The organism is Caulobacter sp. AVps16, assembly GCF_058681455.1.
In genome coordinates this window covers 1,976,641-2,090,815 of record NZ_CM178739.1, presented here as the reverse complement: position 1 = coordinate 2,090,815, position 114,175 = coordinate 1,976,641, and the positions used below count along the sequence as shown (strand labels likewise).

Sequence of the window (114,175 nt, the reverse complement as noted above, 5' to 3'; positions counted from 1 at the left end):
CGGGTTGATGTACTGAACGCCAACCGCGATGAACGTCAGCAGAACGATGATCTTGATGACGACGATCGCGTTGTTGACGTTTGCCGACTCGCTGACCCCAACCACCAGCAGCAGTGAAACCAGAGCAATACCGACCGCGGCGACGACGTTCAGCGTTCCGGTCAAAGCGAAAACCGTGCCGCCCGCTTCGGTGGGGACGGCTTGGATCAGCGGTGTGGCCCACATCGGCGCCTCAGAACCGGCGACCATGATTGCGGGGAAATGAACCCCGAAGTCTTTGAGGAAGCTGACAATGTAGCCGGAGAAACCGACCGCGACCGTTGAGGCGGCGACGCCGTATTCCAGAACCAGCAGCCAGCCCATGATCCAGGCGAATACCTCGCCCAGGGTGCCATAGGCATAGGTGTAGGCCGAGCCCGAGACAGGCATGGTCGATGCCAGTTCAGCGTAGCACAGGCCGGCAAGCGCGCAGGCGATGCCGGCGACGATGAATGACAGCATGATCGCCGGGCCGGCATTGGCCGAAGCCACCTGGCCGGTGAGCACGAAAATGCCGGCACCGATAATGGCCCCGATACCCAGGCTCATCAGATTGAGAGGACCCAGCGTTCGCTTCAGCTGGCTGTGTGCGGCTTCCTTTTGGATGCTCGCGATCGATTTTTTCAAAAACAGCCTGTTTCCGGCCATGTGTTTCGTTCCCCAACGACCAGCGAACCCCCGCCGGTCAGGCATTGGGCCGGGACGTTAGTCAGAGAGGCGACTTCGCGCAACGCCTTGCGGTGACGGATGCGTTCTCAGGGTCTATGCCTCCCCCTGATGCTGCCGATCGAGAATGTCCTGCCCGCGCTGAAGGCGTCGCTGCTCGCTTCCCATGCGACGGTGCTCGTGGCCCCGCCGGGCGCGGGCAAGACGACCGCCGTTCCCTTGGCCCTGCTGGACGAGTCCTGGGCCCTGGGACGGAAAATCATCGTTCTTGAGCCGCGCCGGCTGGCCGCTCGTGCCGCCGCCGCCCGCATGGCCGACACTCTGGGCGAAGCGGTGGGGCAAACCGTGGGCTTTCGCGTCCGGCTGCAGTCAAAAGTTTCGGGCCAGACGCGGATCGAGGTCGTCACCGAGGGGGTCTTCACCCGGATGATTCTCGACGATCCGGGTCTGGAAGGCGTAGCCGCCGTCATTTTTGACGAGTTCCATGAGCGCAGCCTCGACGCAGACCTGGGCCTGGCCTTCACCCGGGATGTCCAGAGCGTTCTGCGCGATGACCTTCGCCTACTGGTCATGTCGGCAACCCTCGACGGGGCCCGGGTCTCGGCCTTGCTGGGTGATGCGCCGGTGATCGAGAGCCAGGGGCGGATGTTCCCCGTCGATACCCGCTATCTCGGCCGAGATGAGCGCCTGCGGCTGGAAGAGCGGGTTGGGCGTGCCGTCGAGCGCGCCTTGGCCGAAGAGACCGGAAGCTTGCTGGTCTTCCTGCCGGGGCAGGGGGAAATCCGTCGGGTGGAGTCCTGGCTGGCCGAACGCCTGCGCCGGCCCGACGTCGATCTTGCCCCGCTCTATGGCGCTCTGGATCCGGCCATACAGGACCGCGCCATTGCTGCTGCACCGCCGGGACGGCGCAAGGTGGTGCTGGCCACGTCGATCGCCGAGACCAGCCTGACCATCGAAGGCGTGCGGGTGGTGATTGATGCCGGTCTCGCCCGGGTGCCGCGCTATGACCCCGCCAGCGGCATTACCCGGCTCGACACAGTCCGGGTCAGCCGCGCCGCCGCCGACCAACGCCGGGGGCGGGCAGGTCGGACCGAGCCCGGTGTCTGCTACCGGCTGTGGGACGAGCCGGAGACCCGTTCGCTGCTGGCCTTCGCGCGGCCGGAAATTCTCGAGGCTGACCTGTCGCGCCTGGCCCTGGACCTGGCCCGCTGGGGCGTGCGCGACGCCGGAGGCCTCTGCTTCATGGATCCGCCGCCGGCAGCTGCCTTTGCCGAAGCGCGGGCCCTGCTGCAGCGGATCCAGGCCCTCGACGGGCAGGGCGATCTGACGGGCCATGGCAAGGCCCTGGCCGACATGCCTCTGCCGCCGCGCATCGCCCACATGGTCGTCCGCGCCGCCGCCTCGGGCCAGGCCCTGCGCGGGGCGCAGGTTGCTGCCCTGCTGACCGAGCAAGGGCTGGGTGGTCGTGACATCGATCTGCGCCGTCGGCTCGAAAACCTCGGCCGGGACCGCTCGCCCCGGGCTCGGGACGCCCAGGCCCTGGCCGACCGCTGGGCCCGGGCGGCCGGCAAGCCGTCAGGTGCCACGATGCTGGAGGAGGGCCTGATGCTGGCCGAGGCCTATCCCGAGCGCGTGGCTAGGGCGCGCGGCAGGCCGGGCGAGTTCCAGTTGGCTGGGGGGCGCGGTGTTTACATGGAGCCTACCGATCCTCTGGCCCGCGAGACCTGGCTGGCCGTGGGCGAACTGGGCGGCGGCGAAAGTCGCGACCGCATCTTGCTGGCCGCTGCCGTCGACGAGGCGGCCCTGCGCGAGGCCTTTGCCGATCGCCTGACCGCCGAAGACCGGCTGGAGACCAGCCCCGGCGGCAAGGTCCGCGCCAAGCGGTTGTTGCGTCTGGGGCGTCTCGTCCTTGAGGAACGGCTGATTGACCGGCCTGACCCGGCCCTGATTGCCAGTGCCCTGCTGGATCAGGTCCGTTCGGAGGGGCTTTCCGCGCTGCGGCTGGGCGATGGCGTTCAGGGGCTGCGCGACCGCGTGGCCTTCCTGCGTGCCCTCGATGGCGAAGTCTGGCCGGACCTTTCGGACGCCGTACTGCTGGGGCGGATCGAGGAATGGCTGGAGCCGCTGCTACATGGCCGCTCGTCCCTTTCGGCGCTTGATGAAAGTACGCTGGACGGCGCGATCCGCGCCCTGATCCCATGGGACCAGCAGCAGAGGATCGACGCCGCCCTTCCGGCCCGCTTCAAGGCCCCGACCGGCACGACCGTCGCCATTGACTACGCCGCCGAGGCCGGGCCGCGCATCGACATCCGGGTACAGGAGCTGTTTGGCCTGACCGAGCATCCCAGCATCGCCGGCGGCAAGATCCCGCTGGTGCTTTCGTTGCTGTCGCCGGGCCACAAGCCAATCCAGATCACCCGCGACCTGCCGGGCTTCTGGAAGGGTTCCTGGCGCGAGGTGAAGGTCGAGATGAAGGGCCGCTATCCCCGGCATGTCTGGCCGGATGACCCGGCGGCTGCTGCGCCAACGACGAAGGCGAAGCCGAGGGGGACCTAGGGCGGCGGGGTGTGGTCGTCTGACTTGGGTTCAGGCTTCAGGAGCCATTGGAAAGGCCACCAGTCTGACTTGCTGCGGCCACATCCTACGCACTCGGTGGGCATAGGTATCCAGGGAGCAACGTACCCGCGTCCGTTGTCCCAAATGTGTTTGCCGCAGCGGGGGCATCGGACGCTATTGCCAAGCACTAGCCAAAGGCAGGGAAAGGCGAACCAGAGAACATAGCCGATCACACGCGTCTGTTCGTAGCCCGCCAGGGTCATGCCCACGAGAGCCACGAACATTACGCTCGCGAGCATTCCGTAAAGCCAACGCATATGGTTGTCCTCCTAGCGCCTACCCCGTCACAGTATAGATCATGATCCCCGTCGCCACCGAGAGGTTCAGGCTGTCAGCCCGACCCCGCATCGGGATCTTGACGTTGACGTCGCACGCGGCCGCCAGTTCTGGCGGCAGGCCCTGCTGCTCATTGCCCATCAGGATCAGCGACGGCTTCACATAGTCTGCGCTCTTGTGGTCGACCGTGGCCGTCAGCAGGGTGCCGACCACCGAGCCGGGCCAAGTCTCGCGCCAGGCCAGGAACTCCTGGATCGAGGCCTTGGCGATCTTGACCGCGAAGATCGAGCCCATGGTCGCGCGGACGCCCTCGACTGAATAGGGATCGACGCAGTCGCCGACCAGAATCACGCCACCGCAGCCGGCCGCGTCGGCTGTGCGGATGACAGTCCCAAGGTTGCCGGGGTCGCGGACCGCCTGCATGGCCACCCAGCAGGGCGCGCTTTGCGGAACGATGGCGTCCAGCGGCGTGAACACCTGCTTGAACACCCCGACCACGGCCTGGGGGTTGTCGCGACGCGACACTTTTTCGAGGATTTCCCGATTGACCTCAATGACTTCGCCGCCGGCCTTCAGGCAGGCCTGCGAGGCCTTCTGCAGCATCGGATGATCGGCGGCGTCGCGGCCGTACATGATGATCCTGGGGGCGTGACCACAGTCGATCGCCTCTATGACGATCTTCAGTCCCTCGGCCAGGAACAGGCCGCTCTCCTCGCGCTCCTTGCGCATGTGCAGGGCGCGGACGGCCTTGACGGTGTTGTTGGAGAGGGAGGTGACGGTCTTGGCGTTCATCGCGCTCACCCTTGCGAAGACCAGCGAGCGAAGAACGAGAGACCGATCTGTCGGTCGCCCCTTTCCTCGACCAGCGATAGCTCGCCCCAGTCGATGACGCCATCGCGGCCGTTCAGGACCTGAGCAAGCAGGCCCGACATCGCCGCGCCCGAGACGCGGGCGGCATAGGCATTCATCAGCAGGAACGCGGCATCGTCACTGAGCAGCTGGGCGCAGTTGGCGGTAAGTTCCGTCAGGTCCTCGAACAGGCGCCAGACCTCTCCGTCGGCGCCGCGTCCGAACTTGGGCGGGTCAAGGATGATGCCGTCATAGACATTGCCGCGCCGCACCTCGCGGGCCACGAACTTGCGCGCGTCCTCGACGATCCAGCGGATCGGTTTGTCTGCGAGGTCCGCGAAGGCAGCGTTCTCACGGGCAAAGCCGACCGACTTCTTCGAGGCATCGACATGGGTCACAGCCGCGCCGGCGGCGGCGCAGACCAGCGAAGCTACGCCCGTATAACCGAACAGATTCAGGATCTTGGGCGGGCGTCCTGAAGCCTTGGCGAAAGCGCGAACGCGCTCGTCCTGCCAGGCCCAGTTGGCGGCCTGCTCAGGGAAAAAGGCCAGGTGGCGGAAGGGCGTGAACTGGCCGTGGAATCTGGCCTCACCCCAGCCCAGGGGAAACTTCTCGATCGGTTGGCCCTTGAAGCGCCAGCGGCCGGCCTCGTCCTCGTCGGAAGGGTCAAACACGGCATCGGCGTCTTCCCAGGCTTTGGCGGGCAGGCGCGGCGACCAGAAGCATTGCGGCTCGGGGCGCACGACCGTGTAACGGCCATAGCGCTCCAGCTTCTTGCCATGGCCGCTGTCCAGCAGGGCGTAGTCGCTCCATCCGGTGGTGCGCATCACAATGGGGGCGGAGGCGATCGTCGGGCTCATCATCTGGCCCATACGCTTTCAGGGTGATGGCCGTCCAGTGCGCGGCGTGTGCGAGGTCTTATCCCAGTGATGGGGCGCAACGAAGAATTGCCACACCGCTCGGGGCGAAGCCACGGCCCACATCATCCAGTAACCGACCATCCCAAACAGGGGCAGGTAGCGAGGCTTTTCGCCCATACGCCTCAAACCGACCGCTGCACAGACCGCCGAGACCGTCCATCCGAACATGTAAAGCGTCAGGTCTGCGAGGGTCACGGACGGTTCGCCATCGGCCATCCAGTCAGTGATCAGGCCAAGGCCCGCGATCAGCATGGCGGGTGCATGCAGGTTCGAAGCGGTGATCGGCAAGGCAAGCGTCAGGAACAGGGCGAGCAGGGCGCGTGGCTGCTGTCGGGTCTTGCCGCGGACATGGACGGCAAGGGTCTGCAGATGTCCCTTGATCCAGCGCGCTCTTTGCGGGCCCCACTGCTCCAGTGAGGTCGGCGCGGTCTCGAAGGTTGGGTGTTCGATCGTGTCCAGTCGAAATCCGGCCGCCGCGAGCCGAAAGCCGATATCGGCGTCTTCGGTCACATTGTAGGGATCCCAGCCTCCCACGGCCCGCAGTGCCGACATCCTGAAGTGATTGCTTGTGCCACCCAGGGGGAAGGGCAGGCCCCAGCGCGCATAGGCGGGAAGCAGGACCTCGAAAAGCGCAGCATATTCAAGCTGGAACTGCTCGGGGATAAAGGCGAGATAGCCAAGTTTTTCAATCCGGAGCGGGGCCTGGAGACAGGCCAGGTCCGGCGCTTCAGCCGCGAATCGCGCTGCGGCTTCCCGTAGCTGTTGCGGATCCGGTGCGTCCTCAGCGTCATAGATCACCACCAGGGAGCCCCTGGCTTGCGAGAGCGCGAAGTTGCAGGCCCGAGGCTTGGTGCGGGGGTGGCCAGGCGGCGCTATCACCACCTGGACGAAGGACGGCAGGTCCAAGGCGAGAAAGGCACTGCGTGTGGCCTGATCATCCGCTTCCAGAACGATCAGGACCTGCAGACGGTCACGGGGATAGTTGAGGCGGGAGAGATTGCCGACCAATTCCTGGGCCACCTCAGCTTCGCGATAGAGCGGCACAATCAAGGTGTAGTCCGGCAGATCCGCGTCGCAGAGCGCGGGGCAGTGGTGTTTGCGGCGTGGAGTCAGAATGGCAGCCAGCCTGACGCAGTTGCCCGCGACAAAGACCGCATAGAAAAGGCCATACAGGCCAAGGACCAGAAGTGAGGGCGAGTACAGGCTGATCAGCAGGGCCCCGGCCATGATCACGCCCAGAGCAAACCACTGCAGTTTGCCGAATGTGACGTGAGCGCCGTCATCCCAGTCCTGATCGGACGGGCCAGTGCACTCCGTCATAGCCGTCGTCGACGGCCGAACGTCGGCAGAAGCCACACCCCAGGTCTCACGCGCCATCTCGCCCGCCCTAGTTGGAAAGCTCGATCTCCGGGCGACCAGTAGACGCTCCGCAACTAAAAAGTGTCAAACATAAAAACACGCGTTTTAGGTTTGATGCGGTGTTGCCTTGCGACGTCTGGGTGATTCACGTTTAGTGTTGTCCCAAGGGGAAATGCAGGGGACATGCAGGCCGTGACGCTGGTTTTGAAGAATCCGCACAAGTCCGCTCGAAAGCCGAAAGGTGACGGGCACTTGCGTCGCGGCGAGATTCTGGCGGCCGCGGAAAAAATCTTTATCGCCGAAGGCTATGCCGGTGCGACCATTCGCAAGATCGCCGATGCCGTAGGGGTGTCCTCAACCGCCCTCTACATGCACTTCCGCGACAAGGACCAGATCCTGCTCGAGATCAGCGATGGTGCGATCGAACGGCTTTTGAACCTCAATACGGATATCGGTGGGCGTCAGATCGATCCCGTCTCGCGGGTGAGGCTGATGCTTGAAGCCTATATGCGCTTTGCGCTTGAGAACCCGAATACCTACGAACTGGTCTTCTGCGGTTCCGGGGCCAGTATCTCGGTCGAAAAACAGGCTGGGACCCTTGAACTTGGCGATCGGTGCTTCGAGAAGTTCAGCGAGCCCTTCCGGGAGATCGCGGCGGCCGGGCGGCTGCGTTCAGGCACGGCCCAGAGCGCGGCTGAGGTGCTTTGGGCGGGGTGCCATGGGCTGGTGTCACTCCTCATAACCAAGCCGAACCGGACCTGGTCGTCGTCAGAGGACTTGATGGGCGTCATGCTGGATGGTCTGTTGAACGGCCTCGTCACGGACTGATTGGTGAAGATCGTCCGGTTGTTCGGTGCCTTCGCTGCGGCGATTATGGTCGCCCATTCGACTGCGGCAGCTGCTCCGCGCGTCATGTCGCTGGACTCCTGTGCCGATCAATATGTTCTCGCGATCGCGCCGCGCGACTCTATTGTTGGCCTGTCGTATCGAGCGACGGCCCAGGATTCTTACATGCGCGGCCATGCTGCGGGCCTGCCGCTTCGGAGGGCGACGGTAGAAAACCTCGTCGCGGCACGCCCTCAGATTGTCGTGCGCCACTGGGGTGGCGACGCGCGCTTAATCGCAGCCCTGGAACGACGTGGCGTTCGGACGGTCCGGATTGATGATGCCGCTGATTTTCCGGCCGTACGCGTCAACATCCGGCGAGTGGCGAACGCTCTGAACCGCGAGGCGGCCGGCGAGGCGCTGATTGGCCGGATGGATGAACAACTCGATGCCGCTACAGCCGCATGGAAGGGCAAGCGAGCGCTCTACCTGACCCCGGGCGGCTATACGGCCGGTCCCGGGACCCTGATTGACGCGATACTCAAGGCTTCAGGCCTGTCCAATGCAGTCAGCCGGCCCTTTTTCAGCCCTGCGCCGCTTGAAAACCTGGTGCTCGCACCGCCCCGGGCGGTGGTGCTCGGCTTTTTTGATCTGACCCGCGCCGGATCTGACCGCTGGGGCGCTGGACGGCACGCGGCGCTCAAGCGTGTCACCACTGATCGCACGATCGCTTCCCTGCCGGCTGCTGAGGTGGGGTGTCCGGCCTGGTTCGCGGCAGATGCCGTGACGCAACTGGCCAAGGCGCGGACCGAGCCATGAGTGTGATGCGTCTTTGTCTGGCTATGCTGGGCCTGCTGGCCCTGGCCGTTGTCGGTGGGGTTCTGTTTGGTGAAACATCACTGGCTTGGGACCAATACCGCCAAGCTATGCTTCACCCCCTGTCACCGCCAGGTGAGGTTTTGTGGACGATCCGCGCGCCGCGCGTGGCGATGGCGGCCCTGGTCGGCGCGGCCCTCGGCCTGGCAGGAGCCACAATGCAGGGCTTGCTTCGCAACCCCCTGGCGGATCCGGGCGTCCTGGGCGTATCGGCTCTGTCGGGTTTGGGGGCAGCCCTGGCGATCGCTGCGGGTCTGGCTGTCATTCCTGGTGCGATTGAGCTGGCGGCCCTGCTGGGTGCCCTTGCGGCCGGTGGTGCCGTCGTTGGCCTCGCGACCCGCCTCCGCGAACCGGATGCCCTGATCCTGCTGGGTGTCGCCATTTCGGCCTTCGGCGGAGCCCTGACCGCTCTCGTCTTCAATCTGTCTCCGTCGCCAGTGGCGATCGCCGAGGTGCTGGCCTGGCTGATGGGGTCGGTCGAAAATCGCGACTGGTCAGACAATGCAAGGACCCTGGTCCCGATGGTTGTCGGTGCCGCGCTCTGTCTGAAGGCAGGGCAGGGCCTTCGCATGCTCACCCTGGGTGAGGAAGTCGCCGCCATGTCCGGTCTGCCGATGGTCCGCCTTCGGGTCTATGCCCTGGCCGGAGCATCCCTCTTGACCGGAGCTGCCGTAGCGGGTGCGGGCGTCATCGGCTTTGTCGGTCTTGCAGCGCCCCACATGGTTCGGGCGCTGGTCAAGGACGATCCACGTCTGCTTCTGTGGCCATCGGCCCTGGCTGGCGCTCTGTTGTTGGTTCTCGCCGATCTCGTTGCGCGTATCGTGCCGACGGAGCAGGAGCTGAAGCTCGGCGTCGTCACAGCCCTGTTTGGCGCGCCTGCCTTTGCCTTACTGGCCTGGCGGGCGTCCCGGAGCTGGCGGGCATGACCGCCGCCTGGACCTTGGCGAGCCTGAAGGCCGCGCAAGGCGGCCAGTCCGTGCTCGACGGCGCCAGCCTCATTGTCCAGCCAGGCGAAGTGGTCGGCATTGTGGGACCCAATGGTGCGGGCAAGACCAGCCTGCTTCGTGCAGGGCTGGGCCTTCTGAAACGGTCCGCGGGCGAAGTCTGGATGGGGCAGCACCGCCTCGAGAACCTGAGCGCCGCAAGGCTTGCGGCAAGCGTCGGCTATTTGCCCCAGGATCGGCGGGTCACCTGGAACCTCATTGCCGAACAGGTCGCCAGTCTGGGCGCAGTCGATCTGCCAGACGAGAAGGCCCTCATCACAGCGCGCGATTGCCTCGCCCGCGTCGGTGTCGCCGGCCTTGCGAAACGCGGCGTTCTGGACATGTCGGGTGGAGAGCGGGCCCGGGTATTGCTGGCTCGCTTGCTGGCGACACGGGCACCGCTGCTGGTGGCCGATGAGCCCATTGCCGGCCTGGATCCGGATGCCCAGCTTCTGACCCTGGAACTGTTGCGGTCCGAAGCTGCCGCCGGTGCTGGCGTGGCGGTGACGCTGCACGATCTCAGCCTGGCGGCGCGTTTCTGTGACCGCCTGACCGTCATTGACGCTGGTCGCGTCGTCGCTGAAGGCAAACCCTCCGAGGCTCTTTCGCCTGAAATCCTTGCAAGGGTGTTCAGGCTGGAGGGGGAGGTGATCGCGACGGCGGCCGGCCCGGTTTTGGCGGCGCGACGCCTCTAGGATCAGGGTTGGGTGGAGGCTGTATCAGCCTGGGCTACGGCCGGCGCATAGACATAGGCACCGCGCTTGAGCTCTCGGGACAGGGTCAAGGGCGTGGCCCCGCCGTTCAGCCGGGCGCGATAGACCATGGTCGTTTCAAGCGTCCGCATCACGTAGTTGCGGGTCTCCGAAAAGGGAATGCACTCGATGAAGTCGAGCGGATCGGTGGCTGCGCCTCGCGGGTCGCCACAAAGGGTAGCCCATTGGGCAGGGCGACCGGGCCCGGCGTTATAGGCTGCGGCGGCCATGATGTAAGACCCACTGAAGGTCTCAACCATGCTGCCAAGGTAGGTAGAGCCCAGACGCATATTGTAGGACGGGTCGGACAACCGATCGATCGAATGACGTTCCCCCAACTGCCGCGCCACCAGGGCGGCTGTAGCGGGCATCAGCTGCATCATGCCGCGTGCGCCGGGTGCAGAGCGGGCGACAGGATCGAAATTGCTCTCTTGGCGTGAGATCGAATAGACGAACGCCGTTTCGGCGGCACCGGGCCCGGGCGTGAAGTGGTGATCCAGCAGGGGGTAGCCCCGTTCGGGCAGGATGAATCCTCTTTGGGCCGCCGTGCGGACGGCGCGCATTGCCAGGTCCTGATCGCCATAGCCCCTGGCGAGATCCACCAGCAGAGCTGTCTCTTCAGCATTCGGCAGGTTGTCGTCGATGAACAACACCAGCGACCTAAACTGATTGGTCGCGCCGATATCTGCCAGGATCCTTGCGGCACGCACGAGTTCACGGCCATAGAAGCGGGCTCGGTCGGCGTCGGTAATGACCGGGTCGCGTTCAAGGCGAATTTCAGTGAGGCCGGCCTTCTCGGCGGAAAGCTGGCCATAGAAGGTCGTAATGTGACGGGCACCTTCAGCGTAGAATGACTGCGCAGCGATCGGGTCATTCTGGGCCTCGGCGGCGCGACCCTGCCAAAAGAGGGCCCGGCCCTTGGTGATCGGTGATGCGCCGATCGCAGCGATGGCGGCGAAATGGCGCGCAGCAGCATCAGGCTGCCTGAGCTTGGCCAGAGCGATCCAGCCAGCATAGAACTCGGCTTCGGCCGCGTCAGCACCAGCCGCGAGGCCCGTATTTGCAGCGGCAGCATAGGCTCCGCTGTTGTCCCCCGCCTTGAGTGCTGAAACGACGAGTGCGCGACGTTCCTTCCAGATCGCCGTTGCCGCTTCTTCAGTGGGTGGCGGAGACGGGAAGTTCTGCACCAGTTGCAGCGCCAGGGTTTCCAAGCCGCGGCGGCGAAGATAGGCCGCGCGTTCAAACACCACCCCAGGCGACGCTTGGTCGCCGGGACCCAAGGCCTCGAACAAAGCTACGGCGCTGGCGGCATTCTGGCGAAAAGCCATGCGGACCCGTGCGGCGGCCTTCTGATCCGATGGCAGCAGATCGACGAGGTCCCGCGCAGCAGGGCCCTGTTGACCGTAAAGCAGGATGTCTGCGCGACGGGCATAGTCGTCCGCCGTGAGCATTGCGCCGAACCGGCCGGCCATGCTGCGCTGGGCGTCAACTTCAAAGACCTTGTCGCGCCACGTGCGGCGGATCAGGTCAACGGCCTCCTGGTTTCGGCCGCTAGCCTGGTAGGCGGTGGCCAGGGCCATCGCCCCTTCGGCTGTGGCGGGCATTCCGCCGCCGAACCAGGCTATGATCTGGGACGGGCTGAGGCCCGAGACCGAGAGCTGGCGTTCAGCGGCGGTTTCGCGGCGGCTGCTCCGCGGCCAGCCTGCCAGGTCGCGACGCGCCGAATCCAGCTCAAAAAAGCTCATCGCTTCTGCAGAACTATCGATCAGGGCCCAAAGGGCGATCTTGCGAGCGATAGGATCCTGCAGGCCGTCCATGGCCAGTCGGGCGCGACTGACATCGCCGCTCTTGGCGGCGGCAAGCGCCATCCGCAAGTTCTCGGCCTCGACATCCGACAGAGAGCTGGAAATCGCCGTCGGTGGCGTGGTGACGAGGGGAGGGGGCGACAAAGATTGATACGGAACCGGGCCGGACGTCTGGGCGCCTGCAACGCTTCCCACCAGCATCAAGCCGGCGCTTCCGACCAAGATTCGACGCATCACTGAAGCCAAAACCCGTTCTCCTTCGCAGATGGCCGAATCGAACCGGCCACCGCTTAAGCGTTCCATCACAGCATAGGACATCTAAGGAACGGTTTTTGTGAGGCCTCAAGGGCTTGACCCCCGGGGCTTGGACCATCAAACCGCTGCCTGCTCCGACGCACCTGTTGCGGGACGGCGGGGCGGCGACATATTGTCCGCTCCCATCGTCTGGCCGCAACCTTCGCGGCGCCCTTCTCACGGCAAATTGCAAGTCATGGTCCATTCTCCGTTCAAGGGCGTCATTCCCGCTCTGATTACGCCCTTCCGCGACGGCGCTGTGGACGAAGCCGCATTTGTGGCCCTCGTTGAGCGGCAGATTGCGGGGGGCGTTCATGGGGTCGTTCCTGTCGGTACGACCGGCGAAACCTCGACCCTGAGTCACGACGAGCACAAGCGTGTCGTAGAGCTCTGCGTCCAAACCGTGAAGGGCCGGGTGCCTGTGATCGCCGGCGCGGGCAGCAATTCGACGGCTGAAGCCATCGAGTTGGTTCAGCATGCCAAGGCGGTCGGTGCAGATGCGGCGCTGGTCGTGACCCCTTACTATAATCGTCCGAGCCAGGAAGGCCTGTATCGCCACTACGAGGCCATTAATGACGCCGTTCAATTACCGGTGCTCGTTTACAATGTGCCCAGCCGGGCCAGCGTGGATATCTCCAACGAGACCCTGGCGCGGCTTGCCAAGCTGCCCAACATCATCGGGATCAAGGACGCCACGGGCGATCTGGCCCGAGCCAGCCTGCAGCGTCTGCTGTGTGGCCCCGACTGGGTGATGCTGTCCGGGGATGATCCGACCGCCCTGGGCTATATGGCTCATGGTGGTCACGGGGTGATCTCGGTGACCTGCAATGTTGCGCCCGAAGCGTGCTCCGCCTTCATCAATGCCTGCCTGCAGGGGTCCTGGGAGGCCGCGCTCTACGGCCAGGATCGGCTTGTAAAGCTGCACAAGGCGCTCTTCCTCGATGCATCGCCTTCGCCGACAAAGTTCGCCATGGCTCATCTGGGGCTGTGCCAGCCTGACGTTCGCCTTCCGATCCCGCCCTGCAGCGAGGCCGTAAAGCCGGCGATCCTGGAGGCCATGCGCGAGGCGGGTCTGGTCTGATGACCAAGCCGATCGCGGAGAACCGGCGCGCCCGGTACGATTACTTTATCGAGGAAACCTTCGAGGCCGGCATCATGCTGACCGGCACCGAGGTCAAGTCTCTGCGCGTCGGTCGGGCCAATATCGCCGAATCCTACGCCTCGGTCGAAGGTCGCGTGATCAAGCTGATCAATGCGGACATCCCGCCCTATGGACACGCCAACCGCTTCAATCATGAGCCGCGCCGTCATCGCACGCTCCTGTTGCACAAGAAGCAGATCGAAAAGCTCATCGGTGCGGTGCAGCGTGACGGCCGTACCCTCATTCCCCTGAAGCTCTACTGGAACGAAAAGGGCCTGGCCAAGCTTGAGATCGGGCTGGCCAAGGGCAAGAAGAACCACGACAAGCGCGAAACAGAAGCTGCGCGCGACTGGCAGCGCGACAAGGCGCGGCTGATGAAGGGTGACAGGGGCGACTGACCCTGCGGCTGAGGCTTTCGTCAGGCCATAATGTCCACGCACGCTCAACCCACAGCCCGGCCTTGCTGAAAATGTCCTAGCGGGCCATCACACCGGGGGATTGAGTGTGTTGAGTGCGCTGTAAAAGGACTTGGCGCTCAGGGGCTTGGTGATGAACAGATCCGCCCCCGCATCAAGGCTGGCGGCTTCATGTTCAGGCAAGGCGTTGGCGGTGATCATGATAACCGGCGTCGGCGACTGGCCCAAGTGAGCTTCATGCAACCGGATCCGGCGAATGGCGGACAGGCCATCCATTATGGGCATCTGCATGTCCATAAGGACCAGATCGAACTCTTGAGACTCGAAGGCTTCGCAGGCTTCCAGTCCGTTTTCCGTCGACTGCACGGTCATGCCCAGTTCGTGCAGCAGGGTCTCGATAACCAGCCGGTTGATGGGATGGTCTTCACTGACGAGCACGCGCCTTGGCGTTGGATCTTGGGTGAGGAAGCTGTTTTCGGGCGCTTGCGGCGCGGCAGGCTGCGGGGCGTGCGCAACCGTCTCGGTGAGGGGCAAGTTCAGCGTGAAAACGGCCCCGACACCCGGTCGCCCTTCACCGGACAGTGAGCCGCCCATCATGTTGGCGAGTTCGCGGGAAATGGCCAGGCCAAGTCCTGTGCCGCCGAAACGGCGCGTGACGCTGCCATCACCCTGTTGGAAGCGCTGGAAAATCACCTCCTGCTGCGAAGGCTCGAACCCGACGCCGGTGTCCTCAACAACGAAGCGCCAAGTGTCAGGATTACCGTCTGAGGCAGTCTGCACCGAGAGTCGCACGTGGCCTTGGTCGGTGAACTTGATCGCGTTGGACAGGAGATTGCCCAGGATCTGAGCCATGCGGACGGCATCGCCCATGACCCAGTTATTGGCAGCAGCGGGCAGGTCGAGTTGCAGGTCCAGACCCTTTTCACGTGCTCTTGGAGCCATGATATCGACGATCGATTTCACGGCACCGCTGAGCAGGAAGGGAGCCGGTTCAAGCGCCAGACCTTTGGCGTCGATCCTGGCCAGGTCCAGGATATCGGACAGAAGTCGGCTGAGCATCTGTCCCGACTTGTGAATGGTCTCCGCCATTTCACGCTGGCTCTCGGACAACTGGGTCCTGGACAGGGCTTCGGAGAGCGCATTCACACCGTTCAGGGGGGTGCGCAGTTCGTGACTCATGTTGGCCAGAAACTCGGCCTGGGCGCGGTGGTTCGCGAGAAGACTGTGCGCGGCCTGCCTGGTGCTGTGCGTCATCACGGCGGCAAGCGCGGCAAGAAGGACCACTACCCCGCAGATCACCCAGAGCGACTGGCGAAGCAGATCTGCTCCGGGACGTTCGGGGCGCCATATCAGAGTGACCGGCGTAGCACCCGGATAGGCGGTGAAGGTCGTGCTGGCTTCATGGGCACCGACATGGCCGGCCCCCGGTTCAAAGCGAAACTGCTGGAGTTTGTAGCGCTGCTCTAACGAGTCCATACGGGCGCGCGAGATGAAATCGCCACCGATGACAATGGCCGCCTTGCTCTTGGCCGGCCTAGCCTTGCGAAAATCAGGCTGCACCAGGCTTGCAATCCAGAGGAAGGGACGTCCGTCCCGCATTTCAAACTGCGAGGCGACGATTGCCATCTTCGGCGTCGCGATTGCTGCGGCGGCCTCAGGGCTGGCCTTTCGGGCTGCTTCCTGTTTTCGGATCTCGGCCACAATCGGGCCGGCACTGCGACGGAAGGCTTCTAGGTCGGTCGCAGACATGGGGTCCGCGTCGCGGCTGCCCCAAACCGCCTGGTCATCTCCATTGACCACCAGGTAGTTCCAGGTGCCGATGCTTTGGCGCAGGTAGATCGGGATGTGATCCCGAGCCCAGGACTCACTGAACTGGTTGTCGAGGTTTACAACCGCTTCGTCCCAGACGGTTTGCGGAATCAAGGCATTGAGGAGCTGCTGAGTTTCAGCCCGAATGCCCTGACGCACCAGGAACTCCTCGTGGCTGCGGACCCGCAGATCGACCTGGCGCGCGCCGAGCACCAAGCTCAATGCCAGCAGGGCGATCGCTGTCATCGCCAGAAGGCTCAGCGGCCAAACCTGAAGGTGCCTGGAAGAGTTTCGCCTCATCACCATCCTGTCGACGGCCAATCGCTTAACGCATTGGATCCTTTGACGGGACGGTAGGATGCTTCGCCGAAACTAGGCGAGAAAAATTACCCAAAATGAGTGGGTGTCTCGAAGCCGGGTTGCGGATCTGAAGGCCTGTTGCCTTGAGTCGCCTTGCCTGAGGGGCAGGCTTCAGCCGTTTGTCAGGGCCAGCATCGCAAAGGTCGCAAGCCAGTGCTCGCCCATATAGTCGCCGGCGATATGGGGTACAGCTGCGGTAAGATGGGCCATGGCGGCATTGATGATCAGCGGCTTGGCGGGATCCAGCTCAGGCATTGCGCCGGCCAGGGTACGCCAACACCAGGCCCGGGACAGATTCAGGCCATCGAGATGGGCGATCTTGCCGTCCGTGCGATCGCTGACACGGGCCGGGGCGAACAGCGTCGCGGGCTGTTTATGGGCCAGATCAGGCAGAAACCGTACGAACCAGATCTCGAAGGTCTCACGGGGCAGGAGCCGGCGCATGGCCTCGGCTTCGATCAGGGCCGGCGACAGGAAGTCGTCTCCGGACGGCTCCCAGGCCTGGCAGGCGGCATCCTGGCCGTACCAGAGGGTGGCCTTGGTGGTCAGGAGTTGCCGGAATGCTGCGTCGCGGGTCATGTCCGCATACTCTGACGCCAGCACAAGCGCGAAGGCCGTGTTGGTGTGAACTCCAGCCCGAACGGGATAGTCAGCGAGCGGCAGAAATGCCTCGAACCGCGCCTTGAAGACCTTGGCCAGGGGCGCATGACGCTCAGCCCAGCTTCTATCGTTATGCCGCAGCAGTTCAGCCTGCAGCATGAGGCTCCAGGCCCAACCATAGGGACGTTCGAAGCCCCGGCTTTCCGCACGGGACAGGTAGGCGATCTCGGCACCGACCTTGTCGTCCGTAAAGGCGTCATCAAACAGGGCGATGATCGCGTCCGCCTCAGGCATTTCCGGGCGAGCGCGCAAGAGCGTGGCCAGGAGCCAGTAGCCGTGGACGCAGGAGTGCCAGTCGAAACTGCCAAAAAAGATCGGATGCAGGTCGCGGGGCGTGCGCGCATCCGCATCGCACGCCAGGACATGATCGAGCTTGTTGGGATATTCGCGGGCGATATGTCCAAGGGCGATCTTCGCAAACCGCGAAGCGGTTGACGGTGCAAGGCTGGGGCGAGCCACGGAAGGGGCGCTAGGTCCTGAAAGCGAGGGCATTCATCAGGACCATGTTGATGACCAGCATAAGGATGGCGGTCGGCGCCTGGGCGCGGATTACGCCATAGCGATCCCGCAATTGTAGCAGGGCCGCAGGCACCAGGTTGAAGTTTGCAGCCAACGGGGTCAGCAGCGTGCCGCAAAAGCCTGACAGCATTCCGATGGCGCAGACCACCGCCGGATCGCCACCATAACGTCCGATCACGAGCGGCAAGGCTATGCCGGCGGTCATGACAGGAAAGGCCGCAAAGGCATTGCCCATCAGGATGGTGAAGCCCGCCATTCCAAGGCAATAGGCGGCGACGACGGCAAAGCGGCTGTCGACCGGCGTCCAGGCTACCGCCAGATCTCCGATGGTCTTGCCGACCCCGGCGAGGGCGAAGACTGCGCCAAGCGCCGCCAGCATCTGTGGCAGCAAAGCCGCCCAGCCCACGAGATCCATCAGGCGCCGTCCCTCCTGAAGCGGAGATGAAATCGGCTGGCCGAAGAGCCATTGGGCGAGGACCGCGGCGACAATGGCGGCCAGGGCCAGGGCGATCAGGGTCGCGTTCTTGGCTTCAACGACAGGTAAGCCACCGATGGTGATGGCTTTGAACGCGAAGGTGCCGACCAGGGTGATCAGCGGGATGACAAGGGCCGGCAGGAACAGCAGAGGCCCGAGGCGTTCCGCCATGACCCGGCGATCGCTAGCTGAGGTGGTTGACGGTGCGCCGACCCCGAGTTGCCCGGTTCCGGCCAGCAAGGCCAGGCCCAGGACCAGGAATCCGTTGCCCAGATCCCCAAGATGATCGCCGAGCAAAAAGCTGATGGCCACGAGGCCCCAGAAAGCCGCGTTGCCCCAGCGCTTGCGGTTGGTCCGATCGCCAAAACTCAGAACTGCGAAGGCCGCAAACATCATGCCTGCGATCAGATAGACGAGGGGAAGGCCAATCATGGTTCGACCCCCGATTGGGCATTGCTAAGGCTTCGATCAAACAGGAGCAGCCGGGCTCCGTGCACCAGAAAGGCGGCGATGGCCGTCGGAATAGCCCAGACAGAGAGGTGCAGGGGCTCAACGACAATGCCGCTCTGATCCAGAAAGCCGACGATCAGCAGGATCGATCCGATGGCCATGAAGATGTCTTCGCCGAAGAAGAGTCCGACATTGTCGGTTGCGGCACTCATAGCCTTGATCCTGTCACGGGTGCGGTCGTCGACTGGCCCGACGCCTTCAGCCGCCGCCTCGGCCATAGGGGCCACCAACGGGCGGACGGTTTGGGCATGACCGGCCACCGATGTGAGGCCGAGGGCAGAAGTTACCTGTCGCAGCGCCAGATAGGCCAGCAGGAGTCGCCCTGCGCTGGCACCCTTTAGCGCCTGGATCGTCATGCGGGCGCGTTCCTGCAAACCGGACCTCTCGAGTACGCCGACGGCCGGCAATACGAGCCAGGCGATGGTCACATAGCGGTTGGTATTGAAGGCCTTGCCGAAGGCGGCCAGCACTTCAAGCGGCGGCAGGCCGGCTGCCAGGCCCGCGGTGAGCGCCGCGACAACCACCACAAGCAGGGGATTGAACCGCATTGCGAAGCCCAGAACGATTACCGCCACGCCCAAAAGGGTCAGCATGTTCATGATCTCCGGCCTGACGATTCCCGGCGAGCCTCGGGCGTACGGCGGCCGCTTGCAAGCCTTGGTGCTTGAAAGACGCGACTTGACGGTTGGCGCACCCGGCGCGACCTTCAACTCAACAATGATAACCTAGGGAGGCCTACCATGGCCGACGGAGCCACGACGATCACCACGTCTCTGAAAGGCAAGGTCAGCGACGCCGAATGGCAGGCGCGGGTCGATCTCGCCGCACTCTATCGACTTGTCGCCCTGCATGGCTGGGACGACATGATCTTTACCCATATCTCCGCCCGTATTCCGGGGCCGGAGCATCATTTCCTGATCAACCCCTATGGTCTGTTCTTCGGCGAAATGACCGCCTCGGCGCTGGTCAAGGTCGATCTGGACGGCAATGTCATCGACAAGACGCCCTATTTCATCAATCCGGCGGGCTTTACGATCCATTCTGCGGTTCATGCCGCGCGTGAGGACGCGCACTACGTGATGCATCTGCATACCGACCAGGGCGTCGCCGTCTCAACTCACAAGGAAGGGTTGATGCCTCTGGCGCAGCAAGCACTAATTGTCTTGCCTCAACTCGCCTATCACGACTATGAAGGTATTGCGCTCAATCTTGACGAGCGTGAGCGGCTGGTCGCCGATCTTGGTGACAAGAAGCTGATGATGCTTCGAAACCACGGCACCCTGTCCGTTGGGACGACCGCGGCTGAGTGCTGGATGGGGATGTTCTTCCTGGAGCGCGCATGCAAGCAGCAGGTGATGGCCCTCTCTGCAGGGCGGGACAATGTCCTGATGGCTCCCGACCATGCTCAGAACGAGGTGCGCAGCCAAACCGGCGGCGGACTTGGCATGATCGCCGGTCTGGCCTGGGGTGGATGTTTGCGGAAACTGGATCGGGAGTCACCCGGCTACGCCGACTAACAGCCAGAAGCCGACCTGAATCAGCCGTCGTGATCCTGGGGATCACGGCGGCTTTGTTTTGGGCGACGGGTGGTCAGGCTCTGGCGGGGGCCTGGCCCATGGAAAGCGGGCGAACCCAGATCATCACCAAGGTCGAGCTTCAGTCTGCGAGCAAGGGCTTCAGTCCCGAGGGGAGGCTCGTCGGGATTGGAGGCCGCAAGGACGAGACGGCTTCGATTCATGTGGAATATGGACTGAGTGAGAGACTTACACTTCAGGCGAGAGGCGGGCTGACCAGAGGCCGTGATCCCTTCGTCGACTATGAGGGGCGTGGCCCGGTTGAGGTGGGCCTTCGCTACGCCTTCGTGCAACGTCCCCAAACGATTGCCGCCGTCTATCTGGGTGCGGGCGAGGCAGGCGCTGGCCGCAATGCAGGCTATGCGGTGCCCGGTGAAGGCGGACTCGATCTTGAGGCGCGGCTGCTACTGGGGCGATCAAAAGCCACCCGTTTCGGAAGTTTTTTTTCGGATGTTCAGATCGCCTATCTGCGCCGTGCAGGACTCGCCAACGAAACGCGGGTCGATGCGACACTCGGATTTCGTCCTACCCGAAACTGGCTCCTTCTGGCGCAAACCTATGCGGGAGAAGCTCAGTCAAGCCCCGTAAAATCGCGCTGGCTCAAGGCCGAGGTCTCGGTCGTTCGCCATTTTGGGCCCTGGAGCCTGCAGGCCGGATGGCGGGAGACACTCGACGGTCGCGAGACCGCCGCAGATCGAGGCGCAGTCGTTGGAATTTGGCGGCACTTCTAAGTGTTTCAGGCCTGAAATGCTCCGTCATCCTGCTGTCACTGGACGCGGGTCTAGGGTGGCGGCATATGTCCCCGCACCTTGTCCCTACCGCCGACTCCGTCGGCGATCGGAGTCCGTTCGTTGATCCGCAGGCATTTCTTCCTTTTGGCGGCGCTGGCCGCTGTTGTGCTCATGCTCGTCGTCGGCGGCATGAAGCTGGCGTTTGGGCAGAAGGCCTCAGGGCCAGGTGGACCGGGCGGTGGCGGCCGCGCGACCAACGTCTCGCAGACGGTGGTCGCGATGAAGCCTTTTGTCGATCGTATTGAAGTCCTTGGTGTCGCCAAGGGCCTGCAGTCGGTGACGATCACTTCGAACACAGCGGAGATGGTCACAGCTGTACATTTCAAGGATGGTCAGGCTGTGGCGCGGGGGCAGGTCCTGGTCGATCTCAAGTCTGCCAGTGAAGACGCCGGTATCGCCGAAGCCAAGGTACGCCTCGCCCAGGCGGAGCGGGACTATGACCGCTGGAAGACCCTTGCGGATCGCGGTGTCGCGCCGCGGGCGGCCGCAGAGCAGTATCTTGCTTCTGTCGAGACCGCGCGGGCCGCTGTCGCGTCAGCACAGGCGCAGAAACTGGACCGCGTTATCCGGGCGCCATTCTCCGGGCGCGTCGGGATTTCGGATGTCGCGCCGGGCGCGCTGATCAGTCCCGGCACGGCAATCGTCAGCCTTGACGACGTGTCGGTGATCCGGGTCGATTTTTCGGTTCCGGATCGATATCTCACGACCCTGCGTGAAGGATTGCCGATTTCGGCAAGCCCCGACGCCCTGGCAGGAGAAGTCTTTCAGGGGCGTATTGCTCAGATCGACACCCGGATTGATCCTGCTACGCGCGCCGTCAAGGCGCGTGCCGAGTTCCCGAACCCGGGCGGTCGCCTCAAGCCGGGCATGCTGGTCAAGGTTGCCATTGACCAGGGCATGAGGATGGCTCCTGCGGTGCCGGAAGCTGCGGTGCAGTTCCAGGGTACGCAAGCCTCGGTTTTCCTCATTGCCAAGGGGCCCAAGGGCAAGGTGGCGCGACGAACGGATGTTGAAACGGGTCTTTCCACAGGTGGGTTTGTCGAGATCAGCGCCGGCGTGAAGCCGGGCGATACGATTGTCGCCGATGGTCTCAACCGCGTGCAGGATGGCGCTGCGATTGGCGGCGGTCAGGGTGGTAAGGGACCAGGCAAGGGCGCGGGCGAAGCCAGGCAAAAGGCGCACTGATGATCTCGGATCTTTCCGTCCGCCGCCCGGTTTTTGCCGCCGTTGCGGCGATTCTCCTCTGTGTGATCGGCCTGGCGGCCTTCACGGGTCTGCCGATCCGCGAACTGCCCAATGTCGACCCGCCGGTGGTATCGGTTTCCACGGCCTATCGTGGCGCGTCAGCGGAGGTCATTGAGGAACGGATCACCCAGGTCATCGAACGCCAGGTTTCGGGCATTCAGGGCATCGATCGCGTCAACTCCTCCTCGCGCGACGGCCGCTCGCAGATCAGCATCACGTTCACCCTGGACCGCGACCTGGACGACGCCGCGAACGATGTGCGTGACGCGGTCAGCCGGGTGTCGGCCAATCTGCCGGACCAGGCCGACCCGCCCCAGATCGCCAAGGCCACGGCCGATAGTTCGCCGATCATCATCCTGAACCTGACGTCGAGCTCGCTCTCCCCGCTGGAGCTGGCAGACTATGCAGACCGCTATCTCGTCGAGCGAATGTCGACAGTTCCGGGTGTCGCCCAGGCCGGGCTGAATGGCCAACTCTACGCCATGCGGATCTGGCTGAATCCCGACGCCATGGCCGCGCGTGGCGTCACCGTGGATGACATCGAGAACGCCCTAAACAGTCAGAATGTCGAGCTTCCTGCCGGCTCGCTCGAGAGCGACAGCAAGGACTTCACGATCCGCGTGACGCGGAGCTATTCCAAGCCCGAAGACTTTGCGAAGCTGCCGCTCCGGCCTGCCAATGCCAGCGGTTTCGTCATCAGGCTCGGCGATGTGGCCCGGGTCGAAGAGGGCTCGAACGAGCGCCGCAAGCTCTTCCGGGGCAATACCGTCAATCAGGTCGGCATCTTCCTGACGCGTCAGTCGCAGGCCAATGATGTGGCCATCTCCGAAGTTGTCGACCGCGAAATCGAGGATATCAACAAGACCCTGCCGCCGGGCACGCAACTGATCAAGGCCGTCGACAACTCAGTCTTCACGGCCGAGGCGATCCATGAAGTCTGGGTCACCATGGGAATTGCCATCGGACTGGTGGCGATGGTGAACCTGCTTTTCCTGGGCAGTTGGCGGGCAGCGCTGATCCCATCAATCGTCGCGCCGATCTGCATCCTGTCGACCTTTATCGTGCTGGCGCCGCTCGGCTTTTCGCTCAATCTGCTGACCCTTCTGGCGCTGGTTCTGGCCGTCGGCCTGGTCGTCGATGACGCGATCGTGGTGGTCGAAAACATCCAGAGGCGGGTCGATGAGGGCGAGCCGGCACCCGTCGCCGCCCTGCGCGGCACGCGTCAGGTGTTCTTCGCCGTTGTCGCCACGACTGTCGTGCTGATCTCTGTCTTTGCGCCCCTGATGTTCCTGCCGGGCTATACCGGACGTCTGTTTGTCGAACTGGCAGTGGCCATCGCCGCAGCGGTCGGGTTTTCTGCCCTGCTGGCTTTCACCCTGTCGCCGATGCTGGCCTCAAAGCTTCTGCGACCAGCCGGCAGCAGCGGGTGGTTGGCCCGCAAGGTCGACTGGGCGATGGACAGGCTGAAGGACAGCTATCGTCATTCGCTGGAAAGCTTGCTGGCCGCGCGCGCAGCGAACTGGGCGACAGGCGCGGTGGTCATTGTTCTGGCCCTGGCGGCCGGCGGCCTCTTTGTCCTGTTGCCGAAGGAAATGGTGCCGGCTGAAGACCGCGGCCGTGTGGATATCTCGATCAATGGCCCTGAAGGGGCCGGCTTCGACTACACCGTCAAGGCAGCCAATGAGGTTGAGCGCCTTCTCGAAAAGTACCGTGCTGACGGCATTGCAGATCGAACGATCATTTCGGTGCCGCGCTTTGGGCAGAGCCAGTTCAATACCGGCAACGGCGTTCTGGTTTTGAAAGGCTGGGGCGAGCGGGACAAGACGGCCGATGAAGTCGCCGCCGAGCTCAACAAGAGCCTCAACAAGATCACCGGCGTGCGGGCCGTGGCCAGTGTGCGCGGTGCCTTCCAGCGCGGCGGCGGCGGCGGTGGTGGCGGCGGTACCAATGTCGATCTGATCGCCGTCGGCAATGACTATGTGGAACTGGCCAATTGGCTCAAGCCCATGCTGGAGGCCGCGCAGGACAATCCCGGCCTCTCGCGGCCGCGCATCGACTATGAGCCGACATCGCCACGCCTTTCGGTGCAGATCGACCGCGACAAGGCCGCGAGCCTCGGGATCTCGGCCCAGTCCATAGGCCGGGCCCTGGAGACCATGTTCGGATCGCGCCGGGCGACCACCTACATCAAGAACGGCCAAGAGTACGATGTGATCCTCCAGTCCTCACTGGAGCAACGCCGTAGCGTGGCTGACCTTGACCAGCTTCAGGTCCGGACCCAGTCGGGCACACTGGTGCCCCTCTCGACCGTGGTCACGACCCAGCTGCGAGGCGACACGCCTGACCGTCCTCGCGTTGACCGTCTGCGGTCGGTGACCCTCACCGCACAACTCGCACCCGGCTATACTGTCGAAGATGCCGTCAAGTTCCTGCAGGAACAGGCGGCTGCCCGACCCACGCCAGGCGTCAGCATCAAATGGGGCGGACAGGCCAAGGACTATCTGGAAGCGTCCGGCGCAGTGGGCGTCGCTTTTGGCTTGGCCCTGCTGCTGGTTTTCCTCGTTCTGGCCGCACAGTTCGAAAGCTGGATCCATCCGGCCGTGATCATGACGACCGTTCCGCTGGCGGTGCTCGGCGGGCTGTTTGGTCTGCTGATGACAGGATCGACGATCAACACCTACAGCCAGATCGGTCTGATCATCCTGGTCGGCATTGCCGCCAAGAACGGCATTCTGATTGTCGAGTTCGCCAACCAGCTTCGTGACGAGGGTCTCAAGGTGAAGGAGGCGGTGATCGAAGCCGCCGCCCTGCGGTTGCGCCCGATCATCATGACCTCGATTGCTACCGCCATGGGGGCCCTGCCTCTGGTCCTGTGGACGGGGGCCGGGGCCGGCAGCCGGCAGACGATCGGAGCCGTGATCTTCATGGGCGCGATCTTCGCCACCCTTCTGACCCTGTTCGTTGTGCCGGTGTTCTACAACCTTCTGGCGCGCTTTACGAAGTCTCCGGAGTGGACGGCGCGGCAGATCGAGGACTATGAAGCCCGGGAACAAAGCGGTGAGGGGCAATCCTCACCGGCATAAACCGGTGAGGAAGCATGCCTGACGGCTCAATGACCGCCAAGCGGCAGGAGATTGCGCTCCTGCGCCGTATAGAGGAACGCATTCTCTGGTTGGCGTCCTGGACGATCCACAACGCCAATCACCTGCGGGAGAGTCGTGACGGACTGAAAGTCGGGGGGCACCAGGCGTCCTGCGCATCGATGACCACCCTGATGACCGCGCTCTACATGAAGGCGCTGCGGCCGCAGGATCGGGTGGCAGTCAAGCCGCACGCCAGTCCGGTTTTCCACGCCATCCAGCATCTGTTCGGCCGTCAGAGCCTGGACAATCTCAAGCGTTTCCGGTCGCTAGGCGGGGCGCAGTCCTATCCGTCCCGTACCAAAGATGTCGATGACGTCGACTTCTCGACCGGGTCGGTGGGCCTTGGCGTGGCCATGACGGCCTTTGCCTCCTTGGCCCAGGACTATCTGGCGGCACGCGGGGCCGTAAAACCGGAATCCATGGGGCGGATGATATCGCTACTTGGCGATGCCGAGCTGGATGAAGGCAACATCTATGAGGCCCTGATCGAGGCCTGCAAACATGACGTTCGCAACACCTGGTGGATCGTCGATTACAATCGCCAGAGCCTGGACGCGACGACCCAGGACCGCATGTTCACGCGGTATGGTGAGATCTTCGAGGCCGCTGGCTGGACTGTGGAAACCCTCAAGTGGTCCCGTCGTCAGCGCGATGCCTTCGCCAAGCCGGGCGGAGAAGCCTTGCGGTCCTGGATCGAAACCGCCCCCAATGATCTCTATTCGGCCCTGACATACCAAGGGGGATCGGCCTGGCGCGAGCGTCTTAATGCCGATCTGGCTGAAGACCTCGCGGCACTGGCCCTGATCGCGTCCTACAAGGACGCAGACCTCGGTGAGCTGATGACCGAACTGGGCGGGCATTGTCTTGAGACCCTGCTCGAGGCTTTCGAACGCGCCAGTCACGACGATGCTCCAAGGTTCTTCATCGCCTATACGGTCAAGGGCTTGCGGCTACCGTTCCAGGGGCACAAGGACAACCACGCAGGCCTGATGACCCCGACACAGATCGCCGAGCTGCGGCAGCGCCTTGGCGTTGTCGAGGGCGAGGAGTGGGATCCTCTGTCTGGCCTGTCCAGCGCCGAACGCACCGCAATCAAGGGTCTGCTGGCCCGTGCGCCCTTTGCCGCAGATGTTGTGCGCCAGCATCAGGCCCCGTCTATCGCAACGCCCAGCGCCGACGAGCTACTGGCGGCCGTGGCCGGAGGTGGGGAGCAGTCCACCCAGTCGGCGTTCGGCAAGGTGATGTTCGAGATTTCGCGCCGCAGCGACGAGTTCTCGGGCCGGGTGGTGACTACCTCGCCCGACGTCACCGTCTCGACCAATCTGGGCGGGTTCGTCAATCGACGCGGCGTCTTCCATCGGCGGGCGCATGACGATGTCTTCAAGCGCCGCCGTATCCCATCGGCCCAGGTGTGGTCGATGGCCGAGACCGGTCAACATGTCGAACTCGGCATTGCCGAGAACAACCTGTTCATTGCTCTGGCGGCCCTGGGGCTGACAGCGCCGCTGTTTGGCGAACGTCTGTTTCCCGTGGGGACGTTGTACGATCCCTTTATCGCCCGCGGTCTCGATGCCCTGAACTATGCCTGCTATCAGGATGCGCGTTTCCTGCTGGTCGCTACGCCCAGTGGCCTGACGCTCGCACCGGAGGGGGGCGCGCACCAGTCGATCAACAGCCCTGTGATCGGCATGGCCCAGCCGGGGCTCGACACCTATGAGCCGGCCTTCGCTGACGAGACGGCGGTGCTTATGGCCCGTGCCTTCGAGCGCATTCAGGATCCGACGGGGTCCTCGACCTATTTGCGGCTTTCGACCCGGGCTCTTGTCCAGCCAGAGCGTACAGATGATTCCTGGCGAAGAGGCACCATCGACGGGGCCTATTGGCTCAGGCCGCCCCTGCCGGGTGCCCGCCTCGCACTGGTCTTTAGCGGCGCTCTGGCCCCGGAGGCCCTGGCCGCCTTTGAAGCCCTGAAGGAGGACATGCCCGAGGCCGGTCTTCTGGCCGTGACGTCCGCGGATGTTTTGCATCGGGACTGGACCCGCAGTGGACGCGCGCGCTGGTCAGGCGAGGGTGCGCAGGGTTCGACCATCGAGACCCTGCTGTCGGACCTGGACCGCAATGCAGGCCTGGTCACCTTGACCGACGGCTCGCCCCTGGCGCTCTCGTGGCTTGGATCGGTTCGTGGCCAACGCTTGCGGGCGTTGGGCCTGGAAACCTTTGGGCAGTCCGGGGACCTGCCTGACCTCTATGGCAAGTATCGACTGGATGCCGACGCCGTGCTGGACGCCTGCGCAGACCTGTTGGCCTAGAGGCCTTCCAGCACGGTCATTCGCCGGATCAAGCCGTCAGCAAAGTCATAGGCCAGAACGGCTCGGGTGTCGGACCACAGCTGCCCTTCGCGGCTTCTGACGGCGTACTGGATTTCAAGTACGATCCGGGCCGGCGGTTCTTCACGAACCGTCACAAGCCGGGCGTCCAATTGCATGAGGTCGAACTGCCGGGCGAAATAGTCGATTACGGCCTGACGCCCCTGAACCTGGCCCCCTTCAAGACTGTCGGGCCATTGCGCTTCGTCATGCAGGACCGCGCCGAGGGCAGCGGCATCCCGAGCATTGAAAGCGTCATAGGCCTTGGCCAGAAGGGCGCGTTCTTGTCGCAAATCAGCTTCCTGAGAGCAGTGCAAAGGTCATTTCGGCGATGAGGCCCTGGTCAAGCCGATAGCTTGCCGAAACCTGTCCCTCCCACTGTAAGTCACCCCGGGGGTCGTGGACGGTCACATGGACGATCGCGTCTGCACGGTCGTCAGGAAGGGGGTACACCCACAGCAGTCTCGTACTGACCTGGATCTCCACAAACTGCCGGAGAAAATAGGCTCGGATCTGCTCGTGGCCCTCCAGAAGGCCTTGAGCCAGACTCTCCGGGATACGGGCCTCTGGATGGAACAGGGCGACCACAGCCTCAATATCGTGGTCCTCAATGGCTCTATGCAACGCACTAAGGACAAGGGTGACGGCCTTGTCCTGGCTGGCTTCGTCGCGCTGGGAATCCATACGTGTGACCAGACCATCTTCGAGCGTGAAGATGTGCCGCACTCGTGTTTCAGACCACACAGAGCCGTCGGATGCGCTGCGAATGGTCTGGTGGGCCAGGACCGCAACTCGACTATTCCCGAGAACCTGGACGTGGATCGGCGCGAATTCCGCGCGTAAGGCCGTGGTCTCATCAAGCGTGTAGTGGCGGAGAGCCGCCTTGCCGATCAGTCGGCTGTCGTCGATGTCGTTGGTCCAGTCGACATCGGCTGTCACCCTGGCGAAGAAATCATCGAACGCCCGTTTGTTGAACGCTTCGTAGAGTTCGAGAATCTGGGCTTCGCGGGATGTCATGTTGCCTGATCACCCGGTTCAGGCTGCCACCGGCTCAGCCGTCGCTCATGTGAGCCCTTACAGGCCAGGATCAGCCCCACCTCAAGGAGGGTCTGATCCTGGCCTGCTGAGGGTTGAGCTCTGCCTGCGATCATGGTGCAGGCTTGTAGCCCGTCTCGACCTTAAGATAGGCGATCAGATCGATACGATCCTTCGGGTCCTTCAGACCGGCGAACGACATCTTGGTGCCGGGCATGAAACCGCGCGGATCTGCAAGCCACTTGTCCAGGTGTTCACCGTCCCAGACAAAGCCGGCCGCCTTGACGGCGGGGGAGTAGGCGAAGTCCGCAAGCGCACCGGCCTGTCTTCCGAACACGCCGTAGAGGTTCGGACCCGTCAGGGCAGGGCCGCCCTCTGCGATAGTGTGACACGAGCGGCAAAGGGCGAACTTCCGCTGACCATTGGCCAGGTCGCCGCCATTGTAAGGGGCGGGAAGGGTGGCGAGCAGTGCGGCCTTTTCAGCGTCGCTGGGACCCGCTGCGGCGGTCGGAGCGGGCGCGGTTTTAGCCTCGGACCCGTTTTCGGTCTTTGAGCAGGCAACCAGGGACACGCTGAGTGCCGCGATAGCGGCGATTGGAAAAAGGCGCATGAAACTCTCCGAGCGACACTTGGACGCAAACTATGCGACGCCGCGCCACATTCAAATAAAGCCCCGGTTCTGGACCACATTTTCTCGTATACCGGCGTTATGCCGTCAAGCTTCCGTAACGGTTCCAGCAGCACCCCTGCGACAATGATCGGTAGGTTTATGATTCCACACACGAAAGGTGAAATCGCGAACCGTGGTTATGCACATATATATTTGACGGCCGTTAACCATGATCCTACCCAAAAGCGGCGGGGGGGCTGCCCCGCCTCGGGTTGGGAAAAAGTAAGATGGATTGGAACGAGGAACGTACTGCGGTTCTGAAGAAGCTCTGGCTTGAAGGCATGAGCGCAAGCCAGGTAGCCCGACAGCTGGGCGGCGTTAGCCGGAGCGCTGTCATCGGCAAGGTTCATCGCCTTGGCATCACCGCTCGAGAGATGCCGGTACGCCCCCGGGCATCGTCCGCGCGCGTGTCGAACCGGGTCCAGGTCCGTGCGCGTTCCACCACGCCGATCGTGCCGGTCCGAAACCCGGTCATCCGGGTGGCTCCGACCATCGTCGACCTCGAGCCCACCTCGGGCATTCTTGGCCTCGAGACACACTCCTGTCGCTGGCCGATTGGCAATCCGGACCAGACGGATTTCGGGTTCTGCGGACGCGAGAAGCCGAAGCGCGGATCCTATTGCGATCTGCATGCCCAGGGGGCTTTCCGGCGCTTTCAGTCCGCCGGCGAGATCGAGGCCTGGACGCGTCGGGGTGTCCCGGAAAAACGGGTCCAACACCGCCTCGGTTGAGGTCGACCCGTCCGCTCCAGAATTTTCACAGCCTGCTTTGAGTAGATCCCCATGAACATGGTCCTCATCGAGAACACCGCCGGCAGCAGCCAGGTGATCACCATCATCGAGGAATTCGCCGGCCATTCTGTATCGCGCGATCTCAATCCCGGGGACGCGGCGCGAATTCCGGTCAGCCAATTCAAGTCGATCACGGTCCGAGAGACCTATCCAGACGACTGGCTTAGCCGCGGACGGGCCCGTAATCGGGCCGCCGCCAACGCCTGAAGCCGTTTCATCCCCGGCCCTGACCTGGCCCCGCGAGCCTGCCTCGCGGGGCCTTTTTCGAATCCAGGTGGCTTCTGATCCGAACCAGTGCGATCGCGCTCAATTTTCCGTCGCGAGGGCCCGACCTTGGTTGCGTGGAGCCGGGTCACATGACATGAAGTCGCCCACGCGATCCGGGGGGACGACATGGTGGTGCAGGACGTTGGTGAAGATCATGCCCTGCCGCTGCCGAGCTATCTCGGATACCTGCTTTATCAGACCGAACAGCACCGGCGCGCCCTGGCATCCGACTGCATTGCCCGGCATGGCCTGACCTTCTCCAAATGGATCGCCATGATTGCCCTGAGGCGGTTTGGCGAATGCTCCATGACCCGCCTGGCAAAACTCTCGGCCAGCGATCGTACCACCCTGACCCGATCGATTGATGGCTTGATCCGCGATGGTCTGGTTGAGCGCAAGACGTCACCTTCTGACCGTCGCATCGTCGTGATCAGTCTGACGCAGTCAGGCGAGGCCCTGCTCACCCGAATTCGCGCCGATATTCGCCCCCTCAACGCCGAAGTCTGCCGAGATCTGACCGCCGAAGAGCAGGCCGTGATGACTGGCTATTTGCGGAAGATGCTGGGCGGTTTGATCGAAGAGCCCGAGTGGAAGCAGGACGTTCTGGCATTCAATACGCCTCTTGAAGCCCTGGCCGCCCAGGAGTTGTCGGCCTAGTCGTCGCCCCTCGGCTTGCCGCGAAGGCTTTTGATGCCGGCCCGTTTTCCTTTGGTCTCCAGTCGCTTGAGCTTGCTGGAATAGGTGGGTTTGGTCGGTCTTCGGGGCTTGGGTTTCTCCGTGGCCCGTCGGATCAGCTCGATAAGGCGCTCCCGCGCCTCCTGCCGGTTCATTTCCTGCGAGCGGCTGCCCTGTGCAAACAGGACGAGAACGCCGTCCTGGGTCATTCGACTACCGCCCAGACTTTCGAGCCTCTCCTTGACGTCTTCGGGCAGGGCAGGGGAGTTGCGGACGTCGAAGCGCAACTCGATGGCGGATGAGGTCTTGTTGACGTGCTGCCCGCCCGGGCCGGATGCGCGCGCGGCCCGCTCGACAATCTCATCGTCGTCGATCCGAAGCCAGCTGGTGATCTCGATCATCGGCGGCCTCGTATGGCCTTGACGACCACTGTGTCGAGGGCCTGAAGGAACTTGCTGCGGTCCTGGGGACCGAAGGCCTTTGGGCCACTGGTAACCTCGCCCATTGAGCGCAGGTGTTCGCCGATCGACCGCGAGGCCAAGGCAGAGCCGATCATGTCCAGAGTGAAGATCCGGCCATTGGGAGCCAAGGCCGCGGCGCCAGCCTTAAGAACTCGATCGGCCAGCGGAATGTCATTCGTGACCGCGACGTCCCCCGGCTGAGCGCGTTCAGCAATCCAGTCGTCGGCAATGTCAGGGCCGGCATCAACCACGACCTGTTCGACTGCCGGGGTCACCGGAACCCGGATCCAGCTGTTGGAGACGACATAGGTCTTCAGGCCGTAACGTGCGGCGACCTTGTAGACCTCATCCTTCACCGGGCAGGCGTCGGCGTCGATGAAGATCACGGGCGGTCGAGGGGCGTTCACGGCGAGACTCTATGGCATGGACGACCGCGCATAGCACGGACGGCCCCTGAAGATCAGGGGACGCATTGTGCGCAGATTAAGAATCCCGAGCCGGAGCCACCGCTCCTTTGGGGGCAGCCCCGAGTCGGTACGACGGACAAACCTTCTTGGAAGGCCAAAGGGACAGGCTGACTAAACGCATCGGTGATGGTCGGTCGGCCTCGGCTAAGGCGCTGGCAGCATCAGCCGCCTGTCGCATTATCCGCAGCAGGGGTGAAACGGACGGCGGCTTTGAGGCGTGGCGTGTCTTTCCTCTGTCGTCTCTTGATCATGGCACCTTGCAGCAGGAGCTGAACGCGGTTCTGAACAAGTATCAAAGGCGGAGTAACGCCGATGGCGAGATCTACCTTGTCCATGCCGCCGCCGCGCCGCGGCTGACCAGTCTGCAAGCCGTCGACAATTCGACTTGACCCCGAGGCGGCCGCCTGTCTGGCTGGTGCGCCAGCCTTTCTCGACCCATGTAGACCCCAGCAGGTGAAGGGCAGTTCGTCCTGCGCTGGGCAAGGCCGCCCAATGCGACTTTCCACTATCGTTGGCGGTAAAGGGCCAGGTCGATCCCGTGACGATCGACCTTGTCATAGAAGGTCTTGCGCGGGATGCGCAGCACTTCGAGGGTCGCGCGAATATCGCCTGCCGTTGCGGTCAGGGTGTCCTCGATCACACGCGCCTCATAGGAGGCGACGCGCTCAGGCAGGGGCGGGTGCTCCGCCATAGTGCTGGAATCAGCCTCGTCAGCCAGTCCCAGTGCCACGCGCTGGGCATAATGCGCCAGTTCCCGGATATTTCCGGGCCAGCTGTGATTGTGCAGCCGCCAGCGCATCTGGTCGGTGACAACCGGCTGAGGACCGTCCAGTCGCTCACAGGCTCGGGCCAGAAAATGGGCAAACAGCAAGGGAATATCGTCGCGCCGCTCGCGCAGGGGTGGGATTCGCAGGCGCACGACGTCGAGGCGATGGAAAAGGTCCGCCCGAAACAGCCCGCCTGATACGGCCTCGGAGAGGTCTGACTTGACGGATGCCACGACGCGCAGGTCCAGGGTCTGGACCTGGTTGGAGCCCAGCGGCGTGATCTCGCGTTCTTCCAGAACCCGCAGGAACTTGCCCTGAGCTTCGAGGGGCAGGGTCTCGATTTCGTCGAGAAAGAGCGTACCCCGGTCGGCCTGCTGGATGCGGCCGACCCGTTGCCGAACCGCCCCGTCAAAAGCGCCCAGTTCGTGACCGAAAAGCTCGCTATTGAGCGCGGCGGAGGGGAGGGCTGCGCAGTCGACAGCGACAAAAGCGCGATGGCACCGGCGTCCCCAGTTGTGCAGGGCGCGGGCGGCCAGTTCCTTGCCAACGCCGGTCTCGCCCTCGAGCAAGACGTCGACATCGGCATTGGCTAGCTGACGGAGGGTGGCGCGAAGGCGGTCCATGATCGGCGTCTGGCCGATCAGTGGCCAGTCGGTCTTGGCACTCTCGGCAGTGCTGCGAAGAAGACGATTGTCCAGAACCAGCCGACGCTTCTCCAGAGCGCGGCGGATGCTGGCTACCAGTCGTTCTGGACCATAGGGCTTGGCTACGAAGTCATAGACCCCTGCCTGCAGGGCCTCGACCGCTTCGGCGATGTCGCCATGGCCGGTCACAAGGATCACGGGAAGGTCGGGGTCTTCATCCTTGAGCTTCTGAAAAAGCTGCCGGCCATCCATGCGCGGCATCCGGATATCGCTGACGACCGCGCCCGGGAAGTCGCGCCCCAGAACTCGCAGCGCGGCCTCGGCCGAGCTGAAGGCCAGGACCTCGAAGCCGGCCAGTTGCAGCGCCTGGACATTGGCGGCGCGCAAGTCGTTGTCGTCGTCAATGAAGGCTACCTTGTTGACGGGGACATCAGGGATCATTTGGCTTTCCGAAGCGTGATGGCGAAGACCGCGCCGGGTGAATTCGCGGGCTCCAGGGTCAGCTCGCCGCCAAACTCGGCCACGATGTCGCGCGAGATCACAAGGCCAAGGCCCAGGCCTCGAAGCTTTGTGGTGGCGAACGGAATAAACAGGGTCGCCGCAGTGCCCTGACTGACCCCGGGGCCGTTATCGGACACCAGCAAACGGACCAGACCGCGCCGCAAGACGACCCTGAGCGTAATGCGCGGGGTTGCGGTACCTTCCAGGGCCTCAACGGCATTCTGCAGCAGATTGACCAGTACCTGTTCGAGTCGAAAGCGCTCGGCCAAAACGCGCTGGTCTTCCAGGTCGCCGAGACGATCAATCGTGACCCCGTGTTGGCGCAGGCGTGCCCCCATCAACAACAAGGCCCCATCAATGGCGTCGCCCAGGCGCATGGACTGAGGCGGTGCGTTGGTTTTGCGGGCAAAGGAGCGCAGCTCGTTGGTGATCACGCCGATGCGTTCGGTCAGGGACGAGATCTGACCAAGGTTTTCGCGCGCGGGACCCGGCTGCTGGCGATCCAGGAAGACGGCGGCATTGTCGGCATAGGCGCGGATGGCGGCGACGGGCTGGTTGATTTCGTGGGCCACGCCTGCAGCGATCTGGCCCAGCGTCGCCAGCTTGTTGGACTGCACCAGCTCATCCTGCATCAGCTGGATGTGGGCTTGCGCACGGTGTCGCTCATCCATCTCGATGAGCAGCTGGTCATTGGCCCGGCGAAGCTCGGCGGTTCGGTCCTCCACCCGGCCTTCCAGTTCGATGCGGGCTGCCTCCTGCCGCGCAGTCCGGGCAGCCGAGAGACCCCTCCACCGCAGCAGGGCCGCGCAGATCCCGGTCAGGACTACGGCCATGGTGAAGGCCAATACCCGTGCGGCCGTCATGGCCGTCTGAAGCGCAGGACCAGTCGGGGTCAAGGTGAACACCGTCCACCCCGAGGCTCCCACTGGTGTACTTGCCGCCATGAAGCGGGTGGACGACGTCCTTGGCGCGCTCCCGTTCACCAGGGTGGGCTTGCCCCCTGCCACCAGGTTGTCGCTCAGGGGCAGCGAGGAGAACGCTGCTTCGCCAAACTGGTGACTGGCGCGCAAGGCGTCCTTGGTCTTGGCGGAAAGGGGGGCAAGCGTGGCAAACCGCCAGTCTGGCACGCTGGTCACCAGCACCACACCGTCCGGGTCTGCGACGAAAGCAGGCTCCGAGGCCGACCAGTCCTGCTCCAGGGCCTCAAACTCAACTTTCACCACGACCACGCCGGCGACCCCCACCGCGTCATTGACCCGGCGCGACATGAAAAGACCCGGCCGCCGACTGACCGTGCCCAAGGCAAAGAGCTCGGCAACGCCTGAGCGCATGGCGTCCTGGTAATAGGGTCGAAAGCCATAGTGAGAGCCGACGAAGCTGGTCGGTCTGCGCCAATTGCTGGCGGCAATGGTCATGCCCTTGTCGTCCAGCACATAGATCACTGCGGCCCCTGTGCCCTGGCTCAGGGTCTCCAGTTTGCGATTGAGGGCGTCGATGCGAGCGGGTTCAAAATTGCGCAGGGTCGAGGCGACGTCGGGGTCCTGAGCCAGCACGAAGGGCAGGGAGCGGTACTTGGCCAGCTCGCTGCGAAGGACCGCCGCGTGCAATACGGCCGAAGAATGGGCCTGCCGCGCCAGATCCTGACTGACACGCCGGCCGGCCAGTTGTCCGGACGACAGGGTTGCGATGATGGTCATGGCGGTCGCGGCCGCCAGGAAGAGCATCCAGCGTCGGACTACCGGATCTTTTAACCGGCCCCTCAAGACTCCAGGAGACGCCTTGGTCCTGTTTTGTGCGGATTTTCGCACAAAACCATGAAGCTTGAGGCGGAAATGCGCTCGCTCCATAGGGGCCGTTTCCGGGGTTTTTGCCGAAAAATCTTTTGCGGACAATGGAATACGAAACTCGCGTGATTTGCTTGCGCCAAGGCTGGCGACAAATGATCGTCCTTTAAGGCTCCGGTACCAAGGGGCTTCAAGGGACGGAAGCGCGACCGCATTGGGTCGCAGGGCAAAGCAAACATGCGTATCGACTCGACCATGCCGGCTCCCCGAAAGGGCCTCCATCGGCAGCTCTATGCCCAGGTGCTTGTCGCGATCGTCCTCGGTGCCGCGATCGGCCATTTCTGGCCTCAGATCGGCGAGAGCCTGAAGCCCCTTGGCGATGCCTTCATCAAGTTGGTGAAGATGGTCATTGCGCCGGTGATCTTCCTGACGGTGGTGACCGGCATCGCCGGAATGCGCGATCTGGACAAGGTCGGCCGGGTGGCCGCCAAGGCCTTCACCTATTTCTTCTTCTTCTCGACCCTCGCCCTGATCCTGGGGATGGTCGTCGCCAACCTGGTGCATCCTGGTGCCGGAATGAACATCGATCCAGCCAGCCTCGATGCCGGTAAGGTCGCCAGCTATGCGTCCAAGGCACACGATCAGTCGATCGTCGGCTTCCTGATGCACATCATCCCCGACACCGTGGTCAGCGCCTTCGCCGACGGCGAGATCCTGCAGGTGCTGTTCGTCTCGATCCTCTTTGGCCTGTCCCTGGCCATGGTGGGTGAGCCGGCCAAGCCGGTGGTCGATTTCCTGGAAAGCGTTGCCCAGGCCTTTTTCAAGCTCGTCCACATCGTCATGCAGGCCGCGCCGATCGGGGCCTTCGGTGCCTTCGCTTTCACCATCGGCAAGTTTGGTCTTGGCTCCATCGCCAATCTGGCCGGCCTGGTGGCGACCTTCTATCTGACCTCGTTCCTTTTTGTTGTCGTGGTGCTGGGCCTGGTGGCCTGGGCCAACGGCTTCTCGATTTTCCGCCTGATCCGCTACCTGCGCGCTGAGATCCTGCTGGTGCTGGGAACCAGTTCGTCAGAGGCCGCCCTGCCCAGTCTGATCGAGAAACTGGAAAAAGCCGGCTGTGCCAAGTCCGTGGTCGGGCTTGTGGTGCCCACCGGCTATTCGTTCAATCTGGACGGCACCAATATCTATATGACCCTGGCGGCGCTGTTCATTGCGCAGGCCTGCAATGTGCCCCTGACGATTGGCGACCAACTGTTGCTGCTGGGCGTGGCCATGATCAGCTCCAAGGGCGCGGCCGGCGTCACCGGTGCCGGGTTCATTACACTCGCGGCCACGCTGTCGGTGGTGCCCTCGGTGCCCGTGGCCGGAATGGCCCTGATCCTGGGCGTTGACCGGTTCATGTCCGAGTGCCGGGCCCTGACCAATTTCATCGGCAATGCCGTCGCTACCGTTGTGGTCTCGCGCTGGGAAAAGGCTCTCGACACCGAACAATTGAAGATCGCCCTGAGCGGGTCCGGCGATGTGTCGCCTTCCGCGCAAGCGGGTCCTGACGCGGCGCCAACGCCTTAGATTTCAACAACAAAAACAAGAATGTAGGGGAGTTTCTATGCAAACCAAGTTTCGTAACAGCTTGATCCAGGGCGTCGCATTCGCTGCCCTGCTGTCGACCGCCGCCTACGCTCAGCCGGCCACATCCGGCGAAGACGCCGTCAAGGTCGAGGAGATCGTCGTCGTTGGCAGCCAGATCAAGGGTGCCAAGACGACCGCCTCGCTGCCGGTCACAGTGATGGACAACAGTCAGATCATCGCCACGGGCGCGGTGTCGGGCGATGACCTGTTCCGGTCCATTCCGATCATGGGCGATGTGTTCATCAACCCCAGCAACGCGGCCCAGACGAGCAATTCGACGCGGGGCGATGTCAATTCGATCAATCTGCGCAGCCTGGGCGTCGGCAACACTCTGGTGCTGCTCAACGGCCGTCGTCTGGTGTCACATCCGACCAGCCAGTCGTCGGGCACTGTCCCGCTCCTGGGCTACAATGCCAACGCCATCCCTACCGCCAATCTGGAACGCCTTGAGATCCTGCGCGATGGCGCTGCGGCCATCTATGGTGCCGACGCGGTCGCCGGTGTGGTCAATACCGTGCTGCAAAGTGACTTCGACGGCCTGACGGTCGACGCGCAGTATGGCTGGGCCGAGGGAACCCACCGCAAGGAGTACAGCAGCAATATCTACGGCGGAAAGAACTTCGCCGATGGCCGCGGCAACATCTCGATCAATGCCAACTTTACCGAGCGCACGGCTCAACGGCCCAGCGACCGGCCCTATACCGCCAACCAGGATCTGCGGCCGCTGTTTGCCGGCTTTACGGCTTTTGCGGGCAGCGCAGCGCCCGATAACCGGGGTAACCAGAACTCGTTTGCCAATTTCACCGTGGTCGGCGCTGGCGGCATAGTCAGGCAGGGCACGACGGCGCTCACGACGGCGGCCGGCGCAGGTCACATCCAGCCGAACAACATCGTTGGCTGTGGGGCCCAACTGAGCAACGGCCTTTGCCTAGGGTCAGGCAATCTGGCCACCGCAAGCACGGCCAACTTCCTGCGCTATAACGCGCCGCAGAACGACGCCATCACTGTCGCACCGAAGATCAGCCGCCAGAACGTCTTCTTCAACGGCCATTTCGACATCAGCGAGACCCTGACCGCCTATGGCGAGCTTGGTTACTACCATGCGCAGTCCGAAGCTCTCACGACCCAGGGCACGAGCCTGGTGGCGATCGGTGTGCCGGCCAGTAACTACTTCAACCCCTTTGGCATGGCTGTGTTCGCCAATGGACAGGTCAATCCGAACCGGCTCGCCAATCTGTCGACCAATGTGCCCGCAACAGGCCGGGCGGTGACCTTCACCAACTATCGCTTCAATGATCTGGGTCCCAACAAGGTTGAGGTCGAGAACTATCAGACCCGCTTCCTGGCTGGCCTGAAGGGGGAGAAGTCCGGGTTCAATTGGGATTCTGCGATCCTCTATTCCAAGGCCGATGCCGAGGACGAGTCCGACGGGATCGATAGCAAGCAGCTCGCCGCCCAACTCGCGCTCTCGACGCCCGATGCCTACAATCCCTTCAACGGCGGTTGCCTGGACGGGGAGGGCGGGCGCGACTGTACGCCCAGCTCCAAGGCCGCTTTGGATGCCATTCGCTTCCGTCTGAAGCGTCATTCGACCACGACCCTGACCCTGGCCGATTTCAAGGTTTCCAAGCCTGACTTGCTGACCATTTGGGCCGGTGATGTCGGTGTCGCTGCGGGTGTGGAGTTCCGTCACGAAACCCAGCAGGATCGCCGAGACCCGCAGGTGGATGGTCGGACGCCCTTCACCGATCCGGTCACAGGCCTGACCAGCAACAGCAATGTCACGGGCGTCAACGACACACCCAGCACCAAGGGCTCGCGCGATGTCGGCTCGGCCTTCATCGAGTTCGCCCTGCCGCTGGTTTCGCCGGAGATGAACATCCCGCTGGTGCGTCGCATCGACGTGCAGCTGGCGGGACGCATGGAAGAGTACAGCGACTTTGGATCCGTCGCCAAACCCAAGGTGGCCTTCGCCTGGGATGTCGTCGACGGCCTGAGGGTGCGGGGCTCCTGGCAACAGGGCTTCAGAGCGCCAAACCTTGAGACCACCAACCCCTTCAGCTACGCGCGGACCAATACGGTCACCGACTACTATCGTTGCGAAGCCGACCTGAAGGCAGGCCGGATCACCACCTTCGGTGCCTGTTCGCGCGGCGTCGGCATTCGCTTTACGACGGCAGGCAATCCCAAGCTCAAGGCCGAGGAGAGCGAGAGCTATTCGGTGGGGCTCGTTTTGCAGCCGACCTTTATTCCTGAACGCTTTGGACGTTTCACCTTCACGGCGGATCGTTGGCAAATCGAGCAGGAGGGCATTGTCGGAACCCTGGGTTCGCGCAACATCGCCGTGCAAGACTACCTGGCCCGCCTGAGTGGATCCAGCAACGAGAACGTCATCCGCGCGGCACCGACGGTCGATGATGTCGCCTTCTTCGCAGGAACGGGCCTGGCCCCGGTCGGCCAGATCCTCGAGATCCGCGACCAGTTCAAGAACCTTCAGCCCCAGACGGTCAGCGGTGTTGATCTTGGCCTGGACTGGAGCCTGCGCACCAAGTCTTACGGTCGCTTCTCGGTCAATATCGACGCCAGCTATATGGACGTGTTCAGCCAGGAACTGGCCCCGCCGATCCAGGCTCTTTTCGATGCGCGCGCGGCTGGAAAGATCAACCCGGCCACGCCGCTGTCCGATCCGAGCGACCTGCTGCGCAAGAACGGCAAGCCGGAATGGAAGGGGTCGAGCACGATGACCTGGCGCGACGGTCCCTATCAGATCGGCGCTTCCATCCTCTACACCAGCTCGATGCAGGACACCGATCTGCTGGCGGTTGACGGCACGCCCTGGAGGGTCAAGTCCCTCACGACGGCCAACCTCTATGCCCAGTATCGCTTCCAGTCCGAAGGGCTGCTTTCGGAGACCCGTCTGCGCCTGGGTGCCCGCAACATCTTCGACAAGGATCCTCCCCTGTCGTCGAGCGGCTATATTGGATCGATCTACAACCCCTATGCCCGCTACTGGTATCTCAACGTCAGCAAGTCGTTTTAAGGCTTGAGGTGCGACCGGTCGTCTGCCTTCCAGGCTGAGCGGCCGGTCGCACTGTCCTTCGAGTGTGAGTTCGATCTGATGACGCCGATGTTCCGGACTGTATGCCGAGCCACTCTGGCCCTTGCCCTCACGCTTGTGGCCAACGGTGTACAGGCCCAGGAAGCCAGGACCTGTCCTGAAGGTCTGCCCGCCGCGACGCGTTGTCTGTCCGGCCAGGACGCCAATGGTGCCTGGTACTGGATTGCCATTCCCAAGGCCTGGAACGGCTCACTGGTTCTGCACACCCATGGCGGTCCGCGCCTGAAGGCACCAAAGCCCGACGACGCCATTGAGGACCTGCAGCGCTTTTCGGTCACTGTGGCCGAGGGGTTTGCCTGGGCCGGCTCCAACTATCGCCGCTCCGGCTTCGGCACGCGCAGCGCCGCCGAAGACAGTGACAATCTGCGCAAGATCTTCTGGGAAAAGTTTGGCCGCCCAAAGCGCACCCTCCTGCATGGCCAGTCCTGGGGTGCCAATGTCGCGGCCCGCGCGGCTGAGCTGTATGGCCAGGGTGCGGATGGTCGGCCGGTCTATGACGGCGTCATTCTGACCAATGGCGTGCTGGGCGGCGGCACACGATCCTACGATTTTCGCGCCGATCTTCGGGCGGTCTATCAATACTACTGCGGCAACCATCCGGCGGCAGGTGAGCCTGCCTATCCGCTTTTTCAGGGGCTGCCAGTCGGTTCGACCCTAAAGAACAAGGACCTGGATGAGCGCCTCAATGCCTGTACGGGCCTTGACAAACCCATCGGTGAGCGGACGCCACAGCAGGCAAGGGCCTTGAGGAACATTCTGGCTGTCACCCGCATTCCCGAGCGGACGCTGGGCAGCCACCTTACCTTTGCCACCTTCACCTTTGCCGACATCGTCAATCTGCGCCTTGGCGGAAAGAGCCCGTTCTCAAATATTGGGGTCAAGTACAGCGGCTCGGACGACGATGTTGCGCTCAATCGCGATGTCCAGCGTTTCGGCGCTGACCCCGAGGGCTTCCGGAATCTTGCCGAGGACAGTGACATGACCGGCAAGCTGACCGTGCCGACCCTGACCTTGCACGCCATCCATGATCCGACCGCATTCGTCGAACTGGAACATGCCTTTCGCGACACCGTCGCAGCAGCCGGGGCCTCTGACCGGCTCGTCCAGGCCTTCACCTCTGAACACGAGCATAGCAAACTGGCCACGCCGGAGTATGCGGCCCTGCTGCGCGCCATGACGGCCTGGATAGAGCAGGGGGCAAAGCCGTCGCCTGCCGCGTTGGCGTCCCTTTGCGCCTCGGCTGTGGCAACCTATGGCGAGGCCTGCCATTTCGATGTCGACTACTATCCGGCTTCGCTGTCGAGCCGAAGCTACGGGCGTCAAAAGCCGAGCCTTGATCGCCGTTGAATTTGAGGTCCGGTCAGGCGAGCGAGATGGGGCGCTGGATCAGCACGGGGCCTCCGAGCCGGGAGTTTAGCCAGCGGCCAGAGTGGGACAGAGAGGGCTTCGCCGGGGACTTTGCCAGCCGGTGAAGGATCTGGCGAATTGGGGGGCAGAGCATGGCGTGCGCGCATGAAACCTCAGGCCCTCAGCGGGCCTGACAATCCGGTTGGCCTTTCCAAAGCTTAAGGGGTGGTCTCGACGGCGCGGGCTGTCTTATGTTGCCGCCATGACGTCCAAAGCCATGACCGCCAAGCCGCGCCTGAAGATGGCAGACATCGCCCGCATGGCTGGCGTTTCGACTTCGACCGTTTCGCGCGCCCTGGCCGGTAACACCCTGATTCCTCAGCCCCTGCGCGAGCGTATTGTGGCTCTGGCCCTTGCGGAGGGCTATGTCGTCAATCAGCAGGCCCGGGGTCTTCGGCTGCAGCGTACCCAGACAATCAATGTGGTCATTCCCCTCGGGCACGATGCCGATCAGATGATCTCTGATCCGTTTTTCCTGGAGATGGTCGGGCGCCTCGCCGATGAAATCACCCTGCGCGGTTACGAAGTGCTGCTGACCAAGGTCCTGGCACCGACCCCGGGCTGGCTTGATCGGATCATTCAACTCAATCGCTCAGACGGTCTGCTGATCATTGGGCAGAGCAATCAGCACCAGGCCTTGAATGCCGTAGCCGATGCCTATGGCCCCTTGGTGGTCTGGGGCGGTGATTTGCCAGACCGGCGCTATTGTACGGTTGGAGTCGACAATGTCGCGGGCGCGCGTCTGGCAGTGGAGCATCTGATCGGGCGGGGCCGTCGGCGCATTGCCTTCCTGGGTCTACCTGAAGCCCCCGAAGTCGTCTTGCGGCGGCAAGGCTATCTTGAAGCCCTGGAGGCAGCTGGAATCGCGGCGGATCCGGCGCTGTCGGTGCCGGCTCATTTCAGTGGCGAACCGGAATTGGAAGGCATTCAGTATCTGCTGTCGGCGGGTGTGTCGTTCGATGCGGTTTTCGCCGCCTCTGATGTGATCGCGCTGGGGGCCATTCGGGCCTTGGCGGAGGCGGGCCTCAGGACGCCGGAGGACGTCTCGGTCGTAGGCTTCGATGACGTGACTGTGGCGCGCTACAGCTGGCCCCCCCTGACCACGATCCGTCAGGATCTCGGCTGCGGGGCGCGGGAAATGGTCAATCTTCTGTTTGCCCGGATCAATGGGCAGACTACGGACTCGGTGTTCATGGCCCCGCAATTGGTCATCCGCCAGACTTGAAGGCCTCGGCGATACCGGTGAAATTTTCCCTTCTGGCGTAAGGAAAACGCTGGCTAGTCCTGAAATGCGCGGCAAATTGCGCTTGCAATCGATTGCAGAGTCGTCATTCATTGATCTTAGACATCCGGGAACGATCCCAGGATGCGGCAATCGGCGCCAATGAGCGCGAGCGGGAGGAAACACGATGGGGACCAAATCAATCCTGATGGCCAGCGCAGCTCTGGCGCTACTTGCGGCCGGATCGGCTCAGGCCCAAACGGCCGAAACGAGCAAGGACGACGTCCTGGCCCTTGACGGTGTGATCGTTACCGCGTCGCGGGCCGGGGTGACCAAGATGACGTCGTCGGTTTCGGTCAGTTCGCTGTCGTCCGCACAGATCGCGGCCCAGGCCCCGCGCTCGACCGCTGAAATCTTCCGCGGCCTGCCCGGCATCCGCTCGGAATCGACCGGCGGCGAAGGCAATGCCAACATCGCCGTGCGCGGTCTGCCGGTCGCCTCGGGCGGTGCCAAGTTCCTGCAGCTGCAGGAAGACGGCCTGCCGGTCATGGAATTCGGCGACATCGCCTTCGGTAATGCCGACATCTTCCTGCGCGCCGACGCCAATGTCAGCCGCATCGAGTCGGTTCGTGGCGGCTCGTCCTCGACCTTCGCCTCGAACTCGCCCGGCGGCGTGATCAACTTCATCAGCAAGACCGGCGAAATCGAGGGCGGTGCCGTCGCCCTGACCAAGGGGCTGGGCTATGACCATACCCGCCTCGACTTCGACTATGGCGCGCCGATCAGCGACACGCTGCGGTTCCACCTCGGCGGCTTTTATCGCGCCGGCGAAGGCCCGCGTCAGTCGGGCTACACCTCGGAAAAGGGCGGCCAGATCAAGGCCAACCTAACTAAGGACTTCGAGAACGGCTATATCCGTCTGAATGCCAAGTATCTGAATGATCGCGCGGTCGGCTATCTGCCGATGCCGGTCCGGGCGACGGGCACCAACGGCGATGCCAGCATTGGCTCCTTCGCCGGCTTCGATATCGGCCACGACGATATCCAGTCGATCTATCTGTCGAGCAACCCCGGTCTGGACGGTGATGGCAACCGCCGGATCAGCAGGGTCTCGGACGGCATGCACCCCGACAGCCTGCAGTTCGGCGCGGAAGCCAAGTTCGACGTCGGCGGCGGCTGGTCCCTGGAGAACCGCTTCAAGGTCGCCAAGACCTCGGGTCGTTTCGTCTCGCCGTTCCCGGCCGAGGTGGCCACGGCCTCGAGCCTGGCGACCTCCATCGGCGGCACCGGCGCGACCCTGCGCTATGCCAACGGTCCCAAGGCTGGTCAGTCGATCACCACGCCGTCCAGCCTGAACGGCAACGGTCTGGCGATGCGCGTTCACATGTTCGACGTCGAGATCAATGACTTCGGCAACGCCATGAACGACCTGAAGCTGTCGCGCAGCTTCGACGTCGCCGGCCTGTCGCCGATCGACGTGACGGTGGGCTACTACAAGTCCAGCCAGACCATCGCCATGGACTGGCTATGGAACACCTTCCTCATGGAAGTGAAGGGCGACAATGGCGCGCTGCTGAACGTCTATAACGGCGCCGGCTCACTGGTGACCCAGGGCGGCCTCGTCGCCTACGGGGTGCCGTTCTGGGGCAACTGCTGCACCCGTCGCTATGATGTCACCTACGATATCGACGCTCCGTATCTGAGCCTCGGCACCAAGGTCGGTGCCCTGACCCTCGATGCCAGCCTGCGCCATGACAGCGGCAAGGCCCGTGGTCGTTATGCCGGTGCCAAGCAGGCGACCAACCTCGACGTCAATGGCGATGGCGCAATCCAGCGGACTGAGGCCAGCGTGTCGGTCATCGACAATGCCAACGCCTCACCGGTGGACTACGAGTGGAACTACACCTCGTGGTCGGTGGGTGCGAACTACCAGTTCAACCCCGACCTCGCCGCCTTTGCCCGCGCGAGCCGCGGTGGACGCGCCAATGCCGACCGCCTGCTGTTCGGCAAGGTGGCGGCAGACGGTTCGGTGGCCAAGGCCGACGCCGTGGACATGGTCGACCAGATGGAAGCCGGCGTGAAGTATCGCCGCGACGGCTTCGGTCTGTTCGCCACGGCCTTCTGGGCCAAGACCGAAGAGCAGAACTTCGAAGCCACCAGCCAGAAGTTCTTTGATCGGACCTACCTGGCCAAGGGTATCGAACTGGAAGCCAGCTACCGTAACGGTGGCTTCTCGGTGACCGGCGGTGCCACCTATACCGACGCCACGATCGACAAGGATGCACTCAGCCCCGCCGTCGTCGGTAACACGCCGCGCCGTCAGGCCAAGTGGATCTACCAGGTTGCCCCGACCTATGTCTGGGACAAGGTCACGGTCGGTGCCAGTGTGATCGGGACCGCCAGGGCCTATGCCCAGGACGACAACCAGCTGGTCTTCCCGGCCTTCGCCCAGGTCAATGCCTTCGCCGAATACAAGGTGTCGGAAGGCCTCAGCCTGTCGCTCAATGCCAACAACCTCTTCGACGAAGTTGGCCTGACCGAGGCTGAAGAGGGCGCGATCACAGCCGGAACGATCAATGCGATCCGTGCACGGTCGATCAATGGCCGGACCGTAACCGCGACCCTTCGCTACAGCTTCTAAGACCAACCCTGCGGGCTACGCCGGACGCCTTAAAGCGTCCGGCGGCTTTTTCTGTGAGTGGGTTCATGACTTCTCAGACAGCGACAGTTTCGTCCGGTCCGGCCGTGCACGACCTGGCCGTCGCCCGCCGTTTTGGGACCTATTGGCCGACGGTTGAGGCCAAGCTGGCCAGCGTCTACGGCGAGGATCAGCGTTGGCCAGACTTTATTGCCAGATTGAGAGAGTCCGTTCTGGACGCGGCCAGGTCTCGGCCATTGGCCCTGCAAGCGCTGGATGCAGAACATGAGGCCAGCCCTGACTGGCTGTCGGCTCCAGGCCAAACCACCTATAGCTTCTATGTCGATCGCTTCGCCGGAGATCTGAACGGCGTCCGTCGCAAGCTGGACTACCTGACCGAACTTGGGGTGCGCTGGCTGCACCCACTGCCGCTTCTGGAACCTCGCGAAGGCGACAGTGACGGGGGCTTTGCGGTCAAGGACTATCGCCAGGTCGATCCGAAGCTGGGGTGCCTGCAGGATCTCGCGGCTCTGGCCGACGACCTGCGCGACAAGGGCATGGGCCTGATCCTGGATGTGGTCTGCAATCATACGGCGCGCGAGCACGCCTGGGCAGTCGCCGCCCGTGCCGGCGACCCTACCTATCGCGACTACTTCATTGTGGTCTCAGCCGAAGAGGCGGCCTGTCGCGACCTTGAGCTGATTGATGTTTTTCCGGACACGGCCCCAGGCAGCTTCACGCCCTGTCCTGAAATGGGCGGGCACGTCTGGACCACCTTCTATCCGTTCCAGTGGGACCTCAACTACGCCAACCCGGCTGTGTTTGCAGAGATGCTGGATGTGCTGGTGTTCCTGGCCGCCCAAGGGGTGCAGGGTTTCCGGCTGGATAGCGCGCCGTTCCTCTGGAAACAGGCCGGCACCACCTGCCGAAACCTGCCTCAAACCTATGCCCTGGTCGAAGCCTGGCGAGCCGCCCTGTCGATCGTGGCCCCCGGCGTGGTTCTGGTCGCCGAGGCCATCGAAAGCCTGGAGGATGTCCTGCCCTTCTTTGGGGATGACGCCGGCGGGTGCGACCTGGCCTACAATAATGGCGTTATGACCGCCCTCTGGGCGGCGCTCGCCGATCAGGACGCGGCAATCTTTCGCCGCTGCCTCGCGGCGTCGAGCGGTAAGCCCGGCAGGGCCGCCTGGCTCAACTATGTCCGCTGCCATGACGATGTAATCTGGAATGCCCTGGCGACCTATGCGCCGCGCGAAGATCTGGCGCGCTGGTCGCGGTTCTATGCCGGTCAGACAGAGAGTTTTTCTCTCGGCAAGGCCTTCCAGACGGCGGCGGGCGGCGAGCCTTCAACCAATGGCATGGCTGCATCCCTGGCGGGGATAGGGCCGGGCGAGGGCGGGGCGTCCGCCGGGGCGGCGCGCCTGGCCTTGCTCTATGGGATCATCTACGGCCTGGATGGCTGGCCCCTGATCTATATGGGAGACGAGATCGGTCTGGCCGATGATCATCTGTATGCCGAGGATCCTCTTCGATCGGGCGACGGGCGCTGGCTTCACCGGCCGACGATGGACTGGTCGCTTGCGGCCCGTCGCAGCGATCCTTCCAGCCTTGAGGGTGTACTTTTCTCGCGGATGCGTGGCTTGACTGAGCGGGCGCGGATGCTGGACCAGCATGGCGTGGCAGGCACGGCCCAGCCCCTGGATCTCGGTGTCGCGTCTGTCCTGGCCTTTGAACGGGCTGCGGGCACACGGGGCTTCCTTTGCCTGGCCAACCTGGCGGGGGTGCCGGTGACCGTGGACCTTCCCGCAGCCTTTGCCAGCGGAGCTACGGACCTCCTCGGCCAAGGTCGGACAAGCGATGAGAGCCTGTCATTGCCGGCCTATGGTCTTGTCTGGCTGGTGACACCGTGAGCGCCCGGGTCGCCGGCATCGAACTGGGCGGCACCAAGGTCTTGGTCGGGTTCGGATCGGGGCCAGAGGACCTGTCCGAGCCGGTCCGGATACCGACGACGACGCCGGACGAAACCCTGGCGACCGTCCATGCGGTCCTGGAGACCCGACGTGGTCAGTTCGATTCCATCGGCGTTGCCAGCTTTGGTCCGGTGCGCCTGGATCGCGCCGCCAGGGACTGGGGCACGGTCCTCAAGACGCCCAAGCCGGGATGGACCGGCGCTTCGATTGCTGCGCCCCTGGCGGAAGCCTTTGGCCGTCCGGTCTTGTTCGATACCGACGTCGCCGGTGCTGCCCTGGCAGAGGGCCGCTGGGGCGCGGCCAAGGGCCTGGCCGATTATGCCTATGTCACCATCGGTACAGGCGTCGGGGTTGGCGTCGTCGTCAACGGTCGTCCCGCGCACGGCCTGATGCATCCCGAAGCCGGCCACCTGCTGGTACGCCGCGATCCGCTCCGGGATCCGTTCGCCGGCAGCTGTCCGTTTCATGGCGACTGCCTTGAGGGTTTGATCAGCGGGCCGGCCCTGGCCGCCCGGACGGGACGACCCGGCGAATGCCTGTCGCCAGACGACCCGGTCTGGGACCTGGTGACTGACTATCTGGCCCAGTTGGCCTTGAGTCTGACCCTGACGACATCGCCGAGACGCATCATCGTCGGCGGCGGTGTGGCCAATTTAGCTTTGCTGCAACGCGCCCGGCTGGCCCTCGCCCAAAGACTGGGTGGCTATATCGAAGCCCTGACTGAACCCGAAGCCTTGGCGGCCTATCTGGTTGCCCCGGCTTTGGGCGACCGGGCCGGACTGCTGGGAGCGATAGCGCTGGGACTGGAGGTGGGGACATGATCGTCCTGCCCAAGTCCGACCAACTGCCAAGGCCGCTCTATCGGTCGCTGCATGAAGCTGTTGCCCTGTCCATTCGTGACGGACGGCAGCGCCCGGGTGACCGGCTGCCCACCGAGCGCGATCTGGCGCACCGGTGCGGGGTCTCGCGCATAACGGTGCGGGCCGCGCTTGACGGTTTGGGCAGAGACAAGCTGGTGGCGCGCCGCACGCGCACCGGTACCATCGTCACAGAAGCGGCGGCGCGGGGGGAAAGCGATGTCTGAGTCGGAACGGGCACCGGGCGGCGGCAATATCGGCCTGATCAAGGGCCTGACCTTCATGATGTTCATGATGTTCGCCATGACCACCGACTCGGTGGGGGTGATCATCCCGCAGATCATCAAGAGCTTCGATCTCGGCATGACCGCCGCCGGATCCTTTCACTACGCTACCATGAGCGGGATCGCTCTGGGCGGGGTTGGGCTTGGGTTCCTGGCCGACCGCATGGGCCGCAAGTTCACCATCATCCTGGGCCTGTCGGTGTTTGCCGTTACGGCCCTGGCCTTTGCGTTCACCAGCCAGTTTGTCGGCTTTCTGGTCCTGCTCTTCTTGTCAGGCGCGGCTATCGGGGTGTTCAAAACCGGGGCACTGGCCCTGATCGGCGATATCTCCACCTCGACCCGCAATCACACTGCCACCATGAACACTGTCGAGGGCTTCTTTGGCGTCGGCGCGATCATCGGCCCCGCAATCGTGGCCTATCTTCTGGCCTCCGGGGCCTCGTGGAAGTGGCTCTATGTGATCGCCGGGGTCATGTGCCTCGGCCTGATTGGATCGGCCCTGGCCATCCGCTATCCGGGTGCCAAGGTCGAAGCGGCGGCCCGCGTCGATTTCAAGAGCGTGCTGCGTGCAGCGCGGGACCCCTATGCCCTGGCCTTCAGTCTGGGTGCGATGCTCTATGTCGGCGTCGAGACGGCCATCTATGTCTGGATGCCGACCCTGCTGGCCGGTTACGAGGGGCCAGGTGCCTTCATGGCCCTTTATGCGCTCTCGATCTTCTTCGTGCTGCGGGCCGCCGGCCGGTTCCTGGGGGCCTGGATGCTGGCCCGACTGCGCTGGACCCTGGTGCTTGCCATCTGCGCCGCTGCGATCCTGGCCTGTTTTGTCGGAGCTCTGGTCGGCGGCCGTCAGGCGGCCGTCTTCCTGCTGCCGGCCTCGGGCCTGTTCATGTCGATCGTCTATCCGACCCTCAACTCCAAAGGCATCAGTGTCTTCCCCAAGGCCGAACATGGTGCCGTCGCCGGTGTCATCCTGTTCTTCACCTGCCTCAGTGCTGTGATCTCACCCCTGGCCATGGGGGCGGTCAGTGATGCCTTGGGCGGACCGGTCTATGGCTTTGTTCTGGCCACAGGGCTTGCCCTGGTCCTGGCTTGCGCCGCCATCGCCAATTTGCTGCTCGATCCGGCCAAGGCGCGATTGGCCGCTTGCGATGAGAGTGAATATGCCAGTTGATCACAGTGCGTGGTCGGTCAGCGCACCGAGCCTGAGCAGCTGAGACGGGACGGCCGCAAGGCGAAATCCGACCTGTCTGATGGACTTCGCGGCTCCGAAATATCGAAAGCTGAGGCACGCATTTCAGCGCTAGATGGCGCTTGACGGGTAGGGCTCAGAAAAGACCGCCCGCTTTACGGCGGCCAGGCCATCAGTCTGCCGCGGGTCGCCGGGAAGGGGGCTGCAAGGTGATTCTACGGGCAACCGGAAAGTCCCCTCAGGCCAAGCTTGAGTCTACCTGCAGAGCCCGTTGGATCACCAGCACGATATCGAAGTCTGGCCAGTAGCGATCCATAATGTAGGCACCGTCGTCGCCACGTTGCAGATATCCCTGATGCTGCAGGTGCTTGAGTTTACGCCGGACCGTCTCGCGCGGAACACCCGACATTTCAGACAATGCGGTTGCCGTCAGGCTTGCCTTGAAGAGTTCGGGACGGAAGGAGGCTCCAGGGCCGTAAATCTTTGAGCATTCTGCAAGCCCAGCCAGCGTAAAGGCCGACAGAATTTGATAAGACTCTATGTCGATTTCAAATTCAGTGCGCAGTTGCGCGAAATAGGCAAAGATCTTCGAAGCAATATTGAGCCTGGACGCATTCAGCCCGCCGGTTAGAGGCTTTAGCTCTTTTATAGCCGAGACAGGGGCAACCGAGGCCATGCGCTTAGGGGTCCGTATGTTTCCCCTTGATTGCCAAATTATTTCAAGCGCGGCTATGGCGTATCATTGTTACGCCGACCCAAATTGGGTTTCAGGGCTGGGCTGCTTCAGGTGGCGGCAGGTCTGAAGGCGGCGGTGTCACGGTCGCGCCGCATGTCCCGCCATGGGCCTGTACACGGGCGCACAGCTTGGCTTGGGTGTCTTCATTGAGTGCGCGGGTAACTTCCGCCGCCGCTACAATCTGGCTTTTCACAAAGCCCGGTGCGGCGGCTTCGGCACCGACCAGGAACATGCCAAGGCAGATGAGAAGGACCTGAACGCCGAGCATACTAGTTGGCGACCGGACAGTTGGTGGGGAAGGGCGCTGCGGGATCTCCCGCTGCCAGGCAGCGGGCTTCTCGCACCGTCGCCGTGACCTTGTCGGCATAGGACTTCACTGCCGGGCCGACCGTATAGCCGGCTGCGGCGATGCCTACACCCAGGACGGCCAGCAAGATGGTGGCCTCAACGGACGCAAGGCCCCTGACATCTGTCAGGAGCCCGCGAACCGTAAGTCCAAACTTCTTCACACAGCTCATAGTCTAGCTCCCGTGAGCTGTGGTGCGTTCAACCACTAAGGCTTAGGCGTGGTAACCGGCTTGGGGTTCGTCTTCGCCTTATTCTTCGTGACGTTAGAAGCCTTCTTGGACTTGGCCTTCTTCTTGGCGGTCGAGGAAGCCTTCTTAGACTTGGCCTTCTTCTTGGCAGTCGAAGAAGCCTTCTTCTTCTTAGCCTTCTTCTTGGCAGTCGAAGATGCCTTCTTTTTCGCGGCCTTCTTCTTTGAAGTCGCCGAAGCCTTCTTCTTCTTCGCCTTTTTCTTGTTAGGCGCAGCCTTCTTCTTATTAAGGGTCTTGCCCTTCACCTTGGCGGCGGTGGTCGTCGTCGTCTGGGCTTCAGCAACGCTGACGCCTGCCGGAACGAAGATTGAAGCGGCAAAAAGTGCGGTGATCGCAATTATGAGCGCGCGAATTGGTTTTAGCATCAAAGCCCCCGCTTTCATCACCCCAAGGGTAATATTCTATTCATCATACGAGGCGCGCGAGGCGATCTCTATAAGCAGAGTGCTCAGATTGAGCGCGCCCTACACGTCATAGAGAACGCGCAGCAAAGCCAGGAATGACGGGCCCACCAAGACAACCAAGATGGCCGGCATAAAAAACAGGACCAAAACAATGATCATGTAAACCGGAACGACTTCGATGCGCTGGCGCAGATCAAAATCACGCCGCTCAAAGCTGTTCTTCAGGAAAATGCCGACGCGTTCGCGGATATCATCGCCATTACGTTCTGTATCTGCCACCAGGGCGACAAGCTCCTGACCAGACTTTCCAATGCCAGGGTCGGCCAGGACTTTGCCAGGGTCGGGCGAAAAGCGCATGCGACGCCACAGGGTTTGCAGGTCGGCGGTTGCGGGATGATTGCGGGCGGCCAGCTTGAGGCCTAGCTCCAACGCAGCGGCGGGCGGCGCGCCGGCCTCAGCCGCAGCCAAAACCGCCACGGCCGCCAACTCGCTGGCCTCATCATCCCCGGGGCGAGTCGTCCAGCTGGTCATTCCATTGTCCTGGCAAGGCCGTTGAGAACCACGCGTCCCCAAACCACCAGCGAAGCCGACACAATCGTCAGGCTGCGGCCGTAATCGGTTTGAACAAGCGCCGCAAGATAAACGCCCGCCTGGGAAAACGAGAAGGCCACGACCAAGAAAAAGAAAATGGTGATGATGTTGGCTTGCCAGCGGATCTGCACGAGGGCGATCTGCTTCTTCTTGGCCAGATCATCCACCAGGCCCAGTGCGCCGCGATAGGCTTCCAGAAAACGGGACGGATCGCCGCCATTCTCGCGATGGATAAGAATCAGTTGGTAGACCAGGTCACAGTAGGGCCAACGCTCCAAAGCCTGGCCGGCGCGCGAATCGAGCCTGCCGGCCATGCCGGCACGCAAGGCAAAGGCCAGGGCCTGGCAGCCGGCAAAGGACACGTCTTTCGAGGCATTGATAAAGGCCGTTTCCAGCGGCATGCCGGTTCGCGCCAGCGGCGTCACGCGCTCCAGCAGGCGTCGCACCTCGAGCCGCTCTTCAGCGAGTCGGGTATTGCGACGCGCAGCGAGGATCTGGCCAAAGAGGACGAAGATCCCCAGCCCAACAATGACACCAAGCGGAATGGAGCCGCACCACAGCCCCGCCAGCAAGCCGATCAGGACGCCAACGCCGAGGGCATCCAGACGTAGCTGAACTCCAAGGCGTTCCAGCAGTCCGGTCATCAGGCCTCGCCGAGCATATGGATGTCGGCGACGCGGCGGCGCCCTTCGGCGTCACGCTCCAGATAGACGATCGCATTGACTGCGTCGCGCAGGGCGCGGGCAGGGTCTACGCCGGACTGTCCGCTGGTGGCCGAGGCATAGAGGGTTTCCAGGCGATGCAGGGCCCCGGTCACCGATCCGGCATGAAGCGTGCTGAGCGAGCCGGAAAGACCAATCGACATGGCCGCGATCATATCAAAGACTTCTTCGCCGCGGACTTCGCCGACCACGAGGCGGTCGGGCCGCATGCGCAGGGTTTCCCGCACGAGCTTGCGGATCGTCGCCTGCTCGCTATCGCCATGGGCGATGTTGCGGGTCTGCAGCTTGATGCAATGGGGGTGGTTGACCTTCAGTTCGCTGACATCTTCAACCAGCACGATACGTTCATGGCCGGGAGCGCGAGCCAGAAGGGCACCCAGCAGGGTCGTCTTTCCCGATCCCGGTGCGCCCGCGATGATCATGTTGAGCCGGCGGTCTACCGCCGCTTCGAGCCACTGGCGTTGCTGCGGCGTAATGGCACCAAAGGACTCCAGATCCTCGAGGCTGAAGGGCCGCTCCGGAAAGCGCCGGATCGATACGAACGGTCCGCCGAGTGCAACCGGGTCGGCGATCACGTGCATGCGTGAGCCGTCACTTAACTCGACGTCCACCCAGGGTCTGGAGCGGTTGACCGAGCGCTCGGCCCGGGCAACGTGGCGGAAGACAAAGGCGCGGAGGTGTTCCGGGCCTAGAAATGTGCCAGCGAAAGGATGCAGCCGGCCGGCTTTCTCATAGAGGATCTTGTCCCAGCCATTGATCAGGATGTCTGAGACGCCAGGGTCCTGCATCAGGGACTGGATGGGGCCAAATCCGAGCAGCTCGTCGCACACCTGGTCGACGATCAGGCCACGGGTGCCTTCATCCAAGGCCTTCTGGCTCTTCAGCAATTGCTGGCAGAAGTCCTGCAAGGCCTGACGGTCGACAGCAAGATTGGCGGCATTGACCTGAGGAAAGGCTCGAGCGGCCTCGTCGATCAGTCCGGAAATCAGCGCCTCGTTGCGAGATCCGTCGGTCATTTTTGAGCGACGAGTCCCTTGATCGCCTGTTCTACGGTCGGCATGCGCGCCGCTGCGTCTTCAACCCGCTCGGGCGTCACGATCAGCACCAGTTCAGTGTCCGACCGGCTGGAGTTGTTGTTGCCAGCCAGGACATCACCCAGGCCAAAGGGGGTCGCAAAAGGCAGGCCGCGACGGTCCTTTTGCTGCTCGCTCGCGCGAAGACCGGCGATAGCGACGCTCTCGCCAAAGTTCAGGGTCACGGTGGTTTCGGTTTTGCGGGTCACAATGCCAGGGACCTTGGCACCAGCAAACTCGACGACCCGGCTGTCGTCAATCGACGACACTTCCGGAGCCAGAATGAGCTTCAGGCGGGTATCGTCCAGGATCTCTGCCGTGAACTCCAGCGTGATGCCGTAGGGCTTGAAGGTATAGCCCTGGGCGTTGTTGGTGCCGCTGTTGTAGGTAATCGGGGTCGGAACGGGGATTTCGCCGCCGGCCAAAAACTTGGCCTTCTGCCCGCTCGTGGCGACCATGGTTGGTTCAGCCAACATCGTGGCTGCGCCTTCTGACCGCAGGAAGTTGATGAAACTGTCGAGGGTCAGACGGTCAATCGTAAATCGGGCCGACGCAAAAAGGTCTGTCGTGCCCGCGCCGCCAATCGCCGAGGCAAAGAGATTGCCAATGGAGCCTACGCCATCATTGAACCGGTTCTGGGCCGCCCAGCGAATGCCGAGCTCGCGCAGGTGGGTTTTGCGAACCTCCATAACGCGGACCGAGACGGCGAGCTGGTCGCTGGAGGCGCTCTGGATCAGATTGATGACCTTGGCACCGGCCATTGCACTGGTGGCGATATTGGCGGCGAGCTGGCTCTGGGCCGAGTTGAGCGCCGTGCCGCTCAGCACCACAACGCCGGCAGCTTTGGCCACCTTGATCTTGGCACCTGGAGCGGACTGATTGATCAGATCGCTGACAGCCGAGGCGTCGCTGACCACCTCGAACATATGACGAGCGATCGGCCGCTTGTTGCGATCCAGCAGCAAAAGCTCGCTTGAGCCTTCCTTGCGGCCAAACACCAGAATCTGGCGCAGGCCCTGCACATCAACGCCAATGATCTGATCATTGGACAGGACAATGGAGTCGACGTCGCTCTTGGGCGTCAGGATCGATACGCCGCCTTCATTAATGACTGAACGCTCCAGAACCGGGGCCTGAACCTGGGCTTGGGCCTGGGCTGTGGTGGCAAGCGCGCAAACTATGCCCGCGATCAGAAGGCGGACGCTCACTTGACTTCCCTTTGCTGGGTGCCGCTCGGCGAGATGACGGAGACGGTCGGGCCTGTCGGCTGCGGTGCCGCAGCCTCAGCTGCGGAGTATTCGACCGTATCTTCAGCCTCACTGGTCTGGACGTCGTCTTCCAGAATGGTCCGCCATTGGCCAAGGACACTCGGATCCTGGAAGCCGTCACCCGCCAAGGCCAGAACCAGACTCCCGTTCTGACGCCAGGCCGCCAAGTCTTCGGCGTCTTCTGGCGTAACGGCAATGGTCACCGACGGGTCCATACCCCGGACCCGCTTGGAGCCACCGCGCACGTGAAGAACCCGCGCGCTTTGGATCAGGGTGGCGACGGAAGGCGACAATTCTTTTCTCGGGCCGCCGGCCACGGCAATGACATTGACCCGGCTGCCCATGCGCAGAAGTTCGGCTGTTGCGGCCAGTTCGTCTCCTGAGAGCACGAAGCCAACCATGCCGGGCGGTACCCGGACGCCCTGGTCGGCGGCGCTAACGGTCAAAACACCGCTGGACTGGACAGGCTGGCCTGCGCGCACGGGGGCCGTAATCTGGCTGCCCCAGAAACGGTCGGACTTCTTGTTGTCTGCAGTCAGCAGATTGGCCGTCTTGCGGCCCACAGTGGACCGCCAGGTGGCGTTTTCCGGGGACAGGATCTCACCCGGACGCAACGCCACGGTCGCTTGCAGGAAGTAACGCGCGTTTTCCTTGTCGCCAGTCGCTGACGCCGTCGCCACCTTGAACAGGGTGGCAACCATCATGGTTGCAACGAGCGCCAATAGGAACATGCCGACGTTCTTGAGCATCAGCATGGGGCGCGACAACTTGCGCTGGCTGCCTTCACGCAGTCCGAAAGGATCGCTGCTCATGATCCGGCTGACTCCGACTGGGCTTGGGCGGGCTTGCCTGTAAGCATCGGCAATACGCCGTGCTTGACCACGGTAATCAGAACGATAGCGCCGAAGGCAGCAAGCACAAACATCAAGACGTTCTTGATCACCAGACCAAGACCGCCCTTTTTCTGAACTTCGTCGCTCACATCGCCCCCCTTTTAGTCGCCAGCCTTCGCGCTAGAAAAAATCAAGCACGTGATCTGGCCGCAAGAACAAAAAGCCCCCAACGAGTGCGAGCGCGTAAGGGACGGAACTGGCAGCGGGCGCAGACTTGTCACGCAACCTGCGGACAAAACCCATCGCCAGATAGAATACGCCGACTAAGCCCCCCGCTATCATCGTCGTCAGAACAAATCGGCCAATCTCGATGGGGGAAAGCCATACCACCAAGGCGGCAGCCAGCTTGATATCCCCCCCGCCCAATATGCCCTTCTTATGGAGCGCCAAGCCCCCGTAGAGGAACAGAACGCCGCCGATCAGCGCATAGAGCAAGCCTTGCGGATTATCGTAGAGGACCCAGATCACGCCCAGCACAGCCACAGCCAGGCAAAGAATGTTTGGGATGATACGCCGCGATACGTCGGAAAAAATACACCCCGCCAGCAGGGCTAGCAGGGCGGCATTTAGTACGTCATTGACTGGTAACATGAAGGTGTGGCGCCCACGCTTAACGAGTGGGCGCCGCCAGCAATCAATTAGACAGCCGTTTCATCATCGCCGGACACGGCGTTGACGACGTTGTCGAAAGCCGTACCCGAGGCTTGCGTCAGGGCGTCCGACATCGTGAACACGCCGCCAGCCATTGCGCCACCCATGGTCGAATATTCGGTCGAGGTCAGACCGGCTTCGTCTTGAATCAGCGCCGAAACTTGATTGAAAAATTCACGCAGCATGTCGCCCGCTCCCCGTAGGACACCTGAGCATGGTTGCTCACAAATTAATTCCTGAACCATGGGGGCCTGCGTCGTCAAACTGTCGACCGCTCAAATTGAGCGCTCGGGATCAGAAGCGATCTGTTTATGTCGTGCTAAGGCGTAAATGCCACCTAGGGGAGGTGGGTCCGCTTGAGGCCGATTGCGATCAATTAGGTTCGTCAGTCCACTCACTTGGGGAAAATCGAAGTTTTAGGCGAGGGGGATATTGTGAGCCGTCCGACTTCTTTATTTGCTAAGTTCACAAATCCGTCTCAGGCCATTTTTACTGCTACCGTTTTTTGTTCGGCGGTGCTGGTCTTCAGTGTTCAGCCGATGATCGCCAAGATGGTTCTGCCCCTGTTGGGGGGCGGTCCATCGATCTGGAACACCAGCATGGTGTTCTTTCAGGCGGTGCTGCTGGTCGGCTATGGCTACGCCCACCTTCTGCAGCGCCTTAGGTCGCTGAAGCTTCAGGCCTCAATACACATAGCGTTGCTGATCGTGGCTGCGCTGGCGCTGCCCCTGGCTATTCACCAGCCTTTCGGTCCGCCTACACCGTCGCAACCGGTTCTCTGGCTCCTGGGCGTCCTCAGCCTTTCCGTCGGCGCGCCGTTTGCCGTTCTGTCGGCGACCGCCCCGCTGGTTCAGGCTTGGCATGCCCGGGCGTTTAGCCAGCAGCTCGGCGCTGAGCCCTACAAGCTCTATGCGGCCAGCAACCTTGGCAGCCTGGCATCACTTCTGGCCTATCCTATCATTTTTGAGCCGCTCGCGACGGTGGGGGCCCAGAGCTGGTCGTGGAGCTTTGGCTATGGCCTCTTTGCGCTGCTGATGGCAGCCTTGGCAGCCAGCATGTTCCGCATTGGTGCGGCCGAAAAGGCGGTGCCTTCCGAAATCGGGAAGCGAGAGGCCATCGGGTGGAAACGGGTGCTGGCCTGGGTTGCTCTGGCCGCGGCACCGTCCAGCCTGATGCTTGGGGTAACGACCCACATCACGACCGATATCGCTTCGGCTCCCTTCCTTTGGGTCTTGCCGCTGGCTCTCTACCTCCTGACCTTCATCATTGCTTTCAGTGACCGCCCGATCGCACCGCGAAACGTTATCCTGGCGGTCCAAGCGGTCATCACCGTTGTTTGCATCGTCCTTGCGCCCTTCCTGGGTGTGCCGATCTTCGGCCAGCTGTTTCTCCATCTGGCGGCATTCTTCCTGACCGCTCTGATCTGCCATCAGCGACTCGTTGACCTCAGGCCAAGTGCGGAGCACCTGACGGCCTTCTATTTCTGCTTGTCGCTGGGCGGGGTTCTTGGTGGCAGCATCAATGCCTTCCTTGCCCCGGTGCTGCTGGACAACACCTACGAGTACCAGGCCATGATGGTGCTGGCGTGTCTCGCCCGACCAAATTTGGGACGCCTTGATCAGAAGGACTGGGTAATCCTGGCGACGGGCGTCGTGATGGCATTGATGGCGCCAGCTGCCCTTTTGATCTGGGGCTATGAAACCGATGCCCTGGACACGGCGCGCCTGATGGTGCTGCTGGTTGCGGCTGCATTTGCAGTGTTCGTCCAGCATCGTGTGCTTATGTATGTGCTGCTGATCGGGCTCTTGGCGGTGTGCGCAGAATATGTTGGCGATCGTCGTGATGATGGTGCCAGTGTTCGCAACTTCTATGGCGTTATTTCCGTAAGCCTTGATGAAGATGACGAGTTTGGAGAAACCAAACTCATGACTTATGGAACCACTATTCACGGCATCCAGGCCACGTCACCTGAAAATCTCTGTACGCCCCTGTACTATTACTCTAATCGTACGCCGATCGGCCAGGTTCTGCGCTATGAGTTCCAGCAGCCAAAAACAATGCATGCTGCAGTTATCGGCCTGGGAACGGGAACCATCGCGGCATTTACAAAGCCTGGCGATCGTTTGACCTATTTCGAGATCAATCCGATGGTCGTCGACTTGGCGATGGATCCGGAAATCTTCAGCTACACAAGCACTTGCGCCAAAGGCAAGGTTGATGTGGTTTTGGGGGATGCCCGGTTGACGCTCGCCGGAAGGGACAATGGCCAGTTTGACCTGCTTATGGTCGATGCGTTCACGTCTGACTCCATTCCAGCCCACCTAATGACGACTGAAGCCATCCGCATGTATCTGTCCAAGCTCAAGCCGGACGGTGTGCTGGTGATGCATATCAGCAATCGTCATCTCGAACTTGGCGGCCCCGCCATGGCGGGGCTAAGGGCGGCGGGTGGATTTGGTTTGATCCAGTCGAGTCCCGGGGCTGATGAGGGCATGCACGAGCCACCCACCATGCTGGTGATCGGGTCCAAGTCGAAGGGCGCACTCGAGCATTTTGCCAAGCAGCCTCAATGGCTCAGCCAAGAACCCTATAAGGCGCGCGCCTGGACTGATGACTACATGAACCTGCCGGGTGCACTGATCAGAAATCTGTCAGTCCATTAGATTGGGCGCTAACGGCTTCGCATTAACTCCGTATTCAAGATTAATTTGCCAGTAACTGCAAAGCGTTATGATCATTCAACCACGTTAATTCCAGCCTATTTAATCTAGACTGGCCATCCTCCCGCTACGTTGAAAGTAAACGTACCGGGAGGAGGCGACGTGCAGGTCAGATCATTTGTTGCTGCTCTGATGTCGACATTCTCGGGGCTCAAGGCATTGGCTCAAGATGAGCGTGGTTTGAGCAGCGTCGAATATGCGACTATGGGTGGCGTATTGTCTGGTGCGACCTGGCTGATAGGTAATGCGATCTTCGAGGCTTCCATGGTTGCCGTTGATCGTATGTCGACTGCGAACTACTGATCCGCAACGCTCCGGCGAAAACGTCAGCGAGCTTTCCTGGGCGACGTATGGGAACGATCGTTACTAAGGGGACCGGTGGCGTCCTGCGCCTTGCAACCCATTTGTCCTGTGATGGCGCGCGGCATTGGTAAGTTCGGATTCTGCTGTTTCATAGGCTCAGTGACGGTGTCGCTTCTGCCGGGTTGTGACTCCGCTCTACAGAAAGCCGGCCGTGGCCTCACGAATATTTGGTTCTGCGCCCTGTAGAAGAATTGCGGCCATAAACTAGGTCGCTAAGGCGACTACATTCTCCTTGGCCGTCGTCACGGCATATTGTCATCTAGAGTCTTGAGCTGCCTCGGCGGTGAGGGACGACGAATTTGGAACAGCACTTCGATCTGGTCGTGGTGGGGGCGGGCATTGTTGGCCTGGCCCACGCTCTGGTCGCTGCCCGCCTTGGTAAGCGGGTCGTAGTCGTCGACCGTGACGCCCAGGCCAATGGCGCTTCGGTCCGCAATTTTGGCTTTGTCACCGTTACGGGCCAGGCCCGGGGCGAGGTCTGGCGGCGGGCCCGCCGATCCGCTGCGGTTTGGAACGAGATCGCGGGTCCCGCAGGTATCGAAATCGTGCAACGCGGCCTGACCCTGGTCGCTCGCCGACCTGAAGCCCGAACCCTTTTACAGGCCTTTCTCGAGACCGAGATGGCGGAAGGCTGCACCTGGCATGAGGCTGGCCAGTTGGCTAACCGTCTGCCGGGGCAGGGTGAGGTGCTCGGGGCCCTGACCAGTTCCGTCGATCTTCGGGTTGACTCGCGTAGCGCCGTCCCGCGCCTGAGTGCCTGGTTGCAGGCCGCCTATGGGGTGAGCTTCCTGCGCAGCGTCGCTGTATTGGCCGTCGAAACTGGTCGGGTGGAAACCTCGGCCGGAGCTTTGCGCGCCGATAGTGTGGTGGTTTGCCCTGGCGACGACCTGGTTACCCTGTTTCCCGATCATTTTGCCAAGGCCGAGGTCACGCGATGCAAGCTGCAGATGATGCGCCTGGCTGATCCGGGCTGGCGGCTGCCGTCGGCCGTGATGTCCGACCTGGGCCTTGTGCGCTATCTTGGCTACGCCGAACTCCCGGAGTCGGCAGCCCTTCGGGCGCGCTTGCAGGTCGAGCAGCCGGCTCATCTGCAGCATGGCATTCATCTGATCGTGGTGCAGGGTGCCGATGGCTCGCTTGTCGTTGGCGACAGTCATCACTACGCACCGACGCCAGACCCGTTCGGGCGTGAGGATGTCGACGCGCTGATCCTGGAGGAGTTTGCCAAGGTGTTTGGCCAGGCACCTCCACCCGTCCTGGAGCGCTGGACGGGTACCTATGCCTCAGCCGCGGGCCATAGCCTGGTTGCAGCCCCCATGCCCCAAGTGCGCCTTGTGACCGTGACGAGCGGAACGGGGGCCTCGACGGCGTTCGGACTGGCCGAAGAGGTCGTTGCAGGCCTCTTTGATCTCTCCCCCGGAGTCGCAGCGTGACCCGCAGCCCAATCCAGGCCGTCATTTTCGATTGGGCCGGCACCATGATTGACTATGGCTGCTGTGCGCCGGTCCTAGCGCTGCGCGGGGTGTTCGCCGAAGCGGAGATCGACCTTGCTGAAGTCGAGGCGCGGGCCGACATGGGCAAGGCCAAGCGTGACCATCTGCGGGCGCTTCTGGCCACCCCCGCCGTCGTCAAGCAATGGGTTGAGCGGTATGGCAGGACCCCGGATGAGGGCGATGTCTCCCGGTTGCATGATGCCGTTGAGCCAAGGATGCAGGCGGCAGCCCGCGACTGCGCGCAGCTGATTCCGGGTGCAGCCCGAATTGTTGCCGATCTGCGTGCGGCCGGGGTCTTGATCGGATCGACCACGGGCTACACCCGTCCCATGATGGCCGATATTCTCCCCCTGGCTGCGGCGCAGGGATATGCGCCTGACGTCTTGGTCTGCGCCGGCGAGACCCTGCAGGGGAGACCGTCCCCCTTGATGATGTGGAAGGCCCTGGTGGACCTCGGTGCCTGGCCGGCTCGCGCCTGCGTCAAGGTGGATGACGCTGTTGTCGGGATCGGCGAGGGCCTTGAGGTCGGGGCCTGGACCGTTGGTCTTTCGGCGTCAGGCAACGGGGTCGGCCTGGATCAAGACGCCCTGGCGGCTCTGCCGGCTTCCGAGCGCGGCCGGCGGATCGCGGCCGCGGCTCAGGCCTTGAGCGATGCCGGTGCCCATTATGTGGTCGAGAGTGTTGCAGACCTTGGCCCCATACTCAAAGATATCGAAGCTCGGATTGTCCGGGGCGAGAACCCTACCGAGCGCACACATCCATGAGCGAAAAATCGCAAGGCAGTTTCATCAGCCGCTGGCTGGCGAACGCACCGCCCTGGGCTTTTGCGGCCTACGGCGGGACCGCTGCCTTTGCGGCCTACTTCTCCATGTATGCCTATCGCAAGCCGTTCGCCGCAGCGGACTATGGCAGCATTGTCGGCTGGCCCTTTGAGATTGATTTCAAGATCGCTCTGGTGATCGCTCAGGTGGCCGGCTACGCCCTGTCCAAGATCATCGGCGTCAAGGTTGTCTCTGAAACGCCTTCAGGCCGGCGGGCCGGCACAATCCTGTTCCTCGTCGGCGGTGCCGAACTGGCCTTGATCGGTTTTGGTCTGGTGCCGCCGGCCTTCGCGCCCCTGGCCCTGTTTGCCAACGGCCTTGGTCTTGGAATGATCTGGGGCTTGGTCTTTGGTTTTCTCGAGGGGCGCAGGCTTTCGGAAGTGCTGAGCGCCATGCTGTGCGCCAGCTTCATCTTGGCCTCGGGCGTCGTGAAATCAGTGGGCAAGGCCCTGCTTTTGACAGGCGTGGATGAGCGCTGGATGCCGGCCCTGACGGGGCTGCTGTTTGCCCCCCTGTTATTGGTCGCCGTTGCGGGCCTTGCCCAAATGCCGGCCCCCGACGCTGAGGATGAGGCTCAGCGCGTGCGGCGCGCGCCGATGTCGGCCCGGGACAGGGCTGCCCTGCTTGCGGCGCATGGCCCGGTTCTGGCCGTACTCGTAGCGGTCTATGTTCTGCTGACGGCGGTGCGCGATTTCCGGGACAATTTTGCCGCCGAGATCTGGGCCGAGCTTGGGTTCAAGAATGGCGCGGCCATGTTCAGCCTTTCGGAGATCCCCATCGCGGTCGTTGTTCTGGTCGGCCTAGCGGCTTTGATCCGGGTCCGGGACAACCGCCGGGCGGTAGTCTTCAACTTTGCCTTTATCGGCGCAGGCCTGGTTTTGCTGGGGCTCTCGACAGGCTTGCATCAGGCGGGCTTGCTTGGACCGGTCTGGTGGATGGTCGCTAGTGGCGCGGGTCTATACATGGCCTACACCCCGTTTAACGGCATGTTGTTTGACCGCATGATTGCCGCAACAGGCACGGTGGGGACCGCCGGGTTTCTGATCTACGTGGCCGACTCCAGTGGCTATGTCGGCAGCGTGGCCTTGCTCCTGGTCAAGGCGTTCGGCAACCTGGACCTGGACTGGATCCAGTTCCTCACAGCCTTGGCCTATCTGACCAGTGTCGCCGGCGTTGTCGGCATAGCGGTTGCGGCGGCCATGATGCTTCGCAAGCCGCAGGGCTAGGCCGGCTTCAGCCAGAGCGCAGTCGCAGCACAAGCTCATCGTGCCTGTCGAGTGTTGGGGGAGGGGGCTTTCTACTCCGACGGGAGGCCAGGGTTAGCAGGCCGGCGCTTCCTCCGGGGGGGGCTTGGTCCAGCTGCCGCCCTTGCGACTCCCGGATGGGGCGATCGCTGGCAGTCCGGGTGCTGGTCGAGCAGTGGGCCGGCGGCAGGTGCCGCGAGGGTGACCCCTAACGCCCCTTAGGAACCCACCAGTGGTCGGAACGCGAACCATCCAGCAGCCACTAGAAATGGCAGGGCTACAAGATCGACGATGGCAATCTGCCTCAGCGACGGCGGTTGCCCGGCTGCGGCATAGAGCCAAAGAAAGGAGATCATGCTGACCGCCACCGCCACACTGGCCAGTTGTCGCACCTCTGGACGCAGCGCTGCCCAGATACAGATGATCAGAACAACCAGGAACAGAGCGGCGCGATGTTGCAGCAACAGGGCTGCTCCGCTTCCGGCTTCGACCCCATAAAGGCTGCTGATCATCGACGGTCGCAATAAAGCCAGCGCCGGCAGCAGATGAACGAGGCCGAGCACGACCCAGCAGGCGGAAGCCGTCATTGCGGTAAACTCTCCTCAGCCAAGGCCGCAGCCGCCAATAGAGGCAAGTTGCAGGGACCTGCCCTTTTGCCCCCAAGGATGACAAAGCATGTTGTGCCCTCACTGACATGTCAATAAAATGTTATGACGTTGGAGCATCCTGCAGGAGGAGTGCGGCCGTGAATGACCCAATGATGCCCGGTCGGATGGAGGATTCGACGCGTCAGAGTGATGCGGCCTTTGCGATGCTGAAGGCTGAAATCATCGCTTGTCGATTGGCTCCGGGTAGCACTTTCTCAGAGGCGGCGTTGTCGGTGCGGTTTGGGCTGGCCAAGGCCGCCTCTAGGTCTGCCCTCACAAGGCTAGCCGAGCTGCGGCTTGTGTTGGCGGTAGCTCGACATGGCTACACCGTCGCCCCCGTGACGGTGCAGTCGATCCGAGAATTGTTCGAGGTCCGGCTGATTGCCGAGCCCAAGGCAGCAGCCCTAGCCGCAGGGCGCGTCAATGTCGCCGAACTGCGAAGGCTCAACAGAGCTCCGCAACGCGCGCACAGTGACATTGAAAGGCTTGCCTTTGTCGCCGCCAATCGAGACTTCCATCGCGCCATTGCTGCGGCGACGGGAAACGCGCGGCTATACGCCTTGCTTGAAACGCTGGCCGACGAAGGCGAGCGTCTGGTTCATCTGGGATTGTTCGGGCCCGGAGCGGGCGAAAAGGATCGAGCTGCGGCGGATCAGGGCCATGAGGCGCTTATCGCAGCGCTTGAAGCGTCTGATCCTGTCGCGGCCGAACGCGCAGCGGCCGCCCATGTCGAGCACGCCCGTGACATTGCATTGGCTCGGATCATGTCTGGGCCATCCTCCATCCCAATCCGCTGATTGCAATCAAGGGCCAGCGTCCGTCGCTGTAACAGTGTTCCAAGGCCTACAGGGGCCTCAATGAACTGAGCGCCTCTTCCTGCCCGTTGGCGATGTATCCGTTACCTGCAAGGGTCTTTCACCTTAGCGATGCGCGCAGGACAGCGATATGGCATAGGGTCTCGGCTCAGAGTCGAGGATGAGCCTGCCGGATGCGCGCGACGATCAAGGATGTGTCTGCCCTTGCCGGCGTCTCGACCAAAACCGTGTCGCGGGTTCTCAACCGGGAAAAATACGTTTCCGAAGACCTTCGGCAGCGGGTCGAGGGCGCGATGGCCCAGCTCAACTTTCAGCCCAGCGCGGCGGCCCGCATGCTGGCAGGCAAGCGGAGTCATCAGATCGCCCTGATCTACGGTAGCCAGAGCCCCCACTACATCCATCAGATCCAGACCGGCATCTGGGCGCGCTGTGTCGAGGAGGGCGTCCGGCTACTGGCCCAGCCGAGTGACCCAGACTCACCCGACCTCGCCCTTGAGGTCGGCGGCCTGATCGACCAGACCCAGGTCGATGGCGTCATCCTCTCAGCGCCGGTCACAGATTCTGAGGCCGCACTCGACGAGCTTGACCGCCGAGGCATGCCCTATGTCCGCATCTCGCCCGGGACGGATCACGGCCGCAGTTCGTCGGTGTCGATGGACGACGTCCAGGCCGCCGACGATATGACGAGCCACCTGATCGAGCTGGGGCACAAGCGCATCGGTTTCATCATCGGCCACACCAATCATGCGGCCAGCGACCTTCGCCTGTTCGGCTATCGCCGTGCCCTGGACCGGGCGGGCCTTGCCTATGAGCCCAGATATGTCCGTCAGGGTTACTTTGATTTCGCTTCAGGGGAGGCGGCGGCGGAGGTGTTACTGGATCTGCCCAATGCTCCAACTGCCATATTCGCCAGCAATGACGACATGGCCGCCGGTGTCCTGGCCGTCGCCCACCGGCGGGGTTTGGCGCTGCCTGAGCAACTCTCGGTCGCCGGTTTTGACGATATCGCCCTGGCCGGTCAGATCTGGCCGCCTCTCACCACGGTAAGGCAGCCGACCCGGGAGATGGCCTATGCAGCGGCTGCGCTTCTGTTCGAAGGGGTTGAGGGGGCTGTCCATCGCCGCATCGCGCATCAGCTGGTAGTGCGGGCCTCGACGGCGGCACCGAGCGCCTGAAAGGCGGTGGGCTCTGTGGGCCTGAGGGGGCCCGGAGACTCTAGCCCGGTATCAGGAATTTCGCCGCCAGGATGCTCAGCCCCAGAGCAATGAGCGTGGTGATGACGATCACCAGCAGCGGCTTCAGGCCGTTCTGTGTCAGGGACTTCATGTTGGAGCGGATACCCGTCGCCGTGACCGCGCAGGCGAGCAGGGCCCCCGCCGTCTTGCTGGACCCCTCGGCCAGAACCGGGGGAATAAGGCCGAAGGAGTTCACGGCGGCCAGTCCAAAGAACCCGATCACGAACCAGGGCAGGATTGGGCTGGTCACCTTCGCATCCGGATCCTTCGGCAGGAAAATCGCAACGACCATCATGGCGGGAGCCAGGAGCGCCACTCGCGTTAGTTTGACGATCGCTGCATTTTCTCCTGCCGCTTGCGAGAAGGAATAGCCGGCCCCGAGGGCCTGGGCGACATCGTGGATCGACGCGCCTAGCAGAAAGCCCGCTTGCACATCGCTCAGGTGCAGGTGGCGCGCCAGGATTGGATAGACCGTCATCGCCAGCGCGCTCATGGCCGATATACCGACCAGGACCAGGGTCAGTTGTGCCTGCGACGTGCGCCGCTCCCCCAGGAGGCTGGAAAAGGCCATGGCCGCGGATGCCCCGCAGATCGCGACTGCGCCACCACACAGGGCTCCAAAGGCGGCAGTAAAACCGAGGCGGCGGGCGAGAAACACGCCGCTGCCGAGCGTGATGGCAACGATCGCGATCACCGCCAGCAGGGCTGCGGGCCCCAGTTGAAGGATCTGGCTGAAGGTAATCCTGGTGGCGACCAGAACGATTCCCCAGCGCAGCAGGGTCCGGGAAGCAATGGTGAGGCCTGGTTCCAGCCGCTTGTCGTCAGCCAGAAAGCTCATCGATAGTCCAAACAGGAGGCACATCAGGGTGAGGGGGGCACCGTAGTGATCGGAGACATAGGTCGCAGCCAGGGTAGCGAGGATCGCAACCACGAGTCCTGGGACGTAAATGCTGCCCTTTTGCATGTTTTCCTTCGCCCCAAACCGAAAACGATCGTTCAACGCCCCGGGCTTCTGCCGCCTGTGTGTCTGACACCGTTATCATATTGCGGACATGGGGCAACTTCACGCTCCAGCTTTCGTCCGAGGGTGGCCTCGGATTTTTCAGTTTTAGCCGGACTGGTCTATTCGAAAAATGTATTCAAATGAATTTACGCTTCAAAATACGCCAAGAAAATTTTTTCCATTCTATTTTGCTATCAGGAATTCGAAATTATTTGAAACATTATTTTGTTTCTGAAAAAATTATGCTTAAAAAATTGAACATGTTTTAATGAAGGATCTTTGGTTTTGTGGGTGGCGCTGAAATTTTGGTGCGCTGCAGCGTTGCCAAGGTACTTTGCCTCGGTAGTATGACAACGATGACATACCTCAGCTCTCCTCCCCAATCGCGGCCGCTCCATGATGGCGGGCCTGAAGTTTCGTCTCTCGCCTGGGGGATGTGGCGTTTCCGCGGGAATGATGTCGGTGCCGCAAGGTCGCTGGTTCTGGCGGCCCTCGAAGCGGGTGTAACCCTCTTTGACACGGCCGATATCTATGGGCCGGACAATGGCGAAGGCTTCGGGGCGTCCGAGGCCCTGCTGGGCCGCGTGCTCGCCGAGACGCCAAGTTTGGCTAGCCGGATGGTTATTGCCACCAAGGGCGGGATTGTCATCGGCACGCCCTATGACTCGAGCGCGGCCTACATCGCTTCCGCCATTGATGCCTCCCTGTCCCGGCTGGGTGTCGAGCAGGTGGCGCTGTGGCAGATCCACCGGCCCGATATTCTGACCCATCCGGCTGAAGTTGCGCGTGCCCTTGAGGCGGCCCATGCGGCGGGCAAGATCGGAGCGGTCGGGGTGTCGAACTATACGCCCGCCCAAGTCGAAGCCCTTGCGGCCCATCTTTCGCTTCCGGTGGTGTCCTGCCAGCCGGAGTTCTCCCCCCTGGCCGTCGCGCCGCTCACCGATGGTGTTCTGGACCAGGCCCTGACCCGCAATCTGACGGTACTCGCCTGGTCCCCGCTTGGCGGCGGACGCCTCGCGGCCCCGTCGGACGATCGCGGACATGCGGTCTGCGCCGTCCTCGACGAGATCGCCGAGACCTACGACGTCTCCAGGTCGGCAGCGGCCTACAGCTGGATCATGGCCCATCCAGCCCGGCCCATACCCATCGTCGGCACCCAGACCCCGGCCCGAATTGCCGAAATCCCCGACGCCTACAAGCCGCGCTGGACCCGATCAGACTGGTACCGCGTCCTGGTTGCCTCCATGGGAGCCCCCTTGCCATGACCTCTTCACCTTCTTCGCGTCCCCCTTGCGAAATCAGCTGGTTTTCCGCGCTCTGCGATGACGACTACGAGTTTCTGGGTGTGCCGGATCCGAAGCTGAAGTCGAGCTGGGAGCATTGCCGCGACATCGTCCTGCAGGCCGAGTCTGGAGGCTTCGACAATATTCTGCTGCCGTCAGGCTATGAGCTTGGCATCGATACGACGGCTTTTGCTGCGGGCATTGCGCCTATGCTTCGCCGTATGCGGCTGCTTATGGCCGTACGGATCGGTGAGATGTGGCCGCCGCAACTCGCGCGCCAGATTGCCACGATTGACCGCATGTTGGGCGGACGGCTGGCCATCAACATCATTTCCTCGGACATGCCGGGGGAAAAGCTGGCTTCGGGTCCGCGCTATGCTCGGACCGTCGAGGCCATGAGCATCCTCAAGACCATGCTGAACGGCGAGGCGCTGGACCATCAGGGTGAGTTCTGGAACCTGAAGCTGGATCCGCCCCGGGTGACGACGGTGTCGGGCAAGGCTCCTTCGCTCTACTTCGGCGGCCTGTCGGAAGACGCCCGGGAGGCGGCTGCCAAGGGCTGTGACGTCTTCCTGATGTGGCCGGACAAGAAGGAAGTGGTCGCCGAAATCATTGCCGACATGACCGAGCGTGCCGCCCGCCATGGCCGGACCCTCCGCTTCGGCTATCGCGCACATGTTGTCGTGCGCGACAGTGAAGCTGAAGCCCGTACTGCCGCCGATCGACTTCTCAGCAAGCTGGATGAGACGACCGGGGCTGCCATTCGGGCAAAGTCGCTGGATTCGACCTCTGTAGGGGTTCAGGCTCAGGCCGCCCTGCGCGAAGGCGCCAAGGATGATGGCTATGCCGAGGCCAACCTGTGGACCGGCGTGGGGCGGGCCCGGTCGGGTTGCGGCGCGGCGATCGTGGGTGACCCCGATCAGGTCCTGGCGAAGCTCAACGATTACCGCGACATGGGGATCGAGGCCTTCATCCTCTCCGGCTATCCGCATGCCGCTGAGGCTGACCTCTTCGCCCGCCATGTCCTGCCGCACATCGACCACGGGCCCCTGGGCTAGGGCGGAGCAGATGTTTGCCTCCCAACAAGATCAGGCGGTGAATCGGCCCTTCGTCGTTGGCATTGGTGGGACGGCGGGTGGTCCCTCTTCAACCGAGCGTGCCCTGTCCATCGCGATGGCGGCAGTCGCGGCTCGCGGCGTGGACACCCTGATCCTTGGGGGGGAGTTTCTCGGACGGCTGCCGATCTTTGTGCCCAAGGCCCAGCGCACGCCCGAGGAGCGCGAGCTTGTCGATGCGGTCCGCCGCGCTGACGGCCTTCTGATCGCTTCACCCGGCTATCACGGATGCGTTTCGGGCATGGTCAAGAATGCCCTGGACCTGCTTGAGGAAACGGCCAAGGACAGCCGGGTCTATCTCAGCGGCATGCCGGTCGGGCTGGTCGTAACGGCCTATGGATGGCAGGCGACCGGTGGCACTCTTTCGGCCTTGCGTTCGGTTGTTCACGCCCTCCGGGGTTGGCCAACCCCGATGGCCGCCGCCATCAACAGTTCGATCTCGAGGTTCCGCGAAGACGGCTCCTGTGAAGATACCGCCGCAAGCGGGCAGTTGAGCCTGGTCGGCGATCAGGTTGCGGACTTTCTCCTAACGCCCCGGAAGTCGGCATGACACTGCTGGGACGGTCCTTAAACGCCGCCCAGTTTTTCTAGAGAGACCAACGCCTCATCAAGAGGTGAAAACACCTACCCAAGAGGTAGGAATTAAGCAGTGGGAGGGACTAGAGAGATGAAAATTCAAACCCAACGTTCGCGCATGCTGGTCGGCACGGCGCTTTCAACCCTGGTTCTGGCAGGGGTCCTGGCGACGCCGGCACTTGCCCAGACCAATGAGGATGCTCCGGCCATCGCCGAGGTCATCGTCACGGCGCAGAAGCGTTCGGAAAGCCTCCAGAAGGTGCCGATCTCCATCAGTGTCGTGACTGGCGATGCGATGGAGCGGGCCAATGTGAATTCGGCTGAGCAGCTGATCCAGATGGCCCCATCTCTGAGCTTCCGGAAGGGCAATTCCAACAAGGATTCTGCGCTGACCGTTCGCGGCGTGGGAACGATTTCCTTCGCATCCGGCGTCGAGCCGTCGGTGTCGACCGTCGTTGACGGCGTGGTCTATGCACGCAGCGGCCAGGCCACGGCGGATTTCCTCGATCTTGAGCGCGTTGAAATCCTGCGCGGCCCTCAGGGCACCCTGTTCGGCAAAAACGCCTCCGCCGGCGTGATCAGCCTGATCACGCGCGCGCCCAAGCAAGAAATGGGCGGCTATGTCGACGCGTCCTACTATGAAGGCAATGAGTATCGCGTGCGCGGTGCGATCTCCGGCCCGCTCAGCGAGACGGTTGCGGGCTCACTGGCGGCGTTCTTCAGTCACTATGATGGCAACGGCAAGAACGTCTTCAACGGCGACGACATCAACGGCTATGAGCACAACGGCTTGCGCGGGCGCCTGCGCTGGGAACCCACCGAGGACGTGACGATCGACTTCATTGCCGACTATTCGCACAACGTCGACAATGGCTATGCCGATAGCATCGGGACCGTTTTCCCGAGCGCCTTCAATGACGCTGTGTTCTCGCCGTCGCTCAAGCCGCTGAAGCCGGGTGCCGGCAACAAGGACATCGACAACGACCAGTCGCCGCTGACCAAGGACATCAATAGCGGCTTCTCGACCCAGGTGAATTGGTCGATTGGCGACTATACCGTCACCTCGATCACCGCCTATCGCAATTGGAAGAACCAGCAGACGCGTGATGGCGACTTCCGGTCGGACTCTCCGAGCTATGTCGCGACCGGGGCCCTGGCTGGCGATATCCGCTCGCATGACTATGGCCGACTGAACTTCGACCAGTTCACCCAGGAACTGCGGCTCGCATCGCCGACCGGACAGTTCCTCGAGTACGTCGCCGGGCTCTATTACTACCACACCTGGGAGAGCAACTACTTCAACCGCACGGTCGACAAGTGCCTGAGTTCGACGCTCGCGCCCGTCACCCTTGGGGCACTGGGTGCTGCCATTCCCTGCAGCAAGTCTGCTTCGGTCTACGAGTCCAATGCAGGTATCGGTGAATTCGCGACGACTTTGACGAACTATGCGGCGTTTGGTCAGGGCACACTGAACTTCTCGCCCACCCTGCGCGGCATTTTCGGTGCCCGCTGGACCCAGGACGAGATCGATTTCGTTCATCGTCGTCTTCGCACGTCCGGTGCCGCTGCCCTGAGCGGCGTCAACCCGACGTTTGCCGCCACCGGCGGTACCAAGGCAGACGGCTGGTCCGGAAAGGTTGGCGTTCAGTACGACGTCGTCCCGACCATGATGGCCTACGGCAGCTACACCCGGGGCTACAAGGGCCCGGCGATGAACGTGTTCTTCAACATGCAGGCCAACGACAACTTCGGCATCGCGCCGGAAACGTCGGATGCCTACGAGGTGGGCCTGAAGTCGCGCCTGCTGGACGGTCGCCTGATCCTGAACGTCTCGGCCTTCGATACGACCTATGACAACTTCCAGGCCAACAACCAGGACATGATCGGCACGACGGTCATTACCCGCCTGACCAATGCCGGGACTGTCAAGACCCAGGGCTTCGAAGCTGACTTCACCCTGGAGCCGGTGCGGAACCTGCGGATCAACGGCGGCTATGCCTATATCGACGCCAAGATCGACAAGTTCAAATGCCCGGCCACGGGCACCTGCGCCGCATTGGCGATCAACGGCAAGCCGTTGCCCTATTCGTCTAAGCACAAGCTCTCGGTGAACGGCAGCTACTTCATGCCGCTCGAAGGCCAGGCGTTCGATCTCGATTTCAATGTCGGGGCTCAGTACCAGAGCAAGATGGGCTTTGACATCAATCAGAACCCGAACGCCGTCCAGAAAGGTTACGCCACGGCTGATGCCAGCGTGGCCTTTGTGGGCAAGAACAACCGCGTCCGGCTGGCCCTCATCGCCAAGAACCTGACGGACGAGAACTTCGTCATCAACCGCATCCCCAACGGGGCGTCTTTCCTGCGGCAGATCACGCCCCGGGACGGCGAGCGCTATTTCGGCGCGACGCTCCGTTACAACCTCTTCTAGATCCTGCCTGCGACTCGGGCCCGGCATTTCCTTCTCCCCGCCGGGCCCGGTTTTTTGACTGAAACGCCCATCGCTCCGCCCGCCGCAGCGAGACTTCGTCCGGAGTTCAGACGTGCTCAAGGTCATCGCCCTCGCGGACGGTTTCGAGATCCAGGCCGCTGGCCGCACGGTGCTTCGTCATTCCTCTGCACACCCATGCCTGTTCATCGGCCGGGGTGAAGCAGACGTTCAGATGCAACGCGGCAACTTCGCGATCTCCGACTATGTCAGTGAACGGATCCCGCTTCGTTCGGCGACTCTGTCCCAGGACGATGGCGATGTTCAGGTCCGGTTCGCCGTATCGGAAGGTGGCCCGACTGAACTGTTGATGGCCGTTCGCGAGGAAGGCCACCTGACGTTTCAGGCCGCATCCGACTCGATCAACCGGCTTTGGCTAAGGGTTGCTGCCACGAAGGACGAACACGTCTGGGGTGGCGGCGAGCAGATGTCCTATTTCGACATGCGCGGCCGGCATTTCCCTTTGTGGACCTCCGAACCGGGTGTCGGGCGTGACAAGTCGACCCAACTAACCTGGATGGCGGACCAGGCCGGTGCCGGCGGCGACTATTTTCACACCAACTATCCGCAGCCGACCTTCCTTTCCTCCCGGCGTTATGCGCTGCATGTTGAGACCACGGCCTATTCAGCCTTTGATTTCAGGCATGCCGACTTCCACGAGATCGAGGTCTGGGCCGTTCCGGACGCCATCGAGCTCTTTGCGTGCGATACATTCATCGATCTGGTTGGAGTCCTTTCGGACCGGTTCGGTCGCCAGCCGCCGTTGCCGGACTGGGTTCTGAACGGAGCTATTGTCGGGCTCAAGCAAGGCTCGGAAAGCTTTGATCGCCTTCAGGCCTTTGTCGCCTCCGGAGCCGCCATTTCGGGCCTCTGGTGTGAGGACTGGGTCGGACTGAGGATCACTTCGTTCGGCAAGCGCCTGTTCTGGGACTGGAAGTGGAATGCCGAGCGCTATCCCGGCCTGGACCAGAAGATCACCGAGCTTGCCGGGCAGGGCATCCGGTTCCTGGGTTACGTCAATCCCTATCTCTGCGTGGACGGGTCGCTGTTTCCGGTCGCGGAACAGGCCGGCTATCTGGCCAAGCGACAGGACAGCGATGCGACCTATCTCGTCGATTTCGGCGAGTTCGATTGCGGCGTCGTCGATTTCACCAATCAAGATGCCGCCCACTGGTTCGCCGACACCATAATCGGCGGTGAAATGCTGGACTTCGGCCTGTCCGGATGGATGGCGGACTTTGGCGAGTACCTGCCCACCGATGTGCGCCTGGCTAACGGCGTCGATGGCATGCTGATGCACAATGCCTGGCCGACCATCTGGGCCAAGGTCAATGCGGATGCGGTCGCAAGCCGCGGCAAGACCGGCGAGGCCCTGTTCTTCATGCGGGCCGGCTACACCGGGGTTCAGCGCTACTGCCCACTGCTCTGGGCGGGGGATCAGTCCGTGGACTTTACCCGCCATGACGGCATCGGAACCGTCGTCTGTGCGGCCCTGTCATCCGGGCTCCTGGGCAACGCGTACCACCACAGCGACATCGGCGGATACACAAGCCTGTTCGGCAATGTCCGCACGGCCGAGCTCCTGATGCGCTGGAGCGAAATGGCAGCCTTCACGGCCGTGATGCGCTCACATGAGGGCAACCGGCCGGACCAGAACCTTCAGCTGGATCAGGACCCTGAAGTTCTGGCCCACTTTGCGCGGATGACACGGATCTACCGGCACCTGGCCCCCTACATCCGCTTCCTCGCCACCGAAGCTTCGGGGGCTGGACTGCCCTTGCAGCGGCCGCTCTTCCTGCATCACGAGGACGACGCCCGAACCTATGCCGAGCAGACCCAGTATCTGTTCGGTCGCGACCTTCTGGTCGCCCCGGTTCTTGAGGCGGGCGTCAGTTCGCGCACCGTGTATCTGCCTTCCGGCACCGACTGGACCCATGTCTGGTCAGGGGATTCTTTCGCCGGCGGCCAGGACATCGAGATCAGCGCCCCCTTCGGCCAACCGCCGGTGTTCTATCGTCCCGGCGGCGACCACGACTCCCTTTTCCAATCCCTGCGTACGCTCTGAGGCTCCCGACGATGTTCAAGATCGACCGCAGGTTCCTGCTCTTCATGCTGATCGTGGCGAGCATCCTCAACTATGCTGACCGCCAGATCATCGCGATCCTGAAGCCGATGCTGCAGGAGGAACTGCACTGGACGGACGCCGACTACGGTCACCTGGCGGCCATGTTCCAGCTGTCGGCGGCGGTCGCCTACATGTTCGCGGGCTGGTTCATCGACCGGGTCGGACTGAAGTTCGCCAATCCCTTCGCGGTCGGGTCCTGGAGCCTGGCGGCCATGGCTCATGCCTTTGCCCACACGGTTGGTCAGTTCACCCTGGCACGGGTGGCGCTCGGCGCGACTGAAGCGCTGGGTACGCCTGTCGGCATCAAGACCATCGCAACAGCTTTCGAAGCCAAGTCACGGTCGCTTGCCATCGGCATCCTCAATGCGGCGGGGAATCTGGGTGCCGTGGTCACCCCGCTGTTTGTTCCGTTCCTGGCGGCGGCCGTCGGCTGGCGGCATACTTTTACGATTGTCGGCGGACTGGGGCTTGTCTGGGTCGCTGTCTGGTTCCTGAGCGGGGCCTGGAACGCCGCAGCGCTCAATGCACCCGAGCCTGACAAGGCTGTGGCACCGGCCAAGGTCAAGTGGAGCGAAGTCTTCAGGGACCGTGCGACTTGGGCGATCATGGGGGCCAAGGCGCTCTTCGACCAGGTCTGGTGGTTCCTGCTGTTCTGGACGCCGGACCTCCTCCACCGGGTGTTTGGCCTGTCCATCAAGGAGTTCGCCGTCCCCCTGGCCATCATCTATCTGATGGCGGCTTCCGGCTCGCTGATCGGCGGGGCGGTCGTTGGCCAACTCATTGCGTCGGGATGGTCCGTCAACCGGGCTCGCAAGACCGTCATGCTGGTCTGCGCCCTGCTGGTCGTGCCGGTGCCGCTGGTGCTTTTCGTCAAGAGCTACTGGCTCGCGGTCGGCCTGCTGGGCCTGACCCTGGCGGCGCACCAGGGATTCTCGGTCAACGTGTTCGGCATCATCACCGACGTCATTCCGGCCAAGCGCGTCGGGACCATTACCAGTCTTGGGGCCCTGAGTGGCAATCTGGCCGGTATGGGGGTCCTCCAGCTGGCCGGCATTCTGTTGACCAATGGCGTAGGCTACATGCCCCTCTTCCTGATGGCGGCCTGCGCCTATTTGCTGGCCCTGCTCTGGATCCACCTGTGGCTGCCGGTCCTGCGACTGGCCAATCTCTAGCCCGAAGCGAAGCCGGCGAAGGTTCTCATGCGCTTGGATGGTGGCATGAGTGCCTCGGACTGGATGCCGTAGCCTCTGGCCAACCTGCTTGAGGCTCCCGTGGTCCGCCCGGAGGTTCCTGAGGCGACGGCGCTCGGGGCCGCCTGGCGGGCCCGTTGCGCCACACTTGCTGCCGGCGACCAGGCCGAGTTCTGGCAGCTTGATCGGAGCTTCCAGCCGGTGGCCCAACCGGAGTCTCGTGCCTCCAGAAGGGTGCGATAGAGGCGCGCCGTAGAAGCTGTGATGCTGATGGAAAGCGCGAGATAGGGCAGGGTGGGAGTCTCGGCTCGTCAGTGAAGTCGCATTCGACGCTGCTGCGAGACGGTGCCCGATGTTTGATGTCCGCGCTTGGGGTCGGCGCCATCATGCCGGCGTCTAAAACCAAGGTCGCCAGACCGGCGTTTCCTCTCCAGGTCGGGACGCTCGGCCCAACCCGTCGCTGTATCGCAATCCGGGGCAACAGGCGGCTGATCAGGCCCGGATAGCGACTGAAGATGGTCTCATTTGCGGCGCACTTGGGCCAGAGGCACCGACCATGGCTTTGGCCTGCCTGTCGCCACGATGAAAACGGTCGTTGCGGCTAAGCACCGTTCATCCCCGCCAATCGCCGTTCGGCACCTTTTTGCCTAAAGCCGATCGCGTGTTGAGACATTGGCGGCGCTCCGTTCCCAGCAGGAACGACGCTCATCCCATTCGGCACGAAGGCGCCCCATGAAACCCATGTCCCTCATCAAACTGAGCTGCCTTGTCCTGGTTCTGCCGGTTTGTGGCTTCGCCCAGTCCACCCAGGCCGCCCAGGCCCGGTCCGGTTTGGACCTGCCGGGGTTCGACAAAACTGTTCGGGCCCAAGATGATCTCTATCGCCACAGCAGCGGCACCTGGATGCGGACCGCCACCATCCCCGCCGACAGGGCCGAGCTACTCGGCACCAATATGCCTGCGGTCGTCGATCAACGGATCCGCGCCATCGTTCGCGACTTGGCGGTCAAGCCACAGGCGAGCGGTTCCAGCGGACAGAAAATCGGCGACTATTACGCCGCCTATCTGGACGCCGTCGCGATCGAGAAGGCCGGCCTCGCGCCCATCAAGCCCTTGTTGGCTGACATCGCCGCTATCGAGACTTCGCAGCAACTCGCGACCTGGGTCGGGGGTGCCCAAGGGCAGGTTGAAACGCCAATCTGGCTCTGGGGCGGCTTTGCCGACTTCATGGATCCCGGCCTGAACCGCGTAATGGCCTGGCAAGGCGGCCTGGGGCTGCCGGACCGCGACTACTATTTCAAGCTGGATGATGCTCAATTTGGCAAGGCTCGTGCCGCTTACCTCACCTATCTCACGCGGTTGGCCCAGCTCTCCGGCCAAGCCCAACCCGCTGAGATGGCGCAACGCGTCCTGGACCTGGAAACACGTCTGGCTCAAGCGCACACCCCCGTGAGCGAAGCCCGGGATCCGGCCAGGATGTACAATCCCCTGACCGCCGAAGAGCTGATGGCCAAAGCCCCCGGCTTCGACTGGGAGGCTTTTCTGGCTGCTGCCAAGATCTCCCGCGGCGACAAGGTCACCGTGACGCAACTGAACACCGCCATCGCGACCGCCAAGCTCTTTGCCGATCTGCCATTGTCCGACTGGAAGGCCTATTTCACCCTTCGCAGCCTGGATGCGGCCGCACAGGTCTTGCCGGCCGAGTTTCGCGCCGCCCACTTCGAGTTCCATGGCAAGGCCATCACCGGGGCGCAGGTCGAGGCACCGCGGGCCGAGCGCGCGCTCGAACAGGTCACCTGGGCACTCAATGAGGCCCTGGCCCAGCAATATGTGGCGCGTCACTTTCCGGCCGCGCACAAACAGAAGGTCGGGGCCATTTTCAACAATGTGTTGGCCGCCTATCAGCAGCTGATGGCGGACAACAGTTGGATGGAAGCGTCCACCAAGGCGGCCGCCCTGGACAAGCTTTCCAAGTACAAGGCCAAGATCGGTCACCCTGACAGCTGGCGTGACTATGCCGCACTGGACGTGCGCGCCGGCGACGCCTTCGGCAACCAGCAACGCGCCAAGCGGTTCGATTGGGCGATCAAGGCGGCTGCGGCCGGTAAGCCCATGGATCGCAAGGCCTGGGCCATGTCGCCGCTGGAGGTGAATGCCTTCTATGACCCCATGGGCAACGAGATCGTTCTGACGGCCGGCATTCTGCAAGCGCCTCTGTTCGACATGCAGGCCGATGACGCGGTCAATTACGGCGCAATCGGCGCCACCATCGGTCACGAGATCAGCCATGGCTTCGACAATATGGGGTCCCAGTTCGACGGCGACGGGGTGATGAGGCAGTGGTGGAGTGAGACCGACCGCCAGACCTTTGCAGCGCTCGGCACCAAGCTTGCGAAGCAGTTCAACGGGTTTGAAGCGCTGCCGGGCAAGACCGTGAATGGCCAACTGACCCTGCCTGAGAACATGGCCGATCTGGTCGGCCTGCAGATTGCCTTCAAGGCCTACCAAACCAGCCTGCACGGCAAGCCGGCTCCGGTCGTCGATGGCTACACTGGGGAGCAGCGCTTCTTTCTGAGCTTCGCACAAAGCTGGCGCGTCAAACGCCGCGATGAACGCACCCTGCAACTGTTGGTCTCGGACCCCCATTCACCGCCGGAATTCCGGGCCAACGGTGCAGCGCAAAACATCGACGGCTTTCATGAAGCCTTCGGCACCCATGCCGGGGACAAGATGTTCAAACCTATCGTTGAGCGCGTGCGCCTGTGGTGAGCCCCATAATCCGCTTGCATCCCAGTGCGGTCACAACTCTGCTCCCAAGATGAAGTTTTTCCCCCGCGAAGGGCTGTTCTGGATCTATCACGGTGCGGCCATGACGTTTGTCGTCATGGTCACACTGCTCAGTATCCTGCTGTTTGGCCGCCTCGATGCGAACAACCTGGCCTCCACCCTGGCCTGGATGCCTGCCTACACGATTGCAGTGCTGGGCTTTCGCTGGCTGTACCTCCACCGCCGCTGGGCCGATCTGCCGATGGGGCGATTGGTTCCCGTCGTCATCGGCTATAGCAGCCTCAGCGGGTTTGCCGTGATGGCCGCAGTGGCGGCCATGGTAATGCCCTTCTTCTGGCAGCAGATCAGCGCCAGCCGGGCTGAATTCAACAGCCTGGACTTTCTGGCCCGCAACATCCTCGGCAACGGTCTACAGGCACAACTCTTCATCGGTGCCTGGGCCTTCGTCTATGTCAGCGCCGCAGCCGCGCAGCGTGCCCGTGAGGGCGAGCTGAAAAACCTGCGTCTGCAGATGAGCCTGAAAGCCGCGCAGCTGAGCAGTCTGTCAAACCAGCTCAACCCCCATTTCCTGTTCAACACATTGAACAACATCCGCTTCATGATCCACGAAGATGGCAGTCGCGCCGACGCCATGATCGTGGCCCTGTCCGAACTGCTGCGCTACTCGCTCGAAAGCAGCCAGCAGGGCAAGGTCAAGCTGACCCAGGAATTAGCGGTCATCGAGGCCTTTATCTCCATCATGCGGACGCAAATGGAGGACAGGCTGGACTTCAGACTTAGTGTGCCGGCCTCAATGAGCAGCTGTCTTCTGCCGCCAATGGTTCTGCAACTCCTGCTGGAGAACGCGATCAAGCATGGTCTCGACCATTTGCCCCAGGGAGGGATGATTAGCCTTGAGGGTGAGGATCGCGGCGACAGCCTGACGTTCACGGTCGTCAATGCCATTCCGCGCGCACCGGCCAACATAAAGCCGGGCCTCGGCTTGGGCCTTCCGAATATTGAGCACCGCCTGCGCCTTTTGTACGGCGATCGCGCGACAATCAGAACTCAACAGACTGCAGGGTGCTTTCACGTAGAGCTGAATATGCCCAAGGAGTTTGCTTCGTGAAGCCAAGGTTACGGGCGCTGGTGATTGAGGATTCGCGCCTCGCTCGCGAGGGTTTGATGCGTATGTTGGCCGCTTTTAGCGACCAAGTTGACGTGCTGGGTCAGGCCGAAAACGCAGAAATTGCCCTGGCGCTGATCGAGCAACTGCGCCCCGATCTGCTCTTTCTCGACATTCATATGCCTGGAGAAGACGGTTTCGCTCTGCTCGAGCGGCTCGACTATACGCCTCGCATCGTCTTCACCACAGCCTACTCTGAACACGCGATCCGCTCCTTCGATTTCAATACGGTCGACTATTTGCTCAAGCCAATCAGTCCGCTGCGGCTTGCACAGGCCCTGGCCAAGCTGTCCGGTGAGTCCGAGACAGAGGCTGGTGGGGTCGACGTCAAGCCGACGCTGGACATCAGCAGCAAGATCTTCATCAAGGATGGCGACCATTGCTACCTGGTCGCTTTGAGCTCAATTTTCTACATTGAGAGCTGTAAAAACTATGTCCGGGCATTTTTTACAGATGACGCTGGTGGCGCAGTCAGAAATGCCTACGTCAAAAAATCGATGAACCAGATCGAAGAGCGGCTGCCGAGAACCGTTTTCTTTCGAGCCAGTCGTCAGTACCTGGTAAATCTGCAGGCCATCCGCAGCATCGAGGAATCGATTAGCGAGGGCTTTGAGGTCACCATGTTCGACGGCAAGCGGCTGGAAGTTTCGCGCCGCAATGCAGGCAGGCTCAAGGATTGGCTGAGTTTCTGAATAGGCATCCCCTGTCAATCACGCCATCAACTGCGACCAGTTTCAGTGACGTCGCTCATCATCGGTCTGGGATAGGCCCCATCGATGGCGGGCTGGCAGGTCTGTCGACAGCTCTGGCTGAACAAAGCCAGGGGGCCTCAACGCAAACCAGATCCGTCTTATGCCGACTGAATGGCTGATGGCCGACCTTTGGAAGACTCCGTTGTCGTCGGTGTTCCTGAGGAGGCCAACAGAGCCCCAGTTGAGGCGCTGACAAGGCACCCGCCAGCGCTCAACCATCCAGCAGTCACAGGTCAGTCTGGACATTGCCTTTCAGCCGGCGCGCCACGTCGCTTGCGTGAGACAATCGCTCCGTCAGCACAGGCCATCGGTTCCAGCTCTCCGCAAATGCGAGAATGTACGACAACTGGGCGAAGACCGCCCCGGGTGTGGCCTCGGGCGCGGCAATTAGAGCGAGCGTAGCGATGATCAGCGCGAGCAACACGATCCAGTTCATCAGATAGATTGCGATCTCGGCATCCGATCGCGCCACCTGCAGCTTTCGCCGGCGGGTCAGATGGGTGTGCAGGCCACGCGGGCTGCCGCGGCTCAGGACTGCAAAATCGCGCTCTGTCCGGCCATTCAAGGCGGCGTTAAGCCTCTCAACCTTGCCGGAATAGAGGCGGTCCATAGCGACAAGGGTGGCGGCCACAACAAGCCCTGCCAATCCGACACGCCAGTCGTACCAGGCTGAAATGGTGAGGGAGCCGACGCCTGCAATGATGGCCGAGAACCCTTCAGGCACGCTGCGTTCATAGGTTTGAACCACCTCGTAGACCTGTCGAAGTCGTCCGACCTGGACGCCCGGAGAGTCAGCACTGGACATTACTGTCTGCGATAGTCGCTGTTCCGCTGCAGAGAAAACCCTCGTATCGAAGAAGCGCCTCAGGGCCCCAGACACCAGGATCGCGCCCGCCCCGCAGGCCAGCAGCAGGAGCCCGGTCAGGTCTCCGGAAAGCAGACGATCGATCGTCACGCCGATCAGGGCGGGCAATGCCAGTAACGAGATTTCCTCGATGGTCAGCAGCCCGTAGGCTGCAAAGATCCGGCGGCGCTCTGGACCGAACAGAGTCAGCGACGACACCCTCATGGCACCACCGTGCCCGGCGGGGCAATGATCAGGCGCATGCGGTCTCCCCACGAGCGGGCAGCCTTGAGGTCCAGCCATAAGGACCGCGCTTCCGCAGTATGTACTGTCCACAGATGACTGGAGCTTATGGGGGTCGTCAGACCATAGACAGGCTGCTCCCGCTCCGGTTCCCAAGTGCCAAACAGGCGATCCCAGAGGATCAGGATGCCGCCGTAATTCTTGTCCAGGTAGATTTCCTGGGAGCCATGATGGACACGGTGATTGGCGGGCGAGTTGAAGACCCGGTCGAACCAGCCCAGGCGGCCGATGGTCTCTGTGTGAAGCCATTGCTGGTAGGACAACATCACGCCGAAGGCCGCCCCGACGAGCAGGGGGTCAAAGCCGATCAGAACGGCAGGCAGATAGAACCAGGGCGAGGTAAAACCGTCGACGAAGGACACCCGCAATCCGGTCGTCTGGTCAAAACGGGGTGACGAATGGTGCACAGAATGAGCGACCGCCCATAGGGCACGAACGCGGTGAGCCACTCGGTGATCCCAGTAGAACAAGAAATCAACGAGCAACAGACAGAGCGGGGCGCTCCACCAGGTTGTTGGAATGCGCCAGGGTATGAGCGCGTCCGCAATGCCAAACAGGGCCGTGATGAAGCCGAGAACCAATCCGCTCGCGGCCAAGGCGGGCAGGAGGACGCCGGAGCTGGCGGCCATCTCCTTCCAGGCCGCGAGGTTCAAGGTCCTGCGCTGCCGCCAAATCTCGATCGGCAGCATGATCAGGATCGCGGCTGAGAGCGCTCCGGCGAGCATTTCGAAAAGTCCGATGATCTCCATGAGGCACCATAAAATGAGTGAGCGCTCACTCTTTGACTGTATGATTTTGCCGTGTCAATGGAAAGTGAGCGCTCGCTCATTGAATGGAGGCCGCTTTGCGCACCGCTGACCCCGACCTGCAACGTCGTCGCTCATCCGAAATCGCTATGGCCGCCGCGCGCGTGTTTTTGGCCAAGGGGTTTCACGGGGCCAGTATGCAGGATGTGGCGCGCGAGGCCGGTGTCAGCATGGGCCTCCTCTATCGCTACTATGATGACAAGGCCGCGCTGATCGCGGCGGCAGCCACGATCGATCGTGCGCCTCTCCTGGCCGAGATCGCAGCGCTCGGCGCGGCCGATGATCCTCTGGCAGGACTGGAGGCCCTGTTGGTGAGTGTCATCGGTGCGGCGATGGAGCCGGGCTATGTCGACTTGGTGACTGAGGTTGCGGCCGAGGCCTGTCGCAACGCCCGCGTCGCTGCCGTGCTTCAGCAAGACGAGCTTGAGCTGCACGCAGCTCTCGTCGCCGTCCTCGAACGCCATCAGGCCGCTGGACGGCTAAGAGCCAATGCAGATCTGGCTTCCTTCGCTCTGCTGTTTCTGACCCTGGCCGACGCCCTGGCACTGCGTCTCCGCTTCGAACCTGGTCAGCCGATCACCCCATTGATCAGGTCTTTCTCACCATCGATCTGGGCGCTGAAGCCCTAGCGGGTCAGGGTCTTGCCGCGATAGACTTCGCAAAGGGTTTCCAGCACGCGGACCGCAGCCGGATCGGCAAGCCGATAGAAAATCGTTTGGGCCTCGCGGCGGGTCGCAACCAGGCCCTCAGCCCGCATCTTGGCCAGATGTTGCGAGGTCGCTGACTGAGCCAGGCCGACATGGATCGCCAGATCACCGACCGATGCCTCGCCGTCGATCAGGCGGCAGAGGATCAGCAGTCGCTGCTCGCTCGCCAGGAGCTTGAGAAGTCGAGCCGCAGACTGGGCACTGGCGGCCAGCTCCTGAACATCGTCAGTCAGTTTGGAGAAAGCAGCCTTGGTCATATGCCTAATGTAGAAGATACGAATTAAGGTTCAAGCTTGTGCGAGCGGGCCCTGATGTCGCAGCGGTTTATCTGTGAGGTCGGAACCTTGCGACGAGCACCGGCTGTGGGGTTTGGAAACGCTCAGACCGAAGACCTCGGAGGTTCTTCCACACCGTCATCGCGCAGGACGATGTAGATGGCCGGGATGACAAGCACGGTCAGCACCGTCGACGAGGCGAGACCAAACAGAAGCGAAATCGCCAGGCCCTGGAAAATGGGGTCGAACAGGATCACGGCCGCGCCGATCATGGCGGCCAGGGCCGTGAGCACGATCGGCTTGAAGCGGATGGCCCCGGCCTCCAGCAGTACCTCGCGCAGAGGCCGGTCACCGGTCTGGCTGTGACGGATGAAGTCGACCAGCAGGATCGAGTTGCGCACGATGATCCCTGCCAGGGCGATGAAGCCGATCATCGAGGTGGCGGTGAAGGGGGCTCGAAACAGGATGTGGCCGATGACGATACCCACCAGGGTCAGGGGGATCGGCGTGAGGATCACCAGCGGCAGGCGGAAGCTTTTGAACTGGGCGACGACCAGCACATAGATACCCAGGATCGCCACGCCGAAGGCTGCGCCCATGTCGCGGAAGGTCACCCAGGTGATCTCCCATTCGCCGTCCCATAGCAGGGTTGGTTTACGCTCGTCGGTTGGCTGGCCGTTCATACGGATGTCGGGCTTGGGAAGATCGCCCCAGTCGGCGGCCTTGATCGCCTTGTCGACTGCCATCATGCCGTAGATCGGGGCCTCATAGGCACCGGCCAGTTCGGCCATGATCATGTCGACGTCGCGACCGTCGCGGCGGAAGATGTGGGTCGAGCCGGCCTCCCGTGTGGCGGTGACCACCTCGCCCAACGCCACCAGCCGACCGCCCTGGATCTGGGCTACAGGCAGGGCCGCCAGGCCCTCGTCCCAACTGCGCGCCGACTGCGGCAGACGCACCGAGATCTCCAGCGGATCGCGACCCTCGCCGCGATGGGCGTAGCCCACGACCTGTCCGCCGAAGGCCGCGGCGATCGAGTCCAGCACCTGACGGTCATCGACCTTCAGGGCTTCCAGGCGGTCACGGTCGGGAACAAGGCGCAGGCCGGGTCGGGCCTGACCATAGCTGTCGTCGATGTCGACAATGTAGGGCACGGATTTGAAGGCGCCCTTGACCCGCTCGGCCACGGCGCGTCGGGTCGTAGCGTCGGGGCCATAGATCTCGGCCAGCAGGGTGGCCATGACCGGCGGTCCGGGAGGGGCCTCGACCACTTTGATCGACGCGCCAGCCGGCAGGGCCACCTTGGTCAGTCGTTCACGCAGGTCCAGGGCGATGAGGTGGCTGGAGCGCTTGCGCTCGCCCTTGCCGGCCAGCGACACCGACAGGTCGCCCTGGTCGGGACGGTTGCGCAGATAGTAGTGGCGCACCAGGCCGTTGAAATTGAACGGCGAGGCGGTCCCTGCGTAGGCGTCTATTGCTGTCACCTCGGGCAGGGTGCGGGTGATGACCGCCGCGTCGGACAGCGCCCGGGCGGTGCCCTCCAGCGAGGTTCCCTCCGGCATGTCCAGAACAACCTGCAACTCGGACTTGTTGTCGAAAGGCAGCAGTTTGACGGTCACAGTCTTGGTGGCGAACATGGCACCGGCCAGTAGGGTGGCCAGGCCCACGCCGATCAGGAAGGTCCAGGCGCTTTTGCGGGTGGCGATCACCTGGCTGGCGACGCGGCGATAGAGCGCGCCCAGCTTGCCCTCGCCGACATGACCATGCCCGCCGGTCGTCAGGGTCTTGCGGGCGAAGCGGACCATCAGCCAGGGGGCGATGACCACGGCGACGAAGAACGAAAACACCATGGCCGCCGAGGCGTTGACCGGAATCGGGGCCATGTAGGGGCCCATCAGGCCCGAGACAAACAGCATGGGCAGCAGGGCCGAAACCACGGTCAGTGTGGCGACTACGGTGGGATTGCCCACCTCGGCCACAGCGTCGACCGCGGCGTCGATCCGGCTTCGGCCGTCGCTCATGGCCCAGTGGCGGGCGATGTTCTCGATCATGACGATGGCGTCGTCGACCAGGATGCCGATCGAGAAGATCAGGGCGAACAGGCTGACCCGATTGATCGTGTAGCCCATCAGGTTGGAGGCGAAGAGGGTCAGCAGGATCGTGGTCGGAATGACCACCGCAGTGACCGCCGCCTCGCGCCAGCCGATGGCCAGACCGATCAGCACCACGATTGACAGGGTGGCCAGGCCCAGATGGAAAAGGAGTTCATTGGCCTTTTCATTGGCCGTGGCCCCATAGTCGCGGGTCACGGCCACATCCAGGCCTAGTGGCAGGAGGGAGCCCTTCAGGGCCTCGACACGGGCCAGAACGGCCTGTGAGACGACGACGGCATTGGCCCCCTTGCGCTTGGCGATGGCCAGGCTGACGGCGGGGGCCTGGCTCCAGACGCCGTCGGCACGGGCATAGCGCCAGGCGCGGGCCTGATCCTCGCGCGGCCCCTGGGCCACATCGGCGACATCGCGCACATAAACCGCTTGGCCGCTGGCTGAAGGCAGGGCCAGCAGGCCGATATCGACGGCGCTGGTCAGGCTCCGACCGGCCGTGACTTCGACCGCCCGACCGTCGCCGCGGATCTGCCCGGCGGGAAAGGCGCGGGTGGCCTGGCGGACCGTATCCATCAGGACGGCGAGTGACACGCCATGCTGGGCCAGGCGCGCGGGATCCGGGGCGACGCGGATTTCATCGGGGCGGCCGCCGACAATGAAGGTCAGGCCCACATCATCGACCTTCGCGACCTCGGTGCGCAGCTTGCCTGCCAACTGATACAGCGCCTGGTCGGTCCACTGGCCCTGCGCGCCTGGCTTGGGTGCCAGGGTCAGAACCAGGCTGGGCACGTCATTAATGCCCCGGGTCTGGATCAGGGGCTCAGCGATGCCGGCCGGAATGCGGTCGTAATTGGCGCGGATCTTCTCGTGGATGCGCACCGCCGCTGCGTCGGGATCGACCCCGACCTTGAAGCGGGCCGTGACCATCACCTGATTGTCGTCAGCGAAGGTATAGACGTGCTCGACCTCGGCGACGCTCTTGACGATGGTCTCCAGCGGCTTGCCGACCAGCTCAATGGCGTCGGGCGCACGCAGGCCCGGCGCGGCGACCATGATGTCGACCATGGGCACGCTGATCTGCGGTTCCTCCTCGCGGGGGATCGAGACCAGGGCCAGAAGGCCTACAGCGATGGCCGCCAGCAGGACCAGCGGCGTCAGCGGCGACTGGATCGACGCTCGGGTCAGGCGTCCCGACAGCCCCAGATTCATCGGCCGGCCTCCGCCGGGGTCAGGATGTCGCCTGGACGCAAGCCCGACAGGACCTCGACCGTGTCGGCCGTGGCGCTCGCGCGAGCCTGAATCGGGGCTTCTGAGATCACCCCGTTGGCACCGACCAAACGGGCGTAGTCGACGCCGAACCGGGTGACGACATAGCGTCGGGGAATGATAATCGCCTGACGCTCGCCGATCTTTACGGCGGCACGTACGCGCTGGCCGATCAAATCGCCGGGCAGGTTGGGGGCGGCGACATCGGCGGTGACCTGGCCGCCCGTGATCGACGGATAGATCTGAGCAATGGTTCCGCGGGCGGCGACTCCGCGAAGGTCCTCTGCGGCCAGATCGACGATGTCGCCGACCTTGAGGGCTTGGGCCTGGCTTTCCGGCAGCTCGATGCGGACCACCAGCGGGCCGGCGGTGATCCTGGCGATCGACTGCCCGGGCATCACCACCGAGCCGACCGGAACATTTGCCAGCAGGACCCGGCCAGAGGCCGGTGCCAGGATCGCGCCCTGGGTGCCCAACTCGGCGCTGGCTTCGCGTTGGGCGCGGGCCGCCGCCAGATTGGCGGTGGCAGCCTTGGCCTGGGCCTCGATCTGGTCCAGCCGGGCCTGGGCATAGATCCCTTGCGAGAACAGATAGCGGGTGCGCGTCAGATCGGCCTGGGCGCGGGTTGACTCGGCGGCGGCTGCGGCCGCCTGGGCGTCGAGCGCACCAGTCTGCAGGGTCAGCCGATCATCCCTGACCTGGCCGATCCTCTGGCCCTGGCGGACGACATCCCCTTCCTTGACGCTGAGCGCCACCAAGGTTCCGGAGATCCGTGCCCTTGCCTCGGCCATGTCGCGCGTGGTCAGGGTGGCTGGAACAGGCTTCATGTCGGCCACGACCTGGGCCCTGACCGTCAGTCGATCAGCTGCAGGTGCCGTCTTGGCTGGCGGCTCAGTGGCGATCTTGGGCTGGTCGCAGGCGCTGAGCAGCAGGGCTGCACCCAAGGCGCTGATCAGATATGGCCGCGCCGACATGGCGTCCCCTCCAGATGATGTCTGCGACGTCTATCGAACGGTGGGCAAGCCGGCGGCTTTCCAGGCCATTATGCCGCCGGTCAGGTGGGTATCCAGCGCGTGGCCGGCCTTCTGGCAGTGGCCGACAGCGGTGGCCGAGCGCTTGCCCGAACCGCAGCTGAACACTACGGCCCTATCGCCAGCGTCCGGCAGGGCTTTGGGGTCAAAGGTCGACAGCGGAACATTGACCGCGCCGGGGATGCGTTCGGCCTCGAACTCGGCCAGTTCGCGCACATCGACGAGCATGATTTCCTGGGCGTCGAGGGCGGCCTTCACCTGTTGTGCAGTGAGGTCGCGTGTCTTGGGGGATCCAAACATTATCGGGTCTCCTTGAAAGGCGCGCCGACGCCCGCCGAGGGGCGCGAAGACGCGGGGCTTAAAATTCATAATTGCTTATATGCTATTTTTCTTATATATAGTCAAGCCTTCGCAGGATGACGCTAGCCCGACGGGTCGGGCGCAATGTGATCCTGATCAAAGTCGGTTGCCGGAAAAGCGCCCAGCGTCGGCCTCAGACTGCGGTGTTAGAGGAACGGGATCATGACCAGGCCACGCATCGTCATTCTGGGCGCCGGACTGGGCGGTGCCATCGCCGCCTTTGAGATCAAGCAGGCAGTTGGCGAAAGAGCAGTGGTCGAGGTGGTCTCCCAGGGCGACACCTTCCACTTTGTGCCCTCAAACCCGTGGGTCGCCGTTCACTGGCGCAGACGCGAGGCCATCGAGGTCAAGCTGCCGCCCGTGTTCAGGAAGAAGGGCATCGCCTTTCGGGGCGTGGGTGCGGCAAGGGTCATGCCCGAACGCAATCAGCTGGAGCTGAACGACGGCGTGCTGCTGGACTACGACTATCTGGTGATCGCCACCGGTCCGGAGCTGGCCTTTGACGAGATCCCGGGCCTTGGCCCGCATGCCGGCTTCACCCAGTCGATCTGCCACGTCGATCACGCCGAGACGGCGGCGACCGCTTTCGATCGCTTCGTCGAAAATCCAGGCCCGATCGTGGTCGGTGCGGTGCAGGGTGCCTCCTGCTTCGGCCCGGCCTATGAATTTGCCCTGATCCTCGACACCGAATTGCGCCGCCGCAAGGTGCGCGACCGCGTGCCGATGACCTTCGTGACCTCCGAGCCCTATATCGGTCACCTGGGCCTGGACGGAGTTGGCGACACCAAGGGGTTGCTGGAAAGCGAAATGCGCCAGCGCCACATCAAGTGGATCACCAGCGCCAAGGTCGCCTCGGTCGAGGCCGGGATGATGCATGTCGAGGAGATCGCCGACGACGGCGCGGTCAAGGCGACCCACGATCTGCCGTTTTCCTATTCGATGATGTTGCCTGCCTTCAGGGGGGTGGCCGCCGTGCGCGGTGTCGAGGGTCTGACCAATCCGCGCGGGTTCATCCTTATCGACAAGCACCAGCGCAATCCGACCTATCCCAATGTCATGGCCCTGGGGGTGTGCGTTGCCATCGCCCCGACCGGCAAGACGCCGGTGCCTGTGGGTGTGCCCAAGACCGGCTTCATGATCGAGAGCATGGTCACGGCCATCGCCCAGAACTTCAAAGAGATCCTCAGTGGCCAGCCCGCCACCCATGAGGCGACCTGGAACGCCATCTGCCTGGCCGATTTCGGCGACGGCGGCGTGGTCTTCATTGCCCAGCCCCAGATCCCGCCGCGCAACGTCAACTGGTCTGCGAGCGGCAAGTGGGTCCATCTGGCCAAGGTCGGGTTCGAAAAATACTTCCTGGCCAAGGTCAAGCGCGGCGAGAGCGAACCCTTCTACGAGAAGCTCGCCCTGGACGTCATGGGCATCCACAAGATCAAGCCCTGAGGGGGGAGAGTACCGCGATGCGGCAGCTTGTTTGTCCCGCCTGCGGCGCGACCAATCGCGCGCCCGAAAGCCGGAACGCCCTGGCAGCTAAGTGCGGCCGCTGCGGAGAGCGCCTGTTCGCGGGTGGTCCGACCGAGGTCAGCGGGGCGCAACTGGCGGCTCATGCGAGCAAGAGCCGGGGCGTCGCCGTGCTCGTCGATGTCTGGGCACCGGGGTGCGGACCCTGCCGGTCGATGGCCCCCCAGTTTGCCGGCGCGGCCGCCCGGCTCGAACCGGATGTGCGGCTGCTGAAGCTCAATTCCGAAGCCGAGCCGCAGGCCGCTGGGGCGCTGGGTGTCTCGGGTATTCCGGCCCTGCTGCTCTATCGCGACGGTGCCGTCATCGCCCGGTCTACCGGACTGATGAGTACCGCCCAGATCGTCGCCTGGACGCACCAGGCCCTGGCCCGGGCCAAGGCCCCGGCCTCCGAAGGAGGTTGATCATGACCATCGACCGTATGGTTCTGGCCTTTGCCGGCCTTGTCGTTTTGCTGGGCGTCGGCCTGGCCCAGTTTGTTCACCCCTGGTGGATCGGCCTGTCGATCTTTGCGGGCCTAAACATGATCCAGGCGGCCTTCACAGGCTTTTGCCCGGCCGCGATGATCTTCAAGAAGCTCGGCGTCAAGCCCGGCATGGCCTTCCAGTGAGCGCCCACCGGTCCGACTGCCTGAGTCCCATTTAAGGCGCTCAATCGGTGTAGCGCCGTCTCGTGCGGGTCTGGCTCCCCACAGTGGATCAGGGCGGCTATTGAACGAACGACCCGTTTAGCCGACCCAAAAGGCACTTTCTCACCTTTGTGGACGCATCAGCTTAGGGAGCCACCAGGCAAGGCAATCCCGATCGGCTTGAGCTGAACGGTCTTGTCACAGGTAGGGACAGGCGGAACCGGGTTCCTTCGGGTCCCGATGTCCAGTCCGCCCCAGCGCCGATCGCCTCGGAGACGTGGTCTCCGCCGTTGGGCAAGGATCGATCGCTCAACAGTGTGTCAGAGCGACGGGCTGACGGCGATCGAGCGCGGCAGCCATCCAACCGGCGGTAGCTGGCCCAGAAATCCAAAAGCTCGATCGGGCGTCCTCACACGAACCGGCCGGGTTCGATTTTTGGCTTCGAGTGGCACCGACTAGGTTTTGTGCCGATCGGTCGGGAGTCTGGAGCTGCTCCAACGGCCGCTCATGGCGCAGCGCCGCCGCGAAAGCTGCCCTTGGCCACGACCGGCAAGGGGGGGCGCTCGAACGCCTCCCTCTACGAGAGGGCGATTCTGTCGCCCGTCGGTCATGGGTCGGGGTCGGAAATCAGGCTCTAGCTCTAGATCGGACCTTCGACCATTGGCCATGAGGCTCGCATCGCGGACATCAGCGACAGGCGTGTGTTGCCGCCAACGCCAACAGAGCAGGATGCTAAGGACGTCCTTGAGCCGCGATCTGCGCTGCGATCCAGGCATCAACCTGGGCTTCCAGCACGTTGAGCGGAACCGAGCCGTTCTTCAGCACCACGTCGTGAAAGCCGCGCAAGTCGAACCTGTTGCCCAGCGTCGTTTCGGCCCGCGTACGCAGTTCGCGGATTTTCAGTTCACCCACCTTGTAGGCCAGCGCTTGGCCTGGCCAGGTGATGTAGCGGTCGACCTCGGCCTCGATGTTGGTGCGCGACAGAGCCGTGTTCTCCAGCATGAAGTCGATCGCCTGATTGCGCGACCAGCCCTTGGCGTGGACGCCGGTGTCGACCACCAGCCGGCAGGCGCGCCACATCTCGTAGGACAGTCGACCCATGTCCTTCTCGGGCGTGTCGTACAGGCCCATCTCGATGCCGAGCCGCTCCGAATAGAGGCCCCAGCCCTCGACGAAGGCCGTGAAGAAGGCCGCGTTCTTGCGGAATTCCGGAAGGTCCAGTTCCTGCTGCAGCGCGATCTGGTGGTGATGCCCAGGCACGGCCTCGTGCACCGTCAGGGCCGGCATCTCATAAAGGGGGCGTTGGTCCAGGTGTGTCGTATTGACGAAATAGACCCCGGGCGCCCCAGTGCTGGCGAAACCCGGGTTGTAGTAGGCCGTGGTGTTGCCTTCGGCGATCTCGGCCGGGATCTCTCGCACGGGTGCTGTCAGTCTAACCCCAACTTGTCTCCACTGGGCGCAGTTCGAGCAGAAGCAGCCTGGTCTCAAGCCATGAGAGATTGCCACTCAGCCAAGGCGGCTGAGCGTTGGGTCTTGTAAGTCTCCCGGTTGATGAGGTGGCGGTCCTGGTTGAAGTGGTTGTGGAAGGCGGCGTGGACGGAGCTGAATTTCTGCAGGCTCTTCATCTGTCGGAACCGCAGCATGGCCCGTTCTCGTCGCCGGAACGGTAGGTGTGAGTTCTCACAACGGTTGTTGGCCCAGCGGCCAATCTCCTGCTTCTCGGTGTTGCCGAGTTCCTTCATCGCCGCCCTATAAGAGCGCAGGCCGTCGGTGGTGACCGCCTTGGCACGTCCGTGCCGCTTCATCAGTTTCTTCATGAACTTCAACGCCGCAGGCTTGTCGCGGGTCTTGCTGGCGAAGGACTCTAGCACTTCACCCTCGTGGTCGACGGCCCGCCAGAGGTAGTGCATCTGGCCGTTGATCTTCACGTAGATCTCGTCGAGATGCCATTTCCAGTTCGTGAAGGCCCTCATCCGCCGGACCCGTTTTTGGCGGATCTCGGCGGCCAACATCGGGCCAAACCTGTTCCACCAGAACCGCACCGTCTCGTGGCAAATGTCGATGCCCCGTTCGGCCAGGAGGTCTTCAACGTTCCTAAGCGACAGCGGGTACTTGACGTACATCATCACCACCAGGCGGATCACCTCGGGCGAGCTGTTGAAGTAGCGGAATGGGTTGCTCATCCCAGCAGGCTACCGGCCAGGGGCGGCGTCAGCAATTTGCTCTGACAGCGCCCCGCCTCGAAATAGGCGGGCGTTTTGCCTTCAGGCTCAGAGCACCGAAGTCTCGACAGAGCAGCAAACCTTGGTTAGCCACGGCCTGACCACCTGAGTGTCAATCTAACCAGCGATCCAGCCAATCGCCTATCCCGCCAGCGCCTCGATAACCCTGCAGTCGCCGGCCTGGCCGTTGCAGGCCGCATCGACCATGCGGCGCAGCTCGACGCGCAAGGTTTGCAGCTGGGCGATCCGGGCTTCGACGTCGTCGAGCTGCACAGCGGCCAGTCGGTTGGCTTCGCCGCAATGGCGTTCCGGGTGGTCGGACAGATCCAGAAGGTTGCGGATCGCCTCGACCGAGAACCCCAACTGCCGGGCGTGACGGATGAAAGCCAACCGCTGGACGCCCTCCTGGCCATAGATCCGCCGGTCGTTGGCGGCGCGGCGCGCGGTCGGCATCAGGCCGATCTCTTCATAGAATCGGATGGTTGGGATCTTGACGCCCGAGGCGGCGGCGAGCTGTCCGATGGAAATGGTCATGGCGTCTCCTGCGTCCCAAAATAAGCGCTTGCTCCTCTAGTGGCTAGAGGATGCACGGTGAGATCATGAGCCAGTCCTGTTCCCCCACCCCCGCCGTTTCGAGCTGCTGCGGCGCCGACGTCAAATTCGACGGCGCGACGCCCGCCTACCGTCGCGCCCTGCGCGGCGTGATCGCCATCAACCTTGTCGGGTTCGTCGTGGTCCTGATCGGCGGGCAACTACAAGGGTCGGTGTCGCTGTCGGCCAACGCGCTCGACTTCCTCGCCGATAGCGCCACCTACGCCATCAGCCTTTGGGCGATCGGTCGTTCGGTGGCGATCCGAAGCGGCGCGGCCCTCTTTAAGGGCGTCAGCCTGGGCGCCGTGGCGCTTTCGGTCGCGGGATATGCGGTCTGGCGGGCCTGGACGGGAGCGCCACCGTCCGGTCAGGCGATCTCGGCCTTGGGCATTTTCGGGGCCTTAGCCAATCTCCTGGCGGCGGCCTTGCTCGTTCGCTTCCGGGACGGCGACGCCAATGTCCGGTCGGTCTGGCTGTGTACGCGCAGCGACCTGATCCAGTGTCTCGCGGTCGCCGCCACCGGCGCTCTGGTTTGGCTGACCAATTCACGTTGGCCCGACTTGATCGTCGGCTTGCTCCTGGCTGGTGTCTTCCTCAGTTCGGCCTACCAGATCGTTCGTCAGGCGCGCGCCGAACGTCGCTCCGCGACGAGCGAGCCCGCGCCGCGACCAAGCGCTTCGGCGTGGAGGGGCCTGGTTCGCCCAACAATCTTGACCCGTCGTTCGCCCGCTGCGGAGGATCGCGATGCTTAAATCGAAGGAACGCTGGTTGGCCTATGTCCAAGAGGCTGATCTTGCCAAGGCCGCCTTCGCGGCGGGACGCCTCGCCGAAGCCTTTGGCCGCCTTGAGCGAGCCCACATCCTGGGTCAGCCTTGGGCCGGAGCGCACACCTGGACCCATTGGATGATGCTCAGGATCGGGTGGAAACGCAGGGACGGCCGCGAAGTGAGGGGCCAGATCCTCCGCCTGGCTGCGGGCGGTCTGCTGTCCTTGCTCGGCTGGCTGCCGGTGGGAAACACAGGCGGCGCGGATGTCGCCCCAAAGAAGCCCATGGCTCTGCCAAGCGACCTGGCCCGATTTTGCGACGATCAGACTGGATAAGAACAAGGTTGCGTTTGTGACTATGTAACGCATTCCCGGCTAAGACTTTCGCCGATATAGGAAACTTTATGATCAAGCTGACGACATGGCTGAAGCGAACGGGAGGCGTTGTGATCGCCTGCCTGCTGCTGTCGCTGGTCGTTGCGCCTGCGGTCGATTCGGCGATCTGTGGCGTCGAGCTGTCTTCTGCCGAAAGTCTGGTGGTGGTGGAAGCCACCGCATCGCTCGACACGGCGGGCGATGAGCATGGCAAAGGCGACGTCGATGCGTGCCTGCATGGGCACTGTCATCATGCTGCGCCGCTGATTGGCGCGCAGACCACGCAAACAGACGCGCTTGCCATCGCCCACGCACGTCTTACCCCGGCCATCGCCGGCCTGCCGCCCTCACGGGCCTCCGACCGCCTCAACAAGCCCCCTCGCGCCTGACCCCGACCGCGCCGACGCGCGTGTTCGCCTTCGTCAGAACGCAAGTAGGGACATTTCATGCCATCGTCATATGCCCGGCCCGCCGCCATTTTCGGCGCGGTCCTGGCCCTCGTGAGCCTCGGCGCGCCTGTGCGCGCGGTCGCCGCTCCTGTCACCCTGGCCGCCGCGCTCGAAAGAGCCCAGGCCCAGTCACCCTTGATCACCTCTGCCCAGGCCGCGCTCGCCGCCGCCCAGGGCCGGGCGCGTCAGGCAGGCTTCTCACCCAATCCGGAAGCCAGCCTTGAGAGCGAGAACATCGCCGGCTCGGGGCCCTATGAGGGGTTTTCCAGCGCCGAGACGACATTCTCGATCGGCCAGCGCCTTGAGTTGGGCGGCAAGCGCCGAACCCGGGTCGCCGCCGCCCAGGCCGAGGTCGAAGCCGCCATCGTGCGCGTGGCCATCGCTCGGGCCGACCTCATCCAGGAGGTGAAGACGCAATATGCCGAGGCGCTGGAGGCCGACGCCCGTGTCGCCTTGGCCAAGGAAGCCGCCGAACGCGCCAACGATCTGGCAGGCGTCGCCGCGACACTGGTCGAGGCGGGTCGTGAGCCGCCGCTACGCGCTCTGCGCGCCCGCACCGCCAGCGACGAAGCCGACGCTGCAGTGCTCGCGGCCCAGGCCCAGGCCGCAGCCGCCCGTCGCGCTTTGACCAGTCTCTGGGCCGATCCCGACCCTGAGATCGATCTGGTCGAACCGCCAGCCGGGCCGACCTTGTCGGCTGCGATCGACCCGACGGCTTCCCTCGACGTCCGGCTGGCCCAGGCCGAGCGGGAGGCAGCCCAAGCGGCGATCGACCGCGAGCGCGCGGCCGGTAGGCCCGACCTGACGATCCAGGCGGGTGTCCGGCGTTTCGAGCAGACAGGCGATCAAGCCCTGATCGTCGGCTTTACTGCGCCCATCCCGATCCGGGACCGCAACCAGGGCAACGTCGCCGCCGCCCGCGCAGACGCCACGGCTGCCGAAGCGCGCGAGCGCCTGGTTCTGGCCCGGTCCGTCCGCGCGGTTCGCGACGCCCAAGCCTCCCTGCGGGCCGCCGAGGCCCGCCTGGAGGTGCTGCAAAGCCGAACCGTGCCCCAGGCGCAGCAGGCCGTGGACCTAGCCCGTCAGGGCTTCCAGGCCGGCAAGTTCTCGCTGCTCGATGTCCTGGACGCCCAGGCCGCGTTGTCGGCTTCCCGCAATGACCTCATCGCCGCGCGCCTTGAGCGCGCCAAGGCGCTGGCCGCGCTCGAACGCGCCGCCGCGCAATAGGACCCCCACATGCCCAGACCCACTGACAAGAAAACCCTGCTGGCCGCCGTGGCGATCAGCAGCCTGCTGGCCGCCGGCGTCGGCGCCGTGATCGGCCGGACAATGCTGGCCCCCAAGGCCGAGACCCCCGCGGCCGCGGCCGAGGAAGGCGAGCACAAGGAAGGCGAAGCCGACCACAAGGAGGGTGAAGCCGAGGCCGGACATGAGGAAGAAGAAGGCCACATTGAGATGAATGCCGAGCGGCTGGCCACGTCGGGCATCAAGCTGGAGACCCTCGCCGTCGGCGGGCTGGGAGCGGGGATCGTGGCGCAGGCCTCGGTGATCGCTTCGCCCGACGGCGCCGCGACCCTGGCGGCCCGCGCCGACGGCGCCGTGGTGCGGATCAACAAGCGTCTCGGCGACCCGGTGCGCGCCGGAGAGGCCTTGGCCTCGATCGAGAGCCGCGACGCGGCAGCCATCAGCGCCGAACGCGCCGCCGCCGCCGCCAAAGCGACTGCCGCTCGCCAGGCCTATGCGCGCGAGAAGCGCCTGTTCGACGCCAAGATCACCGCCCGCCAAGATCTTGAAGCGGCCCAGGCCGAGGTCGCCATCGCCGAGGCAGAGCTGCGGCGCGCCTCCAGCGCCGGCCTTGCCGCCGGTGTCAGCGCCAACGGCCGCTTCGTGACCGTCTCCAGTCCGATCTCCGGCCGCATCACCGCTGCCCCGGCCGTGCTCGGATCCTATGTGACGGCCGGAACCGAACTCTTCCGCATCGCCGATCCGCGCAAGATCGAGGTTCAGGCCTCGCTCCCAGCGTCGGACGCTGGCCGTGTCGCTTCAGGCGATCGCGCCATGATCGAAACCGCGCAGGGTACGATCCCGGCCGTGGTTCGGTCGATCACCCCCGGCGTCGACGTCGAAAGCCGGGCCGCCACGGCGATCCTCACCGTTGCGCAAGGTCAGGCCGGCCTCGTTCCGGGCCAGGCTCTTCGCGTGCGGATCACGCCGCGCGGGGCGGCTTCGGGCGATCGGTTCTCCGTGCCCGAGGAGTCGGTGCAGTCGGTCGAAGGCGCCGACACTGTCTTTATTCGCGGCAAGGACGGGTTCACGGCGCGGCCGGTGAAGATCGGCCGGCGCGGTGGCGGCCGGGTGGAAATCCTCTCGGGCGTGACCGCTGGAGAGCAGATCGCTGGTCAGGGCGCGTTCCTGTTGAAGGCCGAGCTTGGCAAGGGGGAGGCTGAGCATGGGCACTAGGCGCGCAACAATGCGAAACCTCGCACCCCCCGCAAGCGCTTGCGCTGTACTGTCCATCTTGGCGGCCCTGGCGACGCCCGCGTTAGCCCAGGGTCGGGCAACGCCTCAACCCGCCTTCGAGCTGGTAAGCCAAGGCCATCTGAAGGTGCTCACCGCGACGGCTCGGAACGACGGCGATGGCCTTAGCGTATCCGGATTGGTGCGTCGGGCTCCGCACTGGAAGACTGGCGTGCAAGGCCACCTGGACGTCGAGGCCTATGATGTGGTCGGCGCTCGATTGGGCTCATCTTCGGTCGTCTGGCGCGGTTCCCTCGGCGGGGGCGGTCACAACCAGGCGGCCCGCTATCAGGCCGATTTCCCCGGCCTTAGCGCCAGCCAAGTAACGCGCGTCGTCGTTCGCTACAGTCCCGTCGCCCATGCGGCCGAGCCTTCGGAGGCCGCGCGATGATCGGCAGGATTCTCGATTTCTCCGTCCGCGCTCGCTGGGCGATCATCGGCGTCGTCGCCCTGATCGCGGCCTTGGGTGTCTACAATCTGGTGCGGCTGCCGATCGACGCGGTGCCCGACATCACCAACAAGCAGGTACAGATCAACACCGTCGTCCCGGCCCTGGCCCCGGCCGAGGTCGAAAAGCTCGTCACCTTCCCGGTGGAGACGGCGATGGCCGGCATCCCGGGCCTGGAGAGCACGCGCTCGATTTCGCGCAACGGCTTTAGCCAGGTCACCATCGTCTTCAAGGAAAACACCGACCTCTATTTCGCGCGCCAGCAGGTCTCCGAACGGCTGACGGGCGTGGGCCAGACCCTGCCCGACGGCGCGCAGCCGGCCATGGGCCCGATCTCCTCGGGCCTGGGCGAGGTCTTGATGTGGACTGTCGCCTACGACCACCCCGGCGGTCGCGGCGCGAAGGTCAAAGACGGCGCGCCCGGCTGGCAGTCGGACGGGGCCTATCTGACCGCCACGGGCGAGCGTCTGACCGACGCCACCGCCCAGGCGGCCTATCTGCGCGAAGTCCAGGACTGGATCGTTCGCCCGCAGATGCGCGGCGTGCCCGGCGTGGCCGGCGTCGACTCGATCGGCGGCTACGAAAAGCAGTTCGCCGTCCAGGCCGACCCGGCTCGCATGGCCGCCTATGGCGTATCGTTCACCGAGCTTGGCAAAGCGCTGGAGGCGGCCAACCTGGCCGTCGGCGCCAACTTCATGGAGCGGGGAGGGGAGGCCTACCTCGTTCGCGCCGATGCGCGGGTCCGCAACATCGACGAGATCGCCAACGCCACGGTCGCCAGCCGCGAAGGTGTCTCGATCCGGGTGCGCGATGTTGCCAATGTCCAGGTCGGCGGCGGCCTTCGGACCGGCGCGGCTTCGGAGAACGGCGAGGAGGTCGTGGTCGGCACTGTCCTGATGCTGACCGGCGAGAACAGCCGCACCGTCGCTGGCGCCTCGGCCGAGCGATTGGCCGAGATCATCAAGAGCCTGCCGCCCGGTATCAAGGTGCAGGTGGTCTATGACCGCTCCAAGCTGGTCAACGCCACCATCAAGACTGTCGAAAAGAACCTGGTCGAAGGCGCGCTGCTGGTCATCGTGGTGCTCTTCCTGCTGCTGGGCAATTTCCGGGCGGCGCTGATCACCGCCCTGGTGATCCCGCTGTCGATGCTGATGACCGCCATCGGCATGAACCGACTGGGGGTGTCAGGCAATCTGATGAGCCTCGGCGCCCTGGACTTTGGCCTGATCGTCGATGGCGCGGTGATCATCGTCGAAAACAGCCTGCGCCGCCTGGCCGAACGCCAACACCGCGAGGGCCGTTTGCTGACCTTGTCGGAGCGGCTTCAGGAAACCCGCGAGGCGGCGCGCGAGATGATCTCGCCGACCGTTTACGGTCAGGCGATCATCCTGTTGGTCTACGCACCGCTGCTGACCTTCACCGGCGTCGAGGGCAAGACCTTCTCGCCGATGGCCATCACCGTGATGTTGGCGCTGGCCGCAGCCTTCGTGCTGTCGCTGACCTTCATCCCGGCGATGATCGCCTTGGTGATCCGCGGCAAGGTCGCCGAAAAGGAAGTGGCCGTGGTCCGCTGGACCAAGGTTCGCTACGAGCCGCTGCTGCGCAAGGCCGTGGCCCGGCCCTGGCCCGTGATTGGCGCGGCGGTCGGCATGTTCCTGGTGGCCATGGTAACCTTCTCGTTCCTGGGCCGGGAGTTCACGCCTCAGCTCGACGAGAAGGACCTGGCCGTCCAGGCGCTGCGGATCCCGTCGACCTCGCTGGAGCAGTCGCTGCGAATGCAGCGGCAGATCGAGCGGACCATCGCCGCCTTCCCGGAGGTGCAGTTTGTGTACTCCAAGACCGGCACCGCCGAGGTCGCCAGCGATCCGATGCCGCCCAATGCGTCCGACAGCTTCATCATCCTCAAGCCGCAGGACGAATGGCCCAACAAGAAGGAGACGAAGGCTCAGCTCGTCACCCGCATGGAGAAGAAGCTCGAAGGCCTGACGGGCAACGTCTACGAGTTCAGCCAGCCCATCCAGATGCGGTTCAACGAACTGATCGCCGGCGTGCGCGGCGACGTGGCCATCAAGGTCTATGGCGATGATCTGGACGCCATGACGGCCAGCGCCGGCCAGATCGCCAAGGCGCTGCAGAGCGTCAAGGGGGCGGCCGACGTCAAGGTCGAGCAGACCTCGGGCTTCCCGACCCTGGACGTCTCGCTTGATCGCGACGCCATCGGCAGGCTGGGCCTGACGGTCGAGGAAGTGGCCGACACCCTGGCGGTCGCCATGGGCGGGCGCGAGTCCGGCCTGGTCTTTCAGGGCGACCGGCGCTTCGACATCGTCGTTCGCCTGCCCGACGCCACCCGCAACGATCTGGACGCGGTCGGCGCCTTGCCGGTGATGCTGCCCGAAAGGGCAGGGGGCGGCGCGCGCCTTTCGGTGCCGCTGCGCGACGTCGCCCGCTTCTCCTATTCGGAGGGCCTCAACCAGGTCAGCCGCGAGAACGGCAAGCGCCGCGTCGTCGTCCAGGCCAACGTCCGGGGCAACGACCTTGGCTCGTTCGTCGCCGACGCCCAGGCCAAGGTCGACGCCCAGGTCAAGCTGCCGGCGGGGTCGTGGATCGAGTGGAGCGGGCAGTTCGAGAACCTCAAGGCGGCGCAATCGCGGCTCGCCCTGGTCGTCCCGCTCTGCTTCCTGCTGATCTTCGCCTTGCTCTACATGGCGCTGGGGGGCTTCGCGCCCGCCGTCGCCGTGTTCTCGGCCATTCCCCTGGCCCTGGCCGGCGGGGTCTTCGCCCTGGCGCTGCGCGGTATCCCGTTCTCGGTCTCGGCCGCCGTCGGGTTCATCGCCCTTTCGGGGGTGGCCGTGCTCAACGGCCTGGTGATGATGACGGCCATCCGTCAGCGCCTGGCCGCTGGCTTTGAGCTGGAAAAGGCGATCATAGACGGGGCCATGGAGCGGCTGCGGCCGGTGATGATGACGGGTCTGGTGGCCTCGCTGGGCTTTGTGCCCATGGCGCTGGCCACCGAGACCGGGGCCGAAGTTCAGCGCCCGCTGGCCACAGTGGTCATCGGCGGCCTGATCACCGCCACGGCCCTGACCCTGTTTGTCCTGCCGGCCATCTGCCGCTTTGTGCTTCGCAAGACCGCCAAGGACCTGCGCGAGCATCCCCCGGAAACTCAGGAGCAAGGAGCCTAAGATGACCCCGGGCCAAGCACTGCTGTTACGCATCTACACCGACGAGAACGCCATGACCGGCGATCGGCGCTTCTTCGACGTCCTGATCGAGCGCGCTCGGTCGATGGGTCTGGCCGGCGCCACCATCTTGCGCGGGCTGCGAGGTTACGGCGCCTCCAGCACCCTGCACGGCGGCAAGGCGTTCGACCTGGCGCCCAACCTTCCGGTCGTCGTCGAGATCGTCGATGTCGAGGCCTCGCTCCGAGCCTTCATCGCCACGCTGCAGCCCGAGGATGAGATAGGGCTGGTGACCTTGGAAAAGGTCGAGGTCGTCCGCTACGGCGGCCATCGACACCACTACTAGGCCTTGGGCGGCGCGCCGGCTGCAACCGGCGCGCCGTTCGTTCAACAAGCGATCCTCACGGGAGAACACCATGGGCGCCGGTCAAGGCCACGACCACACCGCGGGGCAGACCAACGGCAGGATGCTCGCCATCGCCCTTGGGCTGACGACGACCTTCCTCGTCGCGGTGCTGTCAGTCTAACCCCAACTTGTCTCCACTGGGCGCAGTTCGAGCAGAAGCAGCCCGGTCTCAAGGGTGCTGTCAGTCTAACCCCAACTTGTCTCCACTGGGCGCAGTTCGAGCAGAAGCAGCCTGGTCTCAAGCCATGAGAGATTGCCACTCAGCCAAGGCGGCTGAGCGTTGGGTCTTGTAAGTCTCCCGGTTGATGAGGTGGCGGTCCTGGTTGAAGTGGTTGTGGAAGGCGGCGTGGACGGAGCTGAATTTCTGCAGGCTCTTCATCTGTCGGAACCGCAGCATGGCCCGTTCTCGTCGCCGGAACGGTAGGTGTGAGTTCTCACAACGGTTGTTGGCCCAGCGGCCAATCTCCTGCTTCTCGGTGTTGCCGAGTTCCTTCATCGCCGCCCTATAAGAGCGCAGGCCGTCGGTGGTGACCGCCTTGGCACGTCCGTGCCGCTTCATCAGTTTCTTCATGAACTTCAACGCCGCAGGCTTGTCGCGGGTCTTGCTGGCGAAGGACTCTAGCACTTCACCCTCGTGGTCGACGGCCCGCCAGAGGTAGTGCATCTGGCCGTTGATCTTCACGTAGATCTCGTCGAGATGCCATTTCCAGTTCGTGAAGGCCCTCATCCGCCGGACCCGTTTTTGGCGGATCTCGGCGGCCAACATCGGGCCAAACCTGTTCCACCAGAACCGCACCGTCTCGTGGCAAATGTCGATGCCCCGTTCGGCCAGGAGGTCTTCAACGTTCCTAAGCGACAGCGGGTACTTGACGTACATCATCACCACCAGGCGGATCACCTCGGGCGAGCTGTTGAAGTAGCGGAATGGGTTGCTCATCCCAGCAGGCTACCGGCCAGGGGCGGCGTCAGCAATTTGCTCTGACAGCGCCCCTTCAGGGCATCGTTCGGGCCCGGCATCTGTCGAAGGCGGTGATGGGCAATATCCGACAGAACCTGGTGTTTGCCTTCGGCTATAATGCGCTGGGCATTCCGATCGCGGCGGGGCTCCTGTACCCGAATTTCGGCTGGCTGCTGTCACCGGCCGTGGCTGCGCTGGCGATGGCCTTGTCGTCGGTCAGTGTGATCGGCAACGCGCTGCGGCTGAGAGCTGTGAAACTCTGAGGCGAGCAAGCCCCCCGGGGGGGCGCATCGCCAATGCCGGCCATCGTCAGAAACGCCGGCCGCTTCACCACAGCGGCGAGGGATGGGGTGCGATGACGCGTATATCGAAGGACAGGCAAGGACCGGGCGAAGACGCATGAATATCGTAAGCCGACCTCTCATCGTCATCGGACTTGCTGCCTCTCTGGCGGCGTGCGCCACGGTTGATCCGACCCGCGACACGGCAGAGATCAACCAGCTGCTGGCTGACAGGGGCGCGCCGACGCTGGGCTGGGAGCGAAACGGCGCTGCCGAGGACGACGCCCAGCTACAGGCCTGGCTGGCCCAGCCGATGAGTGCGGACCTCGCGGTCAGGATGGCGATGGTGCGCAGCCCCCGGCTGCAGGAACACTATGCCGAACTAGGCCTGGCCCGCGCCGAAGTGCTCGAGGCCATCCAGATTGCCAATCCGCGCCTCGGCGCCTCACGTCTGTCGCTCGAGAACGGCGCGGGCGAGCAACTGACCTACGGGCTGTCGGCGCCGCTGATCGATCTTCTGGTCCTGCCGTCCAGGGTGCGGCTGGCGCGGCTGGAGAACCAGCGCGCCCGCTATCAGATCGCCTCGGCCGTTCTGGATGTCAGCCTAGACGTGGAAGCGGCCTGGTACAGCTATGTAGGCGCCCAGCAGGTGGCGGACATGCGCGCGGCGGTGGCGGAAGCCACTGATGTCTCGGCCGATCTGTCACAGCGCTATTTCGATGCCGGGAACATCACCGAGTTGCAGCTCAATCGCGAACTGGCCGCCGCCAGTTCGGCGCGTATCGACGCAGCCCGCGCCGCCGTCGCAGCCAGGATGGCGCGGCTGGAACTCAACACCCTGATCGGCCTGCGAGGCTCTGAAACCGGCTGGAACGCCGGCGTGGTGCTGCCGCTGCCGGTCGCCACCGAGGATGATCCCGCTGAGCTTCGCCGCATGGCCAAGACCAGCAGCCTGGGCTTGCTGGCCGCGCGACAGGAGGCGACGATCAGCGCCAGTGCGGCCGGAGTGACGCGGAACTTCCGTCTGCTCGGCGACACCTCCATCGGCTACGAGCGTGATGAAGAGATCGACGGCTCCAGGCTCAGCGGGCCGACGCTGGACCTGGAACTGCCGATCTTCAACCAAGGTCAGGCGCGGGTGGCGCGGGCCGATGCGCAACTTCGCCTCGCACGCGCACGACTGGCCCGGATCGAGCTCTTGTCCGGAAACGGCATCGACCTGGCCTCCGAGCGGGTCCGGGTGCTCGGCGACATCGTGAACATTCACCGCCTGTCCCTCGTGCCCCAGCGCGAGATCGTCACGGTACGCAGCCAGGAAGAACAGAACTTCATGCTGCTCGGCGTGTTCGACGTCATCCAGGCCAAGACCCAAGAATACGACGCCTATCAGAGCTATCTGGAATCGGTGCGGGACTATTGGCTGGCGCGCATCGAGCTGATGCGGCTGGTCGGGGCGCGGCTGCCGAGCGAGCGCCAGATTTCGGAGCGTACCGAAAGCGTGGCCGACATCCTGGCGACGCCCGCGACCTCACAGACACCGCCTGGCGCGCCTGTCGTGGACCATTCCCGACATGGTGGGTCGGCGGGCGCAAGCCCGACACCGGCCCCCGCGACTGCGCCGCCCGCCGTCGATCACAGCCAACATAATGGAGGCCGGCCATGAGCCTCAGCCGTAGGGACATCATGCTGGCCACCGGAGTGGCGACCGTCGCCTCCGTGGCCGGCCCGGTCAGCCGTGCAGCGGCGCAGGACCACGACATGAGCGCCATGGGCGCCAAGACGCCGCCGTCGCAGGGTTCGCCCGCTCGCGGCATCGCGACCGGACCCGCGCCCGCCGTGCCACGCGACGACCGCTATATGCCGGTGCGGACCCTGAACGGCTGGACCCTGCCGTGGCGCATGAACGCCGGGGTCAAGGAGTTCCATCTCGTCGCCGAGGAGATCCAGCATGAGTTCGCGCCGGGCAGCGTGGCGACCTGCTGGGGTTATAACGGCTCCACGCCGGGCCCAACGATCGAGGCGGTCGAAGGCGACCGCGTGCGCATCTTCGTCACCAACCGGCTCGGCGAGCACACTTCGGTGCACTGGCACGGCCTGATTCTGCCCAACGGCATGGACGGGGTCGCAGGGGTCACCCAGCCGTCGATCCAGCCCGGCGAGACCTTCGTCTATGAGTTCACCCTGCGCCAGCACGGCACCCATATGTATCATCCGCACGCCGATGAGATGACGCAGATGGCCTATGGGATGATGGGTCTGTTCATCATCCATCCGCGACAGCGCGAAGCCATCGACCGCGACTTCGCCTTCCTGCTGCACAACTGGGCCATGAAGCCGGGCACCTGGCGGCCCGACCCGTCTGTGATGGTGGATTTCGATCTCTGGACCTTCAACTCGAAAGTCTTCCCGGCGATCGAACCGCTGGTCACCCGAACCGGCGACCGCGTCCGGATCCGGGTCGGAAACCTGTCGATGTGGAACCACCCGATCCACCTGCACGGGGTAGAGTTTCTGGTCACCGGGTCCGATGGCGGACGTTGGCCGAAAAGCCAGTGGCGCAGGGAGGTGACCGAGACCGTCAGCGTCGGCCAGATGCGCGATATCGAATTCACCGCCGTGCCCGGCGACTGGGCGCTGCACTGCCACATGGCCCACCACACGATGAACGCCATGGGACATGACGTGCCCAATCCGACCGGCGTGGACCAGAACGGCGTGGCCGCCAGGATGCGCCAGATGTCGCCGGGCTTCATGCCCATGGCTCGAGAGGGCATGGCAGAGCATCAGGAGCATACCGACGGCGGTCACCAGGGTCCGGCCAATACCCTGGCCATGATGACCGGCCGTGGGCCGTTCGGAAACATCGAGATGGGCGGGATGTTCACCCTGGTGAAGACCCGGGACGACACCGCGCCGGGCGACTATTCCGACCCCGGCTGGTTCGCCCACCCCGATGGCACCGTGGCCCGCCGGGTCAGCGCCGATCCCGATTTCGGGTCTCCGCCCCGCCGTTCGACCTGACGACACGATCACGTGTAGCGCTTCACAAGAAGACGACATGACCAGGACCCTGATGACCCCCTTCGCCGCTAGCCTGTTCGCCGTTCTCGTGGCGGTATCGGCCAACGCTCAGACCCCGCCTGCGGCCGACCCCCACGCCGGTCACACAATGCCCGCCACGGTGCCACAAGCGGCGCCCGCCGCCGATCCGCATGCTGGTCACCATATGCCAACCCCGGCGCCGCAGACGATGCCAGCCGCCGACCCCCATGCCGGTCACCACATGTCGTCGATGCCTGGCACGGCCCAGTCCTCGATGGCTGCGGTCCCTGGCCCGACGGGAACTGCGCTCAAGGCTTCCTCGCCGTCTGGGAGCGCCATGCTGAATGGCTCGCCTGCTGAGCTTTCCATGACGCTCCCGCACAGCATGATACTGCAGGCGGTCACGCTGACGAACAGCGTGGGCCAGCGCATCCCTCTGTCAGCCACTCTGTCGGATCAACCGGTCGAGACCTTCGTGACTCCGCTGCCGACCCTGCCGTCCGGCGTCTATACGGTCGCCTGGACCGCCGCTGCCACCGACCATACCATGACCGGCACGTTCGCCTTCATGGTCCACTGACCAGGCTCAGATCCAGCGCTAGGTATCTTGCAGGGCCGCAGACAGTCTGCGCCGCGCCCGTGCGACCCGGGTCTCCACAGCCTTGATGGAAATACCGAGGATCCCGGCGGTCTCCGCCTGGCTGCGCCCTTCTAGGCTGGTCAGGATGAGCGGCGCCTTGAGGTGGGGCGGCAGCCGCGCGATCTCGATATTGAGGCGCGAAAGTCTTGCGTTTTCCTCCATCCGATCGTCCGCCGCCTTGCCTCCGTCCGATACCGCCATGGCTTCCGGCGACGACAGGTCCAGACTGCCCCGCACCAGCCTGCGCACCAGGCGACGGCGGCTCCAGTCGCGGCACTTGTTCAGGGCGATGGTCCTGATCCAGGCCTCGAAGGGCCGGACCGGATCGTATTTTCGAATGTTGAGCCAGGCGGAGGCATAGGTCTCTTGCGACAGGTCCAACGCCTCCTGCTCATCGCCGACATAGCGCCGGATGAACCGCAACAACGCCGTCATGGTTTCCCGCATCAGCGCGGTGAAGGCCGCGCGGTCCCCCGAGGCGGCGCGGGCGGGAAGGTCGGAGGCCTGATCCACCCCGCTGCTAGTCTTCGCCGGGCGCGAGCGCCGTGACGATGCGGTCGTCGAAAACCTCGGCCTGTGCTGGCGTCAGCACCGAGCGCATCTCGAAGACGTGGGCTATGGTCTCTTTCTGGAGCGCGCCCATGGCGACGTGGAAATGATCGACCGCAGCCTGGACCTGCGGACTGTCGCCGTCGCTCTGTTCGATGGCACGGGCCAGTTCCAGGTTCGCCGCGCGCACCTGATCCTCGAGCGCCGGCCGCCTGGCGGCGAAGCGCGCCTCGATGCTCTCGATCCGGCGAAGCTGGGGTGCTGACAGCTTCAGATCGTGGTGGACGATGTCGTGCAGCGACGCCGGTTCCCGGCGCTTCAGGACCCAGCTGGCGCTGACCCATGTGCCTGCACCGCTGGCGAGGGCAGCCAGAACGGCGGTCAGGACAATCGCGCGCCAGCCGCGCATCATCGGCCGGTTTCCAGTTGGGCGAGGGGCGACAGGCCCGCGTGCGCCGAGAAGATCGCCATGTCTCCGGCAGGGCGAGGCACCGCGACCGCACCGAACGCCCCAGCCGTCAGCCCTGTGACCAGAGCCATGGCGACCGCTCCAACCCGAAGCCGGGTCGCGGTCCGTTCACCTTGAAGGCTGTCCACCCGCGCCCAGACCCCGGTTTCGAATGTCGCCGTCGGGCTTTCCATGGGCGTTTGCGCCAGTGTGGTCAGAAGATCATCCAGATTGCGCGTCATCGAACCTCTCCGTTCGCCCCACTTGCACTACGCATCCGCGCGTTTGAGCCCTCGCCGGACAGTCCCAATCCAGCGTGATCACTGTGACGGCCAATCATATCGCCATGTCCATAGCGGCGACTGGAGCCAGTGTGCCCATGACGGCGACGACCGCGAGAAGCGCAAGAGCCAGGCCGGTTTCCAGAACCAGGCTGCGCTTGAGGCGCCGCAATGCGAGGGCGAGATTTCCCGGTTCCTCCAGAGCATCTCCAAGGTCTGGCGTCAGATGGAAGCGATTGGCGGCGGCGAGGACCAGCATCAGGGCGAACAGCGCCAGCTTTCCCGTCAGCAGCAGGCCGTAAGGCGTGGTGACCAGGCCGGAAAGACGGTCGGGGCCGACCATGAACCAGCTGTTGATCAGACCGCTGAGAACCAGGATCGCGACCGCCGCCATCCCGACCCCCGAAAACCCGTGCAGCGCCCGGTAGAGGGTCCGGTCGGCTGCCGGCGTTCCCTCGCCTGCTTTGAGAGCCAGGATCAGAAGGGCGACGAGCGCGCCCAGCCAAACCGCTGCGCCCCAGCCGTGGAGGACGGCCGCCATCAGATGGGTCAAATGGCCGGCGCCTTCAGTGGCCGCGCCGTGGCCAGTCCAGGCAAAGCTGGCGACCGCAATCATCCCGGCCACGCTGACTGCGATCCATATCCCGCGCGACGGCGCTGCCGCCACCAGGAGCAGAGCGGCTGCGGCCGCAATGAGGGCGCGGATCAGGAAGGCTGGGCCGAGACTCGACCCCGTCATCATGAACGCCAACGAGGCCGGCTTGAGGCCTTCGGTGATCGAGCCCGCCATCACCGCCGTCTGGGCAAGGAGCGCGATCGCCGAGGCCAAGGACAGTAAAACGGCGCCGGCGATGATCAGACGCCTCGGCCATTGGAGCGCCCGGGCCTCCGGCTCGCTCAGCCCGTAAAGAAGGAAAAGGGGTGTCCCCATGAGGACCACAGCCCCCGAATACTGCGCCAGACGCAGCAGGATGACGAAGGCGTCCAGCACGCGAGGTCAGCGTACCGTGAAGGTGATGACGCCGGTCATGCGATGGCCGTCGGACGAGGCTGCGTGCCAGTTTGCGTTGTACGTCCCGGCTGCTAATGGGCGAGAGGGCTTACCTGACAGCGTCCGCCCGTCCTGCGAGACCGTCGTGGGCACCGCGAAGGTCGAGCCCGCCGCGTTGACGACCTCCAGACCGGAGAACGCCGGGGCGACGCGTTCACTGAAGGTCACCGAAATCGACGCGGGCGATGCGACCGTCGCGTTGGCCGCAGGCGTGGAGGCGACGACCCGCGCATGAGCGCCGGCCTGGGTTCCCATCAACAGAAGGGTACAAGCCGCGCCGAGGGTGCAGAGACTCTTGCGGGAAAACATCGGGAAAACTCCGTAAAACCAGAAGGGCTCATAGAGATATACGGCGCTGAACGCATGAGCCCTCGCTCAGGCGTGCGTACGGCGGTCCGTCGCACTCGGCAGATGGGACGCGCGACAACAGTCCGTAACAACTGAGGCGGAAGCGCTCCAAGCAGCCAACGTAAACGCCATCCTGTCCGAAGCAGAACGCACAGGCAGTGTAATGGCCAACCCTAGAAGCAAACCTTCCCAAGGTCCGCGATGATTCAGGTGTCCCCGGTAACGGGATACGCGAGGACGATGCCTTGGCCGCCGCCCACAAGCGGACCTTCCGAAGGTCAGAGAAGAGTCAGGGTTAGCCGATCAGTGAGGCCAACCCGAAGGTCTGATTGGGGTCGGGAGCGGAAATCAGCGCGAGGACCACATCCGGACCTTCGCACTGTGTCCAATGTCCGGTTCCTGGAGCGATCCCAAGGTCCGCTAGTGGCGCTGAGCAGAAGGTCATCGAGGCTCAGCGACTACTGTCGATCCGTAACTGACGCAGTCGCTCCCGCCGCTCGTGATTTTTGGCCTGTTCCTGGTGCCACTCTCCGATGTTGAAGCCTGGGGCCCGCCGCGTCGGCTCATCTGGGATCAATCGGCCGATCATGTCCGCGAGCCGCTGCTCATGGGCGATTTCGATCTCATAGACCTCCCGAAGCTCCGGATTCTCTTCGATCTCCTGCCTATAGGCCTCGATCTCCAGCAAGGACTCTGCCCGACGTGCCGCGAGCTTGTCCCAGTGCGCCTTGTGATGGTCATCCATCGGGCCATTGAAGATGACCTGACCGGCGCGGATATCCAACAGAATGTCGTCGGGGTGTGGGATCGGATTTGGGCGGGCTTCACCTCTGCGATCACAGGCTTCGAAAACCTCCTCCCAGCCCTTCTTGTACTCGATCGCGGCCCCCATCATTGCGTCACGCTCGCTGAGCGACCGCTGTTCCACGGCCTGCACGAGGCCGGTGACGGCAAGCTGTGCTCTGTGGCTGCCTTTCACGGCGGCGACGCCCAGGCTTCGGAGTACGGCCTGGATCATCGGAAGCTCCTCGAGCTTCCCGTTTTCGCGGATCTGGATCGGCCGATAGGCCTCCTGCATGATCAGATCCTCCAGCCCTGACGCGCGACTTGCCGTCTTGCCCGGCTTTGCCTTCTTCCTGGGACGGCCGCGGGGATTGCCAGATGCACCCTTGCGGAACTGATGCTGCGCTGGCGGCTGACCATACCCGACCAGGGCCTTGCTCGGGCTGCCGGGGTCCCCATCGTCGGGCGCGCTCACTTCAGCTCCTCCCGCGAGCGCTGCACCTCGGTCGCCTCGAAGGTCGCACCATCCTGGGCAAGTTTCGCCGCCTTGCCAGTGAGCTTCTCAAACCGCCGCACAATGGTGTCGCAGTAGAGCGGGTCGAACTCGATGAGGCGGGCCGACCGACCGCATGTCTCCGCGGCGATCAGAGTGGTGCCGGATCCGCCAAATCCGTCGAGCACGATGCCGCCCCGCTTCGAGCAGTCACGGATCGCGTCGGCCACCAGAGCGGTTGGCTTAACGGTGGGATGCATCGCGAGCATCTCCCCGCGCCCCGATCCTAGACTGCTGATCCCCGGATAGTCCCAGACGTTGGTGCGGTATCGCCCGTCCTCACCAAGGCCGAAGCTGTTCACGTGTGGAGCTGTCCCGACCTTGAACACGAACACCAGCTCGTGCTTGGACCGATAGAAGGTGCCCATCCCGCCATTGGTCTTGTTCCAGATGCAGAGGTTCTTCAGCTCGCTGAACACCTGCTCGCCGGCCGCTAGCAATTCCCCCATGTGGCGCCAGTCCATGCATACGAAGGCGATGGTGCCATCGCGACTGACGCCGGCCATCGCGCCGAGGGTCTCCCGCAGGAACGCTGTGAACGCGGCCGAGGACATCTCGCCGGCACCCATGGCGAACTCGCGATGCTGGATGCTCCCCAAGCCGGAGACGTGCCCATCGATCGGCACATTGTAAGGCGGATCCGTGAATACAAGGTCGGCGATATCGCCCCGCATGAGCCGGGCATAGTCCTCCGGATTGCGCGCATCGCCGCAGATCAGCCGGTGGCGCCCAAGCTCCCAGATGTCGCCCATCCGGCTTACCGCCGCCGTCGCGAAAGGCGGGACCTGATCCTCCGGACCGGGAGGCGCGTCGGGGTCGCTGTCTCGGGACAAGTCGAGGGTAAGGTCGACCTCGGCCAGGGAAAAGCCGGTCAGGGTCACGTCGAAGTCCAGGTCGATAAGGGCCTGGAGTTCGATCGCAAGGATCTCGGTGTCCCAGCCTGCGTTGAGCGCGAGTTTGTTGTCAGCGAGCACGTAGGCTCGGCGTTCGGTCTCGCTAAGGTGGGACAGGCGGAGGATCGGCACCGATTCCAGGCCGAGAAGCTTTGCAGCTTCAACCCGGCCATGACCGGCGATGATCTGACCCTCGTCGCTCACCAGCACCGGATTGGTGAAGCCGAACCGCTGGATACTGTCGGCGATCTGCTTGATCTGCTTTTTGGAATGACGCCTAGCGTTTCGGGCGTAAGGTTTGAGCGTGCTTGGTGCGCGGTGCTCGACTTCAAGTTCGGCGGGGCGAGTCACCTGCCGAACATATCATGAACTCGTGATTCTGAAACTAATGGCCGCAACCTGCCGCTGCCTGCGCTGAGGTTCCACTGGACTGCGGCGGGCGTCCGAGCATTGCTGTTGGCGTCCAGCCCGGCAGTCCGGGTTTTGCTCAGTGCGGGCCAACACCGGCCCCATGAGCGAAGGACAACTTCAAATGACCAAGTCATTCCGCCGATCCGGCGCCTTGCCCACAGACTCAACCGCCGAAATCCCGACCGAGCCGGCCAAGACGAAAATCGCCAGCGTCGTCGACCTGCTTCGCAACCCGGGCGGCGCGACCCTCGAGACTATGATGCGCGCTACAGGCTGGCAGGCGCACTCGGTCCGCGGCGCCCTGGCCGGATCGATCAAGAAGGGCATGGGCCTGCACGTTGTCTCTGAGAAGGTCGACGGTGTCCGGATTTATCGCATCCCGGCGAAGGTCCCGGCGTGATGATCGATCCCGCAATTACCGAGGAGGTTCGAGCGCTCGAGCGCCTGGACCTGGAGGGGCTGCGAGCGGTTTGGCGCAAGCGCTATGGACATCCGCCGACGCTGAGGTCGACCGACCTTTTGGCTAGGCTCTTGGCTTGGGGGATTCAATCCGAGGCCTTCGGAGGCTTGGACGCCGAGACCCGGTCGACCCTCTTTCGAATGAGTCTCCCCGTCGCTGCGCCCAGTCTCGCCCCAGGCATGCGTCTGGAACGTATCTGGCGTGGGACCACCCAGACCGTCGAGATCGTCGAAGGCGGGTTCCGCTGGAGTGGACAGACCTATCGTAGCCTTTCACAGGTGGCCCAAGCGATCACGGGCGTGAAGTGGAACGGTCCAAGGTTCTTCGGGCTGCGGCGGGACTCAGCGCGATGAGCCAGAAGCTTCGCTGCGCCATCTACACCCGAAAGTCCTCTGAAGAGGGGCTCGATCAGAGCTTCAACAGCCTGCACGCCCAGCGCGAGGCGTGCGAGGCCTATGTGCTGAGCCAAGCCGGGGAGGGATGGTCGGCCCTCAGGACCACCTACGACGATGGTGGGTTCTCCGGCGGTTCAATGGAGCGGCCGGGCTTGGCCCAACTGCTCAGTGACATCGCCGCAGGCAAGATCGATGTGGTGGTGGTCTATAAGGTCGATCGATTGACCCGGTCGTTGGCGGATTTCGCCAAGATCGTTGAAACCTTTGACGCGCGGGGCGTCTCGTTCGTTTCGGTCACCCAGGCCTTTAACACCACCAACAGCATGGGCCGGTTGACCCTCAACGTTCTGCTGTCGTTCGCCCAGTTCGAGCGCGAGGTCACCGGCGAGCGCATTCGCGACAAGATCGCCGCCTCCAAAGCCAAGGGCATGTGGATGGGCGGTACTATTCCTCTGGGCTACGACCTTCGTGAGCGCAAGCTGATCATAAATCTCGTCGAGTCCGAACTCGTCCGGGACATCTTCGCGCGCTACCTGGCCGGATCGTCGGCGGCGTCGCTGGCGGAGGATCTTGAGCGCGCCGGCGTCCGCTCCAAGGCCTGGACGACGCGCGCGGGCCGGCCGATGGGCGGCAAGGTCATGGGCAAGGGCGCCATCGTCCATATCCTTCAGAGCCGGCTTTACCTCGGTGAGATCGTCCACAAAGGACAGGTCCATACCGGCGAGCATGAAGCGATCATCTCGCGGGAGGTGTTTGATACGGCCGCGGCCCAGATGGCTGCGAAGGCGGCGCTGCGTGGCAGTCGGCCGTCGCGCGCTGTGGCGGGACCACTCAAAGGTCGACTGTTCGATGGTTTGGGTCAGCCAATGAGCCCGAGCTTTGCCTATGGCAAAGCTGGAAAGCTGCATCGCTACTACATCGCCATGGCGTTGCAGCGCGGCGTCAAGCTGGCGCAGGCTGATGGCTTCATACGCCGGGTGTCAGCGCCTGCGGTTGAGGGTTTCCTTGTCGGCATCTTGAACCGGATCAGCACCCGAGACGATGTGGAGACCGCCGACTTGCAGGATGTTGTGCATCGCGTGGAGCTGCGGGCGGCTGAGACCCATCTCATCATAGATTCCGAGATGTTCTTTCCCGGCGAGAATCCGGAGCTTGTACTGGCCGCGGTTCGCAAGGCCCTCGTTGAGGGCGAACAGGCGGTTGCAGAACGCGGGCAGCAAAATGCGATCCGGCTGGTGCTGCCCCAACGTCTCCAACTCCGCGGCGGGCGGACATCAATCCGCGGGGGTTCGGCGGATGAGCGGCCTAGGCGGATCAATCCCGGGCTTGTGAACGCCCTGAAGCGCGCCCATGCCTACTTGCTCGAACTGAAGGCCTCGCCGTTTTCGAGTCGGGAAGACCTTCAATCTGCCGTGGCGCCGGCGACGCAACATGATCGTCAGGTGTGTCGCCTCGCTCTGATGTCGCCGGATATCCAGCGCCAAATTCTCGTGGGTGACCAGCCCGCCGGCATAACCCTTCGAAACATCCTGAAAACGCCGATGCCGCTTGCCTGGGCAGACCAGATGGCGTGGCTGGAGACGATTTCGCGCGGGTGATTTAGCCCCGAAAATTATCCCTGCTCCAGGGCGAATTGTTCCCTGTTCAACTCGATAATGTTCCCTGTTGCCGGCTTGCAAATTCCCTGTTTGCGAGCTGAAGCATCGTGGAAGATTTCGTGATTATTGCATTAAATTCAGAAGGTTATGTAGGCATGAGCGTCTTGGGGAGGCCGATGGTGCGTTTCAAATGTCCCTGCAATCCCTGTTATCTGCTCATAACAGGGAAACCGTCACGGTTTTTGATGCGCGGAGACAGGCCGTGAAATGGAGGGGTTTGGGGGCCGAACA

The 114,175-nt window shown here is 63.4% G+C and carries 106 protein-coding genes and 2 pseudogenes (1 of these 108 cut by a window edge); 62 read left to right on the top strand and 46 right to left on the bottom strand.

Going from position 1 to position 114,175, the window contains the following annotated elements:
* On the bottom strand, positions 1-687 hold the start of the coding sequence (locus ACW17U_RS10050) for an amino acid permease (RefSeq protein ID WP_166504159.1). The gene continues 945 nt to the left of window position 1, outside the view; only the first 687 of its 1,632 coding nucleotides appear in the window; it begins with the start codon at positions 685-687; its stop codon lies off the left edge, out of view.
* A gap of 99 nt (positions 688-786) precedes the next feature.
* Between ACW17U_RS10050 and hrpB the strand changes: the two genes are divergently transcribed.
* The gene (gene hrpB, locus ACW17U_RS10045) at positions 787-3,261 is read left to right on the top strand and encodes an ATP-dependent helicase HrpB (protein ID WP_492052269.1); all 2,475 of its coding nucleotides are present in this window, start codon (positions 787-789) and stop codon (positions 3,259-3,261) included.
* 336 nt (positions 3,262-3,597) lie between these two features.
* Here hrpB and ACW17U_RS10040 read toward each other — a convergent pair whose 3' ends face one another.
* Genes ACW17U_RS10040 through ACW17U_RS10030 form a run of 3 tightly spaced genes read right to left on the bottom strand, consistent with a single transcriptional unit; the run spans position 3,598 to position 6,743 of the window.
* On the bottom strand, positions 3,598-4,389 hold the full coding sequence (locus ACW17U_RS10040) for a TrmH family RNA methyltransferase (protein ID WP_492052267.1): 792 nt from the start codon (positions 4,387-4,389) through the stop codon (positions 3,598-3,600).
* A gap of 5 nt (positions 4,390-4,394) precedes the next feature.
* Complete coding sequence (locus ACW17U_RS10035; protein ID WP_492052265.1) at positions 4,395-5,306, bottom strand: class I SAM-dependent rRNA methyltransferase; 912 nt, start codon at positions 5,304-5,306, stop codon at positions 4,395-4,397.
* Positions 5,307-5,324: 18 nt separating this feature from the next.
* Positions 5,325-6,743, bottom strand: a complete 1,419-nt coding sequence (locus tag ACW17U_RS10030) for a glycosyltransferase (protein WP_492052263.1) — start codon at positions 6,741-6,743, stop codon at positions 5,325-5,327.
* A gap of 174 nt (positions 6,744-6,917) precedes the next feature.
* Between ACW17U_RS10030 and ACW17U_RS10025 the strand changes: the two genes are divergently transcribed.
* The 4 genes from ACW17U_RS10025 to ACW17U_RS10010 are packed head-to-tail and all read left to right on the top strand — an operon-like array spanning position 6,918 to position 10,104.
* Complete coding sequence (locus ACW17U_RS10025) at positions 6,918-7,553, top strand: TetR/AcrR family transcriptional regulator (protein ID WP_062151348.1); 636 nt, start codon at positions 6,918-6,920, stop codon at positions 7,551-7,553.
* 3 nt (positions 7,554-7,556) lie between these two features.
* Positions 7,557-8,369: an ABC transporter substrate-binding protein gene (locus ACW17U_RS10020; protein ID WP_492052262.1), complete on the top strand. Its 813-nt coding sequence runs from the start codon at positions 7,557-7,559 to the stop codon at positions 8,367-8,369.
* Positions 8,306-9,352: a FecCD family ABC transporter permease gene (locus ACW17U_RS10015; RefSeq protein WP_062145670.1), complete on the top strand. Its 1,047-nt coding sequence runs from the start codon at positions 8,306-8,308 to the stop codon at positions 9,350-9,352. The genes ACW17U_RS10020 and ACW17U_RS10015 overlap by 64 nt, the downstream gene beginning before the upstream one ends.
* Complete coding sequence (locus tag ACW17U_RS10010) at positions 9,349-10,104, top strand: ABC transporter ATP-binding protein (RefSeq protein ID WP_062145672.1); 756 nt, start codon at positions 9,349-9,351, stop codon at positions 10,102-10,104. The genes ACW17U_RS10015 and ACW17U_RS10010 overlap by 4 nt, the downstream gene beginning before the upstream one ends.
* 2 nt (positions 10,105-10,106) lie before the next feature.
* On the opposite strand, the gene ACW17U_RS10005 is transcribed toward ACW17U_RS10010, so the two are convergent.
* On the bottom strand, positions 10,107-12,212 hold the full coding sequence (locus ACW17U_RS10005; protein WP_166504162.1) for a lytic transglycosylase domain-containing protein: 2,106 nt from the start codon (positions 12,210-12,212) through the stop codon (positions 10,107-10,109).
* A gap of 244 nt (positions 12,213-12,456) precedes the next feature.
* On the opposite strand from ACW17U_RS10005, the gene dapA reads away from it, so the two are divergent.
* Positions 12,457-13,341, top strand: a complete 885-nt coding sequence (dapA, locus tag ACW17U_RS10000) for a 4-hydroxy-tetrahydrodipicolinate synthase (RefSeq protein WP_492052260.1) — start codon at positions 12,457-12,459, stop codon at positions 13,339-13,341.
* Positions 13,341-13,799 carry an SsrA-binding protein SmpB gene (gene smpB, locus ACW17U_RS09995; protein WP_062145677.1) on the top strand — a complete coding sequence of 153 codons (459 nt, stop codon included), beginning with the start codon at positions 13,341-13,343 and terminating at the stop codon, positions 13,797-13,799. The genes dapA and smpB overlap by 1 nt, the downstream gene beginning before the upstream one ends.
* An 87-nt stretch (positions 13,800-13,886) precedes the next feature.
* Here the strand turns inward: smpB and ACW17U_RS09990 are convergent, their stop codons facing one another.
* The 4 genes from ACW17U_RS09990 to ACW17U_RS09975 all read right to left on the bottom strand — a co-directional run bounded on the left by ACW17U_RS09990 (position 13,887) and on the right by ACW17U_RS09975 (position 18,743).
* Positions 13,887-15,872, bottom strand: a complete 1,986-nt coding sequence (locus ACW17U_RS09990) for a hybrid sensor histidine kinase/response regulator (protein WP_492052259.1) — start codon at positions 15,870-15,872, stop codon at positions 13,887-13,889.
* A 225-nt stretch (positions 15,873-16,097) separates the two neighbouring features.
* Entirely contained in the window at positions 16,098-17,105 is a 1,008-nt protein-coding gene (locus ACW17U_RS09985) for a DUF2891 domain-containing protein (RefSeq protein WP_492052257.1), read from the bottom strand.
* A gap of 10 nt (positions 17,106-17,115) precedes the next feature.
* On the bottom strand, positions 17,116-18,072 hold the full coding sequence (locus ACW17U_RS09980; RefSeq protein WP_492052255.1) for a DUF979 domain-containing protein: 957 nt from the start codon (positions 18,070-18,072) through the stop codon (positions 17,116-17,118).
* Entirely contained in the window at positions 18,069-18,743 is a 675-nt protein-coding gene (locus ACW17U_RS09975; RefSeq protein ID WP_492052254.1) for a DUF969 domain-containing protein, read from the bottom strand. Before ACW17U_RS09975 ends, ACW17U_RS09980 begins: the two co-directional genes overlap by 4 nt.
* 147 nt (positions 18,744-18,890) lie before the next feature.
* On the opposite strand from ACW17U_RS09975, the gene ACW17U_RS09970 reads away from it, so the two are divergent.
* The 5 genes from ACW17U_RS09970 to ACW17U_RS09950 all read left to right on the top strand — a co-directional run bounded on the left by ACW17U_RS09970 (position 18,891) and on the right by ACW17U_RS09950 (position 27,212).
* Positions 18,891-19,667: a class II aldolase/adducin family protein gene (locus ACW17U_RS09970; protein WP_062145686.1), complete on the top strand. Its 777-nt coding sequence runs from the start codon at positions 18,891-18,893 to the stop codon at positions 19,665-19,667.
* Positions 19,668-19,696: 29 nt separating this feature from the next.
* A complete protein-coding gene (locus ACW17U_RS09965; protein WP_492052252.1) occupies positions 19,697-20,455 on the top strand; it encodes a hypothetical protein in 759 nt (252 codons plus the stop codon).
* 120 nt (positions 20,456-20,575) lie between these two features.
* On the top strand, positions 20,576-21,700 hold the full coding sequence (locus ACW17U_RS09960) for an efflux RND transporter periplasmic adaptor subunit (RefSeq protein WP_492052250.1): 1,125 nt from the start codon (positions 20,576-20,578) through the stop codon (positions 21,698-21,700).
* Positions 21,700-24,843 (top strand): efflux RND transporter permease subunit, encoded by a 3,144-nt coding sequence (locus ACW17U_RS09955; RefSeq protein WP_062145691.1) that lies wholly within the window; start codon positions 21,700-21,702, stop codon positions 24,841-24,843. The genes ACW17U_RS09960 and ACW17U_RS09955 overlap by 1 nt, the downstream gene beginning before the upstream one ends.
* 14 nt (positions 24,844-24,857) lie before the next feature.
* Positions 24,858-27,212: a thiamine pyrophosphate-binding protein gene (locus ACW17U_RS09950; protein WP_492052248.1), complete on the top strand. Its 2,355-nt coding sequence runs from the start codon at positions 24,858-24,860 to the stop codon at positions 27,210-27,212.
* On the opposite strand, the gene ACW17U_RS09945 is transcribed toward ACW17U_RS09950, so the two are convergent.
* The 3 genes from ACW17U_RS09945 to ACW17U_RS09935 all read right to left on the bottom strand — a co-directional run bounded on the left by ACW17U_RS09945 (position 27,209) and on the right by ACW17U_RS09935 (position 28,914).
* A complete protein-coding gene (locus ACW17U_RS09945) occupies positions 27,209-27,562 on the bottom strand; it encodes a nuclear transport factor 2 family protein (protein WP_062145695.1) in 354 nt (117 codons plus the stop codon). The genes ACW17U_RS09950 and ACW17U_RS09945 overlap by 4 nt on opposite strands.
* 1 nt (position 27,563) lies before the next feature.
* A complete protein-coding gene (locus tag ACW17U_RS09940; RefSeq protein WP_492052246.1) occupies positions 27,564-28,286 on the bottom strand; it encodes a nuclear transport factor 2 family protein in 723 nt (240 codons plus the stop codon).
* Positions 28,287-28,416: 130 nt separating this feature from the next.
* On the bottom strand, positions 28,417-28,914 hold the full coding sequence (locus ACW17U_RS09935) for a c-type cytochrome (protein WP_492052244.1): 498 nt from the start codon (positions 28,912-28,914) through the stop codon (positions 28,417-28,419).
* A 287-nt stretch (positions 28,915-29,201) separates the two neighbouring features.
* Here ACW17U_RS09935 and ACW17U_RS09930 point away from each other — a divergent pair, with 287 nt between their 5' ends.
* The 3 genes from ACW17U_RS09930 to ACW17U_RS09920 all read left to right on the top strand — a co-directional run bounded on the left by ACW17U_RS09930 (position 29,202) and on the right by ACW17U_RS09920 (position 30,689).
* Positions 29,202-29,705 (top strand): GcrA family cell cycle regulator, encoded by a 504-nt coding sequence (locus ACW17U_RS09930; RefSeq protein ID WP_492052243.1) that lies wholly within the window; start codon positions 29,202-29,204, stop codon positions 29,703-29,705.
* 51 nt (positions 29,706-29,756) lie between these two features.
* The gene (locus ACW17U_RS09925) at positions 29,757-29,972 is read left to right on the top strand and encodes a hypothetical protein (RefSeq protein WP_062145704.1); all 216 of its coding nucleotides are present in this window, start codon (positions 29,757-29,759) and stop codon (positions 29,970-29,972) included.
* Between the two features lie 186 nt (positions 29,973-30,158).
* Positions 30,159-30,689 (top strand): MarR family winged helix-turn-helix transcriptional regulator, encoded by a 531-nt coding sequence (locus ACW17U_RS09920; protein ID WP_492052240.1) that lies wholly within the window; start codon positions 30,159-30,161, stop codon positions 30,687-30,689.
* On the opposite strand, the gene arfB is transcribed toward ACW17U_RS09920, so the two are convergent.
* Together arfB and ACW17U_RS09910 are read right to left on the bottom strand one after the other, a co-directional pair.
* The gene (gene arfB, locus ACW17U_RS09915; RefSeq protein WP_492052238.1) at positions 30,686-31,108 is read right to left on the bottom strand and encodes an alternative ribosome rescue aminoacyl-tRNA hydrolase ArfB; all 423 of its coding nucleotides are present in this window, start codon (positions 31,106-31,108) and stop codon (positions 30,686-30,688) included. The two genes, ACW17U_RS09920 and arfB, sit on opposite strands and share 4 nt — an antisense overlap.
* Positions 31,105-31,554, bottom strand: a complete 450-nt coding sequence (locus tag ACW17U_RS09910) for a YaiI/YqxD family protein (protein WP_062145710.1) — start codon at positions 31,552-31,554, stop codon at positions 31,105-31,107. Before ACW17U_RS09910 ends, arfB begins: the two co-directional genes overlap by 4 nt.
* A 167-nt stretch (positions 31,555-31,721) precedes the next feature.
* On the opposite strand from ACW17U_RS09910, the gene ACW17U_RS09905 reads away from it, so the two are divergent.
* Complete coding sequence (locus tag ACW17U_RS09905; RefSeq protein ID WP_492052236.1) at positions 31,722-32,024, top strand: hypothetical protein; 303 nt, start codon at positions 31,722-31,724, stop codon at positions 32,022-32,024.
* A gap of 116 nt (positions 32,025-32,140) precedes the next feature.
* Here the strand turns inward: ACW17U_RS09905 and ACW17U_RS09900 are convergent, their stop codons facing one another.
* Complete coding sequence (locus tag ACW17U_RS09900) at positions 32,141-33,487, bottom strand: sigma-54-dependent transcriptional regulator (protein WP_062145716.1); 1,347 nt, start codon at positions 33,485-33,487, stop codon at positions 32,141-32,143.
* The gene (locus tag ACW17U_RS09895) at positions 33,484-35,244 is read right to left on the bottom strand and encodes a sensor histidine kinase (protein ID WP_492052234.1); all 1,761 of its coding nucleotides are present in this window, start codon (positions 35,242-35,244) and stop codon (positions 33,484-33,486) included. The genes ACW17U_RS09900 and ACW17U_RS09895 overlap by 4 nt, the downstream gene beginning before the upstream one ends.
* Before the next feature lie 324 nt (positions 35,245-35,568).
* Here ACW17U_RS09895 and ACW17U_RS09890 point away from each other — a divergent pair, with 324 nt between their 5' ends.
* The 10 genes and pseudogenes from ACW17U_RS09890 (at position 35,569) to ACW17U_RS09845 (ending at position 49,627) form a co-directional block, all read left to right on the top strand.
* Entirely contained in the window at positions 35,569-36,900 is a 1,332-nt protein-coding gene (locus ACW17U_RS09890; protein ID WP_492052232.1) for a dicarboxylate/amino acid:cation symporter, read from the top strand.
* 37 nt (positions 36,901-36,937) lie between these two features.
* Positions 36,938-40,000 carry a TonB-dependent receptor plug domain-containing protein gene (locus ACW17U_RS09885; RefSeq protein WP_492052230.1) on the top strand — a complete coding sequence of 1,021 codons (3,063 nt, stop codon included), beginning with the start codon at positions 36,938-36,940 and terminating at the stop codon, positions 39,998-40,000.
* A gap of 78 nt (positions 40,001-40,078) precedes the next feature.
* On the top strand, positions 40,079-41,425 hold the full coding sequence (locus ACW17U_RS09880; protein ID WP_492052228.1) for a hypothetical protein: 1,347 nt from the start codon (positions 40,079-40,081) through the stop codon (positions 41,423-41,425).
* 292 nt (positions 41,426-41,717) lie between these two features.
* Positions 41,718-41,783: pseudogene (locus tag ACW17U_RS09875) on the top strand (LacI family DNA-binding transcriptional regulator); the annotation flags it as partial.
* On the top strand, positions 41,781-42,710 hold the full coding sequence (locus ACW17U_RS09870; RefSeq protein WP_492055720.1) for a LacI family DNA-binding transcriptional regulator: 930 nt from the start codon (positions 41,781-41,783) through the stop codon (positions 42,708-42,710). The pseudogene ACW17U_RS09875 and the gene ACW17U_RS09870, both read left to right, overlap by 3 nt.
* Before the next feature lie 184 nt (positions 42,711-42,894).
* The gene (locus tag ACW17U_RS09865) at positions 42,895-45,348 is read left to right on the top strand and encodes a TonB-dependent receptor domain-containing protein (protein ID WP_492052226.1); all 2,454 of its coding nucleotides are present in this window, start codon (positions 42,895-42,897) and stop codon (positions 45,346-45,348) included.
* Between the two features lie 65 nt (positions 45,349-45,413).
* Positions 45,414-47,255: an alpha-amylase family glycosyl hydrolase gene (locus tag ACW17U_RS09860; protein WP_492052224.1), complete on the top strand. Its 1,842-nt coding sequence runs from the start codon at positions 45,414-45,416 to the stop codon at positions 47,253-47,255.
* Positions 47,252-48,136 carry an ROK family protein gene (locus ACW17U_RS09855; protein WP_492052223.1) on the top strand — a complete coding sequence of 295 codons (885 nt, stop codon included), beginning with the start codon at positions 47,252-47,254 and terminating at the stop codon, positions 48,134-48,136. The genes ACW17U_RS09860 and ACW17U_RS09855 overlap by 4 nt, the downstream gene beginning before the upstream one ends.
* Entirely contained in the window at positions 48,133-48,399 is a 267-nt protein-coding gene (locus tag ACW17U_RS09850) for a GntR family transcriptional regulator (RefSeq protein ID WP_492052222.1), read from the top strand. Before ACW17U_RS09855 ends, ACW17U_RS09850 begins: the two co-directional genes overlap by 4 nt.
* Positions 48,392-49,627, top strand: a complete 1,236-nt coding sequence (locus tag ACW17U_RS09845) for an MFS transporter (protein WP_492052220.1) — start codon at positions 48,392-48,394, stop codon at positions 49,625-49,627. Before ACW17U_RS09850 ends, ACW17U_RS09845 begins: the two co-directional genes overlap by 8 nt.
* A gap of 256 nt (positions 49,628-49,883) precedes the next feature.
* Here ACW17U_RS09845 and ACW17U_RS09840 read toward each other — a convergent pair whose 3' ends face one another.
* From ACW17U_RS09840 to ACW17U_RS09830, 3 genes are all read right to left on the bottom strand, one after another.
* Positions 49,884-50,321 carry a helix-turn-helix domain-containing protein gene (locus ACW17U_RS09840; RefSeq protein WP_492052218.1) on the bottom strand — a complete coding sequence of 146 codons (438 nt, stop codon included), beginning with the start codon at positions 50,319-50,321 and terminating at the stop codon, positions 49,884-49,886.
* Between the two features lie 91 nt (positions 50,322-50,412).
* Positions 50,413-50,649: a hypothetical protein gene (locus ACW17U_RS09835; protein ID WP_492052216.1), complete on the bottom strand. Its 237-nt coding sequence runs from the start codon at positions 50,647-50,649 to the stop codon at positions 50,413-50,415.
* A 1-nt stretch (position 50,650) separates the two neighbouring features.
* Positions 50,651-50,815 (bottom strand): hypothetical protein, encoded by a 165-nt coding sequence (locus ACW17U_RS09830; RefSeq protein ID WP_166504165.1) that lies wholly within the window; start codon positions 50,813-50,815, stop codon positions 50,651-50,653.
* Between the two features lie 189 nt (positions 50,816-51,004).
* On the opposite strand from ACW17U_RS09830, the gene ACW17U_RS09825 reads away from it, so the two are divergent.
* Entirely contained in the window at positions 51,005-51,454 is a 450-nt protein-coding gene (locus ACW17U_RS09825) for a hypothetical protein (RefSeq protein WP_492052214.1), read from the top strand.
* On the opposite strand, the gene ACW17U_RS09820 is transcribed toward ACW17U_RS09825, so the two are convergent.
* Genes ACW17U_RS09820 through ACW17U_RS09785 form a run of 8 tightly spaced genes read right to left on the bottom strand, consistent with a single transcriptional unit; the run spans position 51,442 to position 56,764 of the window.
* Positions 51,442-51,912: a type II secretion system F family protein gene (locus ACW17U_RS09820; RefSeq protein ID WP_062145743.1), complete on the bottom strand. Its 471-nt coding sequence runs from the start codon at positions 51,910-51,912 to the stop codon at positions 51,442-51,444. The two genes, ACW17U_RS09825 and ACW17U_RS09820, sit on opposite strands and share 13 nt — an antisense overlap.
* The gene (locus ACW17U_RS09815) at positions 51,909-52,616 is read right to left on the bottom strand and encodes a hypothetical protein (protein WP_062145745.1); all 708 of its coding nucleotides are present in this window, start codon (positions 52,614-52,616) and stop codon (positions 51,909-51,911) included. The genes ACW17U_RS09820 and ACW17U_RS09815 overlap by 4 nt, the downstream gene beginning before the upstream one ends.
* A complete protein-coding gene (locus ACW17U_RS09810; protein ID WP_492052211.1) occupies positions 52,616-53,710 on the bottom strand; it encodes a TadA family conjugal transfer-associated ATPase in 1,095 nt (364 codons plus the stop codon). The genes ACW17U_RS09815 and ACW17U_RS09810 overlap by 1 nt, the downstream gene beginning before the upstream one ends.
* Positions 53,707-54,975, bottom strand: coding sequence for a type II and III secretion system protein family protein (locus ACW17U_RS09805; RefSeq protein WP_062145749.1), 1,269 nt, complete (start codon positions 54,973-54,975; stop codon positions 53,707-53,709). Before ACW17U_RS09805 ends, ACW17U_RS09810 begins: the two co-directional genes overlap by 4 nt.
* The gene (locus ACW17U_RS09800; RefSeq protein WP_492052208.1) at positions 54,972-55,847 is read right to left on the bottom strand and encodes an RcpC/CpaB family pilus assembly protein; all 876 of its coding nucleotides are present in this window, start codon (positions 55,845-55,847) and stop codon (positions 54,972-54,974) included. The genes ACW17U_RS09805 and ACW17U_RS09800 overlap by 4 nt, the downstream gene beginning before the upstream one ends.
* Positions 55,844-56,017 (bottom strand): hypothetical protein, encoded by a 174-nt coding sequence (locus ACW17U_RS09795; protein ID WP_492052206.1) that lies wholly within the window; start codon positions 56,015-56,017, stop codon positions 55,844-55,846. The genes ACW17U_RS09800 and ACW17U_RS09795 overlap by 4 nt, the downstream gene beginning before the upstream one ends.
* A gap of 31 nt (positions 56,018-56,048) precedes the next feature.
* The gene (locus ACW17U_RS09790) at positions 56,049-56,519 is read right to left on the bottom strand and encodes an A24 family peptidase (protein ID WP_492052204.1); all 471 of its coding nucleotides are present in this window, start codon (positions 56,517-56,519) and stop codon (positions 56,049-56,051) included.
* Positions 56,520-56,566: 47 nt separating this feature from the next.
* Positions 56,567-56,764 carry a hypothetical protein gene (locus ACW17U_RS09785; RefSeq protein ID WP_062145755.1) on the bottom strand — a complete coding sequence of 66 codons (198 nt, stop codon included), beginning with the start codon at positions 56,762-56,764 and terminating at the stop codon, positions 56,567-56,569.
* Between the two features lie 249 nt (positions 56,765-57,013).
* On the opposite strand from ACW17U_RS09785, the gene ACW17U_RS09780 reads away from it, so the two are divergent.
* The 5 genes from ACW17U_RS09780 to ACW17U_RS09760 all read left to right on the top strand — a co-directional run bounded on the left by ACW17U_RS09780 (position 57,014) and on the right by ACW17U_RS09760 (position 63,202).
* Positions 57,014-59,242: a fused MFS/spermidine synthase gene (locus ACW17U_RS09780; protein ID WP_492052202.1), complete on the top strand. Its 2,229-nt coding sequence runs from the start codon at positions 57,014-57,016 to the stop codon at positions 59,240-59,242.
* 159 nt (positions 59,243-59,401) lie between these two features.
* Positions 59,402-59,602 carry a hypothetical protein gene (locus tag ACW17U_RS09775; RefSeq protein WP_166504168.1) on the top strand — a complete coding sequence of 67 codons (201 nt, stop codon included), beginning with the start codon at positions 59,402-59,404 and terminating at the stop codon, positions 59,600-59,602.
* A gap of 359 nt (positions 59,603-59,961) precedes the next feature.
* A complete protein-coding gene (locus ACW17U_RS09770; protein ID WP_492052201.1) occupies positions 59,962-61,095 on the top strand; it encodes a TIGR03364 family FAD-dependent oxidoreductase in 1,134 nt (377 codons plus the stop codon).
* Positions 61,092-61,919, top strand: a complete 828-nt coding sequence (phnX, locus tag ACW17U_RS09765; RefSeq protein WP_492052200.1) for a phosphonoacetaldehyde hydrolase — start codon at positions 61,092-61,094, stop codon at positions 61,917-61,919. The genes ACW17U_RS09770 and phnX overlap by 4 nt, the downstream gene beginning before the upstream one ends.
* Positions 61,916-63,202: a DUF5690 family protein gene (locus tag ACW17U_RS09760; RefSeq protein WP_492052199.1), complete on the top strand. Its 1,287-nt coding sequence runs from the start codon at positions 61,916-61,918 to the stop codon at positions 63,200-63,202. Before phnX ends, ACW17U_RS09760 begins: the two co-directional genes overlap by 4 nt.
* A gap of 236 nt (positions 63,203-63,438) precedes the next feature.
* On the opposite strand, the gene ACW17U_RS09755 is transcribed toward ACW17U_RS09760, so the two are convergent.
* Positions 63,439-63,807 carry a hypothetical protein gene (locus ACW17U_RS09755; protein WP_492052198.1) on the bottom strand — a complete coding sequence of 123 codons (369 nt, stop codon included), beginning with the start codon at positions 63,805-63,807 and terminating at the stop codon, positions 63,439-63,441.
* 158 nt (positions 63,808-63,965) lie between these two features.
* On the opposite strand from ACW17U_RS09755, the gene ACW17U_RS09750 reads away from it, so the two are divergent.
* Complete coding sequence (locus tag ACW17U_RS09750) at positions 63,966-64,664, top strand: GntR family transcriptional regulator (RefSeq protein WP_492052197.1); 699 nt, start codon at positions 63,966-63,968, stop codon at positions 64,662-64,664.
* A 191-nt stretch (positions 64,665-64,855) separates the two neighbouring features.
* Positions 64,856-65,857 (top strand): LacI family DNA-binding transcriptional regulator, encoded by a 1,002-nt coding sequence (locus tag ACW17U_RS09745; protein ID WP_062145769.1) that lies wholly within the window; start codon positions 64,856-64,858, stop codon positions 65,855-65,857.
* A gap of 40 nt (positions 65,858-65,897) precedes the next feature.
* Here the strand turns inward: ACW17U_RS09745 and ACW17U_RS09740 are convergent, their stop codons facing one another.
* Positions 65,898-66,881 (bottom strand): YeiH family protein, encoded by a 984-nt coding sequence (locus ACW17U_RS09740; protein ID WP_062151367.1) that lies wholly within the window; start codon positions 66,879-66,881, stop codon positions 65,898-65,900.
* A 473-nt stretch (positions 66,882-67,354) separates the two neighbouring features.
* Between ACW17U_RS09740 and ACW17U_RS09735 the strand changes: the two genes are divergently transcribed.
* From ACW17U_RS09735 to ACW17U_RS09695, 9 genes are all read left to right on the top strand, one after another.
* Positions 67,355-68,185 (top strand): aldo/keto reductase, encoded by an 831-nt coding sequence (locus ACW17U_RS09735; RefSeq protein ID WP_492052196.1) that lies wholly within the window; start codon positions 67,355-67,357, stop codon positions 68,183-68,185.
* Entirely contained in the window at positions 68,182-69,261 is a 1,080-nt protein-coding gene (locus ACW17U_RS09730) for an LLM class flavin-dependent oxidoreductase (RefSeq protein WP_492052194.1), read from the top strand. The genes ACW17U_RS09735 and ACW17U_RS09730 overlap by 4 nt, the downstream gene beginning before the upstream one ends.
* Before the next feature lie 37 nt (positions 69,262-69,298).
* A complete protein-coding gene (locus tag ACW17U_RS09725) occupies positions 69,299-69,868 on the top strand; it encodes an NADPH-dependent FMN reductase (protein WP_236849543.1) in 570 nt (189 codons plus the stop codon).
* A gap of 117 nt (positions 69,869-69,985) precedes the next feature.
* Complete coding sequence (locus ACW17U_RS09720; protein WP_492052193.1) at positions 69,986-72,322, top strand: TonB-dependent receptor; 2,337 nt, start codon at positions 69,986-69,988, stop codon at positions 72,320-72,322.
* A gap of 112 nt (positions 72,323-72,434) precedes the next feature.
* Complete coding sequence (locus tag ACW17U_RS09715; protein WP_492052192.1) at positions 72,435-74,444, top strand: alpha-glucosidase; 2,010 nt, start codon at positions 72,435-72,437, stop codon at positions 74,442-74,444.
* A gap of 11 nt (positions 74,445-74,455) precedes the next feature.
* On the top strand, positions 74,456-75,676 hold the full coding sequence (locus ACW17U_RS09710; RefSeq protein WP_492052191.1) for an MFS transporter: 1,221 nt from the start codon (positions 74,456-74,458) through the stop codon (positions 75,674-75,676).
* 759 nt (positions 75,677-76,435) lie between these two features.
* Entirely contained in the window at positions 76,436-78,463 is a 2,028-nt protein-coding gene (locus tag ACW17U_RS09705) for a M13 family metallopeptidase (protein ID WP_492052189.1), read from the top strand.
* 49 nt (positions 78,464-78,512) lie between these two features.
* The gene (locus tag ACW17U_RS09700; protein WP_492052188.1) at positions 78,513-79,589 is read left to right on the top strand and encodes a sensor histidine kinase; all 1,077 of its coding nucleotides are present in this window, start codon (positions 78,513-78,515) and stop codon (positions 79,587-79,589) included.
* Positions 79,586-80,338, top strand: a complete 753-nt coding sequence (locus tag ACW17U_RS09695; protein ID WP_492052187.1) for a LytR/AlgR family response regulator transcription factor — start codon at positions 79,586-79,588, stop codon at positions 80,336-80,338. Before ACW17U_RS09700 ends, ACW17U_RS09695 begins: the two co-directional genes overlap by 4 nt.
* 286 nt (positions 80,339-80,624) lie before the next feature.
* On the opposite strand, the gene ACW17U_RS09690 is transcribed toward ACW17U_RS09695, so the two are convergent.
* Positions 80,625-81,461: an ABC transporter six-transmembrane domain-containing protein gene (locus ACW17U_RS09690; protein ID WP_492052186.1), complete on the bottom strand. Its 837-nt coding sequence runs from the start codon at positions 81,459-81,461 to the stop codon at positions 80,625-80,627.
* 2 nt (positions 81,462-81,463) lie between these two features.
* The gene (locus ACW17U_RS09685) at positions 81,464-82,294 is read right to left on the bottom strand and encodes a sterol desaturase family protein (protein WP_492052184.1); all 831 of its coding nucleotides are present in this window, start codon (positions 82,292-82,294) and stop codon (positions 81,464-81,466) included.
* 146 nt (positions 82,295-82,440) lie between these two features.
* Here ACW17U_RS09685 and ACW17U_RS09680 point away from each other — a divergent pair, with 146 nt between their 5' ends.
* Complete coding sequence (locus tag ACW17U_RS09680) at positions 82,441-82,980, top strand: TetR/AcrR family transcriptional regulator (RefSeq protein ID WP_492052182.1); 540 nt, start codon at positions 82,441-82,443, stop codon at positions 82,978-82,980.
* On the opposite strand, the gene ACW17U_RS09675 is transcribed toward ACW17U_RS09680, so the two are convergent.
* The 4 genes from ACW17U_RS09675 to ACW17U_RS09660 form a co-directional block, all read right to left on the bottom strand.
* The gene (locus ACW17U_RS09675; RefSeq protein WP_062145793.1) at positions 82,977-83,315 is read right to left on the bottom strand and encodes an ArsR/SmtB family transcription factor; all 339 of its coding nucleotides are present in this window, start codon (positions 83,313-83,315) and stop codon (positions 82,977-82,979) included. The two genes, ACW17U_RS09680 and ACW17U_RS09675, sit on opposite strands and share 4 nt — an antisense overlap.
* Positions 83,316-83,437: 122 nt before the next feature.
* Complete coding sequence (locus ACW17U_RS09670; RefSeq protein WP_492052181.1) at positions 83,438-86,647, bottom strand: efflux RND transporter permease subunit; 3,210 nt, start codon at positions 86,645-86,647, stop codon at positions 83,438-83,440.
* A complete protein-coding gene (locus ACW17U_RS09665) occupies positions 86,644-87,678 on the bottom strand; it encodes an efflux RND transporter periplasmic adaptor subunit (RefSeq protein WP_492052180.1) in 1,035 nt (344 codons plus the stop codon). The genes ACW17U_RS09670 and ACW17U_RS09665 overlap by 4 nt, the downstream gene beginning before the upstream one ends.
* A 30-nt stretch (positions 87,679-87,708) precedes the next feature.
* Positions 87,709-88,035: a rhodanese-like domain-containing protein gene (locus tag ACW17U_RS09660; RefSeq protein WP_492052179.1), complete on the bottom strand. Its 327-nt coding sequence runs from the start codon at positions 88,033-88,035 to the stop codon at positions 87,709-87,711.
* A 222-nt stretch (positions 88,036-88,257) separates the two neighbouring features.
* On the opposite strand from ACW17U_RS09660, the gene ACW17U_RS09655 reads away from it, so the two are divergent.
* Genes ACW17U_RS09655 through ACW17U_RS09645 form a run of 3 tightly spaced genes read left to right on the top strand, consistent with a single transcriptional unit; the run spans position 88,258 to position 90,223 of the window.
* Positions 88,258-89,538 carry an NAD(P)/FAD-dependent oxidoreductase gene (locus ACW17U_RS09655; RefSeq protein WP_492052178.1) on the top strand — a complete coding sequence of 427 codons (1,281 nt, stop codon included), beginning with the start codon at positions 88,258-88,260 and terminating at the stop codon, positions 89,536-89,538.
* A 17-nt stretch (positions 89,539-89,555) separates the two neighbouring features.
* A complete protein-coding gene (locus ACW17U_RS09650; protein ID WP_492052177.1) occupies positions 89,556-90,017 on the top strand; it encodes a thioredoxin domain-containing protein in 462 nt (153 codons plus the stop codon).
* A 2-nt stretch (positions 90,018-90,019) separates the two neighbouring features.
* Complete coding sequence (locus ACW17U_RS09645; RefSeq protein ID WP_062145806.1) at positions 90,020-90,223, top strand: YgaP family membrane protein; 204 nt, start codon at positions 90,020-90,022, stop codon at positions 90,221-90,223.
* Between the two features lie 750 nt (positions 90,224-90,973).
* On the opposite strand, the gene ACW17U_RS09640 is transcribed toward ACW17U_RS09645, so the two are convergent.
* The 3 genes from ACW17U_RS09640 to ACW17U_RS09630 all read right to left on the bottom strand — a co-directional run bounded on the left by ACW17U_RS09640 (position 90,974) and on the right by ACW17U_RS09630 (position 92,997).
* Complete coding sequence (locus tag ACW17U_RS09640) at positions 90,974-91,660, bottom strand: DUF885 domain-containing protein (RefSeq protein WP_492052176.1); 687 nt, start codon at positions 91,658-91,660, stop codon at positions 90,974-90,976.
* A gap of 65 nt (positions 91,661-91,725) precedes the next feature.
* Positions 91,726-92,424 carry an IS6 family transposase gene (locus ACW17U_RS09635; protein WP_492052161.1) on the bottom strand — a complete coding sequence of 233 codons (699 nt, stop codon included), beginning with the start codon at positions 92,422-92,424 and terminating at the stop codon, positions 91,726-91,728.
* 180 nt (positions 92,425-92,604) lie between these two features.
* A complete protein-coding gene (locus tag ACW17U_RS09630; protein ID WP_492052174.1) occupies positions 92,605-92,997 on the bottom strand; it encodes a MerR family transcriptional regulator in 393 nt (130 codons plus the stop codon).
* A gap of 50 nt (positions 92,998-93,047) precedes the next feature.
* On the opposite strand from ACW17U_RS09630, the gene ACW17U_RS09625 reads away from it, so the two are divergent.
* From ACW17U_RS09625 to ACW17U_RS09590, 8 genes are all read left to right on the top strand, one after another.
* A complete protein-coding gene (locus tag ACW17U_RS09625; RefSeq protein ID WP_492052173.1) occupies positions 93,048-93,806 on the top strand; it encodes a cation efflux transmembrane domain-containing protein in 759 nt (252 codons plus the stop codon).
* Positions 93,799-94,155 (top strand): DUF3703 domain-containing protein, encoded by a 357-nt coding sequence (locus ACW17U_RS09620; RefSeq protein WP_492052172.1) that lies wholly within the window; start codon positions 93,799-93,801, stop codon positions 94,153-94,155. Before ACW17U_RS09625 ends, ACW17U_RS09620 begins: the two co-directional genes overlap by 8 nt.
* 68 nt (positions 94,156-94,223) lie before the next feature.
* Positions 94,224-94,583: a hypothetical protein gene (locus tag ACW17U_RS09615; RefSeq protein WP_492052171.1), complete on the top strand. Its 360-nt coding sequence runs from the start codon at positions 94,224-94,226 to the stop codon at positions 94,581-94,583.
* Between the two features lie 57 nt (positions 94,584-94,640).
* Positions 94,641-95,870 (top strand): TolC family protein, encoded by a 1,230-nt coding sequence (locus tag ACW17U_RS09610; protein WP_492052169.1) that lies wholly within the window; start codon positions 94,641-94,643, stop codon positions 95,868-95,870.
* 9 nt (positions 95,871-95,879) lie between these two features.
* Positions 95,880-97,103 (top strand): efflux RND transporter periplasmic adaptor subunit, encoded by a 1,224-nt coding sequence (locus ACW17U_RS09605; RefSeq protein ID WP_492052168.1) that lies wholly within the window; start codon positions 95,880-95,882, stop codon positions 97,101-97,103.
* A gap of 229 nt (positions 97,104-97,332) precedes the next feature.
* Positions 97,333-97,551 (top strand): hypothetical protein, encoded by a 219-nt coding sequence (locus ACW17U_RS09600; protein ID WP_492052167.1) that lies wholly within the window; start codon positions 97,333-97,335, stop codon positions 97,549-97,551.
* Positions 97,548-100,790 (top strand): efflux RND transporter permease subunit, encoded by a 3,243-nt coding sequence (locus tag ACW17U_RS09595; RefSeq protein WP_492052165.1) that lies wholly within the window; start codon positions 97,548-97,550, stop codon positions 100,788-100,790. Before ACW17U_RS09600 ends, ACW17U_RS09595 begins: the two co-directional genes overlap by 4 nt.
* Before the next feature lies 1 nt (position 100,791).
* Entirely contained in the window at positions 100,792-101,133 is a 342-nt protein-coding gene (locus ACW17U_RS09590; protein ID WP_492052163.1) for a DUF190 domain-containing protein, read from the top strand.
* A gap of 298 nt (positions 101,134-101,431) precedes the next feature.
* Here ACW17U_RS09590 and ACW17U_RS09585 read toward each other — a convergent pair whose 3' ends face one another.
* Positions 101,432-102,130 (bottom strand): IS6 family transposase, encoded by a 699-nt coding sequence (locus ACW17U_RS09585; RefSeq protein ID WP_492052161.1) that lies wholly within the window; start codon positions 102,128-102,130, stop codon positions 101,432-101,434.
* Positions 102,131-102,171: 41 nt separating this feature from the next.
* Between ACW17U_RS09585 and ACW17U_RS09580 the strand changes: the two are divergent.
* The 4 genes and pseudogenes from ACW17U_RS09580 to ACW17U_RS09565 all read left to right on the top strand — a co-directional run.
* Positions 102,172-102,414: pseudogene (locus ACW17U_RS09580) on the top strand (haloacid dehalogenase); the annotation flags it as partial.
* A gap of 136 nt (positions 102,415-102,550) precedes the next feature.
* Entirely contained in the window at positions 102,551-104,095 is a 1,545-nt protein-coding gene (locus tag ACW17U_RS09575) for a TolC family protein (protein WP_492052159.1), read from the top strand.
* Positions 104,092-105,453, top strand: a complete 1,362-nt coding sequence (locus ACW17U_RS09570; RefSeq protein WP_492052158.1) for a multicopper oxidase family protein — start codon at positions 104,092-104,094, stop codon at positions 105,451-105,453. The genes ACW17U_RS09575 and ACW17U_RS09570 overlap by 4 nt, the downstream gene beginning before the upstream one ends.
* Before the next feature lie 388 nt (positions 105,454-105,841).
* Entirely contained in the window at positions 105,842-106,054 is a 213-nt protein-coding gene (locus ACW17U_RS09565) for a copper resistance protein CopC (RefSeq protein WP_492052157.1), read from the top strand.
* An 18-nt stretch (positions 106,055-106,072) separates the two neighbouring features.
* Here the strand turns inward: ACW17U_RS09565 and ACW17U_RS09560 are convergent, their stop codons facing one another.
* The 7 genes from ACW17U_RS09560 to ACW17U_RS09530 all read right to left on the bottom strand — a co-directional run bounded on the left by ACW17U_RS09560 (position 106,073) and on the right by ACW17U_RS09530 (position 111,371).
* Entirely contained in the window at positions 106,073-106,627 is a 555-nt protein-coding gene (locus ACW17U_RS09560) for an RNA polymerase sigma factor (protein ID WP_492052156.1), read from the bottom strand.
* Positions 106,628-106,634: 7 nt separating this feature from the next.
* A complete protein-coding gene (locus ACW17U_RS09555; protein ID WP_492052154.1) occupies positions 106,635-107,072 on the bottom strand; it encodes a Spy/CpxP family protein refolding chaperone in 438 nt (145 codons plus the stop codon).
* On the bottom strand, positions 107,072-107,353 hold the full coding sequence (locus ACW17U_RS09550) for a hypothetical protein (protein ID WP_492052152.1): 282 nt from the start codon (positions 107,351-107,353) through the stop codon (positions 107,072-107,074). Before ACW17U_RS09550 ends, ACW17U_RS09555 begins: the two co-directional genes overlap by 1 nt.
* A gap of 94 nt (positions 107,354-107,447) precedes the next feature.
* On the bottom strand, positions 107,448-108,383 hold the full coding sequence (copD, locus tag ACW17U_RS09545; protein ID WP_492052151.1) for a copper homeostasis membrane protein CopD: 936 nt from the start codon (positions 108,381-108,383) through the stop codon (positions 107,448-107,450).
* A gap of 6 nt (positions 108,384-108,389) precedes the next feature.
* A complete protein-coding gene (gene copC, locus ACW17U_RS09540; RefSeq protein WP_492052149.1) occupies positions 108,390-108,752 on the bottom strand; it encodes a copper homeostasis periplasmic binding protein CopC in 363 nt (120 codons plus the stop codon).
* Between the two features lie 490 nt (positions 108,753-109,242).
* The gene (locus ACW17U_RS09535; protein ID WP_419252646.1) at positions 109,243-110,049 is read right to left on the bottom strand and encodes a DUF5681 domain-containing protein; all 807 of its coding nucleotides are present in this window, start codon (positions 110,047-110,049) and stop codon (positions 109,243-109,245) included.
* On the bottom strand, positions 110,046-111,371 hold the full coding sequence (locus tag ACW17U_RS09530) for a site-specific DNA-methyltransferase (RefSeq protein WP_492052146.1): 1,326 nt from the start codon (positions 111,369-111,371) through the stop codon (positions 110,046-110,048). The genes ACW17U_RS09535 and ACW17U_RS09530 overlap by 4 nt, the downstream gene beginning before the upstream one ends.
* A 181-nt stretch (positions 111,372-111,552) precedes the next feature.
* On the opposite strand from ACW17U_RS09530, the gene ACW17U_RS09525 reads away from it, so the two are divergent.
* Genes ACW17U_RS09525 through ACW17U_RS09515 form a run of 3 tightly spaced genes read left to right on the top strand, consistent with a single transcriptional unit; the run spans position 111,553 to position 113,884 of the window.
* Positions 111,553-111,831, top strand: coding sequence for a DUF3489 domain-containing protein (locus tag ACW17U_RS09525; protein WP_492052145.1), 279 nt, complete (start codon positions 111,553-111,555; stop codon positions 111,829-111,831).
* Complete coding sequence (locus tag ACW17U_RS09520) at positions 111,831-112,244, top strand: DUF2924 domain-containing protein (RefSeq protein ID WP_492052143.1); 414 nt, start codon at positions 111,831-111,833, stop codon at positions 112,242-112,244. The genes ACW17U_RS09525 and ACW17U_RS09520 overlap by 1 nt, the downstream gene beginning before the upstream one ends.
* Positions 112,241-113,884, top strand: a complete 1,644-nt coding sequence (locus ACW17U_RS09515) for a recombinase family protein (protein WP_492052141.1) — start codon at positions 112,241-112,243, stop codon at positions 113,882-113,884. The genes ACW17U_RS09520 and ACW17U_RS09515 overlap by 4 nt, the downstream gene beginning before the upstream one ends.
* Positions 113,885-114,175: the final 291 nt, after the last annotated feature.

Bases quoted from the DNA above. Each gene is read 5' to 3' on its own strand.
- ACW17U_RS09745 (WP_062145769.1), top strand. From the start codon at position 64,856: ATGCGCGCGACGATCAAGGATGTGTCTGCCCTTGCCGGCGTCTCGACC.
- ACW17U_RS09970 (WP_062145686.1), top strand. From the start codon at position 18,891: ATGGCCGACGGAGCCACGACGATCACCACGTCTCTGAAAGGCAAGGTC.
- ACW17U_RS09785 (WP_062145755.1), bottom strand. From the start codon at position 56,764: ATGCTGCGTGAATTTTTCAATCAAGTTTCGGCGCTGATTCAAGACGAA.
- ACW17U_RS09760 (WP_492052199.1), top strand. From the start codon at position 61,916: ATGAGCGAAAAATCGCAAGGCAGTTTCATCAGCCGCTGGCTGGCGAAC.
- ACW17U_RS10035 (WP_492052265.1), bottom strand. From the start codon at position 5,306: ATGAGCCCGACGATCGCCTCCGCCCCCATTGTGATGCGCACCACCGGA.
- ACW17U_RS09590 (WP_492052163.1), top strand. From the start codon at position 100,792: ATGACCCCGGGCCAAGCACTGCTGTTACGCATCTACACCGACGAGAAC.
- ACW17U_RS09635 (WP_492052161.1), bottom strand. From the start codon at position 92,424: ATGAGCAACCCATTCCGCTACTTCAACAGCTCGCCCGAGGTGATCCGC.
- ACW17U_RS09790 (WP_492052204.1), bottom strand. From the start codon at position 56,519: ATGTTACCAGTCAATGACGTACTAAATGCCGCCCTGCTAGCCCTGCTG.
- ACW17U_RS09755 (WP_492052198.1), bottom strand. From the start codon at position 63,807: ATGACGGCTTCCGCCTGCTGGGTCGTGCTCGGCCTCGTTCATCTGCTG.
- ACW17U_RS09930 (WP_492052243.1), top strand. From the start codon at position 29,202: ATGGATTGGAACGAGGAACGTACTGCGGTTCTGAAGAAGCTCTGGCTT.
- ACW17U_RS09660 (WP_492052179.1), bottom strand. From the start codon at position 88,035: ATGTTTGGATCCCCCAAGACACGCGACCTCACTGCACAACAGGTGAAG.
- ACW17U_RS10040 (WP_492052267.1), bottom strand. From the start codon at position 4,389: ATGAACGCCAAGACCGTCACCTCCCTCTCCAACAACACCGTCAAGGCC.
- ACW17U_RS09860 (WP_492052224.1), top strand. From the start codon at position 45,414: ATGACTTCTCAGACAGCGACAGTTTCGTCCGGTCCGGCCGTGCACGAC.
- ACW17U_RS09735 (WP_492052196.1), top strand. From the start codon at position 67,355: ATGTGGCGTTTCCGCGGGAATGATGTCGGTGCCGCAAGGTCGCTGGTT.
- ACW17U_RS09895 (WP_492052234.1), bottom strand. From the start codon at position 35,244: ATGACCATCATCGCAACCCTGTCGTCCGGACAACTGGCCGGCCGGCGT.
- arfB (WP_492052238.1), bottom strand. From the start codon at position 31,108: ATGATCGAGATCACCAGCTGGCTTCGGATCGACGACGATGAGATTGTC.
- ACW17U_RS09800 (WP_492052208.1), bottom strand. From the start codon at position 55,847: ATGAGCAGCGATCCTTTCGGACTGCGTGAAGGCAGCCAGCGCAAGTTG.
- ACW17U_RS09940 (WP_492052246.1), bottom strand. From the start codon at position 28,286: ATGACATCCCGCGAAGCCCAGATTCTCGAACTCTACGAAGCGTTCAAC.
- ACW17U_RS09645 (WP_062145806.1), top strand. From the start codon at position 90,020: ATGACCATCGACCGTATGGTTCTGGCCTTTGCCGGCCTTGTCGTTTTG.
- ACW17U_RS09575 (WP_492052159.1), top strand. From the start codon at position 102,551: ATGAATATCGTAAGCCGACCTCTCATCGTCATCGGACTTGCTGCCTCT.
- dapA (WP_492052260.1), top strand. From the start codon at position 12,457: ATGGTCCATTCTCCGTTCAAGGGCGTCATTCCCGCTCTGATTACGCCC.
- ACW17U_RS09950 (WP_492052248.1), top strand. From the start codon at position 24,858: ATGCCTGACGGCTCAATGACCGCCAAGCGGCAGGAGATTGCGCTCCTG.
- ACW17U_RS09620 (WP_492052172.1), top strand. From the start codon at position 93,799: ATGCTTAAATCGAAGGAACGCTGGTTGGCCTATGTCCAAGAGGCTGAT.
- ACW17U_RS09585 (WP_492052161.1), bottom strand. From the start codon at position 102,130: ATGAGCAACCCATTCCGCTACTTCAACAGCTCGCCCGAGGTGATCCGC.
- ACW17U_RS09665 (WP_492052180.1), bottom strand. From the start codon at position 87,678: ATGTCGGCGCGGCCATATCTGATCAGCGCCTTGGGTGCAGCCCTGCTG.
- ACW17U_RS09595 (WP_492052165.1), top strand. From the start codon at position 97,548: ATGATCGGCAGGATTCTCGATTTCTCCGTCCGCGCTCGCTGGGCGATC.
- ACW17U_RS09980 (WP_492052255.1), bottom strand. From the start codon at position 18,072: ATGATTGGCCTTCCCCTCGTCTATCTGATCGCAGGCATGATGTTTGCG.
- ACW17U_RS09605 (WP_492052168.1), top strand. From the start codon at position 95,880: ATGCCCAGACCCACTGACAAGAAAACCCTGCTGGCCGCCGTGGCGATC.
- ACW17U_RS09705 (WP_492052189.1), top strand. From the start codon at position 76,436: ATGTCCCTCATCAAACTGAGCTGCCTTGTCCTGGTTCTGCCGGTTTGT.
- ACW17U_RS09685 (WP_492052184.1), bottom strand. From the start codon at position 82,294: ATGGAGATCATCGGACTTTTCGAAATGCTCGCCGGAGCGCTCTCAGCC.
- ACW17U_RS09710 (WP_492052191.1), top strand. From the start codon at position 74,456: ATGTTCAAGATCGACCGCAGGTTCCTGCTCTTCATGCTGATCGTGGCG.
- ACW17U_RS09840 (WP_492052218.1), bottom strand. From the start codon at position 50,321: ATGGCCTCGGTTGCCCCTGTCTCGGCTATAAAAGAGCTAAAGCCTCTA.
- ACW17U_RS09520 (WP_492052143.1), top strand. From the start codon at position 111,831: ATGATCGATCCCGCAATTACCGAGGAGGTTCGAGCGCTCGAGCGCCTG.
- ACW17U_RS09570 (WP_492052158.1), top strand. From the start codon at position 104,092: ATGAGCCTCAGCCGTAGGGACATCATGCTGGCCACCGGAGTGGCGACC.
- ACW17U_RS09740 (WP_062151367.1), bottom strand. From the start codon at position 66,881: ATGCAAAAGGGCAGCATTTACGTCCCAGGACTCGTGGTTGCGATCCTC.
- ACW17U_RS10010 (WP_062145672.1), top strand. From the start codon at position 9,349: ATGACCGCCGCCTGGACCTTGGCGAGCCTGAAGGCCGCGCAAGGCGGC.
- smpB (WP_062145677.1), top strand. From the start codon at position 13,341: ATGACCAAGCCGATCGCGGAGAACCGGCGCGCCCGGTACGATTACTTT.
- ACW17U_RS09955 (WP_062145691.1), top strand. From the start codon at position 21,700: ATGATCTCGGATCTTTCCGTCCGCCGCCCGGTTTTTGCCGCCGTTGCG.
- ACW17U_RS09670 (WP_492052181.1), bottom strand. From the start codon at position 86,647: ATGAATCTGGGGCTGTCGGGACGCCTGACCCGAGCGTCGATCCAGTCG.
- ACW17U_RS09730 (WP_492052194.1), top strand. From the start codon at position 68,182: ATGACCTCTTCACCTTCTTCGCGTCCCCCTTGCGAAATCAGCTGGTTT.
- ACW17U_RS09615 (WP_492052171.1), top strand. From the start codon at position 94,224: ATGATCAAGCTGACGACATGGCTGAAGCGAACGGGAGGCGTTGTGATC.
- ACW17U_RS09835 (WP_492052216.1), bottom strand. From the start codon at position 50,649: ATGCTCGGCGTTCAGGTCCTTCTCATCTGCCTTGGCATGTTCCTGGTC.
- ACW17U_RS09820 (WP_062145743.1), bottom strand. From the start codon at position 51,912: ATGACCAGCTGGACGACTCGCCCCGGGGATGATGAGGCCAGCGAGTTG.
- ACW17U_RS09920 (WP_492052240.1), top strand. From the start codon at position 30,159: ATGGTGGTGCAGGACGTTGGTGAAGATCATGCCCTGCCGCTGCCGAGC.
- ACW17U_RS09525 (WP_492052145.1), top strand. From the start codon at position 111,553: ATGACCAAGTCATTCCGCCGATCCGGCGCCTTGCCCACAGACTCAACC.
- ACW17U_RS09625 (WP_492052173.1), top strand. From the start codon at position 93,048: ATGCACGGTGAGATCATGAGCCAGTCCTGTTCCCCCACCCCCGCCGTT.
- ACW17U_RS09890 (WP_492052232.1), top strand. From the start codon at position 35,569: ATGCGTATCGACTCGACCATGCCGGCTCCCCGAAAGGGCCTCCATCGG.
- ACW17U_RS09550 (WP_492052152.1), bottom strand. From the start codon at position 107,353: ATGACGCGCAATCTGGATGATCTTCTGACCACACTGGCGCAAACGCCC.
- ACW17U_RS09555 (WP_492052154.1), bottom strand. From the start codon at position 107,072: ATGCGCGGCTGGCGCGCGATTGTCCTGACCGCCGTTCTGGCTGCCCTC.
- ACW17U_RS09810 (WP_492052211.1), bottom strand. From the start codon at position 53,710: ATGACCGACGGATCTCGCAACGAGGCGCTGATTTCCGGACTGATCGAC.
- ACW17U_RS09865 (WP_492052226.1), top strand. From the start codon at position 42,895: ATGGGGACCAAATCAATCCTGATGGCCAGCGCAGCTCTGGCGCTACTT.
- ACW17U_RS09900 (WP_062145716.1), bottom strand. From the start codon at position 33,487: ATGATCCCTGATGTCCCCGTCAACAAGGTAGCCTTCATTGACGACGAC.
- ACW17U_RS09850 (WP_492052222.1), top strand. From the start codon at position 48,133: ATGATCGTCCTGCCCAAGTCCGACCAACTGCCAAGGCCGCTCTATCGG.
- ACW17U_RS09650 (WP_492052177.1), top strand. From the start codon at position 89,556: ATGCGGCAGCTTGTTTGTCCCGCCTGCGGCGCGACCAATCGCGCGCCC.
- hrpB (WP_492052269.1), top strand. From the start codon at position 787: ATGCGTTCTCAGGGTCTATGCCTCCCCCTGATGCTGCCGATCGAGAAT.
- ACW17U_RS09565 (WP_492052157.1), top strand. From the start codon at position 105,842: ATGACGCTCCCGCACAGCATGATACTGCAGGCGGTCACGCTGACGAAC.
- ACW17U_RS09990 (WP_492052259.1), bottom strand. From the start codon at position 15,872: ATGACAGCGATCGCCCTGCTGGCATTGAGCTTGGTGCTCGGCGCGCGC.
- copC (WP_492052149.1), bottom strand. From the start codon at position 108,752: ATGTTTTCCCGCAAGAGTCTCTGCACCCTCGGCGCGGCTTGTACCCTT.
- ACW17U_RS09610 (WP_492052169.1), top strand. From the start codon at position 94,641: ATGCCATCGTCATATGCCCGGCCCGCCGCCATTTTCGGCGCGGTCCTG.
- ACW17U_RS09675 (WP_062145793.1), bottom strand. From the start codon at position 83,315: ATGACCAAGGCTGCTTTCTCCAAACTGACTGACGATGTTCAGGAGCTG.
- ACW17U_RS09680 (WP_492052182.1), top strand. From the start codon at position 82,441: ATGGCCGCCGCGCGCGTGTTTTTGGCCAAGGGGTTTCACGGGGCCAGT.
- ACW17U_RS09815 (WP_062145745.1), bottom strand. From the start codon at position 52,616: ATGACCGGACTGCTGGAACGCCTTGGAGTTCAGCTACGTCTGGATGCC.
- ACW17U_RS10030 (WP_492052263.1), bottom strand. From the start codon at position 6,743: ATGGCGCGTGAGACCTGGGGTGTGGCTTCTGCCGACGTTCGGCCGTCG.
- ACW17U_RS09880 (WP_492052228.1), top strand. From the start codon at position 40,079: ATGACGCCGATGTTCCGGACTGTATGCCGAGCCACTCTGGCCCTTGCC.
- ACW17U_RS09885 (WP_492052230.1), top strand. From the start codon at position 36,938: ATGCAAACCAAGTTTCGTAACAGCTTGATCCAGGGCGTCGCATTCGCT.
- ACW17U_RS09720 (WP_492052193.1), top strand. From the start codon at position 69,986: ATGAAAATTCAAACCCAACGTTCGCGCATGCTGGTCGGCACGGCGCTT.
- ACW17U_RS09515 (WP_492052141.1), top strand. From the start codon at position 112,241: ATGAGCCAGAAGCTTCGCTGCGCCATCTACACCCGAAAGTCCTCTGAA.
- ACW17U_RS09925 (WP_062145704.1), top strand. From the start codon at position 29,757: ATGAACATGGTCCTCATCGAGAACACCGCCGGCAGCAGCCAGGTGATC.
- ACW17U_RS09700 (WP_492052188.1), top strand. From the start codon at position 78,513: ATGAAGTTTTTCCCCCGCGAAGGGCTGTTCTGGATCTATCACGGTGCG.
- ACW17U_RS09975 (WP_492052254.1), bottom strand. From the start codon at position 18,743: ATGCTGACCCTTTTGGGCGTGGCGGTAATCGTTCTGGGCTTCGCAATG.
- ACW17U_RS09935 (WP_492052244.1), bottom strand. From the start codon at position 28,914: ATGCGCCTTTTTCCAATCGCCGCTATCGCGGCACTCAGCGTGTCCCTG.
- ACW17U_RS09845 (WP_492052220.1), top strand. From the start codon at position 48,392: ATGTCTGAGTCGGAACGGGCACCGGGCGGCGGCAATATCGGCCTGATC.
- ACW17U_RS09630 (WP_492052174.1), bottom strand. From the start codon at position 92,997: ATGACCATTTCCATCGGACAGCTCGCCGCCGCCTCGGGCGTCAAGATC.
- ACW17U_RS09655 (WP_492052178.1), top strand. From the start codon at position 88,258: ATGACCAGGCCACGCATCGTCATTCTGGGCGCCGGACTGGGCGGTGCC.